The organism is Nitrobacter hamburgensis X14, from assembly GCF_000013885.1.
In the GTDB taxonomy this organism is placed as follows: Bacteria; Pseudomonadota; Alphaproteobacteria; order Rhizobiales; family Xanthobacteraceae; genus Nitrobacter; species Nitrobacter hamburgensis.
Genome location: NC_007964.1, coordinates 4,270,138 through 4,381,321, shown reverse-complemented (window position 1 = coordinate 4,381,321; position 111,184 = coordinate 4,270,138). Strand labels below are relative to the sequence as shown.

Genomic DNA, 111,184 nt, shown 5'->3' with positions numbered 1-111,184 from the left:
GAAATGATTGAGATAGTCGGTCGCGAGGCCGGTTCGCGGGTTGATGTTGGCGGCCGACAGCATGGCCGCTCTCGCGGCCCTGTTCAGGTCGGTCTGCGTCGCGATCGCCGGAGAGAGGGATGATTCGTCGGCCGTCGATGTCATTCGTTCCAGTGTTGGACTCCGGGATTAAAACGGATTGAATGTCTCACCAGTTTGGATGACGAAATGTGCGGACGCTACGTGATCCTGTCACCTCCGGAGGCGATGCGTCAGGCTTTTGGCTACGCCGAACAGCCGAATTTCCCGCCACGGTACAATATTGCGCCGACTCAGCCGGTTCCGGTGGTCGTCCGCGAGAATGGCGCCCGGCATTTCCGCCTGATGCGATGGGGCCTGATTCCGGCCTGGGTCAAGGATCCCCGGCAGTTCGCCCTCGTCATCAACGCCCGCGCCGAGACGGTGCTGGACAAGCCGGCTTTCAAAAATGCGATGAAACGGCGCCGCTGCCTGCTGCCAGTCGACGGATACTACGAATGGCATCAATCGGAGGAACGCAAGCGGCCGTTCTTCATCCGGCCGCGCAACGGCGGGTTGATCGCCTTCGCGGGGCTTTCCGAGACCTGGGTCGGGCCGAACGGCGAGGAGCTTGATACCGTCGCCATCGTCACCACGGCGGCGCGCGGCGGTCTTGCGACCCTGCATTCGCGGGCGCCGGTGACGATCGCGTCTGGGGATTACGCGCGCTGGCTCGACGGCGATGCCACCGACGCGGGAGCGGCCATGCTGTCGCTGCGCGCGCCGGAGGACGGCGAATTCGTCTGGCATGAGGTGTCGACACGCGTGAACCGTGTCGCCAACGACGACGCGCAACTGCTGCTGCCGATCTCCGAGGAGCAGGCGGAAGCCGAGGCGCCGAAGGTGTCGAAGAATGCCGCGGCTCGCAAGGCTGCGCCCGCAGCCTCCGACGACGGGCAGGGGTCCCTGTTTTGACGCGCCAGTAACGAATTGAGGTCAGATCAGCTTCCCCGTCATTGCGAGCGAAGCGAATCCAGGAGCCACTTCGAAAGACTGGATTGCTTCGTCGCTTGCGCTCCTCGCAATGACGATGATTCAAACTCATTTCATCCCGCGCTATCATGCGTCGGCTCGCAGTTGTCGAGCCATGTCGCGAACACAGCGCCGGCAAACGGGGTCACAGCACCTTGCCCGGATTCATGATGCCGAGAGGATCGAGCAGCGCCTTGATGCCTCGCATCAATTCGATCGCCGTCCTGTCCTTGACGTCGGGCAGGTCATCGCGCTTCAGCACGCCGATACCGTGCTCGGCGGAAATCGAGCCGCCCATCCGCAGCACGATGGCGAAGACGACGGCATTGACCTCGTGCCATCGATCGAGAAATTCCTGCGCCGTCATCCTGCTCACGGGCTGGCTGATGTTGTAGTGGATGTTGCCGTCGCCGAGGTGGCCGAACGGGACCGGACGCGCGCCCGGAACGAGCTTCGCGACAGCGGCATCGGCCTCGGCGAGGAAGGCGGGCACGGCGGCGACCGGCACCGAGATGTCGTGCTTGATCGAGCCGCCCTCCCGCTTCTGCGCCGGCGGGATCGTCTCGCGCAGTTTCCAGAACGCCGCGCGCTGTTGAAGACTGGCCGCGATCGCCGCATCCTCGACGATGCCGTCCGCCATGCCGCGCCCGAGAATGGCCTCCAGCATGGCGCGGGCATCGTCGCGCGACGACGAGATTTCCATCAGCACGTACCAGGGATGGCGGTTTTGCAGGGGATCGCGGATGTCGGAGCCATGCTTGACGCAGATGTCGACGCAGATCTCGGCGAGCAGCTCGAAGCTGGTCAGGCTGCCTGCGGCTTCGGCCTGAGAAACAGCCAGCAGTTTCAGGGCATCGGCCGGCGATGTCAGGCCGACAAAGGCGGTTTCCACCGCGCGCGGTCTTGGAAACAGTTTCAGCACCGCAGCGGTGATGATGCCGAGCGTGCCCTCGGCGCCGACGAACAGGTTGCGCAGGTCGTAGCCGGTATTGTCCTTTTTCAGCTTCGACAGGCCGCTGAGGATGCGGCCGTCGGCCAACACCACTTCGAGACCGAGCGCCAGGTCGCGCGCCACGCCGAACGTCAGCGCACCGGTGCCGCCGGCATTGGTCGAGAGATTGCCGCCGATGGTGCAGCTTCCCTCGGCGGCGAGCGACAGGGGAAACAAGCGATCGACCTCGCTGGCGCGGCGCTGGACGGTCTGTAGCACCGCGCCGGCCTCGACCGTCATGGTGTTCGATGCGGTATCGATCTCGCGGATTTTGTCCATCCGCCGCATCGAGATCACCACCTCGCCGTTGTGCGGCGTCTGTCCGCCGACGAGACCGGTGTTGCCGCCCTGCGGCACCAGCGCGATCCGGTGTTCGGTCGCGAGCTTGCAGATCGCGGACACCTCCGCGGTCGATGCGGGGCGCAGCACCAGCGGGGAGCGGCCATGGAACAGGTTGCGCTCCTCGGTGAGGTATTGCGCCAGCTCGCTGGCGTCGGTCACCGCGTATTTGTCGCCGACGATGGCCGCAAAGCGCGCGATCAGATCGGGCGACAGCGGCGGCAGCGCGGTTTTTGGCGGAGCGATAGTCATGAAGCGATAGTCATGGAGCGTCCGTTGTCCGATGGCTTTGGACGATATGCCGATCAGCCTTGCGTCGCGGCGGCGCGGCGCAGCCGGTCGTTGATGGCTTCCCCGAGTCCGTCGTCGGGAACCGGCATCACCGCGATGGTCCGCGCGCCGCTGGCGTCGAGGGCGCGAAGATAGCCGAAAAGATTGGCCGCGGCCTCCTTGAGATCGCCGCGCTCGGACAGATTCATCACGGCGGCCGCGGTGTCGATGCCCGCCAGATCGACTGGGCCGAAGGCCAGCAGCGCCTCGCCGCGCGTAAGGCTCGCGGCATTGAGCCGCACCCTGGCGCGCGGCGCGTAGTGCGAGGCAAGCATCCCCGACGCCAGCGGTTGTCCATCGGCCGCGCCGGGATAGTGCGGCGCCAGCGCGCTGCCGAGCACGCGCTCGATGTCGGCGCGCGGAATTCCGCCGGGACGCAGCAACGTCGGGGACTCGAAACAGCCGACGATGGTGGATTCGACGCCGACCTCGACCGGTCCGCCATCGACGATGAGGTCGATCCGCCCCGCGAGATCGCTTTGCACATGCGCCGCCGTCGTCGGTGAGACATGGCCGGACAGGTTGGCGGACGGCGCGACGACCGCGCCGCCGAATCCGCGCAGGATATCGCGCGCTACCGGATGGGCGGGAACCCGCAGCGCGATGGTGTCGAGGCCCGCGGTGGCAAGATCGGCCACCGGGCAGCGTGGGGCCTTCGGCAGCACCAGCGTCAGCGGGCCCGGCCAGAACGCGCTGGCGAGCGCGAGGGCCGTTGCATCGAACCGGGCGATCCGTTGCGCGGCCGCGAGATCGCCGACATGGGCGATCAGCGGATTGAATGCGGGCCTGCCCTTGGCCCGGTAGAGCCGCGCGACGGCTTCCGCATTGGCCGCGTCGGCGCCGAGTCCGTAGACCGTCTCGGTCGGGAACGCGACCAGCCCGCCGTCTCGAAGGGTCCGCACGGCTGTCGCCGTCGCGGCCTCGCCGGCCGGTCGAATCTGCGTTGTCAGGTCCACAGTCATGGGATTCGGTTCTCGATTCAGGCTTCTTGCGGTGCGCGAAACCCAGGGTTATAAGCCGCGTCTTGTCGGAGTGTGGCTCAGCCCGGTAGAGCACTGCGTTCGGGACGCAGGGGTCGCAGGTTCGAATCCTGCCACTCCGACCATTATTTCAATGGCTTGCGCGGCCTCGCGGAAGCTCCAGACCGCGCTCTTCTGCCCCATTTGCACGCAAAATGCACGCACCGTCTCGCCGCCGCGGGACGCAGCCATGTCGCCATGTTGGGGGTGGGGACCGACGACCATTATTTCCGCCCCTTCCAGCCCGGCTTGATGGCGTAGGGCTTCACCAGATCCCACTTTTTGGTGTGCTTGTTGACCTCGCGCACGAAGGCCTCGACCGCGGCGATCGCCTCGCTCATGTACTCCGGGGCGTAGGGGTCGATGCCGGAATAGCGCCGGGTCGACTTCTTCTTCGCGACCGGGACATGGCCCAGGAAGATCGAGATCTCGCGTCCAGGCACCTTCGCCACGTTCTCCATGTAGCGGCCCAGCGTGTGCCGGATCGAGGTCGAGTTCACCCGCCTCTGGAGCTTGGCCTTGCTGACCAGGTTGCGCATCGCCGTCTTGATCGACTTCACCGCCTCGCCTCGGTAGGTGACGATCGGGCCGCTCGTGACGGTATCGAGCCAGGGCGCCCATGTCGCCGAGATGCGCATGATCGGCCGAAACTTCTTGGTCTGGATGCGGCCGGCCGGATTCATCTCGAACAGGTTGTGCTGCCAATCTATCTGCTCGGCGACGAGTTCGAGAACGGCTTCGGGCCGCGCGGCGGTGTTGATCTCGGCGATGTTGTAGTCGAGCATGTGGACATCGGAGATCGCATCGAAGAGCTTGGCGACCTCCAGGATCGTGAGCTCGCGCCCACGAAGCTCTTCAGCTTCCATCTCGGCGTCGCCACGGATCTCGGGCACGTTGGGCGCGGCTGGTATCTCCTCGTCTTCGACCGCAAGGTTGAGGGCGGCTCTCAACACGGACCCGATCCGACTGACGTAGCTGAGCGCGTGGCCTTCCCGGAGCAATTCGTCCTGAAAGCTGCGGATATCGCGCTTGCGCAACACGGCGACCGGGATATTGCCGAGTCGGGGGCGCACATAGTTCTCGATCGCGCTGGTGGCGGCTTCGCCGCTCCTGATCTTCGGCACGCGTTCCTTCTTGTAATAGTCGAGAACCTCTCCCGTCAGCGTCATCGGCTTCTTGTCGAGAAACGCTTTGGGGTCGCCGATGATGCCGTGCTTTTCGAGCTGTTCGGCGATCTTTTCCGCATCAACACCGGAGGTCGTATGCAACGTCCGCCGCCGGGTCTGACGCGCTTCCTCGTCGAACCAGCTAACGTAATAAATGGCGGCGAGCCGATCCCGAACGAGCCAGTAGAATCCGTAGGCCTTCGGAAGACGTTCGAAACGATGACCACGGCGACGGGTTCGGGGGGATTTGACCATTAGCGCGGCGCCCCCGGCGGCTCGTTCGAGTACAGCAACGACAGCACGGCCTCGCGGGGAAATCGGAAAACGCGCAGACCGCGGACGAACGGGAGCTCACCGCGACGGGCCATGCGGCGAACGGTTTCCCGAGAGACCCGCAGCAAGCTTGCGACGTCGTCAATCGTCAGGAATGCGGGGAGCACGGGTTCCATTATGAGGCCTATTCACCGGCCTCGAAGTCGGCCTCGTCGAACGTGCAGCTCAGGACGTCGTCGTCCTCGTTCGCGCCGTCGTGGTCGAGAGCCCGCGCGCTCCAGCTGCTCAACACATTCATGTCGGTGCGCTGCACGTACTTGCAGTAGCGATCGTCGAAGTCGGAGAGCGGCAACCAGGTCCACTTGCCGTCGAAGAGGATCGCGTTGCCGTCGGGGTGAACCGCTTTGCAGGGGATGACATCCCACTCGGCGATACGCACCGACCACGGCAACGCCTCGATCTCGATCCATGTCGGCCGACCGTAAAGCCGGTCGCGATGGTTGAGCAGCCAGCAGGCATGGCGGGCAGACGGCGGGGCCTTCAACAACTGCATGATCTCGTCGTGGCGCAGATGTCGCATCGCGTGATGAACGCGGCCGAGCCGCCAGCCGATGTAGTCCAGCAGGTTCGGGTTCTCCTGGCCGATGACGATCTCATTGATGTCGCCAAGCAGGAACGGCAGGTCGTCCTCGACGACTTCGACGCACGGTTGGCCAAGTTCCGAGTACGTCGAGATCGCTGCATTGAGCGACCTCCGGTAGTCGAACACGATGATCTTGACCGAATCCAGCTTGGTGGGATCGCAGATCCAACGGCGATCCCACGGCGGAGATTGGCGTTGCCGCAAAATATGCCCAGCCATCGCCGCCGGGCCCTGGCCCAACGCCAAATAGCAAACTTCGGTCTGCTCACCGAAAACGAAGCTGAGCGCCTCGTTGTCAAGGACGGCCGCGAGGTTCTCCGCGGGAATATCGACGTGGCGCGTCCTGCTGAGCCAGTTTGTAGTGTCGCCGTTCATTGACGTAATTGGTCCTTTCGTAAAGGCTATATACGGCAGACACCCGTATATTACAAGCGGACGGTCGAGGCTATCCAGCAGGGGACCGAATATTCAGCTACTATCGGCCCGATTCAGGCCGGGTCGGATGAGATTACGGTATTCACTTACCGGTAAGGTGCCGCTTTGGAAAAAAGACGCTTGAGCAGAAGGGGGGCGCCACGTGGTCAGGGAGCTGGGCGCCCAGGGGTTACCGCTTGGGCTGAAGTGGCCGAAAACGTGCGCGAGGAGATGCGGCACAGTCCGAACAAGGACCTTGTGACGGCATTTCGGCGTGTTTCGATTAACTGGCCCAGTCGAGGCCTGCCTAATGCCAAGGAGCGAACCATTCGGAATTGGATCTCCGCTCTGGAGAATATCGAGCGCATCGAAGACGACACCTCCGATGAATACGTCGACTATGTCAGACGTCTGCGTACGGTGCCGGTCGCGGCGGCTGAATTGGTTGCTAGGTGGCATCGATACGACGCGCTCAAGGCTTTGAAGGCCGCGCGCGTGATCGTGGGTGGGCGATGGTCCGTCGAGCAATTGCGTGAGGCGGAAAAGAACGCGCGCGCAAAAAACGCTGGGTACGCCCGTGGCCGCCAATATGCGCATAGGCTTGAGGGCCAAGTACGCAAATGGGCGACGCTGCATTTGACGCCCGATTTCAAGCGGCTGGAAAAGCCGCCTAGTGACGATCCGGCCGATATCCTTTTCGTAAGGGAAAATGACCCGAATGCGCTCGCGGCTGTCGTGATTTTTGGTCCCTATAGTTACGCCAGGGAGTATGATAGCCGATTAGGCTCGTTCATGGGGATAGTGGCGGGGTTGGCAGCTTATTGCGAGCGGGTGCTTGCGATAGTTCCTGACGAAAGCATCCGATATTGGCGGTGGCTGCATCAGCGCAAATTAGAGGGCGCCGGCATCGAGTTTTTTGCGGTCCACCATCGAGGCAAGGATTTCGATCCTCTGGAGATCAGCCGCCCGTCGGCCACCGAGTTGGTGTCCTCTGAAGATGAGGGGTAGGACTCCCCCGTTACTCCGAAGGCAACGCGCGGAGCGTGCGGCTGCACGCGGCAGGTTGCGACTGCACACGGCAAAACGCCGCCGAGCCCGCGCACCCGTTTTCCTACCGTGAAGCATTGGAACGTCAGGCTGACAACCTGAAGGTCATAGGTTCAAATCCTATCCCCGCAACCAAGATTTGATAGCGATATCAGTGAATTAGCCCGCCTCTGGCGGGCTTTTTCATGTGTTGTCGGCCAATTCACGCCGTCCTTCAAGATTACCAAGCATTACCAAGGGTTTTTGCCAATTCCGCCAACCGTTACGATCCGTTTCCACTTACTCCATGTGACATGCTTGGCACATGAAAAGGCGCAGATGTTCGATCCCTGAATCGCCGGTGCGCTATAGCGAGCACCTGACCGGCGACGGCCAAGAGATGTTCGCACACGCCGCGAAGCTCAACTGGGAAGGCATCGTCTCGAAGAACGCCGCCGCGACGTACCGCTCGGACCGCAACGAGGGGTGGCTCAAGGTCAAGACCGCGCAGCGGGGCACCCGTCATCGGGTTCGTAAAGGACCCGACCGGCGTTGCAGCCCTCTACCTCGGCAAGCGCCGAGGCAAAGAGCTGGTCTATATGGGCAAGGTCGGCACCGGCTGACCGCGCCTCCAGACGAGGCCCTGCGGCTGCAGCGCCCACTCCCGGACGGCTCGCTCCGGATCGTTGCCCGCGGCGTCAAGGAAGATGCAGCCGAGTCCGCGACGTGACCGACGAAGACGAGGATAGCCAGGCCGGTCCCCCCGAGCCAACGGAAGATCATCCACGTCGATATGGATTCTTTTTACGCGTCGGTCGAACAGCGGGACAATCCCGATCTTCGTGGCAAACCGGTCGCGGTCGGCGGATCCCGCGAGCACGGTGTCGTGGCGGCTGCAAGCTACGAAGCCCGCAAGTTCGGCGTCAGGTCGGCTATGCCGTCGGTCACCGCGAAGCGACAATGCCCGGACCTCATCTTCGTGAAACCGCGCTTCGAGATCTACAAGGCTGTCTCGCAGCAGACCCGCGAAATCTTCGCCGAGCACACGCCGATCATCGAACCGCTATCGCTCGACGAGGCTTACCTGGACGTCACGGAAAACCTGCAAGGAATTCCGCTGGCGCGCGATGTCGCTAACCGAAGCCTGTTTAAAGGCTTCAACGCAAACGCGGCTTCGTCTTGCGCCGCGCGTACCAAGCCGCCATGGCGACGACGAGCCAGGCGATCGACGCTGCGACGAAGGCGACGAAAACGCTGGCTTTGACCACGATGCAGAAGACAAGCGCGAAGGCTAACATCCCAAGCGCGCCAAGCGCGGCGCCGGCCGCGTCCAGCGCCGCCGCTTCCTGTCCGCGCCGACGACCGTCGAGGCCTTCTTCGTTCTTCCGACGAATTTCGTGTTTCTCAATCAGCGTGGCGCTGGCGCAGAAGATAACCGGAAGAGCCAGGAACAAACCGCCGACAGATGCTCCATAACGGCTGCTGACGAGACCGGTAACTACGGTCGCGGCGCCACCGAGCGCGAAGCGGACCAGATATTCATAAGGACGCCCTTCGCGCAGCGATGAAAACGAGATGCGGACCGGAGTCACGTTCCACCTCCGAACATCGCCAACAGGCCGAAGGCTACGATCAGCCAAACGACAAGCGAGATCAGCGTGGCCGGCATTGCCGTTAAGGGCGACCGGATGAGGGTCTGACAGACCACGACGCTATAGATGGCAAGCGCGATTGCGCCGGCCATCATTGCGCGGCTCTGTAAGGCAGCGTAGCCGGCTCCATGTCGATCAACGGCGATGCCCAGCGTCGCGAGCGCCACTGATGGGGCGGCACTGAACAAACCGGCGAAGCTTTTGGGACGCAGGATGTCCCCGACCATCGCGAATGCCGACACCACTATGCCACCGAGAAAGAAGCGGATGACATATTCACTCATTTCGGCCGCTTCCAAAGCTTCGATAGCGGTCCCGCCTTGCGTTGCCGCACGAAGCTCATAACCGCGCCCTTGCCAGGGCGCCCCAGCCCGGTGGCGCGCTCCGCGTACTCCTCCTTGAGGTCTTCAACAATCGGCATCCTCTTTCTTCTCCATGAGTACGGGCGGGTATCCCGTCCACAGCCGAAGGAACCGCTCCAGAACCGCGCCGAGCGCGAAGCCAGCGAGTACATCCGACGGCCAGTGCGCCAAGATCGCGACTCGAGTGAGAGAAAGGCCCACCGCGATGGCTCGGATCGCTCGCCGCGGTCCGGGCGGCAGGGCGCCAGCTGCGGACGCCAATGCGCCCATATGGAGTGCGTGGCCCGAGGGAAAAGCATCGTCGCGCTTGCCAGAGAACGAAATGCCGTGGACATGCCCCAGCACGGTTCTTCGATCTGGACGAGTCTGATCGAAAATTAGCTTCATACCGTGCGGTAGCAATGAGGAGACCACCGTGACCAACAGCGCATGGTTACCAGCCCGCCGAAGCTGTTCCCCCCCGCCTCGCGAAGCCATCCATCCGATCGCGGCGAGAACTAACAGCACCTTCTCATCTGCCCCCCACGTTAGTGCCCTGGCGATCTCCTCGGGAAGGGGCGTGGCGTGATGAGCGATCGCTTGTGCGATCTCGACATCTGCTTCCGTGGGCTTCACTTCCACGGGAAACGGATGGCTTTGCGTCAAGCCGACGATCTTCGCCAAGGTCGTACGTGTACTCATTTGGGGTCTGCGAATTGATGCTATGCGTCCTCTAAGAACTGACTACTAACGCCTCCCGATTGCGTGGGTTCATTTTTCGGCCAAACTTGATCCCGACCGGCGGCGGCACGGCGCGGCTGATCGGCCTTGTTTGCGGTAAATCCGGCCGCGATCATCGCGACCTGCATCGCCTGCTCCTGAACGAGCGGAACCCGAATGTTTGGCCGAGGATTTTCTCAAGCTCTGGTTTCGGGAATTCGATGGGCTCTTTACCCACCGCGAGCTCGTGTGATCGACTGCACGCTGCGCCGCCGCTGCTTGTTTTCATAAACGCTGTGTCAACCTGGGATGGGCTTCTTCCTATGCCAATGCCACCAAAGCACGGCGCCAACTCCAAGCGCCACGGACACAACTAGAACCACAATCAATGCGGAACTTTCAATCCACGCAATCGCTGGAATGCTCAGGGCCAAGAGGAGTCCGAGAAGGCAGACATGCCAAGAAGCGACATGGATGCCAGCGGTAAACGTACCGAGTGCCAGCAAGGTGAAAATGGCGAGCCCAGTCACATTGGCATTGAGGATCCTCTGCACGCTCGGCAAAAGTATCATGTTCATCACGAGCAGAAATGCGCACCAATGCAATACCTGCGTCCGAACCAACCGCCATCGCGCGTCTTTGTCGGCTGCGCTCTGCCATCCGGTGCCGATACAGATGGCTCCAATCACTACCGCCAGAATCTCCCAATAGACGACAATCGGTTGTTTCAAGAAGCTCGTATAGGCAACGCCGATTATGGTTAGTAGCAGAACGAGACTGTAGGGTAGTTCTTTGATCCAAATACTTGTCCGTCGTGGCTCAACTGACAAAATTTGTAGATCGGGCGATGGCACCTGATGACGGCTTGCGTCCGCGCGCATGGCGTCTACTCCGGATTGAAGGTCATCGCCCATTATGGTCACTTGAGGCCGGACAAGTACCCGCGCCTTTAATGATGTGTCGTATGTCCGATCGTCCGATAGCGGAGGTGCCTCAGGCGCCACCAGTTAGTGCAGAAATCCAAACAGCCAAAGAAGCAGAATGATCGGGAGCGGTATGCCGAGCAACCAAAGAAGAGCGCCCTTGCCCATGTTCTTGCCCTCCTGCGTTCAGAGCTATGGAGCAACAACGAGGGTCCGTTGCCGGTTCCTCATAAACTGCGAATTCCTGGGTCGTGATGGGCATGATCCTTCTCGCACGCTGAGCCTCGTGGTTGGCCGACAGCCGCGATCCCTCGCCCTCCCCGAGGCTGCCCAGAGGATTAGACCCGATGGACCGATGGCAAGAGTTGATGGCCGCTCGGCTCCAAGGCTGCTCCGTCTTTCGACTGAATACCTGCGGGCGGAGGACGCGTCGGGAACCGGTTTCCTTTCGGACCGTTCGTTTGAAGTGCTCTGAAAGGACAGTTTCATTGCGGCTGGACGCGGAAATTGTGCAGACGATCGTTGATCCGAAGGACGCCGCTGAGTTTGCGGGTCTACGGTACGTCTCGGACGCGCGTCCCGGCATTAAACGAAAAAAGGCGGGCACCGGCTTTACCTACTTACGCGCGGACGGCTCTAAGCTGACCGAGCCGGATGTGCTGAACAGGATAAAGTCGCTCGCGATTCCGCCAGCCTGGTCCGATGTCTGGATTTGCCCCTTCAACGACGGCCATATCCAGGCTACGGGGCGAGACGCGAAAGGCCGCAAGCAATACCGCTATCATCCACGTTTTCGCGAAGTGCGCGAAAGCACGAAATACGAGCATGTCGTTGCCTTCGCCGATGCGTTGCCCGGGATCCGGGAAAAAGTGAAAGAGCATATGGCCCAGCGTGGATTGCCGCGCGAAAAGGTGCTGGCGACTATCGTACATCTTTTAGAGACGACGCTGATCAGGGTCGGAAACGACGAATACGCAGAGCAGAACAAGAGCTATGGCCTGACGACGCTCATGAATCGGCATGTCGCCATCAATGGAAATGAGGTGCGCTTCCGCTTTACTGGAAAGAGCGGCAAGCAATGGTCTCTGCGCGTGAAGGATCGCCGCATTGCAAAGATCATAAAGGCATGTCAGGAGCTTCCGGGGCAGGAGTTGCTCCAATATGTCGATGAGGCAGGCGCTTTTCAGGACGTTAGCTCGACCGACGTGAATGCCTATCTTCGGGAAATCACCGGCAAGGACATTACGGCGAAGGATTTTCGCACCTGGGCGGGTACAGTCTTGGCAGCCATGGCGCTTAATGAGCTTGAGAGCTTCGACAGCGCGGCGCAGGCGAAGCGAAATCTCCGCGCCGCCATTGAAAAAGTGTCGGCGAAACTCGGCAACGCACCGACCATTTGCCGGAAATGCTATGTGCATCCGGAAGTGATGAACTCCTATATGGATGGCAATCTCGTGCTTGAGCTTAAAACCAAAGCCGAGAGCGAATTACAGGCCAATGTCGAAAGCCTGAAACCTGAGGAAGCCGCGGTTCTGGCTCTGCTGCGTGGCCGCCTTGCGAAAGAAGCAGAGCGCCCGAAGCAGCGCGCCAAGGCAACCTAGACCTAAGAGCCGATCCAAGAAGATTGGATTCAAGAGCATTGGGTTGAGCGTGTGAGGCGCCTGAGCATGACGCGGATCATGGCGAGGCGGACGAAGGCTGCGACGGTCCTGGTGTAGCACTCAAAATCGCGCATCAGGCGACGATTGCGGCTGATCCAGGCGAAAGTCCGTTCGACGATCCAGCGCTTGGGCAGCACGACGAAGCGATGGAGATCGGAACGCTTGACGATCTCGGTCTTCCAGCATCCCGTCGCGGCGACAGTCTTCGCCATTTTTGGTCCCTGATAGCCGCCATCGGCGAAAATCCGATCGACGAAGGGAAAGCGCCGCCGCGCTCGGCGTAGCAGGTCATGCGCGCCGTCGCGGTCCTCACATGGGGATGTTCGGGTCAAGTAGTAATAGATGCCGTAATGGGCCGGCCTTCGCGAGCATAGCCAGATTGGGTGGCTGTCCCTCAGAATGATGGTGTTGAAACGGAGTCCGAGCGATCGGCTCCAAGCATCATGAGAGGAACAGCCATGGAGCATTATGCGGGAATCGATGTCTCACTGAAAGAGAGCAGCGTGTGCGTTGTGGACGCGACCGGAACGATCGTCTGCGAGGTCAAGATCGCCAGCGAGCCTGAAGCACTGGTCCGCTATTTCGACGAACTGGAATTGCCTGTCAGCCGCATTGGGCTCGAAGCCGGTCCATTGTCGCAATGGCTGCATGCGGGGCTTGTCGCCGCCGGACGCGCTGCCGTGTTGCTGGAGACGCGGCACGTGAAGGCGGGGCTGTCGGCCATGACAGTCAAAACCGACCGGAAAGATGCGCGTGGGATCGCCCAGTTGCTGCGGATGGGATGGTACCGTCCGGTTCACGCCAAATCGGTGACTTGCAAGGATACCCGGGCTCTTCTCGTTGGCCGCAAACTTCTGCAAGGCAAGCTTCTCGACGTCGAACTGAGCATCCGTGGAATCCTGCGCGGTTACGGGCTGAAGGTCGGCGAAGTCAGTCGTGGAAGGTTTGAGGCGCGCATCCGGGAATTGATAGCGGGCCACGCCACTCTGGAGACGGTGATTGGCGCGATGCTGGTGGCGCGGACGGCGTTGTGGTGCGCGTTCACCAAGCTCCATCGCGAGATGCTGAAGATCGCGCGCGCTGATAAGGTCTGCCGGAGATTGATGAGCACACCTGGCGTCGGCGCCTTGGTCGCCCTGACCTATCGCTCGGCGGTGGACGAGCCGATGCGGTTTGGAAAATCCAGTACGGTCGGAGCCTACTTCGGACTTACGCCCAAAAAGTATCAATCCGGCGAGACTGATCGAGATGGCGGTGTCAGCAAGGTCGGCGACGCCATGGTGCGAACGGCGCTGTTTGAAGCGGCGCACATCATGCTGACGCGGGCGACCCGCTTCTCGAGCCTGAAGTGCTGGGCGCTCGACGTGGCGAAACGTCGAGGCATGAAGCGCGCCAAGGTGGCTCTTGCCCGCAAGTTGGGCGTCGTGCTCCATCGCATGTGGGTGGATGCGACCGAGTTCCGTTGGAGCAAGGCTGCCACGGCCGCATAGGAGGTAGAGCAGGTTCGGAGCGAGCCGAAACGGCACCGCTTCTACAGAGGTCCCGTCGCCGGGACGAGAGCTTGGCAAGGTCGTGTGTGATGCTGTGAATGCTTCGGCAGATCACGCTTCTTAGATTGACCTGTCAGCTTAAGGATCTGATGGCATGGTGTGGTGGCCTTCGCGCTGACCACGGACAGAAGCATGATCCTGGCGATGAGATGTCGTTCAGAGGGGACTTGACGAACGAAGGCCCATTACAGAAGCATCACGGACACATTGGCAGGTTCCTTGTTCACGGCATCCACGGCCTGAGCCCCGATTGCATGACGCGGCTCGATTCCCGAGCCTGATCAACCTCACATCCGGTCGCCGCACGGGACGGCTGCACCAATATCCCGCTTGCGGCGGGCAAGGGCTCAGGAGGACGAGACCATTCTGAATGGCGGCATTTTTGGCCAGGACCGCGACCGGTTCGTCCACCTGGATCCGCCGGGGCTTGATCAGGTCCCGGAAGATTGCGGAGTATGTTTGTGTAGCCTCACGTGGATTTCATGACCACGCCCTCTATGACCACGCCGGCGGTGACGTATTTCCACAGCGCAACAAGCAGCTTGCGGGCGAGCGCGACGATTGTCATCTTCTTCAGACGACCGCCATTTCGCCTCACCCGTTCCTGGAACCAGCAAGCCAGCGCCGAGTCCGGCTGCTGACGCAACCACAGCCACGAAAGCTGGACCATCGTCGTTCGCAGGCGCGGATTGCCCGCTTTCGAGACGCCTTGTTCACGGTCGATCGATCCGCTTCTCCAAGGCGTCGGTGCCAGCCCTGCATAGGCTGCAAGCTGTCTCCGATTGTCGAAGTGCCGGTACAGACCTTCCGCGTAGAGGATGGCGGCGAACTCGGGGCCGATTCCTCTGATCTCGCGTAACATCGCAGCGGACGAAGGCATGTCTTCCCGCTTCTCGGCCAGAAGCGCGTCACGCTCCACCTCCACCGTCTTGATCTGCTCGATCAACAGTTCGAGCCGGTCAAGTTCACGGCATATCTGGGCCTTGAGGTGACCGGGCAGAGCGTCGCCATCGCCGGTTCGTAGCTCTTCCAGCCGCTCGCGCCGGTCACGATGCAGCGGCGCGTAGCCGGTGATGCCCTGGCCAAAGAGTAATCCTTTGATGCGATTGATGTGAAGCGTCCGCTCGCCGACCAACGTCTTGCGCTCACGGCAGGTTCGGCGACGATCCTCTTCCTTGAGGGTAGGTACTCTGACCATCGAGCAGACGCGCGGTTCGCCCCGCTTGTAGGCCAGCAGCGTTCGCACTAGCGTCTCGCCATCAATCTTGTCGGTCTTCACTCGGCGCCGCCGGCGCGACACGGCAATCGAGGCGGCATCGACAACATGGCTTTCGATCCAGTCTTCCCGGCGCAGGCGCCGATCGATCCAGAAGCCGTCGAGACCAGCTTCCTCGATCACCACGAGCGGATAAAGCTTGCCCGTGCGCGCCTGCGCTTTCTCGCGCAACACGCCAAAGCGCACAAACAGCCCGGCAATGTCGCCGCCGACAACCGTGTGCTGCGACATCTTTGCGCCATGGCCCGGCGACAAGGATGTGATCAGCCAGGTCGATTTGCTCAGTTCCAATGACACGAAGATCGCGCCAAGATCGACCCGGATAGCCGCGGGCACTTCGAGTTGGTCAGTCGTAACGGGCATGATCACCTCCACAGAGTGTTGCAGCAGTTGCACTCTGTCACAGCGCCTGCCGCTATCCCCATGGGATCTGAATATCGGCGGCATGGACGCTCACGCCGAGCAAGAGGCCGAGTGTGTCGACGAGGATGTGGCGCTTGCGGCCCGTGATCTCAGCGCAACGTCTTCGTTGTCGCTCCTTGCCCGCATCAAAGCCCTGCGGGTCGAGTGCAGAGCCCCTTTTTGCGCTGCCTTGCTGCTTTTGGCGTCGATGATTGCAACCGTGGGACTCGCCTCGCGTCCGGCTGCTTCGCGTGTCGCTACATAGAGTGTATCGTGAATACGATCCAACGTGCCGTCCCAATCCCGTAACATGAAGTAGAAATGCGCCGTGCTCTTGGGCGGCAGGTCTTTCGGCATCGCCTTCCATTGGCAGCCGGTCGACAGCACATAGAAGATCGCGTTCAACACCTCGCGGACGTCGACCGAACGGCGGCGTCCGCCTCGTCGCGCCGGCGGGATCATTGCAGCAACAAGCACCCACTCCGCATCACTCAAATCACTGGGATAGCGCTGGCTGCGCCGGTCAGCCGTCAGACGGTGTTCAGGCTTCCACATCGTGTGCTCCTGTCACGGATCGCTCCAGGACATGGAATCACAACCGACTCATCTGACTCAAGTTCTTCCTAAATCGGCTCTTAAGAGCCGATCCGAAAAGAAGTTGAATCGGCGGAATCATTTATGATTCCCTGTAAGGCGCGTGATTCGTCGCGGAGCGCCTTACCATGTGGACAGCTGAACACCGCCGTGCGGCGGACCGTCGCGGGCTTCGCTATCCGAGTGATCTGATCGAAGCGGAATGGGCCCTTGTCGCGCCCTTCGTGCCGCCGGCGCGGCGCGGTGGGCGCAAACGCGAGGTCAATGTTCGCGAAGTCATCAATGCCATCTTCTACGTGCTGTCGACGGGCTGCCAGTGGAACGCGCTACCCAAGGACCTGCCGCCGAAGAGCACGGCACATGATTATTTCATTCTGCTCGATCGTGATGGCGCCTTGCAACGCATACACGAGGCACTCTATCTCATGGCGCGTGAGCTGGCCGGACGTGAGGCCAGTCCGACAGCTGCGATTATCGACAGCCAGAGCGCGAAAGCCGCTCAAAAAGGGGCTCTGGACTGGACCCGCAAGGATATGATGCGGGCAAGGAGCGACAACGAAGACGTTGCGCTGAGATCACCGGCCGCAAACGCCACGTTCTCGTCGACACGCTCGGGCTTCTCTGAGCGTCGTCATTCATTCCAACAGCGTGCAGGATCGCGACGGCGCGCGCGATGTTCTGCGTCAGGCGCGGCGGCGCTTCCCATTCATCGAAACGATCTTCGCCGATGCCGGTAGGCAAGCCCAACCGTTCGGCATATTAGCGTTTGATAAAGGTGACGAGCCGCCAAGGGATAGCGGCTTCCTCGGCGACTAAACGCCCCGCGGTTCAACCTAGGCAGTAGTGACGATTTAGCGGGGAACGCAAACGCATCAAGCTTGCACCATCGCTAACCGCCGCTTGCAGGGGTGCGGGCCGGTCCCGACAAGACACCGCGGTAATGGCGGCGGAATTTCCCTTTAGAGGCCGATCTGCGTTTGAACCGACAGCCAGCGACGTTTGACTTATGTATTTATGGCCAGTCTCCGCAGGAGGCGGACATGAGAGATCATGATCTATTGCTTCACGCCATTGTTGAGATAAAGGAAATTATTGACCGATATCTTGAAGTCGGCACCTCGTGTCCAGAAATTGCGATGGATCGTTTGGTCGAAATTCTGGATCGGCATGAGTTGGTGGTCGCGATCGACCGGTTGGAGCGTGGGTTTGGACGGCCGCGGCTGGTCAACTGAAACGCAACGCTGGACCGCCAGAACATACAGTTCGTTGCGAAAGGCTATTGGCCTCACCTCTCAACGCGATGCCTTCCGCTGGCGCTGGCGAGGAAACGACCCAGCAGGCGGCGTTTTCCCTTGCGCGGAATGAGGTCAATATCGCTCACCAGCTTCGCGCCACCCTTGCGTCGTTCCAGAACGATCTTTCGAGTATGAAAGGCTTCGAGTTCGACGCGATGTGCCACGCTGACGACGGTGGCGTTGGGAAGCTCCTTATTGAGGAGTTCCATCATCTTATCCTGGCTTTTTGCGTCGAGCGCGGATGTTGCTTCGTCCAGCACGATGATATCGGGGTTGTGCAAAAACAGCCGGGCGAAAGCGAGCCGCTGCTTTTCGCCGCCCGACAGCGTCTGGTCCCAGGGCGCTTCTTCCTCAAGTCGCTCCTTGAGATGACCAAGTCCCACTTTGTCCAGCGCAGTGCCAATTTCTTCGAGAGCCCAGTCTTCCGCACCCGCGGGGTAGGCGGCAGCGCGACGTAACGTTCCAAACGGCACGTACGGCTTTTGCGGGAGCATGAACAACCGACGGTCCGGATGGAAGCTGACGCTGCCGCCACCCCATGGCCACAGGCCAGCGATAGCCCGCACCAGCGTGCTTTTGCCGGTCCCGGACTCACCCGCCACCAGCACGCGCTCGCCGGCATCGATGATCACTTCCGCTTCTCCCACCACGGCGGTGCCGTCGTCGAGCGTCACCGACAAGTCGTTAAGGCTGAGGACTGCGTCGCCCTCGGTCTTGCCACGCTGAATGCGGCCGATGCCGTCGCCACGCTCGGCGCGATCCAGCCCGTCGATCGACATCATCAGCGAGGCGATCCGCCGCGCGCAGGCATTCCAGTCAGCCAGACGCGGATAATTATCGACAAGCCAGCCGAACGCGCTCTGCACGATGGTGAAGGCCGACGCCGCCTGCATCACCTGTCCCAACGTCATGCTGCCATCGAGGAACTTCGGCGCGCAGAGCAGCAGCGGGATGACCGGAGCGATCAGGCTCGATCCCTGCGACACGATGGTGGTGCGCATGTGCTGACCGCACAGCAGCGCCCATTGCTTGATGACGCTGGCGAACGTTTTGTTGATTCCGTCGCGCTCTTCTTCCTCGCCACCCAACAGGGCGATGCTTTCGCCGTTCTCGCGAACGCGCGTCAGCGCGTAGCGATATTCGGCTTCGGCCTGGTTTTTACTCTCCGAAACCGCGACAAAGTGGCGGCCGATGTAGACCATCGAACCGCTGGTAACTCCGGCATAGATCACCGCCGCCACCACCAGGAAACCGGGCACGGTAAATGTCGACCCACCGACCGTCAGGGTCAGCGCGCCACCGATGGTCCAGAGCACCACAATAAAGGTTGCCGCCGAAAGGAACGCGGATATCACGCCGGAGGCGAAATCCACCGGCGCGTCGGTGGCGACCCGCAGATCCTCGGCGATGCGATATTCCGGGTTTTCGTGGTCGCCGCTGACAAGATTGAGTTGATAGTAGCGGCCGTTAGTCAACCATCGCGACACCACTGAATCGGTCAGCCACGCGCGCCAGCGGCGCTGGATGCCCATGCGTGCGAAGACCTGAAATACGCCGAGCGCCACGCTGCCGCTCGCGAGCGGGAAGAATACCCCCGTTAGATAAAAAACCGTGGCGGCGTCACGCTTCTCGATGGCGTCAAAGATCGCGCGATTCCAGACGTTGATGGCGTATTGGAACGCGACGTTTGTAATAATCAAGGCGATCAGGCCGAGAGAAAACACCCAGGCCAGCTTGCCGCCATTGGCACCCCAAAATCCTTTGGCGCTGATCCAGAATCGCGTGAGCAAATAGTCCTTGCGTGCCTGCTCAATCTCATCTGGCGAAAGATCTGCGTCGGGTTCCAAGATTTCTGGAGGCGGGGGTTCGACCGCATGTCCGGTCTCCGTGACGACTTCAAGGATTGGCGGCTTCGGCATGGCTCACGACCTCGGTTGAATTCGGTAGCGGAAGCGCCGCAATAGGCGATCTTGGGCACGTCTCTCGAATTGTTGCGCTGCGATAGGAGTGCTGGATTCAATTTCTGCCAAATTCTGAAGTGATACAATCAAGGCGAATGACAGGCCGATCGGTCAATACGCGTCTCGTCAGGACGTCGGGAGAGGATGGGACCTGGTGAAAGTTGAAATTCGCACAACCGAACGCGAAGGCGCGGCGAGACCATCGCCGACCGTCGTCGGCATCGGCGCATCGGCGAGCGGCATCGAAGCGCTCAGCCGCTTCTTCGAGGCCATGCCGAGCGATAGCGGTTGTGCGTTCGTGGTCGTTTTGCATCTCGATCCGGATCGCGAAAGCGAGATGGCGCACATTCTGGCCGCCCGCACGGCGATGCCGGTCGCGCAGATCCATGACGGAATGAAAATTGATGGCGACCACGTCTATGTGATCGCGCCCGATACCGATCTGGAGGTGCGCAACGGTCGGCTGCATGTGTCCAAACCGTCGGAAGCCCGCGGTCACCGTCATCCGGTGGATGTGCTGTTCAAGTCGCTCGCTGCGGAACAGCGCGAACGGGCCATCGCCATCGTGCTCTCCGGAACCGGAAGCAACGGCACCGATGGATTGAAGGAGATCAGGGCAGAGGGCGGCATGAGTCTGGTGCAGACGCCTGAGACCGCGAAATTCGACGGCATGCCGCGAAGCGCGATCGCGGCGGATATGGCCGATCATATTCTCGCTCCGGAAAAGATGCCGGAGACCATCATTGCCTACACGCGTCATGGTTACCTCGCCGCGTCAGCCGAAGCCGGGCCCGCTTCGCCGGCCGGTCAGGCAACCATCGAACAGGTTCTGGAACTGTTGCGAGCCCGCGCCAGACACGACTTCGGCAGCTACAAGCGCAGCACGCAGCGTCGGCGCATTCACCGCCGCATGGGGCTCCGAAACATTGGAACGCTGAACGACTATCTGGAGGAGCTGCGGGCCAATCCGGATGAAGTCCAGACCTTGGTGGCGGACCTGATGATCAGTGTCACAGGGTTCTTTCGCGACGTCGAAGCGTGGAATGCCCTCACGGTATCGGTGATCGACCCGCTCGTCGCGGAGCGCGACTCCGGCGCTGCGATCCGGGTCTGGGTTTCGGCGTGCGCCACCGGCGAGGAGGCCTATTCCATCGCCATGCTGGTGACGGAACGGGCGGAGGCGGCGCTAAAGCGGTTCGACCTCAAGGTGTTCGCGACCGATGCCCAGGACGACAATTTGCGCAAGGCGCGCGACGGCATTTATCCGGCCGCCGCCACGGCCGGATTTCCGCCGCAACGTCTGCAGCGCTTCTTCGAGAAGCTCGATGGCTCCTTTCAGGTCCGCAAGGAACTTCGCGATATGGTCGTGTTCGCGCAACAGAATCTGCTGCGCGACCCGCCGTTCTCACGGCTGGGATCTCATTTCGTGCCGCAATTGCTTGATCTACCTTGAGCCGGAGCCGCAACAGCGCATCATCGCTCTTTGTCATTTCGGCTTGCGCCAAGGTGGCCATCTGTTCTTGGCAATGCTGAAACAGTCGGGCGGCAGGGCGACCTGTTCGAGACCGTGTCCAAGAAATGGCGGATTTATCGCCGGGAAGGCCAGACCCGGCACGACCTCATTGATTATCCGTCAACAGCACATCAACCCGTTGAGCCACGCCAGACGGATGACCCGTCGCTAGTTGAGCCATCCAACGCCTCGGTGACCGAGACAGCGCGGCGCGTGCTGTGTGTTTCGGCGCGGGTTTGGACGCCGATCGGCGCCAGGGTCACTATTCTCACATCAATAAAATCAAAACTTTAGACTGCGCGTGCGCCGATTGAGGGGGTCAAAGTTCAATCAGTATTCACAACCGCGTGCGGCGCGCTCATGTTCCAGCGTTCGCGGTGTTTTGTTCAAATAGTCGCTCATCCGGGAAACCCGCTGATTCGGCTCGGACGGAAGGACTTTCCCCATTGATCGTTTGACCTCCTCTTCAACAGGAGGCAATCACATGGACTGGAACCGCGTCGAAGGAAACTGGAAACAGGTCAAGGGCAAGGTGAAGGAGCAGTGGGGCAAACTCACCGATGACGACCTCGATCAGATCGCTGGCAAGCGTGAGCAGCTCGAAGGAAAACTGCAACAGCGTTACGGGTACCAGAAAGACCAGACCAAGAAGGAAGTTGATGATTGGTACGGCACTCAATCATGGCCCGACTAAATGATTTGCCCCGCTTCGGCGGGGCATTTTTTAATCTGCACTTCTAGCGCTGGAATCCCGCCCAACCTACGCCGCACCAACAACGACCCGCCTTCGTTTCGAGTGAAGTATGACGGCGTGGAAATTGGATCAATCTCGAAACGGCATCACCACGTCGAGCATCGTGACTTCCGGTCATGGGGCATCGACACGATGCCGTTGATGAGCCATGGCGGCAGGCCTCCGGCGGGAGAGGCTAGAGAGGCTCGCAGTTTCGATCAGGCTAAAAAAACTGTTCAAAGAGGCTTTCGAGAAATGGAAGACAAGTCTTTCACCAAGCCAGCTTGAGGAGAACCTGATCTACAAGCGGGCGGCAGCCAGCAGACGGGCACGATGACAGACTGGTCCCGCCGCTTCAACGCGCCGGTCAAGACGCCGGACGGGAAGACGCTGCGCACGCTGAAGGATGCCGCCGAGTATGTGCTGGCGTTACCGCCGAAGGTGCAGGCCGAACCTGCATGGCAGCGCGCGGCTCGAGAACTGAAGAACGCCGCTGAGCTGGATCCGGCATGGTGATGGTTCGCACGGTCGGCGATGATGCACGCGCTGCTCGGGCCGGATGAGCCGCCTATCGGCAACCCAGAGAGGAAGAAGGGGCATAGGTGGCGGACGAAACGAAAACTGGCGAGGGATCGCTAATGCGGTACAGATCGACGCATGGGCAAATTCGTTGCATCTGCCAAAGAACACGCTACTTCTTGTGCGGTTCGACCGTTGTTTTTGAAGAGCCCTCGGGCGCCGACTGCATACCTGGTGGACTTTGGCCCTGCGGACTTTCTGGAGGAGCGCCGCCGGACCCGGTGTCAATGGGACCGGTCCAGCCCTGTGGTTGTGGTTGGCCCTTAGTTTCCGGCGTTACGGTCCGGCCAGTGTTATATTCAGACTTGTTTGGTTGCTTGGAATCCGAGTTTGTCTGAGCGCTGGCAATCCCGACTAAGCACGCCGTCCAGGTCATAATAACCAATATAACCAATATAACCAATATACGATGCATGATGGTCCTCCGGTCATATGCACTTTCAACAGCCCCAGCGACACGGTGTTCCATTCAACCTGAAGGTCGACATCTGCTTGTGATGCCTTCGTCCTACGCCTGCAATGACGATTGGACGAAGGAAGAGTTGCATCCCCGAACATACTCCGCTGCGCGGCGAGCGAGGCGCTGCCGCACGCCGCGTCAGTATGGTGGCACCATTTTCTGCCAGCCTCCTCCTTTCCCAGCCAAAAGTGCGCACGTTCCAATCTAATATGCCATGGCTAAGGACGGTTCCAATCCCCGGAGCAGCGCATGTTGAGCAAGTCTGAAGAGTACAGGGAGAACGCCCGCAACTGCGGTGAACTGGCTGCTGAAGCGAAGGATTTGCCGTCGAAGAAACGCTACAAACGTATGCAGGATGCATGGCTCGCGCTTGCCGAGGAGCAAGACTGGCTGGAGGGGAAAGTGGTGTCAGCGGACAAATAGAAAATCCCGCCGCCGAACGGTCGGTGCCTCCCTCCTGCAATAGAAAACTCCGCCGGAGCGGGTGTCGGCGCCGCCCAGGACGCATGACATGACGAACCTGCTCAAGCTCCCAACCTGGGCCGATGACGAGCACATCTATGCCGTCATCGAGACGCCGCGAGGAAGCACCTGCAAGCTGGACTTCGATCCTGAAACCTGCGGGCGTTCACACTGGCCAAGCCGTTAACCGGGCCGTTCCACATATGCGTCAAAGCCGCACTTGGATGCGATTTGACGTTCTTGGCGCTTGTTTCGCAGGACAGTAACCAGCCTAGGCCCGTTCCGCGGTCCTTGACCGCTGGCCACGATGAAATCCGCGGTACCGATCGCCTAATCAAATTCACGCGCTCGAAGGCGCAGTGCGTCAGACGGTCTGGTCGGCATCGAGGTATCGGTGCCGCCTTTGACGAGAAGCGCCCAGATTGTGCGGGCGATCTTGTTGGCCAGTGCGACGGCTACGACCTTATATGGCCGCCGTGCCATCAGCGAGATGATCCACGAGGGCAGCTTTACGCCTCTGCGAGCTTGCTTCAGGATGTCGCGCCAACAATCAGCAGCGTGCGCAACTGCTTATTTCCCTGTTTTGATATTCGGCCAAGCCGCTCATTGCCGCCGCTGGAGTTGGCTCGCGGAGTAATTCCGATCCAGGCGGCAAGATCGCGGCCCGTTTTGAATGCCGCGGGATCCTGAATGCTGGCTCGAACTGTCGCGGCGATGATCGGTCCGACGCCTGGGATGCTGGTCAGTCGCCAGGCGGTCTCATCTGCCTTCACTGTCGCGACGATCTTCGTGTCGAGTTTCTCGATACGTGCCGTCAGCATCTCGATTTGCTCGGCCATCTCGAGGAGCACTGCCCGAGCCGCGACTGGAAGACGCGTGTCCTCTGCGTCCCGCAGGACCAGGATGAGCTTCGCGATACTGGTCATGCCCGCGGCGGCGATGATGCCGAGTTCAGCCATATGAGCACGCATTGCATTTGCCGTCTGGCTCCGCTGACGGACGAATAGTTCACGGGTCCTCAGCACCATGCAGGCGGCCTGTTCGGCGGGGGTCTTGATGGGCACGAAGCGCATGGTGGGCCGCGATACTGCTTCGCAAATCGCCTCGGCATCAGCCGCGTCGGTCTTGTTTCGCTTGACGTAGGCCTTCACGTAGGTCGGCGGCATCATCCTGACCGTATGCCCGAGTTGCCCAATGGCATTCGCCCAGAGTAGTGCGAGCCTGCACACGCCTCGATCCCGACAAGGCACGGGTCGATAGCGCGGAAGAAGTCCAGCACCTGCGATCGCCGCAAGGCTCGGCGGACGACGATACTCCCGTCGCCGGCAATGCCGTGGACCTGAAATACCGACTTGGCCAAGTCTAAGCCGATCGTGATAATCTTCTCCATGGGAACGGTTCCTTCTGTTTCGTGGCGGTTCGCATCACCACGATAAGCACCTTCGGTGCCGCCTCGAAGGGCCGTTCCACACCATCAAACCCAGGCGACGTTGAGCGAGCACCAGGCGGCGCTGGCGGCGTCGGAGGAAGCGCGGCGTCGATTGGAAGTCATTGTCGGCGAATTGCGGCGCGAGAAGTTTGGCGCAAAATCCGAGAAGCTGCGGCCTGATCAATATCATTTGCCGCTCGAAGACGTCGAGATCGCGCAAGGCGTCCTGGACGCGGCGCAGGAGAAAGCGGCGGCGATTATCCAGGGCCGATCGCGCGGCGCATCAGATCAAGCCCGTCATCGCAATCGGGGCTGCCTGCCTGCGCATTTGCCGCGGGTGGAGCGGATCATCGAGCCTGCGAGCACGCTGTGTCCCTGCGGCTGCGGCGCGATGACGAAGATCGGCGAGGACGTCAGCGAGCGGCTCGACGTGATCCCGGCGCAATGGCGCGAGCTGGTCACGCGTCGTCCGAAATACGCTTGCCGCCGCTGCTCGGGCGCGGTCGTTCAGGCGCACGCGCCGGAGCACGTCGTGCCTGGCGGACTGCCGACCGAAGCGGCCATTGCGCAAGTGATCGTCGCCAAGTTCGGCGATCATACGCCGTTTTACCGGCAGGCCGGGATCTACGCGCGACAGGGGATCCGGCTCGACCGGGCGACGCTGGGGAACTGGTCCGGCCGCGCCTGCTTCCATCTCCAGCCCATCGGCGATCACATGCGCCGCCAGCTGGCGGCAGCGGATCGGCTGTTCATGGACGAGACCACCGCGCCGGTGCTCGCTCCCGGACGCGGCCAGACGAAGAAAGGCTTCTTCTGGGCTATCGTCTCCGACGACCGCGGCCACAGCGGCCCAAGTCCGCCGATCGTGCTGTTCCGATATGCGTCCGGACGCAGCGGCGCTTTTGCGGAGCAGTTCCTGGACGGCTTTAACGGACGCTTCCTGCAATGCGACGCATACGAGGGCTATGATCGGCTGACCGGCGTCGCGCGACCGCAAGGCCCCTCGACGCTCGTGCATTGTTGGAGTCATCCGCGTCGGCGCTTCGTCAAGTTGGCGCGCAACAGCAGATCGCCGATCGCCGAAGACGCTGTCCGGCAGATTGCGCTTCTCTATGCCATCGAAGCCACGGTGCGCGGATCGTCGCCGAAAATCCGGTTGGCTGCGCGCAAGGAGCATTCGCGGCCTGTCGTTGTTGCTTTGAAGCCGTGGTTCGAGAAACAGCTGTCGATGATCTCCAGCAGCTCGACACTCGCCCAGGACATCCGCTACGCGCTCAATCATTGGCCGGGGCTGACCCGCTTCCTCGAAGACGGAAGTCTTGAGCTCGACACCAATCCGGTCGAAAACGCCATCCGGCCGGACCTTGTCAGGCCGATCCTGACAACTAGACGTCGAGGATGAGGCTCAAGCCTGGAATCTCCTCCGCAATCCTCTTCCGCCTCGGATCGAACGACGGGATCTTCGATAGGGTCTATCAGGACCTCGACATGACGAGCAGGCGCAGGACTTCAGACGACCGCCCCAACCTTGTGCCGACCCGCCGTGACCTCGGCGGCGCGCGTCTCGCCATCGGCCGCCGTGACATGAATGTTGCCGCGAAAGCGGATAACGTAATCGAACCCCAACGTCTCGAGAAAGCCGAACAGCTTCGTGTCGCCGAAGCCTCGATCAGCAAGGATGGTCACCGCGACGCCATCGGGAAGACTCTCCGCCAAGCGCGCCAGACAGAGGTCCTCGAAGTCGTTGCGGCTGTCCTTCAGTTCGTCCTTCAGGACGGTCAGCCATAACAATGGCGTCGCCCGGCCGTGGTTGGAAACGAGATTCAACGCCAGCGTCGTCTGATCGTCCGCGTCAAAATCCGTCCAGTCCATGGCGACGACAATCGCCTTTCGCTGTCCGACGATCTGGGTCACCCAGGCGGCGAACATGTCCCACACGACAATGCCCTGATTGCTCAACAGCCGGTCAACCTGCTTGATGGCGTGCTTGCCAAGCAGACCGCGCGCCTGGGCCAGCGAGTGGCCGATGATCGACACTGCGAGCGATGCACTCGTCATGACGCCGAGCGCACCATTGGCCAAGGACGCCACGCGCTTGGCATGGAGGTCATCGGCGAAGATTCCAGCGAGAAAGTCGTAAACAAAATCAATGCGCTTGATCGGACGGCTCATGGTGGCGGCTCGTAAGGATGCGATTCGCGATCCTCATGAGGTGCCGGACAAATCAGGCCCATCTGAGTCCGCCAAAATGAGGGGAGTCATGAGCTTTGGACCCACAATTACAGCTGACGTTCGAACCCCAGCCTCATTATTTACGGTTTTTCCAATTTCACGGGTCGGCTCGACGTTTGGATTGGCTCCCGGCTAACCCTCTCATATTCTGCTATCACCTGCGCGCCTATCAACAGGATCAACGCTCCGATCTCGACGCTCAAGAGTACGGCGATAGCGGTTGTAAGGGAGCCGTAAACAAGTTGGATTTGCGACATTGTGGTGTAGTACCACGCCAGGATGTGTCGCGTTAATTCCCAGAGAAGCGCGGCCATCACACCGCCGATCATCGCGTGACGCAACGACAATCGCCCCACTGGCATGACGAAATAGATAGCGGTGATCAGCAACATCTCACCGATAACACCGATAACATAAAGGAAAAACATGGAGATCTGGTCCAGTGAGCGCGTCTGTCCTAGAAGCACGATGCTGCGGGTGCCCAAGAATTGGAACACTCCTGAAAGAACGGTAACGATCAGAAGTCCTATACCCAGAAACAGGATGAACAGGTATGGCATCACGGCGGACACCAGAAAATGTCGCCGTTTAATTTTCACCCGATGATAAAAGATCACGGACATCGCGTTTTCAAGAATGGTAAACGCCAAGGCACTAAAGAAAAGCATGGTGACGAATAGAATTCCCCCGACAACTTGTTTCTGAGCAAGGAAAGTCCGAACTTCCTGGACTAGAGCAGCCGATTGCCCGGGAACTACGAATTCGAGATACTCACTCAGGGTGGAGAGCAGGCGATCTTCCGGGACGATATGAGAGAGCGCCATCAAAATAAGGATAAGGAGGGGTACCAACGATAGTAGCGTGTAATACGCGACGGCCCCTGCCAGCAGAACACCTTGGTTGGCACGAAACTGCTTGATCACGGCCAGAGCAAATGCCCCTGGTTGCTTGAATATTTTCCTTGCCGTCCGGCCTGCATTCCACATGAACCAAGTCCGCTCTATTCAATGAGTTAAACGCTCGATGCCATTTCGGTCGCGGCAGAGGGACGGGCGAGAAGCAGTTCTTCCACTTCGGCTTGGGCCGGATGTTGCCGGCGGAATTCCAGCGTGGCCGACTGTCCATTATTATGCGGCGCGAGATCGCGCCGCGGGGGAGACGGCAGGGCCGTGCGGGGGGCTGCGAGGTCTTCGCGCAGCCTACGTCGTTCGTTCCCTATTCGAGGGCCGAATGGGTAATGCGGGAGCCGTAATAGTCGTCGACCGACTTGGAGCGCCCGGGCTCTTCCCAATCCCAGCTGCTCTCGGCTGCGTACTTCGGCGCGCCGTTGAGCTGGTCTGCGGTGATGCCGATGCGGTAGCCGCTGACGCGGGTATCGTATTTCAGGGCGTTCCAGGGAAGCGGATAGTGGTCATTGCCGATCCCGAGGAATCCGCCGAAGCCCAGGACTGCGTAGGACACCCGCCCGCTCGTCTTCTCGATCATGACGCGCTCAATCGTTCCGATCTCCTTGTCGTCGGGGCCGTACACAGCGGTGCCCGCAACCTTGTCGCTGCCGATCAGTGTGCTGCTCTCTCTCGCTTCGGTGGCCATGCAATGCTCCTTCATTGGGAAGGAAAAACGCGGCACGCGCGCCGAATGTTCCCATCACCGCGCTTTGTAAGAGCCCCTGTTCCACTGCGCCCAGCGCGTTCCTTTGCCCTTCTCTCGAAGGATGCATCCGCTCGCCGCCGAACTCCTTGCGGAATATCTCGGCGTGCTCCTCTACGGCGAACAGGAACACCTGATAGAACGTGTTCTCCCGCATCACCGAGTGCCCGTGCTTCTAGAGCGATAGCTCGCGCTCGTCGCAGAACTTCCTCAGCCTGTGGAAGTTCTCGCCCGTACACTTCTTCTCCTCGAGCGCGACCCAGTATCTGCAGGACAAGTCGGCGGCGCGGAGTATGCGCTGGTAGACGCTCACCGGAAGCGCCGCTCTATCGGACCTTTGATTGCCTTCTGGGTGCCGGGATTGGCGCGCCATTCAGAATAGGGGCACGAACTTTGAACCAAGTTTGAGTAGTAGGGACGTCGTCGCGGTCCGCTCTTCGTCACCTTCCAGCAGGTCGAGGCGGCTTCCCGCCGGCTTTGACGTAGGCATTCAGGAGGGAGTCGCGCCAAGCCGACATGGCATCGGCTTTCTCGGCCATTCTCTGGTTCGTGTGGTAGAACTCGCGCGTCGTGCGCGCCAGACTATCGTTTGTCTTGTTTCCAGCGTGCGCAAGCATCGCCGAGATGCCGCTCTTCGGCACGGAAGGTATCCGGTCCAGCGCGTTAGTAATTACTGTCCGTGTGAGGTGGGGACTGTAATACGGCAGGCCCGCCAGAACGTTGTCAGGATAGCTACCGTCCAAGCGCTTCTTTTCGCCGCGCATTGCGCGCACGTGCTGATTGAGTGAGTTCGGGTACACCGCGACGTCCGGCGGCGGCAAGGCCGTGAGCACCTCGACGGGCTCGTAGTCACGGGTCGCGGTACTCGCCGAGTACTCGCGAAAACCCATCTAGTCGGCCAAACGCGACCATGAGTTCTCCGGACTAAGACCGAGTAGTCTTCGATCGCACCGTTTGCGATCTGCAGCACCTCTTCTGGCAACGGCAGCCAAAACTCCGCGCCGCCTTTGATCATCCACTCCGGCCACGCGGCGCGGCCCCAGCGGTCTCGGCCGAACTCGTCAACCTGCATCAGCCGTTCGCGCTCAAGTGCCGTCACGCTAAAGCGGCGGTTGCCGGTAAACATGAGCCACCAGAAGCCGAAACGAACTCCCGGTGACACTTTCTCTTCTGTCGTCCGGCCGGCGCAGTATTCCTCATGGCGTACCAATATCTCGCCGAGATAATCGACGCCGAGCTCTGCTTTGCGCTGCGCCAGTGTTTGCTTCCGAACTTGTTGCGCTTGAGCCTCTTCGCCCGACATGGCCGCCGGCTCAATGTCCATCCACCAGGGGTGACGAATCTCGAGGAGTCCCGCTTCGTCCGGATACTGCGAGAGCGCCCAGTTCAGCGCACTCTGCACGTATGCCAAGGCTTTGCAGCGCATGCGGTGGCTTTCGATCGCCCGGTTAGCGACGATGAGATCGATAGGCTTCAAATCGGCGAGCCTAGTCGGCCCGAGCGCCGCGATCGATGGTCTGGCGAACGCGAGCCGCACATCGTCCTGCGTTCCGCGCCGTGGGTGCTTGATCCTGCCGGTTTTAGTGACGCGGATTTCCTTCAGCGTTGCCTGGAAGCGTTTTGCCAGCTCGTTCCAGGTCCACCCCTTCGGAGCCGGCGAGGGATCCGGCGCGGGCGCCGACGGCTGCATCTGAGGATCGTAGCCGTTGGCGATGGCGCCGTAGAGAGTAGCCGCTTTGTCGCGTGCTGCACGCACGCTGAGGAAGACCGCGCGCCTGGGCCAGCGAGTGGCCGATGATCGCGTCGCTACTGCGGTTGCGGAGCGTCGCTCTCGCAAGATCATCCCGTCGCTCAATCTGGCGGCGAACTGGCTGCGCTTCCCAAGGGCGTTAGCAGCGCCGGGGATGGCGGCCGCTCGGCATGGGCACGTCATGGTGCTCAAGCGCCATATCAGCGGCAAGGTCTGGCTGGTGATGGATGCGAACAGTGGAGGCGGCAAAACCCGGCTGCATCCCAGATCCATTGCGGGGTTTCAGATTGTGGATCCGAGGGGAGCGCGGCGCGGCGATTATTCGGCAAAGGTTCGGTCGTGAATTTCCATCGCTGCAAGACGTCCAGCTTCCGACAGTGCCTCGAGTGTTCGGACACCCTTCCCGGCACATCTTATAATGCGATTGGCAATGCGCTTTCGTGCTCTATGCTTTTCACCATTCGGAATATTTGCGCATGCGCGCTCAAGCGCAACTTCCATATTTGCGAGGGCGCGTCGGTCAAAGTCTTGTTTGATCATGCTAGGCTCCTTCCTGAAAAGGACCTGTGCATCGCAAGGTCGACGGCCCCGGACCGGCTGGGTAGCGGAACGCCGAAGCCTCCGCCTTTTGAGTCCCGACAACGAGACGGGACCGCGATTCAAGCGGATGTGGCCGAAGATGTTCCCGCAGGCCAAAAATTCTGGCAGGCAAGCCGCGAAGGTCTTGATGGTTCGGGCGGCTCACGAGCTCGACGGTCTCGTGATCCCAGATCCAAAAGCCTAGGCGGCTTCACCGTCCTGCCGTTTACCGGTGGCGACAATCCTGAGCGATCCGCCCGGCATCGGACGTTGCAGCATCTTCGCCTCATCCCACGACGCTTGCATCCAGACATCGTGTTCTTCTGCCGTCGTTAGGACTGCATTGCCTTCGGATGGACCCGCTTCACTTCTCCGGTCTAGGCCGGTCTCTGGTCTCTCGACCCATGCTCTGCCACAAAGCCAATGCGGCCCGGCAGTTTTAGTCGCTGGCTACGAGACATCGCGGCAAGTGCATCCGCAAGCCCGATCCCATCAACATCGCCATTGTTGAGCGCCAATTTCTGACAGAAAGAAACGCTGGCGTCATCAACGTTGCCGTCGTCCAGTACGATATGCAGAGAGCCCCAAGCAGGGTTCTTGCACCACTTTGAGGGGGTTTGCACGGACATAAAGGAGACCTTTTGTCTCATCCAATTTACACGATAAAAGGCCATATTCACCTCAGGATAGGAAACAAAATAGGAAAGAGGTGAGATGTCAAAACCAGCAAATCACACGCCTTACTATGTTGGATGGGGAATCATCTTGGCGTTTATTTGCGGGGTCCTTGTTTGGAAGGTGGCACTTTAGTCGCCGCCGCTTTCATCTCTCTCCATCCTACCCCGGATCGGAGGCGGTGTCAGTGCGGCGTTAGTGGCGCGAGAACCGATACGCCGGCCGGTCATTGAGACCCCCTCACGGGGTAAGCCACGTCGTCGCGCGATCTGCAATCGAAGGATCAGTCTGTCCATGACATCAGATTTGAAGCGACATCGATCAGCTGCTGCCGTGGGCCTATCGAACGCAAGACCTCCGAGCCGTGGCCTGAAAGCGCCGCTTACCCTGCAACGATGCGGGCGGAGGATTTACGCCGATTAAGCGATGCTGCTCAAGAACGGTGGAGAGCATCAATTCGTCTTCCCGGATATCGTCCCTCCGGAAAGCAGAATCGAATAATGACGGACGACTGCTAGACAGATGACGCCCGTTCACGGGTTGCGTGCGCCTGTACGCGGCTTTTGCCAACCGATCTGAACGGCCGGCCCTTGCCTCGCCAGTGCGCTTCGACGGCTGCTTGCGATTGCGCGACGACCCCGCCCGGCGCAAGCGGTCTCGATCACATATTCGTCTGGTCGGGCGGTACTTCGGGGGGAAGTTTGGCCGCGCAGGTTGCATCCTTGCGCAGTTCTATTTCCGCCCCCAGCCCGAAGCAGGTCATAGAGATCGACCCCATGGAATAACCTCGTACCAACGGCTCTGGCTTTATCTTGTCTGCAGCCGCCAGACCGGCGAGATAGAGCAATGGGATGAAATGATCAGGCGTGGGCACCGCCAGTTTATAGTCGCGGTGTTCGAGCAAACGCAGGACATCGCCCGGCTCGCGCCCGAGTTGTTCGACGACGGCGTCGTCGAACCGTTCGGCCCAGTCATACGCCAAGTTTTGCTGGTCCCATTGAAGCCGTTGGAGGTTGTGAACGACGTTCCCGCTGGCGACGATCATGATACCTCGGCTTCTGAGCGCATCGAGTTTTGCCGCAAGGTCGAGATGGTAGTCGAGGGACTTCAGCGCGTTGATCGAGAGCTGCACCACGGGAATATCCGCGTCTGGATAGACGTGCGCCAGCACGGACCATGTGCCATGATCGAGCCCCCATTGATCGCGATCAAGCCCGACCCAGTTAGGCTTGACCAGTTCGACGATCTCATGCGCCAGATCGGGGGCGCCAAGGGCCGGGTAATCGAACTCGGAGAGCTGCCACGGGAAGCCGTAAAAGTCGTGAATCGTTCTCGGCCTGGGCATTGCCGTCACGGCTGTGGCGCCGAAGAGCCAATGCGCGGAAACGACGAGTAGCGCCCTCGGTCGGGGAAGATGCTGCCCGAACGCCCGCCAAGCCTCGGTGAAGCCATTCCGTTCAAGCGTGTTCATCGGACTTCCATGTCCGATGAACAGAACAGGCATTTTGCTCATCTCGGCTCCTCAAGCGCTAATCTCGTATCTCAACATTCGCCATAGTGTTAATGATTGTTGTGGCTTTCCTTCAATGGCATTGAGCAAGCACCCCCTCGAGACCTGTAGGAGAATGTCAGGCATCTCGGGGCAGAACCTGCAGCACGCGGGCGATGAAGGTGGCGAATTCAGACATGTAGTTGCGCAGGAATTCCTGCGTGGATCCAACGGTGACTTCCCCGTCATCGGTGATCAGGCCCGTCGAAAACTGGATATATGCTTCCGGGGCGTTCATCTGAGGCGAATCGCAAAAACTCAGCACGCTGCGCAAGCTCTGCTGGGCGACGGCGGTTCCGATCGAGCCCGGCGATGTGCCAATCACCGCTGAGGGTTTGCGAGAAAATGAATTCTTTCCATAAGGGCGGCTGGCCCAGTCGATGGCGTTCTTCAATCCACCTGGGATCGATCGATTATATTCGGGCGTGACAAAGAGGATCGCGTCGACCGATGCGATGGCTTCCTTGAACGTCCGCGCAACGGCTGGGTAATCGGCGTCATAGTCGTAACTGTACAGCGGAAGATCCTTGAACGAGATTTCCCGCATCTGGAGTTGCGGCGGAGCAAGTTGCACGAGCGCTTGCGCGAGCTTGCGGTTGATGGAGTGTTTGGCAAGACTGCCAATAAGGTAGCCTACCTGATGTGTGGTCACTTGAGTCTCCCGCCTGAAATTCAGGTACGCAGACCGCCAACAGCAGGCGAAGCGGCTGCTCCGATGGGACGAGCTATCTAACTCGTATACAGGTAATCCTCAGCGCATAGATGTTCTCACATTCGCGTGAATTGAATCCGTCAGTCGGAGGATTGCGAGATGATTGAGTTGTAACGTGATATCGCGCAGGCCGGCCACTGTGAAATCCTTCTGTGCTCGTAGCGTGCCTGACACGAATCAAAGTTGCGGCCAATGACGGAGACCGTGTCGCGGACCTGCGGCACGGTTGCGAGTTCCACTTGGCGGACGACGTCGGATGTACGATTGTGCGACGCACCGTCCGGCAACTGCACGCTGATGAAGAACGCGTCCCAGGGTTCGACTCGCAGCGAGTTGGTTGGGAACCGGATTGTCTGGAGTCGACCTCGCGGGTAGTAGTTTACATTGGACGGGCTCGGCCGAACATTTAACTTGCTACCAGGCGTCGTCGTTCCCTCTTAAAACCGAAGGACCTGTTTGTTTGAGCATCGCCGGCCTCTTAGCGGAATACGGGCCTTGGCTTGTGTTCGCCGTTGTCGCGCTTGAGAGCGCGGGTATCCCATTGCCTGGTGAAACCACCCTGATCGGAGGAGCAGTCTTGGCTGCTACGAGACACGATATTTCGATCTTTTCTGTCGTTTTTGCTGCAGTCGCCGGTGCGATCACAGGAGATAATTTGGGCTATTGGGCAGGGCGTTATTTCGGACCGAGGTTTGTGCGGCGCTATACCCACCGTCTACATCTGACTGAAGACCGCGTCAGCATTGCCCGATATTTGTTCCGTCGATATGGCGGTTGGCTCGTTTTCTTTGGACGATTTGTCGCGCTCCTGCGGGCTTTCGCCGCGATCTTGGCTGGCGCGAACGGCATGGCCTGGAATCAGTTTCTGCTTTTCAACAGCCTAGGTGCGATTTGTTGGGCATCTCTGTTCGGATTTGGCGCATATGGATTGGGAGCCGGCGTCAACAAGCTCGCCGGCGGATTTGCGATCGCGTTTCTTGCAATCGCTGCAGTCGTGTTGTTCTTTCTCATGCGAGCCTTTCATCGCTATGAGCGTCAACTCATGAAGTTGGCGAGGGAAGATGAACAAAGGACCCGGAGAGGGTAGCTTGTTTTTGATTCGTTGAAGGAAGCCGGCACATCGATGTTGGTGTTGGTACTTGCCCCGGCGTGAGAACTATCTACTGGCCTGACGGGTTCTGTCTTGCTTCAGCTAAGTGTGACGCCCACAGTCTCTTGTTGGTGCTGACAGGACATTAACTTCGCTTGAACACGTCTTAAATAACTTGCGGCACAAAGGAATCGGCGTGAGCTTTTGCGATTTAAAGCGCCACCAATTATGTCTGATTTAGGCGGCAACGAATCGACCCGTAAACTGGAGGGTTTGACGCATGGCCAAGACTCAGGCGCTTTCTTCCGATCCTGCGTTACGTAACCTTGATGGCCTGCTTCCTGATTTGGAGGCTCTTTACAAAGACGTGCACTCCCACCTCTGAACTCTCGATGCAGGAGAAGTGCACGGCGGCCCTGGCAGCCGATCGGCTTCGGGCTGCGGGCTATGAGGTAACGACCGGTATTGGTAAGTAAAACCGGCGTCGTAGGTTTGCTCCGAAATGGCGATGGACCCATCGTCATGCTGCGTGCCGACATGGACGCGCTACCGATCCAGGTAGCGACGGGTTGCGAGCAAAGCGACAGCAACGGACCGAGAGGGCAAGTGGTCGGCCACGTGCTGCAGCTACCGGTCGCCCCGGTCACGGCGGTGGCGTTGATGATGTGCTTTCTGCTCCGCGTCATGGCCATCAGACGTGGCTGGCGGCTTCCGGTTGCTAAAATGAGCGTGCCACGCGATCACAAGGCCGCGAACATCGATTCAAAGGACAATAAGAGGCTCTAGATATCCCTGTGCGCTGAACGATGCACGTTTGACGCCACTTGCCGCGAAACTGGTGCCCCGCGGAGACTAGAATGGCAAAATCAGTCATCGTGTGCGGAAAGCTGTTTGACGGCCTAAGCGACATGATACTTGGGCCGACGGAAATCCTGCTGGAAGACGACAAAATCATCGAAGTATCGGGCTCTGTCGGTCGCCCGGGCGGCGCGAAAGTCGTCGACCTAAATGATCGGACGGTGTCTCCCGGTTTCATCGACACTCACGTTCATCTCTGCGTCGACGGCTTGAACCTGGCGCGGCAAACGTTGCAGTGCTCGCCTGCCAAAGCGCTCGCAGGCCTCCACCATGCCCAGCAATACATGCGCTACGGCTTCACGACGCTTCGCGACATGGGCACGTTGGATCCGGAATGGCCGACCATCAACCTGCGCGACGCCATCGACAGCGGAATGGCGCGGGGGCCGCGCCTGATCGTTGCTCCTCACATGATCAGTGCAACGGCGGGTCACGGCGACATGCAAGGCATGTTCCCGTGCCGGTGCCATATGGGACTCTCCAGGGTTGCCGACTCGCCGGCGAAAATTCGCGAGCTGGTCCGCATGGAGCACGCCTTCAGCGCCAACTGGATCAAGACCATGAACACCGGCGGATATATGAGCGCCGGCGACGACCCGGCGCGAGTGACCTGGTTTGAAGATGAAATGCTGGCTCTCGGACAAACCGCGCAGCAGCTCGGGCTACCTTTGGCGGTCCATACCGGAGCCGCAGAGGGATGCAAGCAGGCACTACGAGCCGGCGCACGCAGTATCGAGCACTGTTACCTCATTGACGACGAGGGCATCGTGATGGCGGAAAAGGCGGGAGCATTTCTCGTCCCCACCATGCAAATGACTCGTGAGGACAAGGCGCTTCTGAAAGCAGGTAAGCTTCCTGAGCACGCGGTCTGGAAATTCCGCCGCGACGTGGCCGCGATTGAGGAGGCCCAGAAGCGCATCGCTCGGAGTAAGGCAAAAGTGGCCTACGGAACGGATTGCGGCATGTTCCCGTTTAGCGAAGGCGTTCTCGAGTTTCAGGCCATGGTGGCAGCGGGCCTCTGCCATGTGCGCGCGCTGAAGGCGGGCACGAGCGTCGCGGCAGAGCTTTTGCAGCGCGACGACCTCGGTGCGATCGCGCCGGGCAAGCAGGCCGATATCGTCGCCATGCCAGGAGATCCGTTCGAAGATATCGCCGCTACGGCGCGGGTGGACTTCGTCATGAAAGGGGGGCGGATCTACCGGCATGGTTCGTTAGATATCCTTCAGTGAGGCGCATTTCTGCGGTGCGGTGAATGCGAGGCTCACAACACGTCCTTTGCTATTAGCAGCGGAGTGCGCGATACGTCTGGCGTATGGATGCCGGAGCAGGCTCGGCAGCTTCTTTCCTATACAGAGAGGGTTGGCGGGGAGATCGCGGCAGCCGAGTTCTTTAACGAGCCGACGATGCCGGAGTATGGCGGCGCCCCTCCTGGCTATGACGCAGCCGACTATGCGCGCGATTTCGCCGCGTTCCTGACGTGCGGCGGTCGTCTGTGTGCACGCCAGGGACATGAAAGCGGCCTGGTGTCTGGCCGCCAGCAACGCCGAAGCGACGGCGCGCGAAATCACCAACCATTACGCCCGGCGCTGGACGATCGAGCCGGGGTTTCGCGTAAGCGCTCAACTTCCAGCGGCTCTTCCACCATCAGCGACGCAAACGTCGCCCCCGGAGCTTCTCGCGAAGCCAATTCGCCTCGCTGGCGAAGGCGCCGACGCCAATCGTAAACCTGCCAGCGTGTCGCGCCGTGCTGGCGCGCCACCTCCGACACCTGAGCGCCGGGCATCAGACTCTCGGCGACGATCCGCGCTTTCTCAGCCTCCGAGCGCATCCGACGCCCCGACGGTCCTTCAAGCCCTTCAAGTCGGCTGACGCTTCCAATCGTCGAGACGCCCAAATGGACGTTTTTTTTGCCGTCAGATTCCATTCCAAACCTCCGTTCAAATCGGACAAAGCTTCGCATGTTCAATTAGATCCCGACACCAGGGGATCAAATGAGCGCTTACGGTTTCGCGACACCAAGGACCTTCGCTTCGGCATGGGGTTAGGCGTTCTTCGCATCGCCGATCCGCAACGCCGCGACAGGCTTCTTCTTTTGAACGCCTTCGCCATCGTGCTTTTGACGCTGCTCGGCCCAGCCGGCGAGAGCCTCGGTATGGATCGCCATCTCAAGGTCAACACTGCCAAGCGCCGAACTCATTCGCTGTTCCGCTAGGGATGCTTGCTCTACGAGTTGATCCCAAACATGCCGGATGTCCCCTGCGCCCGCTTGTCGCGCGGTTTAGCGAATACATCAATCAACACGCCGCGCTAAATCAGACCTTCTCATGCGTGTGAATGAGGGGATACCTGAGGTGATCAGCTTGCTCGTTTCGGGGCAAGATATCTCAGTTGTCGAAGAGCATTTCTCGAAGCCCGGCTGCCACTCGAATACCGATACCGACAGGGAAATGGCGGAATGCAAGTGCAGCAGTGCGGTAACAGTCTGAGCGTCGGACTCGGCGGCCCGATCAAAGATGTTGACTGGGATCATCCAGCGGGCAAAGGCGACGCCTTCGTTCCGAAGGCCGGCCGAGACGCCGAGCAAGTGGTGCACGACATTGGGCATGGCGCCGAACATTTTGGCAATGAGGTAGGCAAGACGGCGGCTCGCATCTTCGGTTAGTGATCCGAAGCGGCGGGTTGCAACCCTCGCTACTTCGCCGACAGCAATCCTCAGTACCTCTTGTGCCAACGCACTACGATGTTGAGAAAAATACTTCCGATTTTTCGGCTGTCGCCAGTTCGCCTCTTCACCGCAGGATATTCCGCGAAAGGGCACGCGAGCTGCTTTGGGCCGATTCCATATAAACTGCGATCTCAGTATGGCTTGTCATGGCTGGAAGGGTCGCTGCCCGCGCGTCCGTGCGCGGACAAGTGCGCGATGGGCAGGCGCCAACCGTGCCTGATCGCCATGAAGCGAAGACCGAAGCACAAAGCCCCGCCGGTCAGCGCCGAGATGCCATAGGCCAGACCGAGCATATCGCCGATGACGACGATGGACGCGCCGACCAATGCTGCAACAGCGTAGAGATCGGAATGCAGCACCTGCGGGATATCCGCGAGGAGCACGTCGCGCGTCATACCACCTCCAATGCCGGTCAACATGCCAAGAAGAGCTGACATAACCGGGCTCAATCCGAATGCGATCGCCTTTTGCGCACCGGCAACGGCAAAGAACGCTAGTCCCGCCGCGTCGAACAGAAGCACCGGGCTGCGGAGCCTGTCGACGCCGGCGTACAAGAAGAAGGTGATGAGCCCCGCCAGCATCGAAACTAGCAAATAGAAGCCGTCCGTCAGGGCGGCCGGCGGCACCGCGCCGATCAGCACATCGCGACCGATCCCGCCAAAATTTCCGGCCACGAAGGACAATACGAGGATGCCGAAAATGTCGAGCCGGCGATTGACTGCAGCAACGGCCCCGCTGATCGCGAAAACAAAGGTACCGCCCAAGTCCAGAATATGCACGAAAGTTTCGATAGTGATCATGACGGCTCCGCCCCCGAAAGCTTACCGTATCGAGCCGGACACACGAAGTCATAACCGGGGATAAATTCAAGCGCTGGCCACCGGGTGAGGGCCACTCCACAATGCATTCGGACCCGGGGCAGGGTAAAAACGTCAGCTTGGGCCGAGCCAGGCCAGCGCGCCGACGACCAGCGCCTCGACACCTGTTTCCAGCGTCGGATGCAAAACCGGTGCGAATTGCGGGCTGTGATTGACCGGCAGTTCATTCAGCTTGCCCGCCGCCTTTGCCTCGGCGTAGGTCTTGGGATCGTTGCCGCCCACGAACCAGAACACCGAAGGCACCTGCCACGCGGTGCCGAAGCAGCCGAAATCTTCGCTGGCTGGCGCGGGGCCTGTGTGTTTCATCCGGTCGGCGGAGAAATAGCCGCGAAATGCTTCGGCGATACGATTGCTCGCGGTCTCATCATTCACGTTGAGCGGGTAGCGGTCGAGCGGCGTGATCTCCGGCTTGCGCGGGGCGCCAGAGGCTTCGGCCTCGGCATTGACGATCCGTTCGATCGCGGCAAGCACATGCTTGCGCACGCCGGCGTCGAACGTCCGCACGTTAAGCTTGATGATGGCGTCGTCGGGAATGACGTTCTCCTTGGTGCCGGCCTGCAGCACGCCGACCGTGACCACCGCCGCGTCGTTTGCGGCGACCTCGCGCGACACGATGGTCTGCAGCCGCAGGACGACGGACGCCGCCATGACGACGGGATCGATACTGGCCTGCGGCATCGAGCCATGCGCACCGCGCCCGAACAGACGGATTTGCAGACTGTCCGCCGCAGAGGTGATCGGTCCGGCGCTTCCGGCGACGGTGCCAGCGGGGCCTACCATGACATGCTGGCCAAGCACGACATCGGGTGTGGGGAAGCGTTTAAGCAGGCCGTCGTCGATCATGGCTTGGGCGCCTTGCGCTGTTTCCTCACCGGGCTGGAAGACGGCCATCAACGTGCCCTTCCAGGCGTCGCGCGCCTGCGACAGCAGTGTCGCCGCGCCGACCAGCCAGGCGATATGCATATCATGGCCGCACATATGTCCCACCGGCACGGTGTTGCCTTCGGCATCCTTCGCCGAGATTCTACTGGCATAGGCAAGGCCGGTGTTCTCGGCGATCGGCAGCGCATCCATGTCGGCGCGCAGCATCACCGTGGGCCCTTCGCCGTTGCGCAGCAGTCCGACCACACCCGTCTTGCCCACCCCGGTCGTCACCTCGTAACCAGCTTTCCTGAGCCTGTCGGCGGCGATGCCCGCCGTTCGCGTCTCGTGCATCGACAATTCGGGATGGGCGTGAATGTCCTTATAAAGCGGCTCAAGATCGGGCAGCAGCCTGACCAGGTTCGTCAGGACAGCGGATGCGCTGTTGCGGGAGGTATGCTCAGCCATGATGATCTCCTTCCGATGCCTGCCGGTGGCTAGTATCCGACTTTGAATCGTTGGCGACTGTACGCCGGCTGTTCGACCTCATCGACCATTCGCGATCGCGAAATCTATCATCAAAATATGGCTTCTACCGTGGCGTCGCTCAGCAATTGATCGCCGCCGAGCTGAAAGCGGCCCGTACGCTCATCCGGAGCGAAGTCTGCGGGCGGAAAAGGAAGGTTCAGTCTAGATCGGGCTCCGCTCTGAGTCTTTCGAGAAATCGCGCACAGGCCGTTGTTTCGGCCTTGAATGCCTCGGGAGATCTGTCCATATCGCAGCACAATGCGCACATCGCTGATGGCTTGGCAGGACTAATCAGTCCAACAGAAACGCAGCGTGCGGCTCCAGCACCGCGCGGCGATGGCCGCGGACCGCACTCAACGCCATCCGGCCATCACGCCGGACCTGCTGCATCCATTTGATGGCGCTGCTCTCGCTGATCGAGAATACCCGCGCTACCGAACGAGCTGACAAGCCGCCAAGGACTGCCTTAATCACACGCTCGCGCAAATCCGCTGAGTAAACCTTCGCCATCGCCGCCTCCGAATCAGGACAACAAATCTTCTCCCTCATCTTTCGGAAACGGAATCTCGAGTCACATCAATCCAAAACTGCTCTAATCCATTTGAGTTGACGACACTTTTGCGCTGATTGTGGATTGAGTCCCTTGAAGGTGCGCGAATGGAAGCGCCACTCGAGGCAATCGCGCCGCCTTTACTGAATCCATCTTGATGGCGTTATAGGTCGGCGACGTTTTCTCTCGTGCTCCGCCAACCTTCACGGTCAGGGCTGTCATCGCCAACAGCCGCTTGATCGCCTGCGACCGCAACAGCGTCACCTTCCGATGGAAGGACTATCGTACCGAAGGCCGCGAGCGCCAGAAGGTCATGACACTCGCAACCGGCGAGTTCATCCGCCGCTTCCTGATCCACGTCCTGCCGCACGGCTTCCACCGCATCCGCCACTACGGCCTGCTCGCCAGCGGCACACCCGCCGACAACATCGCCCGAGTGCGCCGACTGCTCGACGTGCCGGCGACACAGCCCGAGGCCAGGGATAGCAACTGCGCCGAGGTCAACGAGCCCAAGCCGCTCGCGCACCCGTGCCCATGTTGCCGCGGCCGTATGGTCATCATCGAGACGTTTGAGCGCGGCTGAACGCGCGGCGTGCTTACCACCAGCCTCGTTGCAGCGGAGGAAAGAACTGGCGGCCGCCCCGGCGCGCATTGCTCGGTTGGGGGGTCGGGTTGCGCGGGAAAAAGAAGCCGAAGCTGTCGTCTTCCTGTTGGTTGCCGTCGCCCCAGCCGTTGTCGTCCGCCATGAGAACCTCGCTCGGCTCGCGCGTGATGAAGCCGCCCTGGGGCTGGTCGCTCAGCACCGCAACAAACTCGGTACGATAGTTGGTCTCCTCGCTCAGCGGCTCGTCGGAGACGACGATCGAGGATTGCGGCAATGCGGTCGGCGCGATGCGATCGAGGACTTCCTTTGGGATGGTGATGCGGTCGAGCGCGTTTTTGGCGCCATCCCCATTCTCGATCGTGACGGCGGTCCAGCGCAGGCCCGCGTCGTTGCGCGCCACCGCCGTGAACACATGCGTGCCGAGTGGTTTGCCGGGATCGCGGATCGTGACCGAGACCTCGATGGTCGCATCGAACACCTCGCCGCCCCCGTCCGGCGCCGGCTTATGCGTGTTGCGCCGAACGTAAAGCGTTCGCGTCGCGCGACTGATGTAGATCGAGACCGGCTCGAGCGCGAGCTTTGCGTCGAGCGCCGCCTTGGCGGTGTCGGCGTTTTTTGTCTGAGCCGTCTTGGCCGCTTCTTTTGCGGCGCTGGCTGCGTCGAGCTTTGATGTCGCGTCCGCCTTGGCGGTGTCGAACTGGGTCCCCAGCTCCGCTGCCTTGGCGGCGGCCTTTTGCTGACGGTCCTCGGCCTTCGCCCTGGCCTGGTCGGTCTTGGCCGCGGCCAGCGCCTTGTCGGCGGATACGAGCTCGGCGTCGGCCCGGGCCTTGAACCGTTCCAGCTTGCGCAGAGACGCGGCTAACGGCGCCGACTCGCGAGCTGCTATCGTAGCAGTCTTCCTGGCCTCGTCGGCCGTCGTGGCGGCGTCCATGGCCTCGCGTGCGAGCGCCTCGGCCTTTGCCGAAGCAGCTGTAATGATTTCCGCGTTCGGCGCGAAGAGCGATAGTGTCGGGTGAGAAAAGTCGACCGGAGCCGCATCGTTCGGCGAGATGATCACGCGCATCCCGATCCGCGTCTTGTCGAACAGCTTTTCCGCAAAGCCGTAAGGCATTCGCACGCAGCCGTGTGAGGCCGCATAGCCGGGCAACGGCCCGCCATGCAATGCAAGGCCGTTCCAGGTGATGCGTTGCATGTTCGGCATCCAGGCGTCGTCATACATGGTGGAGTGGTGGTCCTTGTCCTTCTCGATGATGGCGAAGACGCCGGCTGGCGTCTCGCGCTCCTTGATGCCGGTCGATACCGGCGCGCGCAGGATCCAGCCCTCGGCATCATAGAACGTGACCTGCTGACTCTTGAGCGACACGATTGCCATGATCGGCTCGCCTGCCTCGCGTGGCGCCGTCGTCTCGGCGGGTTGCGCGCGGCGCGCCTGCTTCGCTGTGGCGTCGGAGATCGGTGCGATCAGCGCGGCCATCCCCGCGAGCATCACGACGACTCTATTTCCCCAACGGCGCAGCGCCAGGGTAGATTTCGCCGATGTCAATCGGTTCACCATTCCATTTCCCGTTGCAGCGCGTGTCCGCTGCCGTGACCAACCTCAGATATCCGACTCGCGAGGAACAAGCATGCTCACAGCTGAAATGGCACCAAACGGACAGCGAGCGCACAGGCAACACTTCAGGCAAACGGGCACGGCCTGCTCAGTTGCGGCGCATTCCTTGTCAGAACAATCATCGTGTCAATGCTCGGCTGTGCAATCCAGTTCCAATGAGGCTGGAATGATGAACCCGCGGCGACTCTCGACAATGCCAACGCCCGTGTTGCTGTCCGTCGTTTTCGCGATCGGAATTGTCGGCCTACTCGCGACGAGGTCGGAAGGACTCCAGACCACGGGCGCGGTGCCACTCACCAAAGATGTCGCCCACGCACCGATCGTTCTGCATATGCCGGAGCCGGTAGTTGAAACGGCCCCGGCCCATGCGTCGGATGCGCCGCCAATCGAACCAGCGCCGGTGCAAGTCGCAAGCGTGAATCCGTCGGATGTCGAACCTGTCGACACCGCCAAAGCCACGACCTCCATCGAGATTGTCGACGAGTGCCTGATCATGGACGTCTGCATCGATCGGTATCTGTGGGCGCTTTATCAACGCACGCCCAAGGAAGACGCCATCAAGACGCTTGAATGGAGGGACGTCGCCGTCAAGCAAAAGGGCAAGATGGTGAATGTGTCCAGAGCCGTCACCAAGCTTGTCGATCAAGATTTCGGGTGGAAGGATCCGAAGGCAGCGGAACATGCCGGCATGCCGATGATTGACTATGTGATCGGCGGCATGGACCGGAGCTTCAAGCTGAAATTGTTTCATATGCTTCATGCGGCGCAGGCGGCGGGCCTTTCGCCCGGCATTACCAGCGGATTCCGTGACGACTACCGCCAGTCGATTGCAAGCGGCCTCAAGGCGGCGAATAACCGATCGTATCATGGCGGCAGCTTGCGCGGTGGCTATGGGCATGGGCTCGCGGCCGATGTTGTGAGTGTCGAGGGCGGCACGCGTGACCGGCGATTTGCTTCCTCGGTAAAGCTCTGGCAGTGGATTGATACGCATGGGAAGGAGTTCGGAATCGGACGCCCGTATCTCGGCAGGGACCCGGCGCATGTCGCACCGGTCGACGGCCAGGAATACGCGAAGCACAACCACGGCGCCCAACAGGCGGCGGCGGACATGAAGAAGATCGACGTGAAGAAGGTGAAGGGCGCTGCCGCTCGCGAGCCCTCAGAGCCGATCCAGGAAGAACTTGAGTCAGATGAGTCGGTTGTGATTCGATGTCCTGGAGCGATCCGTGACAGGAGCACACGATGTGGAAGCCTGAACACCGTCTGACGGCTGACCGGCGCAGCCAGCGCTATCCCAGTGATTTGAGTGATGCGGAGTGGGTGCTTGTTGCTGCAATGATCCCGCCGGCGCGACGAGGCGGACGCCGCCGTTCGGTCGACGTCCGCGAGGTGTTGAACGCGATCTTCTATGTGCTGTCGACCGGCTGCCAATGGAAGGCGATGCCGAAAGACCTGCCGCCCAAGAGCACGGCGCATTTCTACTTCATGTTATGGGATTGGGACGGCACGTTGGATCGTATTCACGATACACTCTATGTAGCGACACGCGAAGCAGCCGGACGCGAGGCGAGTCCCACCGTTGCAATCATCGACGCCCAAAGCAGCAAGGCAGCGCAAAAAGGGGCTCTGCACTCGACCCGCAGGGCTTTGATGCGGGCAAGGAGCGACAACGAAGACGTTGCGCTGAGATCACGGGCCGCAAGCGTCACATCCTCGTCGACACACTCGGCCTCTTGCTCGGCGTGAGCGTCCATGCCGCCGATATTCAGGACCGCGACGGCGCGCATGACCTGCTACGCCGAGCGCGGCGGCGCTTTCCCTTCGTCGATCGGATTTTCGCCGATGGCAGCTATCAGGGACCAAAAATGGCGAAGACTGTCGCCGCGACGGGACGCTGGAAGATCGAGATCGTCAAGCGTTCCGATCTCCATCGCTTCGTCGTGCTGCCCAAGCGCTGGATCGTCGAACGGACTTTCGCCTGGATCAGCCGCAATCGTCGCCTGATGCGCGATTTTGAGCGCTACACCAGGACCGTCGCAGCCTTCGTCCGCCTCGCCATGATCCGCGTCATGCTCAGGCGCCTCACACGCTCAACCCAATGCTCTTGAATCCAATCTTCTTGGATCGGCTCTCAGGCCCCGCGAAGAGCCCGAGAACTGCAGCTGCTTCAAAGCTGAAAGCAAGCTGAGTGGCTTGGGATAAGGCACGTTCGAGATGCCATTCGTGAACGATGCCGTCTGCGTCAACGAAGTCCAGAAAGTAGGGATCCTTGAAGAGCTCCGACGCAGCCCTTTGCTCTCGGCGGGCAGCGTTCGGTCGAAATTGGTAATTGCCTTACCTTGGCGTTCGTGCAGGCGGGTTTCGATTTAATGCTGAAGGACACTTCGCTTCCAGCCGGCCTCGGCGGCAGCATCCGCGTACCAATTTCTTAGAGCCAGATCTCCAATTTTATCGAGAAGAAGCTGGTTGGGGCCCCAAGGAAATTTGGCAGCAGCGTGCTGCCAAATTGGAACCTCCCCGTAAGCCGCTGCAGCGGGCGGCGCCGTGATCGGCGGCGCGGAGCCGAGGAATGATCAGGCCGGACCTGTAGAGTATATCCCGCTGCACGCGGGGCGCGTCGAGATATTGGCCGGCCTTGCGGACAGAGATCGTGGCTGCCGAGGCCTCTCTCGCCGTCAGGGAGCCGTTCTCAGCATCGAACAGGCAATTTCCCTCCGCGAGATCAGCTGCGTTCTGGGAGAGCGCTCCAGACGCCCCGAGAAGCTTCCGGAGACGTTTCCGATGTAGCCCGGTTTCCTTCGAGAGCGTCCGGATCGAGTGCAGGGTTCGGTGTTCGACCGTTTTGCCGAACACGGTGTCGCCAGGTTGGGGGCGAGCTGAAGCTCGCCCCCAACCTCTCTTATTTTTCACTCAGCGCCGCGGCGTCGAACTAGGGGACCTACTTTCTTTGCCCCGATTAGGGGACCAACTTTGCCCACGGCTGCAATGCAGTGCGGCGCCGGGCAAAGTACGTCCCCTAATGTCTCTACAAAGCATTGATATCGCTTACTCCAAATGTTGAGCGGCGATGCGTAAATCGGCAGCCCCGGGCATCCAAACCGGCAAGCAACCTTCAGGCATGGCGATCAATCGCGCGGGAAATTTGGCCCTGGTTGTCAATCGTGCGGACAACAGCGTGAGCGTCTTGTCGATTTCCGGAAAGACCGTCGCCGTCGTCGGCACGGTGGCGCTCGCGCCTGCCGACGCGCCGAGCCAGCAACCATCCGCCGTGGCCATCACGCCCGACGGTAAGTGCGCGCTGGTGGCCAAGGCGACGGCGAACAAGGTCGCCCTCCTCGATATCGATGGTACTACGGTGACCTACAAAGGTTATGACATGCTAACTGGCGTGTTTCCGTACAACGTCCAGATCACCGCAGACGGCAGGCTCGGCCTGGTCAATCACGACGGCAATGCCGGGGTCGCCGACGGTCAGGTGAGCACGGTGGCGGTCATCGACATGACGCTCGATCCGCCGCGTGAAGTCGACCAAGTGGTGGTGGGGGACGGGCCGGAAGGTTTGGCGGTAAGCCCGACCGGCGCCTATGCCGTGACGCTCCTGACCAATGGCTCCGGCGGCTCCGTGCCAAACAAGGCCTTTTTCCGTCACGACCATGCGGTTGCGGTGCTTCTCAAGACCGACGGCAAGAAGGTGCGTAAGCTGGGCGAGACTGAGGTCGGCGCCTTGGCCGAAGGAATTGCCTTCAGTCCCGACGGACAGTTCCTGTATATTGCCAATTTGGGCGAACAGGAGCTGGCCACTTACCGGCTCGCCGCTAACAAACTGGTGCCAGTGGGTTTACCACTCAAGCTTCCCGGCCATCCCGCCTCTATGCGCGGCAGCACGCCCTGATCAGGTGCGGGGAGAGCCGGGGCGAAAAGGCTTTCGTCGACGTGTTCTTGTCTCCAAGGGGAACGTCAAAGAGCGAGTGATCGAGAGGTGCCATGCGCACGTCAACCTCCGCACATGTGAAGGTTTGCGGATGCCGGCCCCACGATGGTGGCGCGGCGCACGCCGGGGCCGGCGTACGCAAACCTTCAATGGAGGAAACCGCGGGATGTCGGGCGAGGTGGCGCGTCAGATGCTATGGGGATTTCGGCGCTGGCGGTCTGTTGCCGAGGTGCGATGACCGCCTGTTGGGAAGCGGTCAATGGAGTGGCGAGCTTGGTCGGCCGATCGCGATGGGCAGAACAGGCGCGGCGCGGCGGAGATTGATCGATGAGTCGGTTGCCCTGCTCGGCCAGGAGATTGATTTGCAACTCGAGATGATCGCGCCTTTCAGAGGTACGATCGATGGCGTTTTGCCGCATCAGCACGCAGGAGGTCAACAGCACGACCTCCAGCGACAGAAACGTCGCCAGCAGCGGAAAAGGATAAGGGTCGATGGCTTGATGAGAGGAGACCAGGCTATTCAGCGCGATCCAAAGGCAAACTGCAAGACATTGGGCGGAGAGAAAATGGGTGGTCCCGAAGAACCACCCGATCGCATGAAAAATGCGGTGATGAAGGGCGAGCTCTTTTTCGTCCTCCTTTTCGAAGCGCAGAATGGCTTCAATGTTATTACGAGCTTGTGACGGCGCGCGCGTGCTTTGCGAACCGCGCGCCGTCATCTTAGTTGGCCGCCTGCACGGCCGCCTTCCGCGCTTTTCTTCCGGTTTCCTTCACAGTTTCCTCACCACCCCTCTCGGCCTCGGCGCGCGCTTCGCACTTGGTGCGGAGATCTTCGAGTTCGTCATCGGTAAGATGCTCGATTCCGATAAGGGAGTTGTGTGCAGCGCCGACGCGGATGAGCTCATCAAGCTTCACCTGAATGGCCGCGCCATCCCTGTTTTGCGAGTTCTGAATAAGAAAGACCATCAAGAACGTAACGATGGTTGTGCCTGTGTTAATGACCAACTGCCAGGTATCGGAGAAGCCGAACAATGGGCCAGTTATCGCCCAGACGGCAACAACACCCGCGGCAAGGATAAAAGTCGATGCCCGACCTGCGGCCTGCGATGTCTTGTTGGCGACATCACCGAAGACCCGGCCAAAACCACCCTTTTCCTCCGCGGCGCTTCCCTTTTTCTTCGGCTTGGCTTTCTCGGCCATCGCACTTTCCTTCTACGCAGAAAGCCGAGAGCTGGAGATGCCGTAAGGCACCGCGAGCTTCCGGTTGCAGTTGCCATAACAGCGCCAGAAGAAGGATGATCGGAAGTGGAATTCCCATCAACCTCGACCGAAACCTATGTCGGCCTCTATGTTTTGTGACGATGGATAACGCGGCGAGGTGATAAGCGTTCCAGCTTGTTCCCCGTCAGCCCCCTGAGACAAATTGAGGGACTTCACGAAGGGATTTCTGGTTCATCGTAGCCGTAAGGAGCGAAGATGAAGCAGAAATCCGGACCGGGCAAAGCGCCCGCAGAGCACGTACTGAAGGACATCCGGCGCCAGGCGCGTCGGCAGTATTCGGCCGAAGAGAAAATCCGCATCGTGCTGGAAGGACTGCGTGGTGAGGAGAACATCTCCGAGCTGTGCCGCCGCGAGGGTATCGCTGCCTCGATGTATTATGGCTGGTCGAAGGAGTTCCTGGGAAAACCGGACCCCGCCAAAATGACGCCTCAGCGCGAGAAAAAGACGCCCAAGAATGTTGATCCCGGACATACCGCGTAGGCAGCGTCGGCCGCGTTCGTAATGGCAACAAAGATCGCATAAAAAATCGCGACCGAAGCAAGTCCGAGAGACCTTCACCCAGCCCATGGATCAAGCCCGTCAGACGGCGAGGGCGCTCATCGATCGCTGGCCGGCCTCGCGGCGTACATGTCGAAGGTCGAGAACTAGCGGAGCTGCCCGGCGGCGAGATCGAGTTTACCATGAAACGGCTGCGGAGCGCGGATTAGGCGCGGCAAGATAAAGGCCGGCATTTCTGTCGGCCTTTGGAACGGCGACCGGACAATCAGGTAAGGCAAATCGCCAACAACGCGATAACGATGGCGGCGGTCGCTGCGAGGATCGTTCCTAATTTGACGAAGGACTTATACGTCTTCTCATGCGCCGGATAATCCATTCCTTCCGCCGTCGAATACACAATTCCGCTATGATCAGACATGTCAAGTTTCCCAAGGTACGGTTGATCTTGCGTCTCTCACGACGGTGACCGGTGACACAGATATAGCTGAGCGCCAGCGGTCGCCGCCATTCGACGAGCCAAGAATACATACCTGCAGAATGCATGTTTTGCTGTAGCGCAAAGACACTATTCTGGAGCGCCCTTGAGCACGGTACTCGGCGAGATTTTCTATTCGGGCCTTAAGTGCATTTCGATCAACTCCCGTGCGGCTTCGTAAATGCGCATCACGGAGGGATCATCGCCCTGATGCGTTTTCAATCATGAGCAAAGCGTTTTCATAGATCGACCCGGACGATGTTCAACCGGTTCAAGATCGGGCCGATCGGTGTGCGTTGGCGAAGCGTCTGCGGTTAATGTGGGAAGGGGGAAATGGGCGACGCACTGTGCAGGCGGCCGGAGTGTTCGGCACGGCTGACACCTGACGTCGTTAAGGCGTTTCGCGCTTTGAGGCTGATGCCGCGCCGCTATATGTCGCAGCGTGGACCGCCGCGTCTTTTGCGGCTCTAATTTCGCGTGCGGCTTTGAGCGCCCGGCGCAGAAACGAGTCGTCCGTCTCTTTGGTCAGAACAATTAGCTTGTTGCAGTTGAGGCAATTAACCTCCGCGCCGTCGCGGACGCGACTGGCTCTCTCTCTGAAAATACGCGTGCAGGCCGGGCAGCGGATTTTCACCTTGTCATCACATGACAAATGCCCCTTGTGAGAAGGGGAGCGTTAAGCAACTGGGTTACGAAATTCTGAAAATGATCGACGGCAGTGCACTTTATTTCTTATCGAGCGTTCGCCTCATCCGAGCACCCACTAGGCCGACCGCCCTTGCGAATGCACGCCCGATAGGCCCAGGGTACGATGTAGCTACCAGCCCAAACACCACGTTCGGCTCGTTCGGCTTCCTTTTGCGCCGCCGCGTATTTGCCGCGTGAATACCTAGGCCAATCGAAGGCGAGCCCAGCTCGCACGATCCAATCCCCCAGATCAGCGCCGTTGACAGAGCAGACGGCGACGAGCCGCCCATACTGATCCCGGCCGACGCCCTCGCAGCTTACGGGCCTGCCCGCGATGTGCTCGTCAAGCTCATTCGCCGCCTTGGCACCGCAGCGATATTGCAAGCTGTCGTCCCCGCGACAGAGTTGAGAAGATTCGGGCGCGTCGATACCCGACAAGCGAATGCGCTGCCCGTGAATTTCGAGCGTGTCGCCATCAACGACGGATGCTTGACCTGTCAGGGGTTGGGCGTGGGTGGGTAGCGCAAGCAGGGCAGTTGCGAACAGGGTCTGGCGTATCATCTCAGGCTCGGACGGCGTGCGCGATGTCGGTGAAAGCTATGGCGAAAAGTATCGAGACGTCGGGTTTGCTTGTGCGTGGCGATGGCCGGGACGATCAGCTACCCGGCAATCTAGGGTCATCTGTGGACGCCCCGGGAGAAGCAAGGGCTATTTTGGTTTTCTGACGCAGTTAGTCGGACGCTGCCATCTGTCCGGCCTCAAGATGCGGCGATGATGCGCCGCGGGCCCGTATGGGAGTTCGCGGACCGGCTCCATATCAGGACTGCGTGCTTCGAAGCACAGTGACCCTATCTGGTTTTGCCTATCCCGTCTCGTCGACCGTTGCGCCGTACTTGCCTTCGCCCTCTACTCCTTCGACAACCTCACGCTCTAATCGCTTACGTAGCGGCTACAGCGGGAGCTCGGTAAACTTCGTTGTGCGCGAGCAGCGCCCAAACAGTTCGCGCCATCTTGTTTGCGAGCGCGGTGATAACCAGCATGCGTGGCTTTCGGGCGAGCATGCGCGCCAACCATGATCCTGGCGGCGGTTCGCGTCGGCTTGTCTGGCGAACCAGTGCCGCTGCACCAATGATGAGCAGACGGCGTATGGTCCGCTCGCCCATCTTGGATGTGGCTCCGAGCTTCTGCTTACCGCCGGTGGATCGTTGCACCGGCGTCAGGCCGAGCCAGGCGGCGAAGTCGCGCCCTTTCCGGAACGTCTCCACCGGTGGAGCAAGAGCCGCGATGGCTGTCGCAGTGATCGGCCCGACACCCGGTATCGTCATCAACCGCGAAGGCATATCTTCTTCCTTGGCGCGCCTGGCGATCTCGCGGTCCAGCGCGTTGATCTGTTCCGCGAGCATCATTACCATCCCGATCAGCACATCGAGCATCGCACGCGTGGCCTGCGGCAGATCGGAGCCTGGCTCGTCGACCAATGCCAGCAGCCTCGGCAGGTTCGCGGTTCCCTTAGCGGCGACTAGGCCATACTCGGTGAGTTGCCCGCGCACCGCGTTAATCAGCTGCGTTCGCTGGCGAACCAGTAGATCGCGCGTGCGGAAGATTGCGGCGCTTGCCTGGGCCGACTCGCTCTTCACCGCGACGAAGCGCATCGTCGGACGCTGCGCTGCCTCGCAGATCGCCTCCGCGTCGGACGCATCGTTCTTCTGACGCTTTACGAACGGTTTGACGTAAATGGGTGGGACGAGCCGCACCTCATGTCCCAACCGACCGATCTCGCGAGCCCAATGATGCGCCCCGCCGCACGCCTCCATCGCGACGACGCAACGTGGCAGATCGCGGAAGAACTCGAGGACCTTGGCGCGCCGAAGTGTCTTGCGGAACACGACCGCGCCGCTCGCATCGGCACCGTGCACCTGGAAGACCATCTTCGCCAAATCCAACCCGATCGTGCTAACCTCTGTCACGGACGCCTCCTTCAGTGGTGATCAACACCTTCCACTCTGGCACATCGATGCCGTCGAGGGGGCGTCCACCCCATCAGGACTCATTGATCAGAGCCAGAAGATGACGGTCGCTGCGATACAGATGGCCGACATGAAGGTGTGGGCGCATCGATCGTAGCGGGTGTGGATGCGCCGCCAGTCCTTGAGCCTGCCGAACATGTTCTCGATCTTGTGCCGGTGACGATAGAGTTTGTGGTCATGTTCGATCGGCTTTTTGCGGTTTGATTTTGACGGAATGCATGCCGTGATGCCACGTTCGGCGAGAGCCCGGCGAAACCAGTCGGCGTCATAGCCCTTGTCGCCGAGCAACTGCTTCGCGGACGGTAGCGCATCAATCATCAGGGCTGCGCCCTTATAATCGCTCATCTGGCCTTCGCTGAGCAAGATGACGAGGGAGCGACCCTGACCATCGCATATGGCGTGCAGCTTGGAGTTCAGACCGCCCTTTGTGCGCCCGATACGTCGGGGAATAGGCCCTTTTTTAAAAGGCTGGCAGCGGTGCGATGCGCCTTCAGATGCGTGGCATCGATCATCAGGCGAGATGGCTTGCCGGCCTTGCGCGCCAGTTCGGCGAAGATCTTGTTGAACACCCGAGGCGGCTCCAGCGCACGAACCGGTTATAGATCGTCTTGTGCGGACCATAGCCGGGCGGCGCATCGCGCCAGCGCAGACCGTTTCTGATGACGAAGATGATGCCGCTGATCACCCGCCGATCGTCAACCCTCGCAATCCCGTGCGACAACGGAAAATACGGTTCGATCCGGCGCATCTGCGCCTCCGACAACAGCAAAAGATCAGCCATGGCGATGCCTCCCGACATCACCATTGAATCAACCCGCCAACGCTCACGCAACAGATTTAATGGGCGCGGTAACTAATCCATCTCTCTTTCCACGTCATCTAGCCAATACCGCAGCAACTCCGGGCTCTTCATGTTTTCTAGCGTGATCCACGATCCTTGCGCATTTAAAATTCGGTTTTGTTTGCGGTGATCAGTTTTGGCACGAGATCGAGCCACTGCTTATCTCTTCGCATTGGGCAATCGTGGTGATGCGTGAAGCAGCGGCGTCGAGGGCGTCGCGCACATCCTCCGACGGCGCGTTCCGACTCTGTACGCGCAGCAGCCCCACCACCGATGCGAGGCTGTTCTTGACGCGGTGGCTCGATTCTCGCGTCAGCATGGCCTGGTGTTCGAGCGCTTCCCGGAGAATCGGCGTCGGCATGTTGGCGCTCAATGGCGATGCCAAGTAGCCCGGCGAAGCCGGCAAGGAAGTCCGCGTCGGCAACGTCGAATTGGCCGGACTCCGGACTATCGACCTCGAGGACACCGAACGGCAGACGGCCTTCGCCGCCGCGCGCGATCAGGACGTTGATTGCGCGCCGGATCCCGTGATCCGACAGGAGCTTTGGCGTTCGAAACCGCGTTTCCTCCTGGAGGTGGTTGGAGATGACCATTTGTCCGGTCTGGAAAGCGTAACCGGCAGGGGATTCCAGGTCGACGCCTAGCGACACTTGGCCGATCGTCCCTTGATCCCCAGCCGATTCCGGCACGTACCAGTAGCCGTTTGCCGTCGGGCAGATACTCCAGGACTTTGGCGAACGGGGTTTCGAGACCTTGGGCGCAGAGCTCTGCGGCGCGCTGAAGGATTTGCTCGAGGTCGCGAGTCTGCAACGCGGAACGGCCGAACTCGCCCAACAAGGACTGTTGCCGCAGGCGGTACGGAAGCTCTTGCCTGGTGACGCCGGTCGCTACGGCAGGGGCCGATATCGACTCGTTGTCAGATGGAGCGCGCATGAATTCTTCCGTCGATCGAGGTTACGGAAACGTAGCACGACGCCGATGCGATAATGGTGGAGATTTCGGGTTCCGAACTCGTCCTACGCGACTCGCTCTCGGCCGGCGGAACGATGCACCATCTTAAACGACGCCCGTGCTCGCTCATCAGCGCGCCCGAGGGCATTGAGGGACAGCGATTTTTCCAGCGTCACTCGATGAAGGTGGTTCCAACCTGGTTGAGGAAGTTTTCGTATGCGGAGACCGCAAGCTCTACGTCCAGTCGACCGCATCGAAGGCCTTGCTGCGGTGGCCCAAAGTGCCGGCGTCGAGCTCCATCCCTGGAATAGTCAGCCGGACACCCGGCATTGTAACGCTGTCTTGACCGGTCTGGGCAATAGTTGGTTTGCTTGCGCCATAAAGCCTGCCGCGACAACGCTCCGTCCTGTGTCATCGCGTCCCGCGCCTCTTCGAGGAGCTCGTTCTGGCGCGCTATGGCCGCCCGCTCAAAATGCTCGGGTCCGCTCTCCTTTCTCGTCAGTGAGCGATCCATATAGCCCGCAAGTGCTTTAAATCATCTGCTTGGTCACGAAAAGGCAAAGCAGGACTGAACCCAGCTTATCGCAGCGATGCCCATATTGATCACGCTGCCGAAGAATGTGGCGAAGATCGAATTAGCAGCGGCAGCCGCGGTCGTTGTCCGACCGCGGTTTTTCCTTTGTGTTTTCTTCGCTGCCGCAGTTCCTCGGAGACGGGCGTTTTGAAGACGCCCTTGGGAATTCGTTGTCACGCTTCATTTGCTTGGCGGTGTCCGTGACCGGCCATTGTTGGAAGCCTGAGACTTGACCCGGCCTTGATGGAAGCTTGAGACTGCTCGCTCGTGGTTGTTACCGGCGGCATTGCCATCTTGCTCGGCGACTCCGCGTCCGGCGGACTGGCGCCCGTCATGTGCGCTATCTCCCGATCGATCGGGTATGAGTCATGCTGAAGCTGCTGCCTGGGCCGGAAGCGCCCGACATCCGCCGGCGAGATGAAGCTTCCCACCGGGACCTCGTAGGGCAAGGCCAACTCCCCGAGCGGCGCCTTGCCCTTCGGCACCGTCTTGCTACCTTTCTTCCGCTTGGCCATCGGGTAACCTCCGAGGTCAGGTCAGTCCGATCCGGCGTTCGAGCGCCAGGTCGGCCGCTTTGGTCAGCATGTTATCGGAGCTTGTCGTCGTGGGGAAGAAAGAGACCATCGCGCATCACGAGGCCGGACACGCCGTGATCGCGCGCGTGCTGGACATCCCGGTAAGCTACGCGACCCTCGATGCACTCGACGGCGCCGGCGCCGTAGTGACGACGTCCAGCGCGACGCATCTCGCCCCGGACGACCTTGAGGCGCCGGAGAAGTACGCCATTGTCGCGCTGGCCGGCCCGCAGGCCCAGCATCACTATCGTCCTATGTCCCTCGCGGCCCAGAATCGCGCGTGCGACGGTGGCTGGCGCGTGGATCGCGCCAACGCGACCAGCCTCCTGGCGATGCTGGTTTTGCGGCAGCACGGCAAGCCGGCGGTGCCGGGCAGCTACGTCGAGTTGGACGGTCCCGAGACAGAGGAGTTCGGCCGCCTATTCAGCCATACGACCCAAAAGACTGCCGATCTGGTCCAGGAAAACTGGTCTGCGATCCAGCGCGTCGCTGCGGCCCTGCTGAGCCGTCCCGCGCTTACCGAAGAGGATATCGACGCCCTAATCGCGGCGCACGACAACTAGCTGCTCTATTTTATCCCGATGCTTAATTTGCGTTCGAGCTTGACTCCGGGCAACCGCCGCCGCAGGCGGTCTTGGCGTGCGGCTGATTACCGCCACGTTTTTAAAGCCGACTGCAGCGCACAAATCAGGATTGCGGATCGCAACGGACGCTTGAGCGGTCCGCGAGTGCTCATCGAATGGCCGCCCGCACAGCGTAACCACAGCCGCGGCGTAACCAGATTTGCAAAAAAGACGGGTAGACGTTGTCTTTAGGAACGTCCGGCTTCCTTGTGGGTTGCCTATCCATGCCCAGATACTTCTTTCATTTGGCAGGTCGCCTTCCAGCTAACGACTTGGTCGGCCACGAATGCGCCAATGACAAAGAGGCTCGGGAGCACGGAAGCTTCATCGCTCGCCGCGTCAGGACCGAAAAACCCGAGACGGTACACGAGGAGAACTATATCTCCGTGACCAACGAGACGGGCGACGAACTCTTCAAAATCAGTATTGCATCGACTTCGAGCGCGGGAACCGCTCTAGGTCAGGGAATTACCCGAGGGGAACGCGGCGAGAAGCAACCACCTAAGCGCATTTCTAAAGAGGTGCGTGAAGCACGCAAAGCGCTACGCGACGGCGATGCAAAATCGGCGATGATTGACCATGCGACCACAGCCATGGCATTCAACACAAATCGCGAGCGTCTCAAGGCGGAGCGGCTGGCTCGTGAGGCTGTCGAGCCAACTCCGCCGCCGAAGAAGAAAAAGGCGGGGCTGATGAAGAAGTGAGCGAGACGACCTGCGCTTAGCCAAACACCACGCCGGCCGCCGCAAAAAGCCTAGTCCAATGACGCTGGCTTGCCACAAGAGCTGCTGGCGGGCTAGGCGCCGGTCGTGGAAGGCAGCCCGTCGCGTACAAATCCGGAGGGAACGTCGAAGACTACCGCAGGCTCAGCGCCATAATGAGTCTCGTGCTCGCTGAACATCGTCCTGACGTTCGGCCTCCGGCTCCCAATGCCAGTGCCAGGCGTGATCACTATTGGTCCAGCGATTTTCGAAAGGAACAATGTGAGATTTCATGACGAGCCTGTACGGCTCACCCAGAACCTCACGTTCCTTAGGATAGCTAATAAGCAAAGGGATGCGAGCTTCGGCATTATCGTCCGCCGAGGCCCGTTGCAACTCGTGACTCGGCGCCCAACTTGGCCCCGTGAATGCGGCCGCCGCATGCGGAGCGCATCGGTTTTGAGACGGGGGCGATGGCAAACTGGCTATGGCATATGCATCGACGCTCGGCAAGCGCACGCGGCTTTGTCAGTGCGCATGAACAAGAGCGATCAGAATGACGCTCGAGGCCTGGCCGAACTGGTGCGGGTCGGTTGGTATCGAGAGGTAAAGGTCAAGAATGCATCACCCGACCAGGTCGATCAATGCCCGGCTAAAAATCATATGTCAGCCGCGCTCGCTCGCCAATGAGATTTGGATCTGATCCGCGGATCACCATACCGGCCAGCGGCTTCTGAAATGCCGTACTTAATTTAAAGCCCTTACAGAAGAGCGCACTCAATCACCAATCCATAGGGTTAGAAACTTCTTGCATCACGGGCGGCAACCACAGAAGTCCTGAGCCTAATGGCCCGACCTCCTAGTGATGGGAGTGCTGCTCGGCGTGCCGCTTCCGGGTGACAGCTGCTTTCTTGGCGGATTTTGATCGCGCGCTGGCAGGCCGTGAGGCTGCAGCTTTGCCGCCAAGGTGGCCGCCTTTACGGGAAGGCGAATGGTCTTCGGATTTACCTCTGCCAGAACCACTCTTTTTTCCGCCACCGGTTTCTTTGTTCACCGTAGCCCAGGCGCGACGCTCGGCCTCGCTATCTGAAACGCCACGTTTTTCGTAGCCTTCCTCGATATGCTCAGCCATTCGCTTTTGCTTGTCGCTGTAGCTGGATTTATCGCCACGAGGCATTGCAATCTCCATTTTTAAGACTGTCCCTCGTTTAGAATTCACATTGGTCCGAATAGTTGCAGGTGCCTCGGCTATTTGCTGGAGGGTCGGCGCGGCCTAGCATCCGCCGATGCCGCCAAAGAAACCGGTTGCGCCGGTGTTGCCGGCCGTTGACGGCATCGCGCCCAGGCAGCGTGCGCTCGATGAGACACCGCCGCCAGCGCCCGACGTGGCGTTGGGCGTGGCGGTTTGCGCGTTGACGCCAATCAACGGGAGGAAGCTTCAGTACCGTGGCGCCCGTGGCGGTGCCCTGTCCCTTCGGCGTATCGCTGCGCGCCAATCTGACGGCGTTCGGCTGTGCGTCCGATCCGCTCAGCGCCCCAACCTACCAACACGCTCGAGGTGCTTGTCGGTCGTGTGCGCAAAAAGCTGGGCGCTGATGTGATCGAAACGCGACGCGGCGCCTGCAACTGCTGCATCGGCAGCCACTGGGCCTCGGGGGCCAACGTGCACGGCTTGCCGCGCGGGACGGCCTCATGGCTCCAGTCGAACTGATAGGCTTCTGCCGGCGCAAAGCTCAGCGGGATATAGGCCGCCGCCGCCGATTGTCCGCGCAATTCTCGCTTTGGTGCCGGTAAGGGGCGCTAAGGTGCCGGCGAGTTCGAATGGCCGCGATGTACGTCAGAGTGGGGTCACGATCGGCGCCGATCGTGACCTCACTCCGATCGGCTTTTTTCAGATTGTCTTTATGGCGTTACTGCCGGCTCCTGCAGCAATCTGACTCCCCGTGCCAATTCACACCTAGACGGCGAAGCTCTGACGTTGCGTCAGTTCGTGTGTTATCTTCGCCACGCTGGTCCATGATGATGCGCTGAGATCCTTAGGAAGGGGCCACTTATACGCATTCGTGCTGAACTCAGGCACGGCCGTTCTTTTCCTACTATTGTCCGCACTTCTGGTCACCGTCTTATGGTCGCTTTATTTCCTCACTGAAGTCGTCCACGCAAAATCGAGATTCGACAGCCCGGCGTCGTCTGCGGGTGAGCAGAAAAAACCTCAGTGCCCCGCCCCGGCGGGTTTTCTATATGTCGTGGTGCTTTCTCAGGTCAGCCAAAGCTTTTTCAGGTGTTTTGAACGTGTTTGCAGAAGTCGGCGCCCATCCGACGAGGCTGCCGTCTTTCCCGGCAATAACCGGAACCCATCCACGCTCCGTCAGCGTAAGCCTGATCTGGTCGTGAAATTGAACTTTATAGCGTTCTTTACTGATTAAATCCCACGGTGGGCGCGAGAATGTCATTGCGCTTGGTCCCAGCGAGCTCGCTTCATAATGCTCATCTGTCCATGTTGTTAAAGTGGACGCAGCAACTTTGGCTTTCGTCGAGCCAGAGGATCCCTCTTGCTCGCGCGCCTTTATCAGCGTTCGGATGTGGACCAAGGCTTCCTTAGCATCGATGGGAGGGTCATCACTCACCCTCGCCGCGGGAACGCGCTTCCTCCTCTATGCGTTGCCAGTGCAGACGGGTCCGTAGCCCGCGCATGCCCTGGCGGATGCGCCAGCGGCACGAACACCTCCTGGCGATGCTGATCCCGCTCGCGCATGTAATCCTTGATGATCGTGTAGCCGCCCGTGAACCCGCACTCGCCCCGAAGACGGTCGAACACCCGCTTGGCCGTATGGCGCTGCTTGCGCGGCACCGTCATGTCCTCATCAAGCCAGTGATCGATCGTCGAAACAAACGCATCCAGCTTAGGCCGCTGGATCGGTGACTGACGCTGATAGCCCGGCGGCGTCGAATACGACATCATCTTGGCCACGCTATCGCGCGATATGTTGAAATGCTTTGCAGCCTGACGCCGGCTCATTCCTTCAGAACAGGCCAGACGAACCTTCAGATATAATTCCACGGTATAGATCCCCAACCCTCCTGCATTCGTCGCAGAAGGAAAATAGGTGGCCGGCTTTTACGCCGCCCGAAGCGGAACCATCCCGCCGCTACCGTGGACTAATTTTGCACCCCCGCTCTCAGCGGTCTCGTCGGCACGCTCATCCTCGACGAGGACGGCGTCTACGATCCTCGCCATCCCAATGACCGACTGCTGCTCGGCATGAAGAGGACCATGAGCGAGATGGAGCTGTCGGTGCTGCGCCAGCGCTCGCTTGAGGCCCTGAAGCAGAAGGCGCGCCGCGGCGACTGTTCATGACGGTTGCGTCTGATCAAAAATGAGCGTTCTGGGCCGGGTGGGACAAGGTCGGCGCGCGCCCGCATGGCATCGATGAATGCCGATAGTCGACCCTGAAGAGGGATGTAGGTGATACGACGCCGCTTCATGGCGCGCTCCTTTCCATAACAGGAAGCAGGAGCGTAACTCCGGACGTTCTCATCACCTAATGGGATGGACGGCTCTCCCTCCACCATTCAGGCTGAGAGCCTGCAACAGGAAGGAGAACTGCAATGACCATCGAGACGCTCGGTATCGATATCGCCAAGAACGTGTTTCAACTTCACGGGGTCAATCATCATGGCTGCGTCGTACTGAAGCGGCGGGTGATGCGCGATCAGCTTCTCGACATTGTCGCGCAAGTCGAGCGCTGCACGATCGTGGTCGAAGCCTGCACCGGCGCGTTCTGCTGGGCGCGCAAGTTCGAGGCGCTCGGCCACCAGGTGAAGATCATCAGCCCGCAATATGTGAAGCCCTTTGTGCGCCGGCAGAAGAACGACGGCAACGACGCTGAGGCGATCTGCACCGCCGCACGCCAACCGCACATTCCGCTCGTTCCGAAGAAGACGGTCGAGCAGCAGGACATCCAGGCCCTGCATCGCTCTCGCCAGCGCATGGTCAATCATCGCACCGCCGTGGTCAGCCAAATCCGAGGTCTCTTGCTCGATGCAGGCTTCGCCATTGCCAAGAGCATTACCCGCGCCCGGCGGTTGGTTCCGGAGATCCTGTCGGATCTGGGGAACGAACTGACGCCGCTGGCGCGGGAGGCAATCGCTGAACTGCATGATCTGTTCCGAGATCTCGACCGCCGCATCGCGATCTTCGACAAGAAGATCGATGCGGTTTTCCGCGGCAGCGAGCGTTGCCAGCGCATCGCGACGATCAAAGGTGTCGGTCCGAAGACCGCCACGGCCATCGTCGCCGCCATCGGAGACGGCTCGGAATTCAAGAACGGCCGTCATCTTGCCGCCTGGATCGGTCTCGTGCCGCGGCAATTCTCCAGTGTCGATCGCACCACGTTAATGGGCATTTCCAAGCGCGGGAGCCAGCATCTGCGCAGCTTGCTCGTTCACGGCGCCAGAGCTGTGGTCCGGACGGCGCCATCCAAAACAGACCTCAATAACCAATGGGTCAATCAGCTTCGGGAGCGGCGCGGCTTCAACCGTGCCACGGTTGCAGTCGCCAATAAGAATGCACGGATCATCTGGGCTGTGCTTCGAACCGGCGAACCGCACCGCGCCGCTTTCTGAGGACCTGCCTGGAGATTGCGAGACGACAGAGAAATGAGATGCACAGGTCGGACCGGCGCGCCAAGAGCCTGACTTTTATCGAGGCCTTCGTGGCCTACCAGCTGTAGAGGCGGACGCGAGCGGATTCCCCATTTGGGCGCCCTGGATCCCTTCGGGTGACGCCGGATAGATGTTTGCAACGGGCCATGCAGATCAGTTCAAAATCGACTTGCAACGGGAGAGCCGTCCATAGAGATAAAAGCTACGCTCCGAACGATGACGGCCTTCCGAGCGCTTCGCTGCCTATGCCCGTTCTTGCCCTCCGGATTACCGATCGGCGGCCGCGTATCGCCATACACGGCCGTGTAGAAGCTGATCCTCGCCATGAACACGAACGGGCCGCCATGTTCAGCGGCCTTGTGGAGAGCCTTTGCGGCTCGCTTCCATGGTGGGGTGTTGCCGACCTTGCCGGGGAGGTCGACGGCGTATTCAGCAGCTTCGCCAATCGTGTCGATGATCCGGCCGTCCGGCATCTCGATCGAGTCATCGAAGCGGCGAGACCAATCTACTTTTTCAGCCATGACGCGTTCGCCTTGGCGAGGTCCTCAATGCGGTGCCAACTCGCAATATTCTCTACTCTAGCGTCAGGGACGAATAAAACCGCTCCCACGCGACCTTAAACTCGTCCTTCGCGGCTTCAAAGCTATCGGCCGAGCCATTGCCCCATAGGACCGACTCGGGACTCGCACCCAGGATTTGAGACCGCGCAAGGCCTCCGCGTTCCCACTTGGGCCACGGTCCAAGTGAAATGTTTATCCATTGCTTCGGAACGTTTGTGACCCTTGCGGTTTCTCATCTCCACCAACCACACGACGGAGGTCAGAAATGAAACTCAAACTCGTATTGGCGGGCCTGATCGTCTCTACGTTGGCGTTGCCTGCCCTCGCTCAGATGTCACCAGGCGCTTCACCAAGTTCACCAAGCACAACCGGCTCAACCGGCTCAGCCGGCACTTGGTATGTTGTGCAAGACAATTCAACAATGAAGTGTGAGGTCACAAGCTTGAAGCCGACGGTTGGAGGAACAACGAAGGCTGTCGGCAGGACCTCCTATACATCGAAAACAGAAGCCGAAAGCGAGCTGAGCAAAATTCCAGACTGCTCCAAGTAGGTGAGCTTTCACGACGCCTTCGCTGATCACTGATTAGCGAAGGCTCGACCTATGTGTGATTGCAGACTGTGCAATGGATAACAAACCTTGCTGGTGCGGCGGCCTGGGCTGAAGGATGCTGCGGAATACGTACTGGTTCTGCCGGAGAAGGCGCAGGCCGAACCAGCGTCTTTCCGTCAGGCGTCTTGATCGGCTCGTCGAAGCGGCGGGACCAATTCATTTCAGCCACGACGCACTTGCCTTGGCGAGGTCCTCTGTGCGGTGCCAGCTCGCAATATCCTCTGGCGTCAGGCTCGCGTAGAGCCGCTCCCACGCGGCCTTGAACTCGTCCTTGGCGGCGTCCAAGCTTTCTGCCGATCCATTGCACCATGACGGGATCGGGAGAGGCGGGTTGACGTTCCACGTCCAGACGATGCCCTGCCACGATCTCTCGTCGGCAAGCCTGATCCTGCCGACGCTGCGGCCCTCGTGAATGACGCAATAGTCGTTCGGCGACTTGTCGCCGGCTATTATCGTGGGGCGAAGGGTGAGGTCCATGGCCTGAATCTAGGAGCGACGTGCAGGAATCCTAGGGGACGGCCGCGCGTCTTGCAGTATCAGTTGCGGGGCGGTAACCCTGCCCTGATCAGCCTCAGTTATCTGACGGACACTCCGAACACCCTATGCCCAATGCAAAAGCTTACGCGTCCACAATTCTCACCAATTTCGAGCGGGCACAAGGCGAGCTTGTTGGCAAAGCGGTTGTACTGGCCGATGGCACGGCAGGGACAGTGGAAAAGGTTTGGCTTGATGAACTCCACGGGCTCCGTATTTCGATCAAAGGTCACGATGGCAGGTGGCCGGTCTCGACGATAAAACTTGTTCAATCGTAGAACCCCGTGCTTCAGGCGTCGGGCCTTTTTTCTTTTGGTCGATGTCAAAATATTGCCCCGGCTTTGAGCGCCCGGCCTGAACGGCCCTCCACAAGAAACCCGCCGGCGATAGTAACCACTCACTGGCGGATCCCGGCCGCTGCTGCGGCCTTTCGCATGCCGCGGGCCCGTATGGGAGTTCGCGGATCGGTTCCAAAACAACCTGGCGCGCTCGAGACGCTTGTCCATGAACTGGTTTTCCCGATCCCGTCTCACGACCGTGCGCCATACTCTCCTTCAACCTCAGCCTGCTCCACGGCACCCCACGACGTTAGCGGCTTACGCCACCACCGCCGGAGCTCGGTAGACCCCGCCATGGGCGAGCAACGCCCAGACTGTTCGGGCCATCTTGTTAGCCAGCGCGACCCGCACCAGCATCGGCGGCTTGCGCGCCATCATGCTGGCCAGCCACGATCCCGGCACGGGACCTTTGCGGGATGCCCAACTGGCAACTGCGCTCGCCCCAATGATGAGCAGACGTCGCAGCGTTCGTTCTCCCATCCGAGAGGTTCGGCCCAACCGTTCCTTGCCGCCGCTGGAGTGTTGCACTGGCGTAAGACCCAGCCATGCGGCAAAGTCGCGCCCTCGTCGGAAGGTCGCGGCCGATGGTGCCAGCGCGACCAGGGCTGTTGCGGTGATCGCCCCGATACCAGGAATGGTCATTAACCGCCTCGCGACCGGATCCTCCTTCGCGCGCCGGACGATCTCGGCATCAAGCACCGACACCCGATCATTGAGCGCACGGAGTTCGGCCATGATAACGCCAAGGACGATACGGGCTGGCTCCAGGAGGTTGGAGACCGGATCCTCAACGATCGCAATAAGCCGCCCGACATGCATCGGACCCTGCGCGACGACCATGCCGAACTCGGTCATATGGCCTCGAAGCGCATTGATCAGCTGGGTTCGCTGTCGGACCAGCAGATCGCGGGTGCGAAAGACCAGCGCCGATGCCTGCGCAAGCTCGCTCTTCACGGGCACGAACCGCATCGTCGGTCGCTGCGCTGCCTCGCAGATGGCCTCGGCATCCGCCATGTCATTCTTCTGGCGCTTCACGAACGGCTTCACGTAAGCCGGCGCAATCAGCTTCACCTCGTGTCCCAGCCGACCAATCTCGCGCCCCCAATGATGAGCGCCACCGCAAGCCTCCATGGCGATCACGCATCGGGGCAGTTCGGCGAAGAAAGCAAGAAGCTGGTCCCGTCGAAGCTTCTTTCGCAGTACGACCGCGCCATTGCGATCAGCGCCATGTACTTGAAATACGTGCTTCGCCAGATCCAATCCGACTGTGATAATGTGTTCCACGGACGCCTCCTCTGATGGTCTGCAACACCACCATCTTGCACAAACGATGCCGTGAGGGGCGTCCACCCCATCAATCTTGGCAGCCACAAAGGCGTCGGCGTGCGCGCTGCGATCGAAGCGATAGGAGCCAAGCTCCTGTACCTTCCGCCCTACAGCCCCGACTTCAATCCGATCGAGAACGCCTTCTCCAAGCTCAAGGCGCTTCTGCGAAAGGCAGCGGAGCGAACCGTCGACGGCCTGTGGAGCCGCATCGGCGCATTGCTGCCGACCTTCACGCCGCAGGAATGCGCCAACTTCTTCGCCGCTGCTGGTTATGAGCCGGATTAAGCCGAATCCGCTCTAATGGGCGCGGAGATCACCCACAGTTACGCTAGGCAGAATGGCTCCTTGAAAAGAAACCGTGAAAAAACGGCGGAGCCTTCGCGACGTACCTAATCCGCCGATCGCAACCGCTTCATCGTGAACTCGATCTCGCCGCCAGGCTGTTCACGCCAGAACTCGACCGCGCTCATGTACGCCGCGGCCGGCCAGCGATCGAGGAAAGCCCTCGCCGTCCGGCGAGCCTGGTCTCGATGCTGCCTGAAGGTCTCCCGGACATAGCCGTCACCGGCTGTTAATCGGCGCCGAACATAATCCGCGCCGGGGTGGGGTCAACACCGGCGCCTATCGTGACCCCACTCCGACGAAGCTTTCTCAATTTCCTTCAGGACGTTACTGCTCATCCTTCCAGCGACGTGACCCCGCGGCGCCGATTCACAAGCTACAACCGCCGAAGCAGCGCTAATCCGCCGTCCTCAGCCTTCGCATCGTGAACTCGATCTCGCCGCCGGGGCAGCTCCCGCCAGGTTTCAACTTGGCTCATGTACGCCGCGGCCGGCCACCGATCGAGGAACGCTCTCGCCTTCTGACGGGCTTGGTCCCGACGCTGCCTGAAGGTCTCCCGCGCGAATCCGTCATCCGCCCTCGTCTGCCGGCGCCGGGCAGCCATCTCGGTCGACAAGATCATTCGGGGCGTTTTGGGTCTGACCATTGGTGGCAACACTAAAGCTGGGAGCCCCGCCAATGCGGGGCTCCCCAAGGCGTTTTGAATCTATCTGCTGGGCGTGCCGCTCTGCGGCGGCTGACTTGGTGACGAACCCGTGCCCTGAACTCGTCCAGACGGCGCGTTCTGGTTCGCCGGCTGATCTCCGCCCGGCGTCTGCGGGGCAGCTTGTCCCGTCGTGTTCGACTGATTTGGAGCCGTGCTCTGGCCCGTCGTCGTCGACGGCTGGTTCTGCTGCGCAGGTGGGTTGGTCGCCTGACCCGTGTTCTGGTTGGGGGCTTGGCCCGTGGTGTTCTGCTCGCTCGGCTGTGGCTGGCCCGTCTGGGCCTGTCCAGTGCCGACCTGTCCCTGGCCCGTCGTTGAGGTCTGGGAGCCGGTTGTCGAGGACTGCGATAGGCCGATGCTCTGGTTCGCCTGCTGGCTCAGTCGACCAGAGACGCCAAGCGACGAAACCGTGCGGGCGTCGATGCTGCCGCTCATCTGAATGCCCTGCTGCCGCTGGAACACGGTGATGGCTTCGCGGGTCTCCGGACCCAGGACGCCGTCGGCTTCACCGTGCAGGAGACCGCGCTCGATCAATACGCGCTGCACGACGCGAATGTCGTCGGGCGGGAGATCAATCGCAGCAACGCTGCCGCTGCTGCCCTGGCCACCGCCGCTGAAATGCGTCCGCGGCCCGGCCGGAACCACATCGACAATGCGCCGATCACGGTCGACGAACACGACTTCATCTTCCACAACGAAGAAGCTGTAGTCGCGGTAGGCAGGGAACGTATCGATCAGCGTCGGATAGGTCGAAACTGATACGACCGAGACGTTCGACGGCACCGCCACACCGGTATGGACCTGGAAGTTGATGGAGTTCACGTTGACGCGCGGGGCATTGCCTGCGTGAAGCACCGACTGCTGCAGCGTTGTCTGCTGCTGTGCGGTCAAGTTGGTGCGGGTCTGCGTCTGACCGGCGGCCGTGGTCTGGCCCTGGGTGACGTTCTGACCGGTACCGGAGCTCGAATCGCGATCCTGGGCGCTCTCGCCCTGCATGCCTGGTCCGCTCTGGTCCTGGCGTGAAGACGGCTGCTGCGCTTGCTGGCTATCGGCCTTACCATTGTCAGGGGTTCGATCCTCCGATCGCCGCGCATCATCGCGATCGGACCGTCCCTGACCCATCGTCCGGTCCTTCTGACCCTGGCGGTGCGCCCGATCGTTGCCCGTCTCGCGCTGCTCCTTGTTGGACTCCTGCGAGCGCCGCGCGTCGTCGCGATCAGATCGTCCCTGAGTCGCCGTTTGACCCTTGCCGCTGTCGCGCGGACTCTCGGCGCGTCCGCGGTCACGCGTGCCAGATTCATCACGCTGCGCGCGGCCGGGCTCGCTCTCCCGTGCAGCGGGACCTTCGGCCCGGCCACCTTCCCGGGATTCCGTCCCGCGGCCCTGCGTCATGCCTTCACTGCGCGAGGCGCCGGGCGCGCTCTGCGACATTCCGCCTCCGGATTGGTCAGCGGATGTTCCCTTTTCGCTGGCCGCGCCGCCGCCGCTCAAACCTTGCGCGGACGCAAGGCTCACGCCGGTGAGTAACGCTGCCGTCGTAACCAAAAACCTGCTCTTCATTCTGTTCGTCATCTCCTTCTCCTCCTGAGTTGCTCGCTTGCTCTTCAATCGAAGAGAATGAAGCACCGGACAGCTCGACGCGCTTCGAGGGTGCGAGAGGATATCCGGAGAAAACCGAGTGGTGATGCGATCGTTCCGTCGGCGACGCGATTGTGGTCTTTTAATCGTGACGGGGGATTGCCGCGACCGCGTGCGGCGCGCTCATGTTCCAGCGTTCGCGGTGTTTGTTCAAATAGTCGCTCATCCGGGAAGCCCGCTGATTCGGCTCGGACGGAACGACTTTCCCCCATTGATCGTTTGACCTCCTCTTCAACAGGAGGCAATCACATGGACTGGAACCGCGTCGAAGGAAACTGGAAACAGGTCAAGGGCAAGGTGAAGGAGCAGTGAGGCAAACTCACCGATGACGACCTCGATCAGATCGCTGGCAAGCGTGAGCAGCTCGAAGGAAAACTGCAACAGCGTTACGGGTACCAGAAAGACCAGACCAAGAAGGAAGTTGATGATTGGTACGGCACTCAATCATGGCACTTCTAGCGCTGGAATCCCGCCCAACCTACGCCGCACCAACAACGACCCGCCCTCGTTTCGAGTGAAGTATGACGGCGTGGAAATTGGATCAATCTCGAAACGGCATCACCACGTCGAGCATCGTGACTTCTGGTCATGGGGCATCGACACGATGCCGTTGATGAGCCATGGCGGCGGGCCTCCGGCGGGAGAGGCTCGCAGTTTCGATCAGGCTAGAAAACTGTTCAAAGAGGCTTTCGAGAAATGGAAGACGAGTCTCCCACCAAGCCGCTTGACGAGAAGCTGATCTACAAGCGGGCGGCAGCCAGCAGACGGGCACATGACAGACTGGTCCCGCCGCTTCAACGCGCCGGTCAAGACGGCTGACGGGAAGATGCTGCGCACGCTGAAGGATGCCGCCGAGTATGTGCTGGCGTTACCGCCGAAGGTGCAGGCCGAACCTGCATGACAGCGCGCGGCTCGAGAACTGAAGAACGCCGCTGAGCTGGACCCGGCATGGCGATGGTTCGCACGGTCGGCGATGATGCACGCGCTGCTTGCTCGCGCCGGATGAGCCGCCTATCGGCAACCCAGAGGGGAAGAGGGGGCATAGGTGGCGCACGAAACGAAAGCTGGCGAGGGATCGCTGAAGCGAAAAAACCACCAGCATCCCGCCGCTTCATGAAACTAAATTCGAGCTCCAAAAGTTAAGGGCCATCACCGCACGGATCGTGGCTTCTACCGGTGATGAGAACGCTGATTAGCGCTTCCGCCCACTCAGACCAGGGAGCAGCGCCATGGCGCGGTTCATCCAATCCATTCCTTTACAGGATCGTCTTTTGGCATTCATCCATGCGATGCGAGAGCGCGCCGAACTGGTCCCACCCGGCCCAGAGCGCGACGAATTACTAAAGAAGGTGAAGAAAGCCGAGAACGCAGTGGAAATGGAGCAACGGGTCGCCGAAGCAAAGGCCGCCTCAATGCGCGGCCTCTCCCCAATAGAAAACCCCGCCGGCGTTAGGAACATCTCCCCCGCTTCTCACAATGACCGGAACGGGAGTTAACCCCCGGGCCCATTTCCTCGAACCAGATTAGGTTCCGCACCACATGATGGGGCTTCGACCGTTCAGGCGCCGTACAGGGTCGTTGGCGCTCAACTGATCACATTGTGATCCCCAAATCATATTTGCGTTCAGCCCGCCATGTTCGGCGGGCTTTTCGTGCTGCCACAGCTGCCGCTCGTGGCTACTTTGGGACTCGGCCCGCATCCGGGGGCTTTCAGGAACACATCGTCTGCTTCCCGCATTATCTGGCTGGAACGGGAATTAACCCCCGCAGGTCAAATTTCCCGACCCGATCAGGCCCGCCAGTCTCCTTGGCGGGCCTTTTTGGTGTGGCGCTTCGCCGCCGGAACGCGCTTCAGCCTCCGTGCGTTGCCAGTGCGGTCGGGTCAACAGCCCTACTCCAAGCGTCAGGTAGCTGGATGGGTTGCGGTCTCCGGCCGGACCCGCCGGCGCCCCCAGATCAACGCCGGCGGGTTTTTGCGATCACCTGTCCAAAAATTAGGAGGTTATTATTATGGATGAAGACAGGGATGACCCAATGCCCCAGGGACCGACTAACAATCTGTTCCTTGCCGTCGGCGGCTTTGGATTTGTAGCGGCGCTCGTGGCGGTCGGACTGATTGTGGCGGCAAGCCTCGGACTTTTACGTTGAATGCTGCCGCCTCACGAACGGCTTGGCATCGACGCTACGAACGCCGGCGCCGCCGCTGACGTTCCGTGTTGGGATGGCCTGTATGCCTCTGAGAGGGACAAGCAGCGCCGGGCACGCGCCCGCCGCAAAGGAACGAAGGGCTAAGTTGAGGAATTGACGTCTCCACACGTGGAAAGGAGCGTCCTTATGAGCAACGATCCCGAAACGCGGCCCAGCGTGGGGCAAGACGTGCATCAGGACCCGCAAGGTGACCATCCGTCGCCGGTTCCCGATAATGCGCGTCCCTCAGATGACCTGATCGACAGCGATAAAGAGGCGGGGAAAGCTATCTACGGCGCCCGTAACGAAAAGATAGGCTCGATCGAGCGCGTCATGGTCGACAAGACCAGCGGCGAAATTGCCTACGCCGTGCTGAGTTTCGGCGGCGTTCTCGGCATCGGCGACGACCTTTACCCGGTGCCCTGGAAGCTGCTCAGATACGACTCCGAGCTTGACGGCTACCGCAGCGACATAAGCGGGAATCGACTGAACGGCTCCCCGAAGTACGGCACCGAGACCATCTTTGACTGGGACGCCCGATACGCCGAACTGGATGACTACTACAACGATGAAGTGATACGTCCAGGTTGAATATCTTTGCATGAGTTACAGGGGTGGTGGCGGGTTCGGGAACGCCCCTCCACTCCATGCGTTGCCAGTGTGGACGGGCCCGAGGCCTCAGGCCCCCGTTCACCCCCGGGCCCGCCGGTGGCCCCCGGCCCCGGCGGGCTTTATTTTGATCGGATCCCTTCCCGTCGCCTGCATTAAAAACTTCGGACGATGCCTGACCGGGTACCGTCCCACTTTACTCAACTGTCCGCCATGCCTCGTCGCGCCGCTGGAGGCTTTCCACAAAACCGTGTTTCGACTCTGGCACTCTGCCATGGTTCGCTTGCATCATGGGCCAACTCCTCAAATCTGCCAGATGCCCGACCTGCGGAAAGCCGATGATCATGGCGTTGCCACCCGGCGGGAAAGGCTCGCGGAATCTCCGGTGCGTGGAATGCGATCCCTTGGGCGATGACAAGACCAAGGGATGGGTCAAGAGCGGGCTACAACCACCGAAGCCCTCACGCTAATCCGCGCCCCGCAGGAACTATTGGGGCGCGGCAACGTTGGCGAGAATGCGTCATTTTTGTATGATCATTCTCGCGGGCGGTTTGCTGGTTCTGTTTCCGCTATTGCTCGGGTTGTTATTTGGGATCTAGAGCCACGTCGAAGAGTGAGCGGTCCTTTTTCCGGCCAGAATCTTTTTTTGGCGGCCCAAATCTCAGCGCTCGCGCTGCTCTTTCTCAGCCCGATCAACAGCGCAGTCAGCAACCTCACGGCTTGAGATGGGTGGCCCGCCGCCGCGCACGGCGCGTCCCGCCATGTCGGCTTCGGTAGGGCCGGATCGACCGCAGCCGGCCAGGACGATCAGCGCCGCCGCAGCCAGCGGAATCAGGAGAATGCGAGATGAAATTGAAATCACGTCACCACGGACCCGGGATTCGAGGTCTATGAGCTATATGATCGGAACCGCCCCGGGCCTTCGTTGTTGCTCCATGGCTCTGACAGCAGGAGGACAAGAACATGGGCAAGGGCGCTCTTCTCTGGTTACTCGGCATACCGATTCCGATCGTTATTCTGCTCTGGCTGTTTGGATTTCTGCACTAGTCTAGTCTAGCACTACTTTGGCAGATTTATTCACGCCGTTGCATTTCGCCGATTTGTCTTCTGCAGTATGGGCATCGCTGATTTGGTGGTCGAAGAATGAGTTCGACGATGGCGTGACGTATGGCCGGCAAGCTGGGCTGGGGCGGCGGGCCGTTGATTCTTTTTTTTCCGGCCCGCTGTGGCGATGCGGCGGTGCTGTAAAAAGGCGTAAGCGATCATGGTCATGAGAGCGTGACGATGCAATCCTTGCCAGGATCGTCCCTCGAAGTGGTCAAGGCCGAGTTCCTCTTTCAACTGCTGATGCGCTTGCTCGCAGATCCATCGCGCTTTGACGGCTGCTGCCAACTGTCGCAGATTCGTTCCGGCGGGCAGGTTGGCCAGATAGTACTTCTTCTCCCCCGAGCTGCGATGCTCACCGATCAGCCACGCCTCCTCGCCGGGAAGATGTTGTTGGCCCTTGTCCTTGATCCGTTGTGGCGGCCCGGCGATCCGCACGCGAACAGCGGCAAACCGTGCCTTCAGTCTGCCCTTGGTCCCCAGCCGCCAACTCACATTCTTCCACTTGGCATCAGCAAGCATGTTTTCCGCCGGCATCGACAACGGATCCGGGATGTGCCGCTGACGGGGGCGACCTCGGCCGGCGATCGGAAAGATCAGCTTGACCCCCGCCGGATAAACTTTCTGACGCCCCGGGATGCCGACTGCCCAGGCCAGGCCACGGGCCGTGAGACCCTGACGGAACGGCGCGCTGAGCCCGTAACCGGCATCCGCCAGCACACAGCCGAAACGAACACCGGCTGCCATCACGCGATCAATTTCAGCCAGCGCGATCTCCGGCTTGGTCCGCGCGGCGCGATGCTCGACGGGAACGCCCGCACGCTTCAAACGCGCCGGATCGCTCGTCCAACTCTCGGGCAGGAAGAGCCGCAGTGCCACCATGACCGGCACTTCACCGCACGCAAGTGTCAGCGATACCAACGTTTGGCAATTGGCCGTCTTGCCGAGCGATGAGGCATATTGCGGAGCGACACCAACCGAACGATCGCCCTTCTTCGGCATCGCCGTGTCGTCGATGACCAGCACCGCATCCTTGCCGCCGACGAGACGATCGGCCTGAACCAGCAGTTCCGACTCCAACGGCGCCGCGTCCCAGACGCCATCAGCGATGAAATGGTGCAACTGATCATAGTCGCCCGGTGCCAGCCGTGCCGCCATCGGCTGGACGCTCTTGCGATCGCCCGGTCCAATCAGTCCGGAAACATATAGTGGACACATCCGCCGCCGCGCCTTGTGACCTAAACAATCCAGGAACGGCTTCAGCCAGCGTCCAAGCTCATCTCCCCACTTCGATCTCGTGTCCGCCATGGTCGGCCCTCCAAAAGCCGACCACCCATGAATCATCGAAAAGCTGATTCGGGAATCCTGTCACCCCGATCCATCGCAAAAATCTGCCAAAGTAGTGCTAGCACTACTTTGGCAGATTTATTCACGCCGTTGCATTTCGCCGACTTGTCTTCTGCAGTATGGGCATCGCTGATTTGGCGGTCGAAGAATGAGTTCGACGATGGCGTGGCGCACGGCCGGCAAACTCGGCTGTGGCGGTGGGCCGTTGATTCTTTTTTTTCCGGGCCGCTGTGGCGATGCGGCGGTGCTGTAAAAAGGCGTAAGCGATCATGGTCATGAGAGCATGACGGTGAAGGCCGTGCCAGGACCGGCCCTCGAAGTGATCAAGTCCGAGCTCCTCTTTCAACTGCTGATGCGCTTGCTCGCAGATCCATCGCGCTTTGACGGCTGCAGCCAACTGTCGCAGATTCGTCCGGGCTGGCAGGCTGGCCAGATAGTACTTCTTCTCCCCCGAGCTGCGATGCTCACCGATCAGCCACGCCTCCTCGCCGGGAAGATGTTGTTGACCCTTGTCCTTGATCCGTTGTGGCGGCCCATCGGCGATCCGCACGCGAACAGCGGCAAACCGCGCTTTCAGTCTGCCCTTGGTTCCCAGCCGCCAACTCACATTCTTCCACCTAGCATCAGCAAGCATGTTTTCCGCCGGCATCGACAACAGATCCGGGATGTGCCGCTGACGGGGGCGACCTCGACCGGCGATCGGAAAGATCAGCTTGACCGCCGCCGGATAAACTTTCTGACGCCCCGGGATGCCGACTGCCCAGGCCAGGCCACGAGCCGTGAGACCCTGACGGAACGGTGCGCTGAGCCCGTAACCGGCATCCGCCAGCACACAGCCGAAGCGAACACCGGCTGCGAGCACGCGATCAATTTCAGCCAGCGCGATCTCCGGCTTGGTTCGCGCGGCGCGATACTCGACGGGAACGCCCGCACGCTTCAAGCGCGCCGGATCGCTCGTCCAACTCTCGGGCAGGAAGAGCCGCAGTGCCACCATGACCGGCACTTCACCGCACGCAAGTGTCAGCGATACCAACGTTTGGCAATTGGCCGTCTTGCCGAGCGATGAGGCATATTGCGGAGCGACACCAACCGAACGATCGCCCTTCTTCGGCATCGCCGTGTCGTCGATGACCAGCACCGCATCCTTGCCGCCGACAAGGCGATCGGCCTGAACCAGCAATTCCGATTCCAATGGCGCCGCATCCCAGACACCATCAGCGATGAAATGGTGCAACTGGTCATAGTCGCCCGGTGCCAGCCGTGCCGCCATCGGCTGGACGCTCTTGCGATCGCCCGGTCCGATCAGTCCGGAAACATATAGTGGACACATCCGCCGCCGCGCCTTGTGACCCAAACAATCCAGGAACGGCTTCAGCCAGCGTCCAAGCTCATCTCCCCGCTTCCGATCTCATGTCCGCCATGGTCGGCCCTCCAAAAGCCGACCACCCATGAATCATCGAAAATCTGATTCGGGAATCCAGTTACCCAGATCAATCGCAAAAATCTGCCAAAGTAGTGCTAGGGTCTGGACTCATTGATTAGAGCCAGAAGATGACTGCGGCTGCGATGCAGATTGCGGACATGAAGGTATGGCGCATCGATCGTAGCGGGTATGGATGCCAGTCCTTGATCCTGCCGAACATGTTTTCGATCTTGTGCCGTTGGCGATAGAGCACACGATCATGCTCGATCGGCTTCTTGCGGTTTGACTTCGACGGGATGCATGGCGTGATGCCGAGCGGCGAGCGCTGTCGGCGTCATAGCCCTTGTCGCCGAGCAACTGCTTCGCGGACGGTAGCGCATCAATCGTCAGGGCTGCGCCCTTATAATCGCTCATCTCTGGCCTTCGCTGAGCAACATGACGAGGGGGCGACCCTAACCATCGCATATGGCGTGCAGCTTCGAGTTCAAACCGCCTTTGGTGCGCCCGATACGTCGGGGAACAGGCCCTTTTTTAAAAGGCTCGCAGCGGTACGGTGCGCCTTCAGAAACCGAGTTGCCTTGGCTCAACCGAACGCACCGATGCCTCGTCGAAATCGCTTCGAAGGACGACCCCTTGGTCCGGACTCTAGGTTGTATACTTCCACGCGAAGCATTGGGAACCTTCGCGCTGAGCGTTCCGAGGTCGAAGTTCCTCGGGGGCGGATTGTTCCACCCAATCGAAAACAGGATCCTATTTCCAGAGGTCAGCCCGTTGGCCCTTCGACCTCGGGCTGTTCCTTTTCCGGCAAGATTCCGGTGCCAGGCGTTTTCTGAGGATCCGTCAATTCCGGCTTGTCATGAGGTCCAGCAGGCGGAACGTGCTGATCCGGCCTCGGCTGCTTATCAAGTTTACGGTTCTTAGGGTTTCTCGTCATTCCGATAGAATGCGGCGCAGATGTCTCGTTCCTAGGTCAGCATTCGACCCGATCAACAAACACGACCACCAGCACCGCGCGACATGAATGAACCGGCGCGCACGCGCCATCACTGTTGCATACTAAGAGAAACCCCGAGCGTCTGCGCCTTGGCTGCCGTCGCACCCGGCGTCCTCTTTAGCTGCTTTGCGATCGTTTTCACGCCAGCTTTCTGCTTGGCGAGAGTCTTTAAGTTGCGAACGTCGTCCTTCGTCCATTCGCGGCGAACTGCTGTTTTCTTCTTGAGCAAATCTTCTCTCCTAAATTGTCAGGCGTGCGGTTTAGCAGATCGCGCAAAAGGCGCAACCATCACCGCGGCTGCACGGATGTACTGTTGCCGCGCTGAGTTTGTATGTTTCATCAACTTTGGACTCCACTGAAATGAGAACTCTTGAAGATGCGCGCCAGCAAGGTCAGCGCGACGGAATGACGTACGCCGCAGCGATGCTCGCCGGAACGATCCAGAAGCTTGCGCTCATATCCGGGCAAGGATCCTCGAAGTACAATCCGTTGCGGATAAGACGATCGCCAGCCCCGATCAAGGCCAGCGCGCCTTCGCGGAACGCGAATTGGAATACGTCTCTTCCTTTAAGCATCACACCGCTCCATTTGCGATTATTGGCAGCGAGGTGTCACACTAATGGCGCCTATCCCATCCTACGCATTCGGCACCGTCACTGTTACCGCCAACGGTAAAGTTGTAACAGGTACTGGTGCGATCTGGTCAGAAGTTAACGCGCGCGCGGGCGACGACATCTCGATCGGTGGCAACACCGTCATCATCAACGACGCGACGGACGAAACCCATCTCGTCATTGATGCATGGCCTTAAGCCGCACAAACGGACGTTGCCTAACACAGCGCTCGCCGCCACGCTTTGTCGGTGGTCAGACGGGTGCCGACCTAACCACGCTGCTTTCAACTCTCAAAAGAAAAGGGCTCCTCTGGTATCTCGACACGGCTTACATCGAGCCAGACGATACGGCCCCGCCGCTTACTGCGGACGAGGGGCAGGGCATCTTACAAATTGCCAGTGGTAAGTTATGGGTGATGCAGGGCAGTGCGTGGACGTTCGTTGGTATTCAGCGCGGATTAGGCGTAGCTGCACCCTGGGACTCGGGGACAACATTAACGACGTCGTTTCGTTAGCTGGGACATCTTACGTTTGTATAGCCTGGAGGAAGCGCCACGGGCGTCACCAATTCTGGCACTTCCGGCGACGCCGTCCTGGATTTTACCATCCCGCAGGGCAAAGGCCACAGCGCAACATCGACCACATCGCTTGCGATAGGGACTGGTAGCAAGGCGTTCACCACGCAGTCCGGCCTTGCCCACACCAATGGCGCGCGTGTCCGTGCCAGCATTGCGGCTAACACGTCGTCTTGGATGGAAGGTCTTGTCACGTATAGCGGCACGACGCTGACGATGACGACCGACAAGACTAACGGATCCGGTACGCACACCGACTGGAAGTTGAACGTCGTTGGCGAGCTTGGCGCTGGCGACATGTCTTCGGCGAACTACGCTTCCGAATACGTGGGGCACGAAGCAGCGGTGCGCACGAATATCGGTGCGGCGAGTCTCAGCGATCTAGCGGCCGTTTCCGATTTCTTCCGGGGGCTTGCATATTATCCCAATGCGACTACGCCAACCACCAAGTTGGACGTTACAGCGGGCGCCTGCCGCGATAGTCTAAGCATCTCGACCATCAATCTTACATCGACCATCACGAAGGATGTAACGGCGGCGTGGGTGGCTGGTAGCGAGAATGGCGCGTCCGTGTCGTCCGCAGCCAATAATACGACTGCGGCCCGCATTAGCGGTGCCGCCCGGCGCGAAATGCGATGTCAATCGGCGTTGGATTGGGACCCCTTATCGGCATCCAAAAGGGACCCCTTTGAACGGCGAGTTCTGCCGGTAGCGCTCGCAGCGTCGGAGCTGGCCGGGGTTGCGGAGACGGTGCGAGCGCGGGTTGTTTGATCATCATCGCGGCTTTTGAAGCGCCAGGAGTCGTTGCCGGTCTCGACGATGTCGCAGTGATGTGTCAGGCGGTCGAGCAATGCGGTCGTCATCTTGGCGTCACCGAACACGCTGGGCCATTCGCCGAAGGCGAGGTTCGTGGTGACGACGATGGAGGTGCGCTCGTATAACCGACTGACGAGGTGGAACAGGAGCTGTCCGCCGGCTTGGGCGAAGGGCAGATAGCCAAGTTCATCGAGGACGATGAAGTCCATGCGGGTCAGATGCTCAGCTATCCGGCCCTGCCGCCCATTGCGGGTCTCGGTCTCGAGCCGGTTGACGAGGTCGACCACGTTGTAGAACCGGCCGCGTGCGCCCGATCGGATACAGCTTCTGACAATGGCGATGGCGAGGTGGCTCTTGCCGGTGCCGGTCCCACCAACCAACACGACATTGCGCTGATGGGCGATAAACCCGCCGCCGGCCAGGTCATTGACCAGCGTCTGGTTGATCGGCGTGCCCTCGAAGCGGAAGTCATTGAGGTCCTTGGCGAGCGGCAGCTTGGCGATGGTGAGCTGGTATTTGATCGAGCGGGCCTGCTTCTCGTTGATCTCGGCGCTGAGCAGATCGCCGACAATGCGCTGCGGTTCATGCTGGCGCTTGACGGCGGTGGCCATGATCTCGTCGTAAGCCGCCTTCATGCCGTAGAGCTTGAGTTCGCCCATGAGGTCGAAGAGTTGAGTGCGTTCCATCAGACCGTTCTCCTGAGGTTGTCGTAACGGGCACAATCGGCGATGGGTGCATGACGTAGCTTCAGCGCATCCGGTGTGAGGATGTTGCCTGGTGGCGCCGGATCGCGCTGGCGAGCCAGGATGTTGAGAACGACATCGGCGGAATGGACGCCGTGGGAGAGCGCCTCGGCGCAGGCAGCCTCGACGGCGGGCAAGCCGTCGGTCAGCACCGCGTTGAGGATATCGACCATCTGCCGGTTGCCGTCGGCGGCGCCCGCGAGCTTGCGCCGCACACGTTCCATCGCGGCCGGCAGCACCCAATCCTTGAAGGGAGCACCGTTGCGCAAGGCGCCGGGCTTGCGGGCCAGGACAGGCACGTAATGCCAGGGATCGTAGGTCGTCTCGCCGCGGCCGAAGGAGCGAGGATGCTCGGCAACGATGCGCCCGTCCTGGCGGATTACAATGCGGTCGGCATAGGCATGCACCTCGACCGGACGCCCAACCGCGCTCGCAGCCACCGAGTATTTGTTGTTGTCGAAGCGCACCAGGCAGGTCTTCGAGACCGATGCCGGCACTGCGTGGAATCCATCGAACCGGCCGGCATAGGGAACGAGCTTTGGCCGTTCCGCCTCAAACACCTCCCACACTGTCTGCTCGGTCAGTTCTGGATGGCGGTGCGCCTTGGCGTAGGCGATGCATTTATCGAGCAGCCAGGCGTTCAACTCATCATAGTTTTTGAACCGCAATCGCGGCGTGAAGAAGCGCTCACGGACCAGCCCGACCTGGTTCTCGACCTGTCCCTTCTCCCAGCCGGATGCCGGCGTGCAGGCGACCGGATCGACCAGGTAATGGCTGCACATCTGCAGGAACCGTCGATTGTAGAGACGCTCTTTGCCGACGAGGATGGTCGTCACCGCCGTCTTCATGTTGTCGTAGATGCCGCGCTGGCAGGTGCCCTTGAACAGGGCGAATGCCCGGTCGTGGGCGTCGAACACCATCTCCTGCGTCTCGCGCGGATAAGCTCGCACGAACAGCATGCGGCTATGGCAGAGCCGGACGTGCGCCACCTTCACGGTCACCGTCGCGCCGTTCAGCAGGACGACCTCGTGGCTCCAGTCGAACTGGTAGGCTTCACCCGGCGCGAAGCTCAGCGGCACATAGGCCGCGGCCGTCGTGGCGCCCCGCTCCTTGCTCCACCGTCGGGCGTAGCGCCGTACGGCATCGTAGCCCCCGGCATAACCGCAGCCACGCAGTTCCTCGAACAGGCGGATCAGCGTCAGGCGCTCGCGCGACGCCTTACCTTCATTCGCAACCAGCAACTGATCGAGCTTGTCGCTCCAGGGTCCGATCCTCGGAAGCGGCTGCGCTTCCCGCTCGTAGCGGAACTCAGTCGCCTCCGAACGGATGACCTTCCGCACCACCTTCCGGGAAACACCGAGATCACGGCATATCGCCTTGATCGGCTGACCGTGAACGAAATACGCGCGACGGATCTTCGCAATCGTCTCCACGACCAGCATTCCAATCTCGGCTCCCATGAAAATGGAAGCCAGTGTGGACCCTCAGTGCCGGGGGTCCCGATTGGATGCCGATCACCCCGAAAACGGGGTCCTTATTCCATGCCGAAACACAAAATGCGAGGTCGAAGTTTACTTGCAGGTAAACGACTCCACGTTTACGTCAGTCCCTGGTGGGAACGTCACGATCAGAGAGCCGGACTTAGGCACATACACGCCGTCTGCATCGACGGGAGACTGTACTACAACTCCGGCAAAATCTTCTCGACCCGAACTCGTCTTGTCACCAGCAACACGGGCTATGTCTCAACTGGCGACAGCAACACTTCTGGCACTCGGTGCGGCGCCGGCCGCTTCCGCCGCTCCGCCGAGGCCGAGCGCGGCAACGCCTCCGCCCGCTGCGGCGCCGTCACCTTCGACGAGTACCTCGTCTTCCCAGAAGACCGCCAAGGATTGCATCGCCGAATGGCGGGCTGACAAGGCTGGCATGCAAGCCCGTGGCGTCACCGCACAGCAAAACTCCGCGCCGAAAGACCAGGCAACGCTGGAAGCCGGGCAGTTTGCAGATGAAGCTTCCGCAAAAGCCCGCTGCCCGACCGACACCGTCGTTTGGGTCAACCTGCCGTCGAAGTTCTATCACTTCGCGGGGACGAAGAGCTACGGCACCACTAAGCGCGGTGCGAGAAGGAAGCTATCGCCGGACGAGAACAGAGCGTCAAAGACTGAAAAACATCCGTGATTGGTACCAAATACGGAGCGCACCAAACGTCCAAGACGAAATCGAAAAGATGCGTGACCCAGTCGATTACCGATTGCTGAGCGGTCGCGATCTGACTCGGTTTAAGGCCTTTGCTGGGGTGGATATTCACGGCCTTGTCGCTCAGGTAGCTGGACTTCGTGAAGCGGTATTTGAGCCAGTCGATGATTTGCATTTCGATGGACTCCCGATGGGGGGGCCAATTATCAACTATCGGACATCGCATGTGGAGTACCGCGATGCCCCGTGCACCGAAAGATCTGGCCGATCGAATGGCGGCCCGGCGCCGACATGCCAAGGCCGATGACGGCTACGTCCGGGAGACCTTCGTCCAGCCCCGCGATCAAGCCCGCCAGACGGCGAGGGCATTTCTCGATCGCTGGCCGGCGGCAGCGTATATGTCGAAGGTTGAGACCTGGCGAGAACTGCCGGGCGGTGAGATCGAGTTCACAATGAGGCGCCTTAGAAGTGCAGATTAAAAAACGCCCCGCGGAAGCGGGGCAAATCATTTAGTCGGGCCATGATTGAGTGCCGTACCAATCATCAACTTCCTTCTTGGTCTGGTCTTTCTGGTACCCGTAGCGCTGTTGCAGTTTTCCTTCGAGCTGTTCACGCTTGCCAGCGATCTGATCGAGGTCGTCATCGGTGAGTTTGCCTCACTGCTCCTTCACCTTGCCCTTGACCTGTTTCCAGTTTCCTTCGACGCGGTTCCAGTCCATGTGATTGCCTCCTGTTGAAGAGGAGGTCAAACGATCAATGGGGGAAAGTAGTCCTTAGTGGCGCGCCTGTTAACCTGACGACGACCTACGCAGTCGTTCCGCCATCACCATCGGTGTGACTGTTAGGCCCTCGTCTCAGAACGCCATAATTGCTGGACTTACTGCCGTCTGCCGCCTCAGTTCCGGCAGAGGCCATTCCCAGCTTTAGAAGTTCCCGCACCGCGGCAGCCCGGGTCGGCATGCGATACGTGAATCGGTAGTTGTCGAGAGCCGCAAGCTCTTCGGGCGAAAGCATAATTTGCAGGCGTTCGGCGCGACCCTTAATCATCGGACTTCTTCCTTACTCAAATTGAGCACTTACCTAACTGGGAACAATGCAAGCCAGTTCCCCACAGTGTGTTAAAGACTTACATTTAGTAATTTATGTAGCAAAATCAAATACTTATTCATTGTTTTACGCCGTTGGTCGGGGTAGGCTGCACCCCAATGGAGTGGCGAACATGCCCATAAAGTTTTTTAAAATACGGCTTCCCCGACCACCTAGACTCCAAGATAAGACCTCAGAAGTGGCCATGAAGTGGGCCATGAGTCCGGGTCTGCAGCCGCCTGCGCTCAAAAGCTATTCGCCGGATCCCGAGCTTGAATGCGACAACGTCCCTACCTGAGACGGCGGCCAACTTTTTTACCTGTGTATGGCACGCCAAGAACCAGCGCCATAAGCTCCCGCAGTTACTCGGCTAACGTAACGCCATCGCGCTGCTCTTGCTCGGCCTTCTGGCCTTCGATCGTCAGAACATTCTGTTCAGCCGTGACGGCGATGTCATCGAGACCGAAGCGCGACCGCCAGCGAAATCTGGTAGCGGTCGTCGCGGAGCGGTTCGATGTTGTAAGGCGGATAGTTGTCGTCCCTACCAACCCGTTGGGCCGCATCAACCATTTCCAGGAAGCGGTCAAAGCCGATGGTCGATCGCGAAATGGTTGTGAGATTTTCGCATCTCGCTAGAAATTGGCGCTGGCGATGTTCCTGTTGGTGCTACGGCCGGTCGCGCAGGAACCTCGTCACAAATTAAGTGCCTCCGTCCCCGACGGAATGGCTGGAGCGGTGTCCTCCCGCCCCCGCCTCAGTGCCTAGCGCAAGGCCCCGTTATGCCAGACATGGTTCGAAGCGAGCAGTCGAGGCGACTTACATGCCGCTCCACCTGGCGGTGGCCGTCAATTGCTGACCGTTGCCTTGCAGTTTTTTCCGCCGGCCTGAGTGCATTAAGCACATCGGGCTCCCCTGTTGAGCGACATCTCCGCTGTTGAGCCATATCGAGCGAGCAGGGCGTAATCAAATCGCGGCAATCATTGTTCGGCTCCTCCGTATAGGCGGTGAGCGCGGTACGGGCCCGAGCCAAGTCCTCTCGGGCGACCCGGAGAATCTGCCATCGAGCGCGGCGAAAGCTGCCGCCGAAGGGTCTGGACGTTCAGCCGTGACTAAACCCAGGCGCCGTCAACCTCAGCGATCGCCGCGTGCAAATTCGCGATAGCGCGCCCGATTGCGTCATAAAGCGCGATCTCCTGTTCGGGTACAGCCTTCTTCGACATTGTCGCCCGTTTCCCAACCTTCGGCCCGGGACTTATTATAGGGTGCTCCCTCGCGCCAACCTAATCGTTTATGGTTCTGCGGCTGCTAGGATGCTCGGCGACCGATGGGAGGCCGGTGGCAGGGGAAGCAATAGTCTTCACAGAAAAAAGGAACGCTCTTTTTTCATGATGCTCATCCCGCACGCGCTCGAACCATGCTGCGCTCGACGCGAGCCTCGGACCCCACCCCCACGACTCGAAAAATGCGGCTTGCTGATCTTCCATTCCCAGATCATATCGATCGCGACGTCGAAGGAGACGTCGAGCTCGCCGATTGGTGTCCTTGGCGTATAGCACTTTTGACGCTTTCGGGTCTCAAGATCGCAGCTCGGCGGGCGCCCGTGGCCATCCGCCACTGGTGGGGGTTTTATTTTTCGGAGCGGTGCGCTTTTTCGTCACGCGATACATAATCGCTCCAACGGTTACGCGTAACCACATCGAAAATGGCCACACTTGCAAGTGACGACCGGTGGTCGGGAAACACGCCCGGCAATCGGTGCGAGGTTGCCGACATAGCGGTTGACGACGCAGAACAGCGCGAGAATACCTCGACAGAGCCCGTGGTTCTCATCAGCGCCGACCTGTTCAAAGAGTAGAAGGCAGGCCACGTATCGGGCAACTATCCTCGCGTTACTCGGCGAAGTCCGGCAGCTGGCCCCGCTCAAGCGTCGTGAGATAATGGTCCTTCCCATGAAAGACGAACACGGACGACGAATCCTGTTCGGTGAGGTGACGACTGATCCTGCCTGTGCCGCTCAGGGTTTTCTATTTCACCCCGCCTTTCGCTTTTTGGCCGAAGTAGCTTTCTTGGCCGGAGACTTCGCGGCCTTTGAGCCAGACTCCAGGCTCTTGCGAAGCGCATCCATTAGATCAACCACGTTGCTGGTCTGAGGTCTTTTAGTTGCCGTGATCGGCAGGCCCTTCTGCTTTTTGGCCAGCAGTTCATTCAAGGCCTTCTCATAGTGATCCTCGAACCGTTCGGGATCGAAATGGCCGCTCTTCTGGTCGACAATATGCTTGGCTAGATCGAGCATGTCCTTGGTGAGCTTTACGTCCTTGATGTCGTCGAAATAGTCCGCTGCATCGCTCACCTCATAAGGATAACGCAGCAGCGTCCCCATCAAGCCTTTGTCACGCGCCTCGACTGCGATAACGTGCTCGCGGTTTGTCAGCACTACCCGAGCCAGCGCCACTTTGCCGGTGGCCTTGATGGTGTCGCAGATCACGGCATAGGCGTCGTGTCCGACTTTCCCGTCAGGCACGAGATAATACGGCCTGACGATGTAGAGGTCGTCGATCTCGGCACGCGGCACGAACTGATCGATGTCGATCGTGCGGGTGGACTCCAGGGCGATGTTCTCGAGTTCGTCTTTGGTGATTTCGAGATAGCTGTCGGCATCGACCTTGTAGCCTTTGACGATGTCTTCGTTCGCGATTTCCTCGCCGGTATCGGCATCGACTTTAACGTATCGGATCCGGTGGCCGGTCTTCTGGTTGATCTGGTTGAAGCTGACCTTCTCAGACTCGGACGTCGCGGGAAACAACGCGATCGGGCATGTCACCAGAGACAGCCGTAGGAAGCCCTTCCAATTGGCGCGGGGTGCCATGAACTCAAAACTCCATCTGCACTGAGGCTCAATATAAAGCCTGACAGTGAGAAGGGGAGTCGGTTCAAAGATTTAACAGTCAGGGCAAGTGTCGCCGAGCCCGAGCCTGATGGCATCCATCGCCGCGAGGCAGGCTTCCGCTGTGGCGCCGGGGAATGGGGTCCGCCAGGCTGCGCCCGGTTCCAAGCGTCCGGGTCGGCGCGGTCGAGCCGGTGCACGCAGGCAAGGTTCGCAAATATAGGTTCCTCGACACGCATCTGCGGCTTCGTCTCTATCATTGGACCCCGAAAGAACATCTTCGTCTAGGACATGGCCCAGGGCGGGCGGTCTAAAGGACATTACGCGCTGAGCGCTTTTGCAGGCTGGGCCCACCGCGTCAGGTCATAGATATCGCAGGGGCGCGATTTGTTTGTGTTCCCATAACGACCTGAAGAGCGCTGCCGCCGATCGACGCTCATCACAAGTTTTGCGAGCCTTGGCCCGAGGGTCCGCGTCCGGAACTCGAGGGCAACGCCGGCGTTAACAGGGGCTTTTCTCCGACCGGCATTTGACATGACTTTCGATTTTGACCGCCGCTCGAAATCTCTCTGGATGGACGTCGCGGTAGCGCCTGAGGCATCTCCCTTATCGGGCGATCGGTCATGCGACACCGTTATTATCGGCGCGGGTATTGCGGGAATCTCTACGGCCTATGAACTGGCAACGCAGGGACAGAAGGTTATTGTTATCGATCGCGGGAGGATCGCAGGCGGCATAACGGCCAGGACGACCGCACACCTTGCTCCTTTGTGCGACGACCTGACATCAGAAATGATCAAGCTGCGAGGCGATGATATTTCCAGGGCGTTTTATGAAAGCCACGCAGCCGCGATAGACCGTATCGAGGAAATTCAAAAAAAGCATGGTATCGCGTGTGATTTCCGGCGGCTGGACGGCTTTTTGTTTCAGGCGCTTGATACTGATCCCAAAATCATCGATGAGGAATTTGACGCCGTCTGCAAGATCGGAGCGCCCGTGCATCGCATTGTCGGGGTTGCGTTCGAACATTGCGACGCGCAGCACGCGTTGAAGTACCCTCAGCAAGCTACGTTTCACCCCCTCAAATATCTGCGTGGATTGGCCGAAGAAATCGTCGGGCGTCAGGGTCAATTTTACGCGGGTACAGCTGTTTCCGAAATCGCCGAAAATGAAGATGGAACGGTCACCGTCAAGAGCGATGGCGGATTAGTCACGGCGAGGGCAGCGGTTGTCGCCACGAACTCGCCGATTTCCAACCTGTTCACTCTTCATACCAAAATGGCGCCTTATCGCAGTTATGCGATGGCATTTGAGATAAGGGCCGGCGGCCTTCCCGATGCGTTATACTGCGACACGCTCGACCCTTATCACTATGTCCGCCTCCAACCCGGGGATCAGCAAAAAAATTACGTCATTGTAGGGGGAGGCGACCACAAGAGCGGTGAGGCCGATGACGCTGGCTTGCGGTTCGGCGCCCTGGACGCCTGGGCCCGCAATCTTATTCCGGCATTGGGTGAGGAGACGCACCGTTGGTCTGGTCAGGTGCTCGAAACAATCGACTACGCCGCCTTCATCGGCCGCAATCCAGGCAACGATAATATCTATGTACACACGGGCGACTCAGGCCCGGGGATCACGCATGGCGTAGTCGGCAGCCTTCTCAATTCGGCTCTCATTCTCGGAAAGAAAGCCAGATGGACCGACGTTTACGAGCCCGGGCGTAAGACGCCGATGGCGGCCGGCAACTTCCTTAAGGAGAACCTTACCGCGGTCAAGAACTTCGCGGAATATCTGGCCCCGGGCGAGCTCAAATCATTTGATGAACTAAAGCCTGGAACTGGGGCAATCATCCGCCAAGGCGTTTCGAAATGCGCCGCCTATCGCGACAAGTCCGGTGAACTGCTCGTGAGGTCAGCGGCCTGCACGCATATCGGCTGCCATCTGAATTGGAATTCGTTCGAGACGTGCTGGGATTGCCCCTGTCACGGTTCGCAGTTCGCGGTGGACGGGACCGCGCTGAACGCTCCCGCCGTCGCATCCCTCGACCTTATGGAAGACAAGCACTGATGCAGGCATTGCTCCTTGGATCCTCTGTTTCCGGAAGACTTTGGCAGTTTGGCGAATAGCGTCGGGGCCGCCTTGGCAGGGACGGTCCGATATGCCATTGGCTCAGCGGTACGCCTAAGAATTGCCGTCAACAACTGTCGGACTGTTCGCCGTCAGCGCCCTTGAAGACCAATTGAGGCGTTACAAGGATTTCTGGTTCATCGTAGCCGCAAGGAGCGAAGATGAAACAGAAATCCGGGCCAGGCAAAGTGCCGATCGAGTGCTGAAGGACATCCGACGTCAGACCCTCCAGTAGTGCTCGGCGGAAGAGAAGATCCGCGGAAGATCGAACGCTGGCACGCGGGATCGGGCGAGCTTCGCATGCCGGTCAGCGTGCAGGTTGACGCTTGCCCGGTTATGGTGGAGGACCTAGAATTGCCGAAAGCCGCCATCTTCGACCTAGACGGCACGCTGCTGGACTCGGTGGATCTCCACGCGCTCGCATGGCAGCAAGCTCTGCGGAAGTTCGGCCACGATGTGAGCTTCGAACAGGTTCGAAGCCAGATCGGCAAGGGGGGTGACAAGCTCATTCCCGTCTTTCTGTCCGCCGACGAACAGCGGGACCACGGCAAAGAGATGGAAGAATGGCGCGGCAATCGCTTCAAAACGGAATACCTGCCGCTTGTGCGTCCCTTCTCGGCGGTCCCAGATTTACTGCGACGCGTGCGCGACGCGGGACTTCAGGTCGCCGTCGCCTCCTCGGCCAAGAAGGACGAACTCGACAAGTACCTCGACATCGCGCGTATCACCGACCTGGTGGACGTGACGACTTCTTCAGACGACGCCGAGGAATCGAAACCGGCGCCGGACATCTTCGAGATCGTTCTCAGGAAGCTCAAGATCGAAGGCGCCGACGCCGTCGCGATCGGTGACACGCCATACGATGCCGAAGCAGCGGTGAAGGCAAAGATCGCGACCATCGGCGTGCTTTGCGGCGGGTTCACCGAGAGCTCGCTACGGCAAGGCGGATGCATCGAGATATACCCCGGCCCGGCCACACTGTTCGCTCGCTTCGCCGACTCTCCGCTTGCGAGGTAGATAACACAACACAGTCAATCGTTTCAGCAGCGGTTAGCGGACGGGGTGGGGAGCGTCATGGCGAGAAAACTGAAAACCTACCAGACTTCGCTAGGCTTCTTCGATCAGGCGATCGCCGCTCCTTCGATGAATGTTATTCGGCCTGCAATATTGACCCCCTGAGCCGGGGGATCGGCGTCCAAAATTGACCCCCGATAGGTTGGTCTGTTGCGCTGCCTGCTTTGGAACGAAGCAGGTGGTTGGGGATGCTGATCGTGGAGACGATTGCGCGGATACGCCGCGAGCACTTCATCAAGGGCAAGACGATCAAGGAGATCGCACGCGACCTGAAGGTGTCGCGGAACACGGTCCGCAAGGTGTTGCGGTCTGGGGAGACCTCATTCGAGTACGAACGTGCGGTGCAGCCGCGGCCGAAGCTGGGGCGATGGGCCGCTGATCTCGACGGATTGCTGGCGTCGAACGCGGCGAAGTCCGCTCGCGAACAGCTGACGCTGATCCGGGTCTTCGAAGAGCTTCGCGGGCGCGGCTATGACGGCGGCTACGATGCTGTGCGACGTTACGCCAGACGGTGGAGCCAGGAGCGCGGACAATCGACGGCGGCGGCCTATGTCCCGCTGAGCTTTGCACCGGGAGAAGCCTACCAGTTCGACTGGAGCCATGAGGTTGTCCTGCTGCATGGCGTGACGGTGATCGTGAAGGTCGCTCATGTCCGGCTCTGTCACAGCCGGATGCTGTTCGCTCGCGCCTATCCACGCGAGACGCAGGAGATGGTGTTCGACGCCCACGACCGGGCCTTCGCTCTGTTCAAGGGCACCTGCGGCCGCGGCATCTACGACAATATGAAGACCGCGGTGGAGACGATCTTCGTCGGCAAAGGGCGTCTCTACAATCGCCGCTTCATGCAGATGTGCAGCCATTACCTGGTCGATCCGGTCGCCTGCACGCCGGCCTCAGGCTGGGAGAAGGGCCAGGTTGAGAACCAGGTTGGGCTGGTCCGGGAGCGCTTCTTCACGCCGCGGCTGCGGTTCAAAACCCTCGACGAGTTGAACGCCTGGCTGCTGGATAAGTGCATCGCCTACGCCAAGGCGCACCGTCATCCGGAACTGACCGAACAGACGGTCTGGGAAGTGTTCGAAGCCGAGCGGCCGAAGCTCGTTCCCTATGCCGGCCGGTTCGATGGATTCCATGCCGTGCCGGCATCCGTCTCGAAGACCTGCCTGGTGCGCTTCGACAACAACAAATACTCGGTTACGGCCAACGCCGTCGGGCGGCCCGTCGAAGTGCAAGCTTATGCCGACCGCATCGTGATCCGCCAGGACGGACGCATCGTCGCCGAGCATCCGCGTTCATTCGGCCGCGGCGAGACGACCTACGATCCCTGGCATTATGTGCCGGTGCTGGCTCGCAAACCCGGCGCGTTGCGCAACGGCGCCCCGTTCAAGGACTGGGTGCTGCCGGCCGCGATCGAGCGTGTGCGGCGCAAGCTCGCCGGTGCCGACGATGGCAATCGGCAGATGGTCGACATCCTCAACGCGGTGCTGACCGACGGACTGCCGGCAGTCGAGGCCGCCTGTGCCGAGGCGATCGCCCACAGTGTCCATTCCGCCGATGTCGTTCTCAACATCCTCGCCCGCCAGCGTGAGCCGGCGCCACCAGCCAACATCCTCACCCCGGCGGCGCTGACCTTGCGCCATGCGCCGATCGCTGACTGTGCCCGTTACGACAACCTCAGGAGACCGGTCTGATGGAACGCACTCAACTCTTCGACCTCATGAGCGAACTCAAGCTCTATGGCATGAAGGCCGCCTTCGACGAGATCATGGCGACCGCCGTCAAGCGCCAGCACGAACCGCAACGCATTGTCGGCGACCTGCTCAATGCCGAGATCAACGAGAAGCAGGCGCGTTCGATCAAATACCAGCTCACTATCGCCAAGCTGCCGCTCGCCAAGGATCTCGATGGCTTCCAGTTCGAGGGCACCCCTATCAACCAGACGCTGGTCAATGATCTCGCCGGCGGTGGCTTCATCGCCCAGCAACGCAATGCCGTTCTGGTCGGCGGTACAGGCACCGGCAAGACCCATCTGGCTATCGCCATCGCCCGAAGCTGCATTCGATCCGGTGCCCGCGGGCGCTTCTACAACGTCGTCGACCTCGTCAATCGTCTCGAGATCGAGACCCGCAACGGACGGCAGGGTCGTATCGCCGAGCATCTGACCCGAATGGACTTCATCGTCCTCGACGAACTCGGCTACCTGCCATTTGCCCAATCCGGCGGACAACTTCTGTTCCATCTCGTCAGCCGGCTCTACGAGCGCACTTCCATCGTCGTCACCACCAATCTCGCCTTCGGCGAATGGCCCAGCGTGTTCGGCGACGCCAAGATGACCACCGCGCTGCTCGATCGTCTGACCCACCACTGCGACATCGTCGAAACCGGCAACGACAGCTGGCGCTTCAAAAGCCGCGACGATGATCAAACAACCCGCGCTCGGTCCGTCTCCGCAATCCCGGCCAGCTCCGACGGACCGAGCGCTACCGCTAAATCCCGTCGATCAAAGGGGTCAAATTTGGACGCCGATACGGGGTCAAACTTCGGCGCCGATTGACAGCCATCGGAACACGAAGGACCCCGCCGGCCGTTAGGCTGTTAAATCGTGGGATATTCGAAGTAGACTACCCGTCGCCGTCTTTTCCGAGCTAGAGCCCTGCTACGGTCTCCACGGCCTCATCCAAGCGCGCTCAGTATCCATTACATTCGAGCCGGGTGAACCGACGAACGATCAAGACGCCTGACGTCCGTTCGTGACCGGAGCAGACCTCGCAGTCCCCGACAAGTTCAACGCAGTTCGCAGGCCCGGTGCTGGCCTGTCTTATGACCATCCACCCTGTTTGAAAGCTACAACCCGAAAAGAGTTTCCACGAATATCGATCAGTCGGCCACGCCCATCGGATCACCGCATGCTCTCGGAGCCCGGTGCGCGCTCTCGATGCGCAGTCGCCAGCTGGCGAAGGTCGTTCCTCGCCGCCGACAGGAAGCTCACGCGCGCGCCGAAGCGCATCGGCCGCATGCAATATGATCGGGGCCATTTCGGCGGCGCGGTAGATTGGTTTCGTTAGGAAGCGCTATTCGGGTTGCGCGGTCTCTTATTGCGCTGCGACCAATGCACGGTCTTGCCCTTCTAAAGAAGCGATGCATGCGCTCGCCGTCGAACTCCGCGCGGAACATTTCCGCGACTCTTCCGGCGAACATGAACACCAGATAGAACGTAGAACGTGCTCTCGTGCATCAACGCGCCCGTTGCGTCCATCGGGCATAGTGATAGTGCCGGACGGTCGCTGGAACTCCTCACGCTCGCTGCAATTAGCTTCCGTGGTGGAGGAGGTCATGGGCGAGAGCTTGAACGTACCTGGCGGGCAGCCCCACGGAAGAGGATGGCGTCTCGCTGCGGCACTTGGTCTGTTGGCGGTGGCTTTTTTCGTCGGTCGGCTCGCACCTGCGGAAAACGAGGTTCCGTCGCCGAGAAAGAAGGCGAGTCGTGATGCTTCGGCCGCCGGTTTGACGACTGCAGATAAAGGCCATGGCCGCTCGGCGACGACGCCCTCCGAGATACCGTCCCGGCGCTGGAAGGATATCCTGCTGCGCGTCTACGCCAACGTGTCCGAGCACCGTATCTTCGCGCTGGCCGCCGGCATGACCTACTACAGCCTGTTCGCGATCTTTCCGGCACTGGCTGCAATGGTCGCCGTCTACGGCCTGTTCTCTGATCCCGCCACGATCGCGAAACATTTCGATCAGGTCTCCGGATTTGTTCCGAGCGGCGCTATCGATGTGGCTCGCGAGCAGCTCACGCGCGTCGCTTCGAAGGGCAACCAGACGCTGGGACTGACCTTCGCAATCGGCTTGGCCGTCTCCTTGTGGAGCGCCAACGCTGCGATGAAGTCGCTGTTCGACACGCTCAACATCGTTTACGGCGAGAAGGAAACCCGGGGTTTCGTGAAGCTGAACGCGATGTCGCTGGCGTTCACCATGACCGGCATCGTGTTTGTTCTCGCCGCCCTCGGCGCCGTCGTAGTCGTCCCCGTCATCCTGAACTATGTCGGGCTCTCGAACTTCGCCGATCTTCTGGTTCGCACGGCGCGCTGGCCCGCGATGTTCGTTGGCGTCGCGCTGGCGCTGGCTCTGATCTACCGCTTCGGCCCCGACCGGGAGGCGCCACGGTGGCGCTGGATCACGTGGGGGAGCGCGGTCGCGACGATCCTTTGGCTCGCCGCATCAACCCTGTTCTCCTGGTACGCAGCCAATTTCGGCAAATTCAACGAAACCTACGGCTCGCTCGGCGCGGCTATCGGCTTTATGACTTGGCTGTGGATCTCCGCCATCGTGATCCTGCTCGGGGCGGAGCTCGACGCGCAGATGGAGTGGGAGATCGCCCACACCACAAAGGACACACCGAAGCCGGTGGACGCGGGCGCCAAGGTGGCCGACTCGGTGGGGCGTGCGCCACCTGACATGTTTAGAGCCACGCGCTCGATCTTGTGCCGCTGACGGATAGAGTTCGCGGTCATGTTCGATGGCTTTTTACGATCCCAGCAGTGCGCGCATCACGCCGGGCGCGAGAATCACATCCACGCGATGTTGCGCACCGCAGCGTTCTTGTTGGCGGCGTGCTGTCATTCTGTTTCGACTTGGAGTTCCGGCGGTATCGCCAGCACATATTCGGCGGCATCTTTCAAAGTGCGCAACTTGCGGCAGTTTGGCAACTTGATCGGCGGGTCGAAGCGGCGCGACCAGTTTACTTTAGCCACGACGCATTGGCCCTAGCTAAGTCCTCCGTGCGATGCCAGCTCGCGATATCCTCTGGCGTCAGGCCCGCAGAACCGAGTGCGGAGCGCCTTGTGCCCGCAGGGTGCTTGTCTCGGCCGCCTTCGCGCGCACCGCTTCCTTCGGAAGCTGCAGCACGGTGGCGATCTGGCCCAAGATTAGACGGTTAACCAGCACGATCTCGCCGTTGGCGAATTCCAGCGCGTCATGATGCGCCGTCGGCTTTTCGAGATTGACCTGGCGGAAGCGCGCAAGCCGCTCGCCGATCCTACGCTTCGGCATCAAGGGAAAGTTGGGCTCGGCCTTGACCTCGGCTTCGAACGCAACTTCCGTCCCCGGAAGGAGACAAATCGCAGCGCCGGGATTGCGAATTTCGGCAAAACCGCGCGTCATAAATGGAGGAAACCGTGTAACCACCAGCTGCTGGCCAGCCGCGGCGGGACGGGAAGCAACATGCTCCAAGCTGTAATCGCACATCAAATACCTCCGTTTGAGCGAGCCCCTGATATGCAGCCAACACTTTTGACTGAAGTAAGTTTCTGGCCATCGGCGAAAAAACCACAGCCACAGCACGCGTTCGCCTTCGCCTCATCCGTTCTGTTTTCCCGTTGGAAAGGGGCACATAAGGCGCCTCGCGCGGGGTATCGAATTCCCTGAACTCCAAAATTCTGTCGCGTGCTCGCCACATCGAGCCGAACGCGTCCCCAACGGAAGGATGTCGCCGCCTATGAAGGCGCTGCCTAAGCCAGTCGATCACGTTCAAATGCTAGACTACCAATGGCCCGCGCCAGCATTACATTTTTCTGCATCGCACGTGGAGTACCGCGATGCCCCGTACCCCGAGAGACTTGGCTGATCGGATGGCGGCTCGGCGCCGACAGGCTGATGACGGCTACGTCCGGGAGACCTTCACCCAGCCTCGCGATCAAGCCCGCCAGACGGCGAGGACGTTTCTCGATCGATGGCTGCAGCATATATGTTGAAGGTTGAGACTTGGCGTGAACTACCTGGCGGTGAGATCAAGTTCACGATGCGAAGACTGAGGAGCGCCGATTGACCCTGTCAGTTTGGACGAAAGTCATCTGAACCTTAAGGCGTCGGCAATCGATGGATCAGTCCATGACCTCAGATTTGAAATACGGACCTGAGGACAACTCGACGACGGCAAACCGCGCTTGTCAGAGGACGATATCCAACGAGAACAGCTCGGGCCTCGCGGCGTCCCAGGAAAACCGGACCCCGCCAAAATGACGCCTCAGCGCGAGAAAAAAACGCCCAAGAATGTTGATCCAGGACATACGGCATAGAGGTGTCGGCCGCGTTCGTAATGGCTACAAGTTCGGCGCTGTACCATCGGCGCTTGCCGCGGTTTAGCCCAATAAAAACCCGCTGGCGCTGATAAACAGAACCCGCCGGCGCGCAGGCCATACGGTCTCGAGCGAGTATTCGGCGAGTGGTGGAAGCGCGACGCCGCGCTGATCGCGGTCCGGGACTACTTGCAGGTCGAGGACGATGCCGGTGAACGTTTCTGGATTTTTCGCGCTGGCGATGGCGAGGAGCGGCGACCACAAGTGGTTTCTGCACGGGATTTTCGGATGACGTCCCGTTATGCCGAGCTCCAGGTCACGTCGCACTTCTCGTTCCTGCGGGGAGCGTCGTCCTGTGAGGAACTGTTCGCGCATGAACGCCAGCGCCGCATCATCCTTGCCGCGGGGATGGTCGCCGTTCAGGGACGCATTCAGCGCGAGGGCGAGGTCGGGCGGATCGTTAACGCGGAAGTTCCGCGCCCTTTCAAACGGAGGACGCTTTGACAGGCGCGCGCGGCGTTCGAAAGAAAAGCGTCAAGCTGCCAGCTTTGTCGACCGTCTTGCCAGTTTAGCGATCGGGTCCAAAAGCGGGCGTTCACTTTCGCAGTATTCGAACCACGCCTTCGACTTCTTGAGAAGCTGGGGCACGGTGCGGATGGTGTATTGCATGGGATCGAGGCCAGGTTTGACCTTGGCCCACGTGATCGGCATTGAGACCGGCGCATGGGCGCGCGCCCGGGGAGAGAGTGGCGCCACCGCGGTCGAGAATTGATCGTTCCGCAAATAGTCGAGAAATATCTTTCCCGTTCGCTTCGCCTTGCTCATGTTGATGAGGTATCGGTCCGGACTTTCGCGTGCCATTTGGCTGCACACGTCGCGGGCGAACTGCTTCGCTGCGGCCCAGTCCAGTCGTTGTCCTTTTTTCGGGCGCGCGAGCGGCGTAACGACATGCAAGCCTTTGCCGCCGGTGGTCTTGCAGAACGACACGAGGCCAAGCTGGGAGAGGCGGTCGCGCATTTCCTTGGCGGCGTCGATCACGACCGCGAAGTCCACATCCGGCGCCGGGTCGAGATCGAAAACAAGCCGGCCGGGAAGGGCGGGGTCGCCGGGCTGGTTGTTCCATGGATGCAACTCCACACCGGCACTCTGCGCCACGGCGGCCAGACCCTCGATCCGGTCGATTTGCACATAGGGTTTTCGATCGCCGGAGACGGTGACCTCCTCAAGCAGGCTGGAGCCGCCCTTCATCGAATGGCGCTGAAAGAAGCGCTGTCCTTCGATACCGTCCGGGGCTCGTATTATCGAGCATGGACGGCCCTTGAGATGCTCCATCATCCGAGCGCCCACGCTTTCGTAATACAGGGCGAGGTCGAGTTTGGTGATCGGTCCTTGCCCATCATCGGGCCATAGGATCTTATCCGGCCGGCTCAGGGGCACCCCCATGACAATACCGCCCTTTGCAGCGGAAGGGAGGCTCGCGGAGGACTTGGTCCGCAGCGCCGGTGCAGGCTTTGCGATGCCGGCGCTGTCAGCTGGCGCCGGCGTCTCGGCTTCGACCTCCGAGGCGGGCTTGTCCTGGCGAAGGCCCTTGAAGGCCGCTTGCCGGATCATGCCGGCACCGGTGAATCCGGCGAACTCGATTTCGGCCACCAATTCGGGCTTCAACCAATGCATTCCGGCTTTCTTGCGAGGCGCATTATTGCCGACGAACGGGTTTGTCGCCGAAGCGGCGGCCTTAAGCCTCGGCATCAGGCGCGCGACTTTCTCGGCACTGTAACCGGTCCCGACGTTACCGACGTATACGAGGTGATCACCCCGATATATGCCGGCCATCAACGATTTGAACTGGTTACCATTGCTTTTCCAGCCGCCGATGACCACTTCATGCCCGGCGCGACACTTGGCTTTGGACCAGGACTCTGTTCGCCCGGACACGTAACGAGCGGCAGTTTGCTTCGAGACGATGCCCTCGAGCGACATCCTGCAGGCCGATTTGAGCACAGCTTCGCCACCGCTCTCGAAATGCTCGACGTACCGGATTTCGGCCTGGACCTGGTCCTTACCGTATGTCTTCTCGATAAGTTTCTTCAAGGCCTGCTTGCGGTCGGCAAGACTTTGCCGGCGTAGGTCATCGCCCTTCAGAAACAAAAGATCGAAGGCGAAAAAGATGAGGTCGTCGCTCTTTCCATCCGACAGGGCGGCCTGCAAGCCCGCGAAATCCGGCGAACCTCGATGGTCGAGGGCAACGATTTCCCCGTCCACGATGCAATCGGGCAGTGCGTCCGCGGCCTTCGCAATCGCGCCGAACTTCGGCGTCCAATCCAGGCCCTTGCGAGTCTTCAAGGAGACGTCGCTGTTCTCGACCCGCATCTGGATGCGGTAGCCGTCGAACTTGATTTCGTGGATCCAATCGCTGCCGGAGGGGGGGCGCTCGACCAAAGAGCATAACTGGGGCGCGATGAAGGGCGGCATGCTTCGATCGGCAATCGCGTTGCCTTTCTCGCCGGCTTTCTTTTCGGGTGAACGCCCGGCCCGGGACCTGTCGGGAGCAGATCTCTTTCTGGGCGTCGATGCTCGGGCTGAGGCGCGGTGCGGTTTCCATTCCGCCTTTGCAGGTGCTCTTGACCTCTTCGCCGCAACAAAAGGCTTCGGACCCTTGCCCTTGCCGGCCGTGATCTGGTCCATCGACCGGCTCGAGGCTACCGACGTGTCCTCTTGCAAGATCCTATTCTTCTTCCCTTCCCGAGCGAATTCATCCCGATGTTTGATCAGGAGCCAGTTGGTCCGCTTCTCGCCCTCTCGCTTTCGCATCCGAGTTAGAATCCAGCCGCCGTGAAGTTTTTCACCCTCCAGGGTAAAGTCCAGCTTGCCCTTCTGGTATGCCCGCTCCGGGTCGTCGCATTCCCAATAGCCGCGATCCCAAACCATGACCGTGCCGCCGCCGTACTGGCCCTTCGGAATGGTGCCTTCGAAGTCGCCGTAGTCCAGGGGATGATCCTCGACTTCAACCGCAAGCCGCTTGTCGTGAGGATCCAGCGACGGCCCCTTGGTGACCGCCCAAGATTTGAAGACGCCGTCGAGTTCGAGCCTCAGGTCGTAATGGAGATGCGATGCTGCGTGCTTCTGAATGACGAAGCGAAGGCTCTTCGAGGGCTTGACCTTTAGGTTTCCGCTGGGCTCAGCCGTCTTCGAAAAATCGCGTTTGGCGCGGTATTTTACCAGCAGTTTTTTGACCATGAGGCACCTCGCTCGAATCCCCCGCGGAACTGAAAGTTTCCGGTTCGGTTAAAGTTCCACCTATCACGGAGGATCAAATGGCGCCTCGTGCCTATTGGAAGGGCTCGCTCAAGCTCTCGCTCGTGACCTGTCCGATCGCGCTCTATCCGGCTTCGACCCAGGCGGAAAGAACTCACTTCCACCAGATCAACACTAAGTCCGGTCACCGGCTGAGGCAGCAAATGGTCGACGAACAGACCGGCAGGGTCGTTGACCAGGATCACAAGGGCCGAGGCTACGAACTCTCGAAGGGTAAGTACGTCCCGATCGAGGAGGAAGAGCTGGAGGCTTTGAAGCTCGAAAGCACCCACACCATCGAGATCGACGATTTCGTCCCCGCCGAAGATATCGACGAGCGGTATCTGGATAAGCCTTACTACATAGTTCCAAACGGCAAGGCGGGAGCCGATGCGTTCGTCCTCATGCGCGACGCGATGAAGCGAAAGGACAAGGTCGCGCTGGCGCGCGTCGTGCTCGCCAATAGGGAGCACGTCATCGCGCTGAAGCCCCTGGGCAAGGGATTGTTGGGGACGACCCTTCGTTATCCCTACGAGTTGAGGGATGAGGATTATTTCGCCGACATTCCCAGTCCGCGGGTATCCAAGGACATGGTCGATCTTGCTTCTCACATGGACAAATACGAGGCTGCGCTGAAGGCGCTGGTCAAACGCAAGGCCGCGGGTAAAACGATCGAGGCGCCCGACGAGAAGGAAGAGGAAAGCAACGTCATCAACCTGATGGATGCGTTGAAACAGAGCTTGGGCCGCAAAAAAGCCGCGACGCCTCCGATTAAAGGAAAGAAGCGGACATCGGCGCGTCGCCGTGGCCGCAAGCGAAAAGCCGCGTGAGTAAAAGCCGCACCCATGTTGAGGTGATGGAAGCGCGTTCCGTCGCTACTATTCCCGTAGGCCGAGAGTGGCAGTACGAGCCGAAATGGGATGGATTTCGTTGCCTGCTGGCGCGCGATGCCGACACCGTGGCAATGCATTCGAAATCAGGGCAGAATCTGGGCCGCTACTTTCCGGAAGTGGTCGCCGCGGCACTCTCCTTGCGCGAAAAAAGCTTCGTCCTCGATGGCGAAATTATCGTTCCCGTCGGGCGTGGATTTTCCTTCGACGACCTTCTGCAGCGCCTCCATCCCGCTGCGAGCCGGGTAAAGAAGCTTTCGGAGCAAACGCCGGCGTTGTTTCTTGCGTTCGATCTCCTGAGGAAAGGCAAGACCGAGCTTGCGGACGAACTCCTACCCAAGCGGCGCTCGCAACTCGAAGACTTCGCAGACCGTCATTTCTCGAGCGAGAACCTCTTTCGTCTTTCTCCGGCCAGCCTGAAGCTGACGGACGCCGAACGCTGGCTTGCCTCGGCAGGAGGCGGCAGCGACGGCGTCATCGCGAAACGGCTCGATCTTCCGTACCAAGCCGGCAACCGCGACGGTATGCAGAAGATAAAGTGCTATCGCAGCGCTGATTGCGTGATCGGCGGCTTTCGGTACGGGGAAAACCCCCAGGGCGGCCGGATGGTCGTCGGATCCGTGCTCCTCGGATTGTACGACGCCGACGGCCTGCTTCACCACGTGGGATTTTCGTCCGGGATCAAAGCGAAGGATAAGCCCGCCCTTACCGACAAGCTCGAGGCCGTAGCAAGCGATCGGAGCTTTACGGGAAACGCCCCAGGCGGTCCGAGCCGATGGTCGACAAAACGTTCGTCCGAATGGCAGCCGTTGAAGCCGAAATACGTGGTTGAAGTTTCCTATGATCACTTCACCGGCGGACGCTTCCGGCATGGCACGTCGATCCTGAGGTGGCGTCCGGACAAGAAACCGCGCCAGTGCACCTTCGAACAGGTGCACCAAAAAATCGACCGCCGGCTGATGGCTGCCATCACCTCAACCAAACATATCTGATGACGCAGGCAACCCCGAGGACAAGCTCAAGCTGATCCGCGACGAGCAGGCGAAGGGCAAGCTGGTCGCAATGTGCGGCGATGGCACCAACGACGCGCCGGCGCTGGCCCAGGCCGACGTCGGCGTCGCCATGAACACCGGCACCCAGGCCGCGCGCGAAGCCGGCAATATGGTCGATCTGGACTCCAACCCGACCAAACTGATCGAGGTGGTCGAGATCGGCAAACAGCTCATGATGACGCGCGGTGCCCTGATGACGTTCTCGATCGCCAATGACGTGGCGAAAATGGAGTCGGCGGTATCATCATTCCCTTTATCGGAATCAAGGCCATCACCCATCACCTCGTCGTCGCTGCCTTGCACCTGGCTTGAACCTGGCCTGAGATTATTTTTCGCCGGGCAGTCTGACGGCACTGCGCGAACTGGCATTGCGGCGCACCGCCGAGCGCGTCGACGAACAGCTGCTAACCCACATGCAGGCCAATGCCATCGCCGGGCCTTGGGCCGCGGGCGCGGGGTGTTGCAAGATGATCTAGCAGGCTGTTGAAAAAGTCTCTCGTTTTCAGAATGCCATCGTGATTCAATTGACCCGTTGCAGGGAGGCGGATTTGCGAGGGTCTGACGAGAGAACGGGATCGTTGTTCAGCTACGTGGATCTGGAAGCCCGGGTGCGCAAGGATCATCCGCTTCGCACGATCCGTCGGCTAGTGAACGAGACGCTCGGCATTATGGAGCGCGATTTTGCAGCGCTCTACGCGGGCATCGGGCGGCCGTCGATCGCGCCAGAGAAGCTGCTGCGGAGCGATGCTGCTGCAAGCCTTCTACTCGGTGCGCTCCGAGCGCCAACGTTGGAGCTGGTCGGGGTTGCGGAGACGGGGCGAGCGCGGCTGACATATGATTTTTAGCTGGGCATTGATCGACCTGGTCGGGTGATGATCGCTGGGGTCATGGTCCTTTCCGAGGTCGCGAAAGCGCCTCACGATGATGTCCGGATCGGGTGCCTCAACGTGTGGGGCGGAGTACGGACAAGCCGTCACCAGCCGATTCACCGAGGTCACCACGACCTCCGTCCCAGCGGGACATCGCCAGCCCGGCGGACCGGACAAGGAGCTTATGATATGCGATCAGGCCGGCTTCGCCTGGCCCCAGTCGAACGACGTGCCGTCGACCCAGATGTAGTGGAGAATCACGGCGATCTTCCGTGCAATGGCGACCTTCGCTTTCTTCACGCCTATTCGTTTCGCGAGCTTCATTCCCCAGGCCTTGAGAGAGGACCATTTCTTTGTCCGATAAAGCAGAACGGTCGCCGCTTCGAACAGGTAGCTTCGGAGAAGTCGGTCGCCCCATCGCGATATCTTGCCACTGGTGTCAGTTTCGCCAGATTGGTTGCGCCGAGGGGTAAGGCCCAGATAGGCGCCGACTGTTGAGGCTGATCGGAAGCGCGACGGGTCATCGATTGTATGGCGGAAGGTTAAGGCCGTCACCACGCCTGATCCCACGTCATAATGCCCATCTCACTACGTTATTGAAAGACAAAGGTCTTTTGATTTGGATTTGATGATGACGGGCTTTTGCAGCACGCCCTGACGCGCTCGATCACATGCGGATCTTTGATATCCCGTCGTTTGATTACCCAAGGTGCGCCTGCATAATATTGCTTGGCGGGAATGCCGCCGGCGCGAATCTGGCGTAGCACCGCCAGGGGGCTCAGATTGAGCATCCTGGCTGCTTCAGGCAACGTGACTTCGCCGCGCTCGGCCCATTCGCTATCCCTGTAGACCGTGATGCCGTGCGTGTTGCGGAAGCCCCGCACACGCGACTGTGTCCATCCATTCAATCGGCCTGTTCGCTTACCTGTCCGGTTGAGCATGCCGGCAATGGCTTTGTCAGGCATCAATCGCGCGCAGGCGCGGATCAATTCCACCGTCTCGGGCTCGACGGCCCACCGTGTTTGCCCCCTCCGGTTCTTTCTCACCATCAAGCGGGTATGATCGCCGCCCTGCCAATGCAACAATAAATGAATCTGGTCATCCTCGACGCAGGCTACCACCTCACGCAACACGACCCGGATGATACGCTTACGCGTGACGGCAGTGGCCGCCGGATGGTGCCAAGCGGCCTCCAGATCAGCCCCCATTTGCAACAGACGCTTGCGCTCCTCTGCACCCAAGGTCGCCGGCCGCTGTCGAAGCAGCGCCTCCAGTTCCTCCTCGAGTGCGCGTACGGCCGCAAGGGCGGCATTCCACCGTCGCTCGAGTTCACCAGCGACCAGACGATTATCAGGGTCGACCGTGTCATACTGTCGGCGTGCCCTGGTTGCCTCGTATCGCACCTGTTCGAGCGCCAACTCGACCTGGCGTTGTTTTTCGCCAGACTGGTGCTCGCATTGCGTGATCGCCTGGATGGCCGCTTCAACACCGAGCGGTTGCAGCAACCGCACAATCTCGGCTCCCACCGCCTCATCGACCCGCAGAGCGCCGAACGAGATACAGGGAGCAGCACCGGGATTGCTCCGGGTCGCGTCACAATTATAGCGACCGACATCGCCCTTGGTGCCATTGTAGCTGACAAGCAGCCGGCGGCCGCAATGACCACAGCGTAGCAGGCCGGTGAGTAAAGCCTCCCCCTTGCGCACTGGTCCGCGCACCATCATGCCCTTACCATTGGCGTTGTCAGCGATCAGCCGTTGATTCCTTTCAAAGTCTGCCCAGGACAAATACCCCTCGTGATGGTCGACGAGCAAGACCGCCCAATCTGAGCGATCTTTGCGGCGGCCGCGAACGATTCGTTTGCGGCCATTTTCGATTGTCATCCGGCTTCCGGTTCGGCCAAAGGCGTAAGCACCGGCATAAACAGGGTTGGTGAGAAGATTGCTCACCGTCGTGTAGACCGGTAGCTTCCACAGCACATGATGTTGTCCCGAGACTTTGGGGTCGATATACGGCAGCGCGATCTGGTCACCACGAAGCGACAAAAACACTTGGCGGATGCTTTGCATCTCGGCAAACCGGGTGAAGACCAGCCCAATCGCCTCACGCACGCGCAGGTCGGGATCCATTTCGATTTTGTCGCGGCCCACTTTTACATAGCCAACGGCTACCGAGAAGAACAGCTCGCCCCGTCGTGCCTTCTGCTTCAGGGCTTCCATCGAACGGGCCCGCAGCAGCGATAGTTCGAGCTCGCTCATCGTCCCTTTCATGCCCAGCAACAGCCGGTCGTTTGGATGGCGTGGTTCATACGTTCCATCCTCATCGACGATCACCGTGCCGACCAAGCCGCAAAATTCGATCAGGGTGTGCCAGTCGCGTCCATTGCGCGCCAGGCGCGACGCCTCGATAGCAAACACGGCACCAACGCGGCCTTCACAGATCGCTGCAAGCAGCCTCTCGAAGCCCGGACGGCTGACGCCCGAACCCGACCGACCAAGATCGTCATCAATGACTGTCACATCCGTCCAACCGAGAGCACGGGCACGGTCGGCAAGGCCATATTGACGTCGTCGGCTCTCATGATTGTTGGCAAGCTGGTCGACCGTGGATTGTCGAATGTAGATGAAGGCGCCCCGCGCCAGATGATCAGGCGTGATCTTCATCGCCTGCCTCCGTCACTGCGACGACACTGAGTATTTCCGACAAAAGCGCGCTCACCAGTGGCAATAGCTTCGCCCGCTCGGACGCTGTCATCGGTACCAGTGGCGTCTTGGGCACGAAGAGGTCGGATTGGCGTGGATATTGTTGCCGACGCGTCATGCTTGTCTCCTTCACGACGGGAATCGTCGTGCAACAAGCTTAGGCAGGTATCGAGCTCGAGACGGAGCTCACGCAGATGCGCCAACGGCAGAAGTGGACTCTCCGTCACCACCATCGCTTCCGCTAAATCCTCCGTCATCCGATCGGCAGCTGCGCCAGTGTGCCATCGGGCTGACGGATGGTCACAGCAACGTCGTTACCACGGCGATTGCGACTGGTCACGATGACCGTTTGACCGTAACGGGGATGAAATCGGTAACGGATAATCGTTTCACGCAACTGATAGTGAGCATTATGAAGTTGTCGCGCCGACACCAGGAACCGTCATCAGGCGACGTGTCGTCTCGTCTGACTTGGCCAACCGGCGGACTTCGTCGTCGAACTTGCTCTGCTGCTCGCAGATATGTTCATGGATCGACAAGAGCGGCGCGATCACGCCGAGAAGTTGATGATCCTCGCCCAACAGCTCGCTGACCTGGTTACGGAACTGTTTGCCGATCGCGCGCGGGAACAGTAACCCATATTCCTTGACCAGGCTGCGGACTTGGTTCTCGATATCCCGGCGAATGGCCACAAGCCGGGATCGCGCGACGAGTATCGCGCGGATTTTCTGGCTATCTTCGCTCTTGACCTTTACCTCTCGATACCAACCGACCCGCACCAGTTCAGCCAGGCCTCGAGCGTCATTCTGATCGCTCTTGTTCATGCGCACTGACAAAGCCGCGTGCGCATGCCGAGCGTCGATGCATACCACTGGAAGATCGACCCTACGAAGTTCATGCCATAGCCAGCTTGCCATCGCCCCCGTCTCAAAACCGATGCGCTCCGCATGCGGCGCCCGCTCGCGAAGCAGCGCGGTGAGCGCCCCCGGATCGGACTTGGCCTTTCCCTCAAACAAGATCTGAGCTACTTCGTCGACCACGCACACTGAAGTCTCCTTTTGCGAGACATCAAGCCCAACATATTGCTTCATCGCCCCCTCCGATTCGTGTGATTGCGTGAAGGCTTGAAGATAGCGGAACTTTCGTCCCGCAGGCCGACCAACGCGAATGATGCCGCTCTCGCATCCTTATGCCGCGCAGCCATCGTCCGCATTTCATTCTTGAGGACGGCCGCTGTCGTCACAGCAGCTTTACCCGTGAATTCGCGGGTTGCTTTGACGGCATCATGCAGTGTTTGCAAAATGGCGTCATTTTCATCTTGACGAAATGGCGGGCAATAGTCGCCTCATGGATCGATGGCGATGATAATGTTGCTCGATCAAGAACTAACGTTGTTTAACGCGCAACATAACGTAAATTTGTTGGTCCTCTGTAGTTCACCGTTTTTGGTACCGGTGTGCACTGTTTTTAATCCCCGAGTTCACGTCGATACCGTGCACTGGGGCTCACCGTTTAGCTGCGGAATCCGCTTCGGGAGTCGATACCTGTTACTGTTGTGGCAACCGCCGCTGCGTGCACGTTTCAGCCAGCCAGCCTTAACCAGTTTATTCAACGCTATAACACACCCTCGACGACTAACGTTAAGATCAACGCACGCCGAGCTTCACCGGGCGCGGGAAACCCTCAATCGCGATCTTTCGATAAATGTTAGGTTGGTTGAAACTCACTTTTGCGATGACATCACGCGCGGACGCCTGCTTTAGTGTATCGCTTCAAGTCGGCGGCTCGAATATCATCTTGACGTCGACAAGAAACGCGCGGTCATCGTCGGTCAGTTGCATCCCATTCCAAGCTGAAATGCAGCGATTCCAGTGATGCAAAAACCAACGCGGCCTCGGGGTCAAGATTTAGTTCTTCCCCGTTAAGTGAGCGCTCAAGCAACTGAGCAAAGCGGTCGCTCATTGGCTCGCATCCAACGGCAGCGACCCGATGGCCGGCTCACGCCGTGCGATCGCCCAATTTACACTGATGTTTTAGGCAGTGGACAGCTGCGTGCAAAGATTTCGGATAGTAGCGGCACACAGTCTCCGTTGCCACTTGCCTCAAGGTCGATAGCGGCAATACTCGTCGCCGTTTTCGTCCTCAATACAGATTCTTACTCGCCGCGAAGCTCGATGTTCTTCATCATAGCCCTTGGCATACCCATCTCGCTCTGCGCTGTCCGAACTGCGATATCCCTCGTTTCGGTCGCGATCTACATCGTGGCCGCGTATTCCGTGATGCATACGTTCCATCATTCGGTCGCACATATCCATCATTCTCGCCATCGCGTCATCATCCCGGTCCATGCGACCCATCATTCTGTCCATCCTATTCTGTCCGGTACGGTCCCCGTGATCGTTATCGCGCTCCTCTGCTTTCCAACTCTCGCGGATGCGGCCATCCTCGGCACGCTCTCGCTCTTCCTTACCGGCCTGCTCCGATTGCTGAGGTGTGCGTTCCGGCTGGACGGGGACAGTCTGCGGCTGGCTCTGAGGCTGCCCCTGAGCCGGAGCCGTTTGAGACTGGCTTTGAGCCGGAGCGTTCGGCTGGTCTTGCTTCGCAAGCGAAGGACCTGCTGTAGAGGCCAGTAACAAGATCGTGGCAAGCGGAAGAACACGCATGGTCGTCTCCTGCGTTAACGGCCTCTCAGTGATTATGTTTTGCTCAGTCTAGTCGCAGCGCCTAATTCTCTTCACTGATCCATCATCTCGCTCAATGGTGATGGTCTTGCATCCACCGCGGTAACGTCTCTCCGGGTGCTCACGATAATGTCGCCGATCGTAATCGCGATCATCATCACGATACGGCCGATCGTAATCGCGATCATAGTCACGTTGGCGTGTCTCGCCGACCCCCACCCCGCCGACGCCGGGAACCTCGACCCCAACGCCTTGCGCCATCAATGGGATCGGAGCGAATACGGTCGCCGCCGCAGCCAGCGCGGCAAATGTAACAAACCACTTAATCATGTTGCTCTCCAAAGCCGTCGAACCGCTACAAACGAGCGAGACCACGAAATGTTCCCGACGGAAAGCTCTTGTCCCTTGCGAATCTGATACTCAACCTGCGGAGAGGACGACGCCACGCGCGAGGTCGATCTCAGCGCGCGATTACCCGCGGCGCGACCGTTGCGTCCCCGCTGTTGATGATATTGCCCGAAGCTATCTCATCAAACCTACAGCGGATGAGGTCAGCAATCGGCTAAGACCGTCAATCGATGACCTGGCACAATCGCTGCGACCCGCGGTACCGTGACGGCGATACGACTTGGTATTTTGGCAGCGTGCGGCGTGCGTTGTCTTTTTTAAGCGTGATTGTTCCGCGCTGGAAGAAACGCCAGAGCGAAGCGATGCCGCAGGTCTCGCAACTCGGCGAGCGTGATTCACCGCGTCCAAAATCCATCGTGAATGTGCTTCGATGTGCTGCGATTTGCGGTCACGGCCCCAACGTTTAAACGATGTCGCCAACTTGTTTGAGGCAAGCACGATGTTTTTCCCGTGATCCTCGCACGGCGGTGACCATTCGGCTCTCAAAGTCAAGAAGAACCGCGCCGGCCAGCACCGCTGGAGCGCCGAAGGCGAGAAACGCGCGGGATGGTAACGTAACCCACTTGGTTCGATGCCTTCTGCAACCGCGTCGAAGTCATGCTCACTCGGATCGACCAAGCGGCATCAGACAACGGGGCTCGTTGTTGCGAGCCTCGGCTCGACAGCCCGCGACCGGAACTCGAAACCTAACGCCGGCGTTATGGCGCCGCGATCCGGGATGTGCTTGTGGCGCTGCCTAAACGATTAGGTTGGCGCGAGGAAGCGCAGGCCGTATGATGGTCCCGGGCGTTCGGCATAGGTTCCGCGCCGGAAAAATAGAAACGTGCGATGATGTCGGAGAAGGCTGCACCCGAACACGAGATCGCGCTTTATGACGCAATCGGGCGCGCTATCGCCAATTTGCGCGCGGCAATCGCTGAAGTTGACGCCGCTTGGGTTATAATCACGGCTGAACGGCCAGACCCTTCGGTGGAAGCTTTCGCCGCGCTCGATGCCGCTGAGCAGATCCTTGGGGTAGCGCGAGAGGATCTGGCTCGGGCCCGTACTGCGCTTACCGCCTACACGGGGGAGAGAAACGAATATTGATTGCCGCGATTTGATACGAGTGCGTAGCGGACCAGATATTCGAAAGGGCGCCCTTGGCGCAGCGATGAAAACGAGATGCGGATCGGAGTCACCCTCCATCTCCGAAAATCGCCAACAAGCCGAAGGCTACGATCAGCCAAGGAAGCTCGAACGCAAATTAAGCATCGGGATAAAATAGAGCAGCTAGTTGTCGTGCGCCGCGATTAGGGCGTCGATATCCTCTTCGGTAAGCGCGGGACGGCTCAGCAGGGCCGCAGCGACGCGCTGGATCGCAGACCAGTTTTCCTGGACCAGATCGGCAGTCTTTTGGGTCGTATGGCTGAATAGGCGGCCGAACTCCTCTGTCTCGGGACCGTCCAACTCGACGTAGCTGCCCGGCACCGCCGGCTTGCCGTGCTGCCGCAAAACCAGCATCGCCAGGAGGCTGGTCGCGTTGGCGCGATCCACGCGCCAGCCACCGTCGCACGCGCGATTCTGGGCCGCGAGGGACATAGGACGATAGTGATGCTGGGCCTGCGGGCCGGCCAGCGCGACAATGGCGTACTTCTCCGGCGCCTCAAGGTCGTCCGGGGCGAGATGCGTCGCGCTGGACGTCGTCACTACGGCGCCGGCGCCGTCGAGTGCATCGAGGGTCGCGTAGCTTACCGGGATGTCCAGCACGCGCGCGATCACGGCGTGTCCGGCCTCGTGATGCGCGATGGTCTCTTTCTTCCCCACGACGACAAGCTCCGATAACATGCTGACCAAAGCGGCCGACCTGGCGCTCGAACGCCGGATCGGACTGACCTGACCTCGGAGGTTACCCGATGGCCAAGCGGAAGAAAGGTAGCAAGACGGTGCCGAAGGGCAAGGCGCCGCTCGGGGAGTTGGCCTTGCCCTACGAGGTCCCGGTGGGAAGCTTCATCTCGCCGGCGGATGTCGGGCGCTTCCGGCCCAGGCAGCAGCTTCAGCATGACTCATACCCGATCGATCGGGAGATAGCGCACATGACGGGCGCCAGTCCGCCGGACGCGGAGTCGCCGAGCAAGATGGCAATGCCGCCGGTAACAACCACGAGCGAGCAGTCTCAAGCTTCCATCAAGGCCGGGTCAAGTCTCAGGCTTCCACTTGGGCCAATTCCTCGATCGATCCGCAGATCGAAAAGAAGCGCGCCGCTAAAGCACTTGCGGGCTATATGGATCGCTCAATGACGGTATGCGGTCGAATCCTCGCCCATGCTGAGAATGATTCCGGGGCATACGATGCCACTCCGGTTGAGCGAAATTCTCAGCGCGCTGCGCAGCCTTGATGATGACGATCCGCCACCACGCGGCGGAGCGGCGAAAGCAGCGCTTCTCCTCCAAGACGGTGACGTTATTGGCCTTGAGCTGTTCATCAACGAACGACGATTGATCTGGCAAGTCCTTGCATTTCTGATTAGAACATCTAGTGGATCGCGTCTGACATTTGAATCCCGGAGGGGATTCCCATCTGACTGGATGCATGCGAGTCTGGCGCATGCGAACCGGGATTTCCATCACTCTCAAGCCGGCTGATCGCCGCCGTCTGAAGGCTCTCGCGCGGGATCGCAACGCCCCACACAAGCATGTCTGGCGAGCTGAGATCGTCCTGTTGAGCGCGGACGGTTTTGGTACCAATGAGATCATGCGCCGGACCGGCACATCGAAGACCTGTGTGTGGCGCTGGCAGGAACGCTTCATGCAGGCGGGTTACGACGGCCTCCTACACGACAAGACACGCCCCTCGCGTATCCGTCCGCTGGGATCGAAGATCACCGAACGCGTCGTGGCGCTCACCCAGACCGAGCCGCCAGCAGAGGCGACCCACTGGACCTCCGCCATGATGGCGAAGGTCGTCGATATCAGCGCGAGCTCCGTCCAACGCATCTGGCGTGCGCACGGCCTTCAACCGCACAGGGTGAAACAGTTCAAGCTCTCCACCGACCCGCAATTTGTCGACAAGCTGCGCGATATTGTCGGTCTCTATGTCGATCCACCAGCCCATGCCATCGTCCTCTCAGTCGATGAGAAGAGCCAAATCCAGGCGCTCGACCGCACCCAGCCCGGTCTGCCGATCAAGCCGGGCCGTGCCGGAACGATGACCCACGACTACAAACGCCACGGTACGACCACGCTGTTCGCTGCTCTCAACGTCCTCGACGGTACCGTCATCGGCCGCAACATGCAGCGCCACCGGCACCAGGAGTTCATCCGCTTCCTCAATGCCATTGAAGCGCAGGTACCAGTCCAAAAGTCGATCCACGCCATCGTCGACAACTACGCTACCCACAAGCATCCGAAGGTGCGCCAATGGCTGACACGGCATCCCCGCTGGACCTTCCACTTCACGCCCACATCGGCATCCTGGCTCAACGCCATCGAGGGTTTCTTCGCCAAGCTGACGAAGCGACGGCTGAAACGCGGCATCTTCCGATCGGTCGTCGACCTGCAGGCTGCAATCAATCGCTTCGTCGTCGAACACAACGCAGAATCAAAACCCTTCACATGGACCGCTGATCCCAACGAAATTATCCGAGCTGTCAGACGCGGGCACCAAGCGTTAGATTCCATCCACTAGCGGCAACCTGTTGCCCCTCGTGCTATTGGCTGGAACTGATAGTGCCTTCACATGACGGACTTTAGGCAACGCCCAAAGCTGCTGCGTTATCTCCCGCACATCGGCAACTATATTCCTTGCAAACACGCGCAACCGGCAGATGCAGCATAGCTGTGAGGGGATTGACCCCGTCAACGGCCATTGTAGGTTAAAGCCATCTAAAGTGCGGGCGATCCAGGACCCGTCGAACTCCTTCTGAGAGCAAAAATGACCCTGGCGCTTGCCGTGCGCTACGACCGCACCACCATCATTTTGCACTGGTTGACGGCCGTTCTGGTCGCCGGTTTGTGGTTCGTCGGTCAAACCGCTGATTACCTGCCGGAGGATTCGCTTATCCAGAATATCGTTTGGTCAAGCCACGTCACCACCGGCTTTACCTTGGCCACCATCCTGATCTTCCGCATTTTCTGGCGATCCACGTCAGGAGTCGGCCTTCCTGCGGCAGATAGCGGCGCGCTGCACGCTCTAGCGAAGGCAACGCACTATCTTTTGTACGGCCTGCTCGTCATCACGATTTCTCTCGGGATCGCGAACGCTTTCATCCGAGGCTACGACCTGTTTCACCTTTTCAAGCTGCCCCAACTCGGCGTGAAGGATTGGAAGAAACCCGTCACCCACTGGCACGAACTTGCCGCCAATTCAGTGTTGATCGTCGCGGGATTTCATGCGGCTGCCGCGCTGGTCCATCACTACGTTTGGCGCGACAATCTTATTTCAAGGATGGCTTTGCGTGCGCGTTGAGGTTTCGTGCTTCAGCCAGCTTCCCCAGCACGCCCTCGAACTTCTCATCGCAGTCGTCGCAGCCGAGATCACGCGCGGCTTGCTCGAACTTCTCAGCTTGAGAGGTCGCTTTCTTTGGCGCCTGCCATAAACCAAGAGGTCGAATCAGACGTGCCGTTGCTTCGTCTCCGCCCAGGCGGGGAGACAATCCCTCACGCAAGAGCCCGCTCACGCGTTGACGTTAAAAGGTGACGCGCTGACAGAGACGGCGCTCAAATGAGAAATGGCGCTGACCTTTCTACACGATCGGCCATTCCACGCGGACAATAGAGGCGTTTGTTGATTTGCTGCGAGCAGGGCCGCGTGACCATTGTTGCGGACATTTGTTCAGTGCCGAGGTGGCGGACAAATTCACAGTTCAACACGGATACGCTGCCCGAGGCTTTGGCTGAGTTCCAGATCGGGTACGTACATATCGCCGAATTGGGCGCGAAAACGATCGAGCCAGACATCAACGGTTTCTGGGAGCGCTGCCATCGGCGGCTTGTCTCGGATCATCTCATAGCCCATGGTGAGACGGTAATTCCATCTGATGGGCAAGGATAGAGTGGAGCGGCAAAACTGACCGTAGGCGCCGCGTCCAGAAAAATGGAGCGGTAACTTACCGCCGAAACACTGCCGGCTAGGTGTGGTGTCTCAGTTTGAATTTTCACTATCGCCCGAATCCGCCAGCCCACGCGGCGCAGCTGCTCACCTAACCTGTCGCTCGAATGCATGAATGATAGGATGGTCACGCGCGGCCCGCCGAAAACGGAAATTGCACGGCGACCCCAATGATAGCCCAAATATCCGGTCGAAGTGCGGTTTATCGCGGTGCCAGCCGATGCCGACGCCGGTGTCGTACTCTACTCGGTACAAAGGATCTGGGCGATCTTGGTGCCCGGGCCGCCGAATCCTTCGACGCGTTCGATCAGCGGCGTGAGCCATGGCGGGATTGGATCGGCTTCCTGCAGACGGTAGCGCTGCGACACGTCCGATCAAAAACCGTTCGGTCGCTGGCGAAATGAATTCGTCGGCCTAACGCAGCCCCTCCGGAGCCCGAGACGGATTAGCAAATAGCACAAGCTGCTCGGCCAAGCCGGCGGTCCTATCAGATCAAGAGGCTGATTTCATATAGGGCGAAAGTAGCCCGGACGGAAGGCCATCGCTTCGAAGGAACACTTGTGTGGGCTCGTGATTGACGTGCGAACAATTGGAGACAACCCATGGCAGACTACCCGAAACCGCCATACCCGGCCCAGCGGCAGCCGATGCCCGGTTCGACCGCGAAGATGGACCCGCGCCCTGACCATGGTGAAACCAGCTACAAGGGGTCTGGGAAGCTCAAGGGAAAGAAAGCGGCGATCACCGGCGGCGACAGCGGTATTGGCCGGGCAGTGGCGATTGCCTACGCGCGCGAGGGGGCGGATATCCTGATCGCCTATCTCGACGAGCATGACG

General features: G+C 60.1%; 104 protein-coding genes, 1 tRNA gene and 32 pseudogenes (2 of these 137 running past the window's edge). 63 read left to right on the top strand and 74 right to left on the bottom strand.

Going from position 1 to position 111,184, the window contains the following annotated elements; all coding sequences use genetic code 11:
• Positions 1-144 carry the 5' portion of a hypothetical protein gene (locus tag NHAM_RS20550; RefSeq protein ID WP_011512310.1) on the bottom strand. Its footprint begins 369 nt before the window's first position, so 144 of the gene's 513 nt are visible here — the first part of the coding sequence; its start codon is at positions 142-144; the stop codon falls past the left edge of the window.
• A 63-nt stretch (positions 145-207) separates the two neighbouring features.
• Here NHAM_RS20550 and NHAM_RS20545 point away from each other — a divergent pair, with 63 nt between their 5' ends.
• Complete coding sequence (locus NHAM_RS20545; protein WP_011512309.1) at positions 208-972, top strand: SOS response-associated peptidase; 765 nt, start codon at positions 208-210, stop codon at positions 970-972.
• A gap of 202 nt (positions 973-1,174) precedes the next feature.
• On the opposite strand, the gene NHAM_RS20540 is transcribed toward NHAM_RS20545, so the two are convergent.
• Together NHAM_RS20540 and NHAM_RS20535 are read right to left on the bottom strand one after the other, a co-directional pair.
• Positions 1,175-2,611 carry an FAD-binding oxidoreductase gene (locus NHAM_RS20540; RefSeq protein WP_011512308.1) on the bottom strand — a complete coding sequence of 479 codons (1,437 nt, stop codon included), beginning with the start codon at positions 2,609-2,611 and terminating at the stop codon, positions 1,175-1,177.
• Between the two features lie 53 nt (positions 2,612-2,664).
• Positions 2,665-3,651 carry an L-threonylcarbamoyladenylate synthase gene (locus tag NHAM_RS20535; protein ID WP_011512307.1) on the bottom strand — a complete coding sequence of 329 codons (987 nt, stop codon included), beginning with the start codon at positions 3,649-3,651 and terminating at the stop codon, positions 2,665-2,667.
• A 66-nt stretch (positions 3,652-3,717) separates the two neighbouring features.
• On the opposite strand from NHAM_RS20535, the gene NHAM_RS20530 reads away from it, so the two are divergent.
• Positions 3,718-3,794 (top strand) — tRNA-Pro (locus NHAM_RS20530).
• Positions 3,795-3,932: 138 nt separating this feature from the next.
• On the opposite strand, the gene NHAM_RS20525 is transcribed toward NHAM_RS20530, so the two are convergent.
• Genes NHAM_RS20525 through NHAM_RS20515 form a run of 3 tightly spaced genes read right to left on the bottom strand, consistent with a single transcriptional unit; the run spans position 3,933 to position 6,165 of the window.
• Entirely contained in the window at positions 3,933-5,129 is a 1,197-nt protein-coding gene (locus NHAM_RS20525) for a phage-related integrase (protein WP_011512306.1), read from the bottom strand.
• Positions 5,129-5,323 carry a helix-turn-helix domain-containing protein gene (locus tag NHAM_RS29115; RefSeq protein ID WP_041358510.1) on the bottom strand — a complete coding sequence of 65 codons (195 nt, stop codon included), beginning with the start codon at positions 5,321-5,323 and terminating at the stop codon, positions 5,129-5,131. The genes NHAM_RS20525 and NHAM_RS29115 overlap by 1 nt, the downstream gene beginning before the upstream one ends.
• Positions 5,324-5,331: 8 nt before the next feature.
• Positions 5,332-6,165 (bottom strand): hypothetical protein, encoded by an 834-nt coding sequence (locus NHAM_RS20515; protein ID WP_011512305.1) that lies wholly within the window; start codon positions 6,163-6,165, stop codon positions 5,332-5,334.
• Positions 6,166-6,411: 246 nt separating this feature from the next.
• On the opposite strand from NHAM_RS20515, the gene NHAM_RS20510 reads away from it, so the two are divergent.
• From NHAM_RS20510 to NHAM_RS25445, 3 genes and pseudogenes are all read left to right on the top strand, one after another.
• Positions 6,412-7,212, top strand: a complete 801-nt coding sequence (locus NHAM_RS20510; protein ID WP_041358508.1) for a hypothetical protein — start codon at positions 6,412-6,414, stop codon at positions 7,210-7,212.
• Positions 7,213-7,849: 637 nt separating this feature from the next.
• Positions 7,850-7,960 (top strand): annotated as a pseudogene (locus tag NHAM_RS27095) (SOS response-associated peptidase); the annotation flags it as partial.
• Between the two features lie 63 nt (positions 7,961-8,023).
• Positions 8,024-8,410, top strand: a pseudogene (locus tag NHAM_RS25445) (DNA polymerase IV); the annotation flags it as partial.
• On the opposite strand, the gene NHAM_RS20495 reads toward NHAM_RS25445, so the two are convergent.
• The 6 genes and pseudogenes from NHAM_RS20495 to NHAM_RS20480 all read right to left on the bottom strand — a co-directional run bounded on the left by NHAM_RS20495 (position 8,388) and on the right by NHAM_RS20480 (position 10,824).
• Positions 8,388-8,822, bottom strand: coding sequence for a DUF3147 family protein (locus NHAM_RS20495; protein WP_011512302.1), 435 nt, complete (start codon positions 8,820-8,822; stop codon positions 8,388-8,390). The pseudogene NHAM_RS25445 and the gene NHAM_RS20495 overlap by 23 nt on opposite strands.
• Positions 8,819-9,166 carry a DUF3147 family protein gene (locus NHAM_RS20490; RefSeq protein ID WP_011512301.1) on the bottom strand — a complete coding sequence of 116 codons (348 nt, stop codon included), beginning with the start codon at positions 9,164-9,166 and terminating at the stop codon, positions 8,819-8,821. The genes NHAM_RS20495 and NHAM_RS20490 overlap by 4 nt, the downstream gene beginning before the upstream one ends.
• Positions 9,163-9,303: a hypothetical protein gene (locus NHAM_RS27090; protein WP_245269962.1), complete on the bottom strand. Its 141-nt coding sequence runs from the start codon at positions 9,301-9,303 to the stop codon at positions 9,163-9,165. The genes NHAM_RS20490 and NHAM_RS27090 overlap by 4 nt, the downstream gene beginning before the upstream one ends.
• Positions 9,290-9,925 carry a phosphatase PAP2 family protein gene (locus NHAM_RS20485; protein WP_011512300.1) on the bottom strand — a complete coding sequence of 212 codons (636 nt, stop codon included), beginning with the start codon at positions 9,923-9,925 and terminating at the stop codon, positions 9,290-9,292. The genes NHAM_RS27090 and NHAM_RS20485 overlap by 14 nt, the downstream gene beginning before the upstream one ends.
• A 98-nt stretch (positions 9,926-10,023) precedes the next feature.
• Positions 10,024-10,157 (bottom strand): annotated as a pseudogene (locus tag NHAM_RS29430) (hypothetical protein); the annotation flags it as partial.
• 85 nt (positions 10,158-10,242) lie between these two features.
• The gene (locus NHAM_RS20480) at positions 10,243-10,824 is read right to left on the bottom strand and encodes a hypothetical protein (protein WP_011512299.1); all 582 of its coding nucleotides are present in this window, start codon (positions 10,822-10,824) and stop codon (positions 10,243-10,245) included.
• A 530-nt stretch (positions 10,825-11,354) separates the two neighbouring features.
• On the opposite strand from NHAM_RS20480, the gene NHAM_RS20475 reads away from it, so the two are divergent.
• Complete coding sequence (locus NHAM_RS20475) at positions 11,355-12,467, top strand: DNA topoisomerase IB (RefSeq protein ID WP_245269960.1); 1,113 nt, start codon at positions 11,355-11,357, stop codon at positions 12,465-12,467.
• 29 nt (positions 12,468-12,496) lie between these two features.
• Here the strand turns inward: NHAM_RS20475 and NHAM_RS20470 are convergent.
• Positions 12,497-12,838, bottom strand: a pseudogene (locus NHAM_RS20470) (transposase); the annotation flags it as partial.
• 147 nt (positions 12,839-12,985) lie between these two features.
• On the opposite strand from NHAM_RS20470, the gene NHAM_RS20465 reads away from it, so the two are divergent.
• The gene (locus tag NHAM_RS20465; protein ID WP_011512297.1) at positions 12,986-14,017 is read left to right on the top strand and encodes an IS110 family transposase; all 1,032 of its coding nucleotides are present in this window, start codon (positions 12,986-12,988) and stop codon (positions 14,015-14,017) included.
• Positions 14,018-14,546: 529 nt separating this feature from the next.
• On the opposite strand, the gene NHAM_RS20455 is transcribed toward NHAM_RS20465, so the two are convergent.
• Positions 14,547-15,716: an IS110 family transposase gene (locus tag NHAM_RS20455; protein WP_041359312.1), complete on the bottom strand. Its 1,170-nt coding sequence runs from the start codon at positions 15,714-15,716 to the stop codon at positions 14,547-14,549.
• Positions 15,717-15,783: 67 nt separating this feature from the next.
• Positions 15,784-16,310: pseudogene (locus tag NHAM_RS20450) on the bottom strand (IS5 family transposase); the annotation flags it as partial.
• 167 nt (positions 16,311-16,477) lie between these two features.
• Here NHAM_RS20450 and NHAM_RS20445 point away from each other — a divergent pair.
• Positions 16,478-17,090 (top strand): annotated as a pseudogene (locus NHAM_RS20445) (IS5 family transposase); the annotation flags it as partial.
• 299 nt (positions 17,091-17,389) lie between these two features.
• Positions 17,390-17,581: a hypothetical protein gene (locus tag NHAM_RS27080; protein WP_157043716.1), complete on the top strand. Its 192-nt coding sequence runs from the start codon at positions 17,390-17,392 to the stop codon at positions 17,579-17,581.
• Between the two features lie 53 nt (positions 17,582-17,634).
• Here NHAM_RS27080 and NHAM_RS20435 read toward each other — a convergent pair whose 3' ends face one another.
• A complete protein-coding gene (locus NHAM_RS20435) occupies positions 17,635-19,563 on the bottom strand; it encodes an ABC transporter ATP-binding protein/permease (RefSeq protein ID WP_011512292.1) in 1,929 nt (642 codons plus the stop codon).
• A 196-nt stretch (positions 19,564-19,759) separates the two neighbouring features.
• On the opposite strand from NHAM_RS20435, the gene NHAM_RS20430 reads away from it, so the two are divergent.
• From NHAM_RS20430 to NHAM_RS25440, 5 genes are all read left to right on the top strand, one after another.
• Positions 19,760-21,058, top strand: coding sequence for a chemotaxis protein CheB (locus NHAM_RS20430; protein ID WP_011512291.1), 1,299 nt, complete (start codon positions 19,760-19,762; stop codon positions 21,056-21,058).
• Positions 21,059-21,602: 544 nt separating this feature from the next.
• On the top strand, positions 21,603-21,812 hold the full coding sequence (locus NHAM_RS20425) for a CsbD family protein (RefSeq protein ID WP_011512289.1): 210 nt from the start codon (positions 21,603-21,605) through the stop codon (positions 21,810-21,812).
• A gap of 372 nt (positions 21,813-22,184) precedes the next feature.
• Entirely contained in the window at positions 22,185-22,367 is a 183-nt protein-coding gene (locus NHAM_RS20420) for a hypothetical protein (RefSeq protein ID WP_011512288.1), read from the top strand.
• A gap of 772 nt (positions 22,368-23,139) precedes the next feature.
• Positions 23,140-23,313, top strand: coding sequence for a hypothetical protein (locus NHAM_RS27070; RefSeq protein ID WP_157043714.1), 174 nt, complete (start codon positions 23,140-23,142; stop codon positions 23,311-23,313).
• An 88-nt stretch (positions 23,314-23,401) separates the two neighbouring features.
• Positions 23,402-23,539, top strand: a complete 138-nt coding sequence (locus NHAM_RS25440; protein ID WP_011512287.1) for a hypothetical protein — start codon at positions 23,402-23,404, stop codon at positions 23,537-23,539.
• 143 nt (positions 23,540-23,682) lie between these two features.
• Here the strand turns inward: NHAM_RS25440 and NHAM_RS20415 are convergent.
• Positions 23,683-24,742: pseudogene (locus NHAM_RS20415) on the bottom strand (IS110 family transposase).
• A 55-nt stretch (positions 24,743-24,797) separates the two neighbouring features.
• On the opposite strand from NHAM_RS20415, the pseudogene tnpC reads away from it, so the two are divergent.
• Positions 24,798-26,141, top strand: a pseudogene (gene tnpC, locus NHAM_RS20410) (IS66 family transposase); the annotation flags it as partial.
• A gap of 149 nt (positions 26,142-26,290) precedes the next feature.
• Here the strand turns inward: tnpC and NHAM_RS20405 are convergent.
• From NHAM_RS20405 to NHAM_RS20380, 5 genes are all read right to left on the bottom strand, one after another.
• Positions 26,291-26,953, bottom strand: a complete 663-nt coding sequence (locus NHAM_RS20405) for a transposase (RefSeq protein WP_011512284.1) — start codon at positions 26,951-26,953, stop codon at positions 26,291-26,293.
• 140 nt (positions 26,954-27,093) lie between these two features.
• Entirely contained in the window at positions 27,094-27,999 is a 906-nt protein-coding gene (locus NHAM_RS20400; protein WP_011512283.1) for a YihY/virulence factor BrkB family protein, read from the bottom strand.
• Between the two features lie 229 nt (positions 28,000-28,228).
• On the bottom strand, positions 28,229-28,606 hold the full coding sequence (locus tag NHAM_RS20395) for a PRC-barrel domain-containing protein (RefSeq protein WP_011512282.1): 378 nt from the start codon (positions 28,604-28,606) through the stop codon (positions 28,229-28,231).
• A 232-nt stretch (positions 28,607-28,838) separates the two neighbouring features.
• Complete coding sequence (locus NHAM_RS20390; RefSeq protein WP_157043713.1) at positions 28,839-28,976, bottom strand: hypothetical protein; 138 nt, start codon at positions 28,974-28,976, stop codon at positions 28,839-28,841.
• A gap of 357 nt (positions 28,977-29,333) precedes the next feature.
• Complete coding sequence (locus tag NHAM_RS20380) at positions 29,334-30,419, bottom strand: hypothetical protein (RefSeq protein WP_157043712.1); 1,086 nt, start codon at positions 30,417-30,419, stop codon at positions 29,334-29,336.
• 31 nt (positions 30,420-30,450) lie between these two features.
• Here NHAM_RS20380 and NHAM_RS20375 point away from each other — a divergent pair, with 31 nt between their 5' ends.
• Positions 30,451-30,756, top strand: a complete 306-nt coding sequence (locus NHAM_RS20375; protein ID WP_347336425.1) for a hypothetical protein — start codon at positions 30,451-30,453, stop codon at positions 30,754-30,756.
• Here the strand turns inward: NHAM_RS20375 and NHAM_RS25435 are convergent.
• The 4 genes from NHAM_RS25435 to NHAM_RS20360 all read right to left on the bottom strand — a co-directional run bounded on the left by NHAM_RS25435 (position 30,732) and on the right by NHAM_RS20360 (position 33,868).
• Complete coding sequence (locus tag NHAM_RS25435) at positions 30,732-30,953, bottom strand: hypothetical protein (RefSeq protein WP_081435046.1); 222 nt, start codon at positions 30,951-30,953, stop codon at positions 30,732-30,734. The two genes, NHAM_RS20375 and NHAM_RS25435, sit on opposite strands and share 25 nt — an antisense overlap.
• 416 nt (positions 30,954-31,369) lie before the next feature.
• Entirely contained in the window at positions 31,370-31,666 is a 297-nt protein-coding gene (locus tag NHAM_RS20370) for a hypothetical protein (RefSeq protein ID WP_041358495.1), read from the bottom strand.
• A gap of 662 nt (positions 31,667-32,328) precedes the next feature.
• On the bottom strand, positions 32,329-33,171 hold the full coding sequence (gene ygiD / locus NHAM_RS20365; RefSeq protein ID WP_198137053.1) for a 4,5-DOPA dioxygenase extradiol: 843 nt from the start codon (positions 33,169-33,171) through the stop codon (positions 32,329-32,331).
• 124 nt (positions 33,172-33,295) lie between these two features.
• On the bottom strand, positions 33,296-33,868 hold the full coding sequence (locus NHAM_RS20360; protein ID WP_011512279.1) for an NADPH-dependent FMN reductase: 573 nt from the start codon (positions 33,866-33,868) through the stop codon (positions 33,296-33,298).
• Positions 33,869-34,388: 520 nt separating this feature from the next.
• Between NHAM_RS20360 and NHAM_RS20355 the strand changes: the two genes are divergently transcribed.
• From NHAM_RS20355 to NHAM_RS20345, 3 genes are all read left to right on the top strand, one after another.
• Complete coding sequence (locus NHAM_RS20355) at positions 34,389-35,015, top strand: DedA family protein (RefSeq protein ID WP_041358492.1); 627 nt, start codon at positions 34,389-34,391, stop codon at positions 35,013-35,015.
• 525 nt (positions 35,016-35,540) lie between these two features.
• On the top strand, positions 35,541-35,804 hold the full coding sequence (locus NHAM_RS28550) for a hypothetical protein (RefSeq protein ID WP_041358491.1): 264 nt from the start codon (positions 35,541-35,543) through the stop codon (positions 35,802-35,804).
• Positions 35,805-35,893: 89 nt separating this feature from the next.
• The gene (locus NHAM_RS20345) at positions 35,894-37,105 is read left to right on the top strand and encodes a metal-dependent hydrolase family protein (protein ID WP_198136969.1); all 1,212 of its coding nucleotides are present in this window, start codon (positions 35,894-35,896) and stop codon (positions 37,103-37,105) included.
• A 335-nt stretch (positions 37,106-37,440) separates the two neighbouring features.
• On the opposite strand, the gene NHAM_RS20340 is transcribed toward NHAM_RS20345, so the two are convergent.
• The 6 genes from NHAM_RS20340 to NHAM_RS20320 all read right to left on the bottom strand — a co-directional run bounded on the left by NHAM_RS20340 (position 37,441) and on the right by NHAM_RS20320 (position 41,378).
• Positions 37,441-37,800 (bottom strand): transposase, encoded by a 360-nt coding sequence (locus tag NHAM_RS20340; RefSeq protein ID WP_245269958.1) that lies wholly within the window; start codon positions 37,798-37,800, stop codon positions 37,441-37,443.
• A gap of 117 nt (positions 37,801-37,917) precedes the next feature.
• A complete protein-coding gene (locus NHAM_RS29425) occupies positions 37,918-38,073 on the bottom strand; it encodes a hypothetical protein (RefSeq protein ID WP_157043711.1) in 156 nt (51 codons plus the stop codon).
• 93 nt (positions 38,074-38,166) lie between these two features.
• Positions 38,167-38,694: a hypothetical protein gene (locus NHAM_RS27060; RefSeq protein ID WP_011512274.1), complete on the bottom strand. Its 528-nt coding sequence runs from the start codon at positions 38,692-38,694 to the stop codon at positions 38,167-38,169.
• 38 nt (positions 38,695-38,732) lie between these two features.
• Entirely contained in the window at positions 38,733-39,401 is a 669-nt protein-coding gene (locus tag NHAM_RS20330) for a trimeric intracellular cation channel family protein (RefSeq protein WP_011512273.1), read from the bottom strand.
• Positions 39,402-39,533: 132 nt separating this feature from the next.
• Entirely contained in the window at positions 39,534-40,808 is a 1,275-nt protein-coding gene (locus NHAM_RS20325) for a M20 family metallopeptidase (RefSeq protein ID WP_011512272.1), read from the bottom strand.
• A gap of 351 nt (positions 40,809-41,159) precedes the next feature.
• Positions 41,160-41,378, bottom strand: coding sequence for an IS630 transposase-related protein (locus tag NHAM_RS20320; RefSeq protein WP_041359307.1), 219 nt, complete (start codon positions 41,376-41,378; stop codon positions 41,160-41,162).
• 242 nt (positions 41,379-41,620) lie between these two features.
• On the opposite strand from NHAM_RS20320, the pseudogene NHAM_RS20315 reads away from it, so the two are divergent.
• Positions 41,621-42,001, top strand: a pseudogene (locus NHAM_RS20315) (transposase); the annotation flags it as partial.
• Between the two features lie 13 nt (positions 42,002-42,014).
• Here the strand turns inward: NHAM_RS20315 and NHAM_RS20310 are convergent.
• Positions 42,015-43,577 (bottom strand): L,D-transpeptidase, encoded by a 1,563-nt coding sequence (locus NHAM_RS20310; protein WP_011512270.1) that lies wholly within the window; start codon positions 43,575-43,577, stop codon positions 42,015-42,017.
• Between the two features lie 250 nt (positions 43,578-43,827).
• Here NHAM_RS20310 and NHAM_RS20305 point away from each other — a divergent pair, with 250 nt between their 5' ends.
• The 3 genes from NHAM_RS20305 (at position 43,828) to NHAM_RS20285 (ending at position 47,526) form a co-directional block, all read left to right on the top strand.
• Positions 43,828-44,901: a D-alanyl-D-alanine carboxypeptidase family protein gene (locus NHAM_RS20305; RefSeq protein ID WP_245269957.1), complete on the top strand. Its 1,074-nt coding sequence runs from the start codon at positions 43,828-43,830 to the stop codon at positions 44,899-44,901.
• Positions 44,877-45,742 (top strand): IS5 family transposase gene (locus tag NHAM_RS25420; protein WP_086008333.1). Its coding sequence is split into 2 segments (ribosomal slippage): positions 44,877-45,255 and positions 45,255-45,742, totalling 867 coding nucleotides; the frame shifts between segments, so codons are not numbered across the junction. The genes NHAM_RS20305 and NHAM_RS25420 overlap by 25 nt, the downstream gene beginning before the upstream one ends.
• A gap of 959 nt (positions 45,743-46,701) precedes the next feature.
• Complete coding sequence (locus tag NHAM_RS20285; RefSeq protein ID WP_011512268.1) at positions 46,702-47,526, top strand: beta-propeller fold lactonase family protein; 825 nt, start codon at positions 46,702-46,704, stop codon at positions 47,524-47,526.
• 185 nt (positions 47,527-47,711) lie between these two features.
• Here the strand turns inward: NHAM_RS20285 and NHAM_RS24205 are convergent, their stop codons facing one another.
• On the bottom strand, positions 47,712-48,284 hold the full coding sequence (locus tag NHAM_RS24205; protein WP_011512267.1) for a DUF1003 domain-containing protein: 573 nt from the start codon (positions 48,282-48,284) through the stop codon (positions 47,712-47,714).
• Between the two features lies 1 nt (position 48,285).
• Positions 48,286-48,765: a low affinity iron permease family protein gene (locus NHAM_RS20275; protein ID WP_011512266.1), complete on the bottom strand. Its 480-nt coding sequence runs from the start codon at positions 48,763-48,765 to the stop codon at positions 48,286-48,288.
• Positions 48,766-49,041: 276 nt separating this feature from the next.
• On the opposite strand from NHAM_RS20275, the pseudogene NHAM_RS20270 reads away from it, so the two are divergent.
• Positions 49,042-49,245 (top strand): annotated as a pseudogene (locus NHAM_RS20270) (transposase); the annotation flags it as partial.
• A gap of 364 nt (positions 49,246-49,609) precedes the next feature.
• On the opposite strand, the gene NHAM_RS25415 reads toward NHAM_RS20270, so the two are convergent.
• The 5 genes and pseudogenes from NHAM_RS25415 to NHAM_RS20245 form a co-directional block, all read right to left on the bottom strand.
• Positions 49,610-49,762: an aa3-type cytochrome c oxidase subunit IV gene (locus NHAM_RS25415; RefSeq protein ID WP_011512264.1), complete on the bottom strand. Its 153-nt coding sequence runs from the start codon at positions 49,760-49,762 to the stop codon at positions 49,610-49,612.
• 789 nt (positions 49,763-50,551) lie between these two features.
• On the bottom strand, positions 50,552-51,067 hold the full coding sequence (locus tag NHAM_RS20265) for a thermonuclease family protein (RefSeq protein ID WP_011512262.1): 516 nt from the start codon (positions 51,065-51,067) through the stop codon (positions 50,552-50,554).
• A 377-nt stretch (positions 51,068-51,444) separates the two neighbouring features.
• Positions 51,445-52,473, bottom strand: coding sequence for an IS110 family transposase (locus NHAM_RS20260; protein WP_011512261.1), 1,029 nt, complete (start codon positions 52,471-52,473; stop codon positions 51,445-51,447).
• 87 nt (positions 52,474-52,560) lie between these two features.
• Positions 52,561-53,314: pseudogene (locus NHAM_RS25405) on the bottom strand (IS5 family transposase).
• A 223-nt stretch (positions 53,315-53,537) separates the two neighbouring features.
• Positions 53,538-54,307, bottom strand: a pseudogene (locus NHAM_RS20245) (GAF domain-containing protein); the annotation flags it as partial.
• Between the two features lie 119 nt (positions 54,308-54,426).
• On the opposite strand from NHAM_RS20245, the pseudogene NHAM_RS28540 reads away from it, so the two are divergent.
• Positions 54,427-54,646, top strand: a pseudogene (locus tag NHAM_RS28540) (hypothetical protein); the annotation flags it as partial.
• Between the two features lie 426 nt (positions 54,647-55,072).
• Here NHAM_RS28540 and NHAM_RS20235 read toward each other — a convergent pair.
• A complete protein-coding gene (locus NHAM_RS20235; RefSeq protein WP_011512259.1) occupies positions 55,073-55,414 on the bottom strand; it encodes a hypothetical protein in 342 nt (113 codons plus the stop codon).
• 89 nt (positions 55,415-55,503) lie between these two features.
• On the opposite strand from NHAM_RS20235, the gene NHAM_RS20230 reads away from it, so the two are divergent.
• The 3 genes and pseudogenes from NHAM_RS20230 to NHAM_RS28535 form a co-directional block, all read left to right on the top strand.
• Positions 55,504-56,037, top strand: a complete 534-nt coding sequence (locus NHAM_RS20230; protein WP_011512221.1) for a hypothetical protein — start codon at positions 55,504-55,506, stop codon at positions 56,035-56,037.
• Between the two features lie 284 nt (positions 56,038-56,321).
• Positions 56,322-56,801 (top strand): DUF6894 family protein, encoded by a 480-nt coding sequence (locus NHAM_RS29110; RefSeq protein WP_011512258.1) that lies wholly within the window; start codon positions 56,322-56,324, stop codon positions 56,799-56,801.
• Between the two features lie 428 nt (positions 56,802-57,229).
• Positions 57,230-57,437, top strand: a pseudogene (locus tag NHAM_RS28535) (IS110 family transposase); the annotation flags it as partial.
• Between the two features lie 220 nt (positions 57,438-57,657).
• On the opposite strand, the gene NHAM_RS25395 reads toward NHAM_RS28535, so the two are convergent.
• The gene (locus NHAM_RS25395; protein WP_081435044.1) at positions 57,658-57,975 is read right to left on the bottom strand and encodes a plasmid stabilization protein; all 318 of its coding nucleotides are present in this window, start codon (positions 57,973-57,975) and stop codon (positions 57,658-57,660) included.
• A 366-nt stretch (positions 57,976-58,341) separates the two neighbouring features.
• Between NHAM_RS25395 and NHAM_RS28530 the strand changes: the two are divergent.
• Positions 58,342-58,416, top strand: a pseudogene (locus NHAM_RS28530) (DNA-binding response regulator); the annotation flags it as partial.
• Between the two features lie 619 nt (positions 58,417-59,035).
• Here NHAM_RS28530 and NHAM_RS25385 read toward each other — a convergent pair.
• Positions 59,036-59,425 (bottom strand): hypothetical protein, encoded by a 390-nt coding sequence (locus NHAM_RS25385; RefSeq protein WP_011512256.1) that lies wholly within the window; start codon positions 59,423-59,425, stop codon positions 59,036-59,038.
• 38 nt (positions 59,426-59,463) lie between these two features.
• Positions 59,464-59,859: pseudogene (locus tag NHAM_RS20215) on the bottom strand (IS21 family transposase); the annotation flags it as partial.
• Between the two features lie 201 nt (positions 59,860-60,060).
• On the opposite strand from NHAM_RS20215, the gene NHAM_RS29420 reads away from it, so the two are divergent.
• Positions 60,061-60,156 carry a hypothetical protein gene (locus tag NHAM_RS29420; protein WP_245269956.1) on the top strand — a complete coding sequence of 32 codons (96 nt, stop codon included), beginning with the start codon at positions 60,061-60,063 and terminating at the stop codon, positions 60,154-60,156.
• Between the two features lie 251 nt (positions 60,157-60,407).
• On the top strand, positions 60,408-61,424 hold the full coding sequence (locus NHAM_RS20210; RefSeq protein ID WP_011512254.1) for an IS110 family transposase: 1,017 nt from the start codon (positions 60,408-60,410) through the stop codon (positions 61,422-61,424).
• 197 nt (positions 61,425-61,621) lie between these two features.
• Here NHAM_RS20210 and NHAM_RS27705 read toward each other — a convergent pair whose 3' ends face one another.
• Positions 61,622-61,984: a hypothetical protein gene (locus NHAM_RS27705; protein WP_011512253.1), complete on the bottom strand. Its 363-nt coding sequence runs from the start codon at positions 61,982-61,984 to the stop codon at positions 61,622-61,624.
• 304 nt (positions 61,985-62,288) lie between these two features.
• Here NHAM_RS27705 and NHAM_RS27035 point away from each other — a divergent pair, with 304 nt between their 5' ends.
• Positions 62,289-62,573: a hypothetical protein gene (locus NHAM_RS27035; protein WP_157043710.1), complete on the top strand. Its 285-nt coding sequence runs from the start codon at positions 62,289-62,291 to the stop codon at positions 62,571-62,573.
• Positions 62,574-62,789: 216 nt separating this feature from the next.
• On the opposite strand, the gene NHAM_RS20200 is transcribed toward NHAM_RS27035, so the two are convergent.
• Positions 62,790-63,110: a hypothetical protein gene (locus tag NHAM_RS20200; protein ID WP_011512252.1), complete on the bottom strand. Its 321-nt coding sequence runs from the start codon at positions 63,108-63,110 to the stop codon at positions 62,790-62,792.
• A 125-nt stretch (positions 63,111-63,235) separates the two neighbouring features.
• On the opposite strand from NHAM_RS20200, the gene NHAM_RS25375 reads away from it, so the two are divergent.
• On the top strand, positions 63,236-63,445 hold the full coding sequence (locus tag NHAM_RS25375) for a photosystem reaction center subunit H (RefSeq protein WP_011512251.1): 210 nt from the start codon (positions 63,236-63,238) through the stop codon (positions 63,443-63,445).
• Positions 63,446-63,763: 318 nt separating this feature from the next.
• Here NHAM_RS25375 and NHAM_RS20195 read toward each other — a convergent pair whose 3' ends face one another.
• On the bottom strand, positions 63,764-64,789 hold the full coding sequence (locus NHAM_RS20195) for an IS110 family transposase (protein ID WP_011512250.1): 1,026 nt from the start codon (positions 64,787-64,789) through the stop codon (positions 63,764-63,766).
• Between the two features lie 72 nt (positions 64,790-64,861).
• Here NHAM_RS20195 and NHAM_RS20190 point away from each other — a divergent pair.
• Positions 64,862-65,116: pseudogene (locus tag NHAM_RS20190) on the top strand (transposase); the annotation flags it as partial.
• 453 nt (positions 65,117-65,569) lie between these two features.
• Here the strand turns inward: NHAM_RS20190 and NHAM_RS28515 are convergent.
• Positions 65,570-65,777, bottom strand: a pseudogene (locus NHAM_RS28515) (hypothetical protein).
• 102 nt (positions 65,778-65,879) lie between these two features.
• Positions 65,880-67,448 (bottom strand): peptidoglycan-binding protein, encoded by a 1,569-nt coding sequence (locus NHAM_RS20175; RefSeq protein ID WP_011512249.1) that lies wholly within the window; start codon positions 67,446-67,448, stop codon positions 65,880-65,882.
• A 315-nt stretch (positions 67,449-67,763) separates the two neighbouring features.
• On the opposite strand from NHAM_RS20175, the pseudogene NHAM_RS25370 reads away from it, so the two are divergent.
• The 6 genes and pseudogenes from NHAM_RS25370 (at position 67,764) to NHAM_RS27025 (ending at position 71,034) form a co-directional block, all read left to right on the top strand.
• Positions 67,764-67,973: pseudogene (locus NHAM_RS25370) on the top strand (CsbD family protein).
• Between the two features lie 313 nt (positions 67,974-68,286).
• Positions 68,287-68,415 (top strand): hypothetical protein, encoded by a 129-nt coding sequence (locus NHAM_RS28960; protein WP_283805358.1) that lies wholly within the window; start codon positions 68,287-68,289, stop codon positions 68,413-68,415.
• Between the two features lie 328 nt (positions 68,416-68,743).
• The gene (locus NHAM_RS20165; protein WP_011512247.1) at positions 68,744-69,010 is read left to right on the top strand and encodes a hypothetical protein; all 267 of its coding nucleotides are present in this window, start codon (positions 68,744-68,746) and stop codon (positions 69,008-69,010) included.
• 514 nt (positions 69,011-69,524) lie between these two features.
• Complete coding sequence (locus tag NHAM_RS27030; protein WP_157043709.1) at positions 69,525-69,662, top strand: hypothetical protein; 138 nt, start codon at positions 69,525-69,527, stop codon at positions 69,660-69,662.
• Positions 69,663-69,848: 186 nt separating this feature from the next.
• On the top strand, positions 69,849-70,292 hold the full coding sequence (locus tag NHAM_RS20160; protein ID WP_011512246.1) for a PRC-barrel domain-containing protein: 444 nt from the start codon (positions 69,849-69,851) through the stop codon (positions 70,290-70,292).
• A gap of 445 nt (positions 70,293-70,737) precedes the next feature.
• Positions 70,738-71,034, top strand: a complete 297-nt coding sequence (locus NHAM_RS27025; RefSeq protein WP_157043708.1) for a hypothetical protein — start codon at positions 70,738-70,740, stop codon at positions 71,032-71,034.
• Positions 71,035-71,387: 353 nt separating this feature from the next.
• Here NHAM_RS27025 and NHAM_RS20150 read toward each other — a convergent pair whose 3' ends face one another.
• From NHAM_RS20150 to NHAM_RS20130, 6 genes and pseudogenes are all read right to left on the bottom strand, one after another.
• Positions 71,388-72,722: an IS701-like element ISNha1 family transposase gene (locus NHAM_RS20150; protein ID WP_011512244.1), complete on the bottom strand. Its 1,335-nt coding sequence runs from the start codon at positions 72,720-72,722 to the stop codon at positions 71,388-71,390.
• A gap of 121 nt (positions 72,723-72,843) precedes the next feature.
• Positions 72,844-74,182, bottom strand: a pseudogene (locus tag NHAM_RS20145) (IS701 family transposase).
• A 117-nt stretch (positions 74,183-74,299) separates the two neighbouring features.
• Positions 74,300-74,749 (bottom strand): annotated as a pseudogene (locus NHAM_RS28510) (IS5 family transposase); the annotation flags it as partial.
• A gap of 478 nt (positions 74,750-75,227) precedes the next feature.
• Positions 75,228-75,407: a hypothetical protein gene (locus tag NHAM_RS20135; RefSeq protein WP_011512243.1), complete on the bottom strand. Its 180-nt coding sequence runs from the start codon at positions 75,405-75,407 to the stop codon at positions 75,228-75,230.
• An 18-nt stretch (positions 75,408-75,425) separates the two neighbouring features.
• Positions 75,426-75,599: a hypothetical protein gene (locus NHAM_RS29415; protein WP_157043801.1), complete on the bottom strand. Its 174-nt coding sequence runs from the start codon at positions 75,597-75,599 to the stop codon at positions 75,426-75,428.
• Positions 75,571-75,753, bottom strand: a complete 183-nt coding sequence (locus NHAM_RS20130) for a hypothetical protein (protein WP_041358471.1) — start codon at positions 75,751-75,753, stop codon at positions 75,571-75,573. The genes NHAM_RS29415 and NHAM_RS20130 overlap by 29 nt, the downstream gene beginning before the upstream one ends.
• 44 nt (positions 75,754-75,797) lie before the next feature.
• On the opposite strand from NHAM_RS20130, the gene NHAM_RS20125 reads away from it, so the two are divergent.
• Positions 75,798-75,989 (top strand): hypothetical protein, encoded by a 192-nt coding sequence (locus tag NHAM_RS20125; protein WP_041358470.1) that lies wholly within the window; start codon positions 75,798-75,800, stop codon positions 75,987-75,989.
• Positions 75,990-77,004: 1,015 nt separating this feature from the next.
• Here the strand turns inward: NHAM_RS20125 and istB (NHAM_RS20115) are convergent.
• The 3 genes and pseudogenes from istB (NHAM_RS20115) to NHAM_RS27015 all read right to left on the bottom strand — a co-directional run bounded on the left by istB (NHAM_RS20115) (position 77,005) and on the right by NHAM_RS27015 (position 79,814).
• On the bottom strand, positions 77,005-77,868 hold the full coding sequence (gene istB / locus NHAM_RS20115) for an IS21-like element helper ATPase IstB (protein WP_011512242.1): 864 nt from the start codon (positions 77,866-77,868) through the stop codon (positions 77,005-77,007).
• Positions 77,765-79,367 (bottom strand): annotated as a pseudogene (istA, locus tag NHAM_RS20110) (IS21 family transposase). The gene istB (NHAM_RS20115) and the pseudogene istA (NHAM_RS20110) overlap by 104 nt, the downstream one beginning before the upstream one ends.
• 303 nt (positions 79,368-79,670) lie before the next feature.
• Positions 79,671-79,814, bottom strand: coding sequence for a hypothetical protein (locus NHAM_RS27015; RefSeq protein ID WP_157043707.1), 144 nt, complete (start codon positions 79,812-79,814; stop codon positions 79,671-79,673).
• Positions 79,815-79,851: 37 nt separating this feature from the next.
• On the opposite strand from NHAM_RS27015, the gene NHAM_RS27010 reads away from it, so the two are divergent.
• On the top strand, positions 79,852-80,103 hold the full coding sequence (locus tag NHAM_RS27010; protein WP_157043706.1) for a hypothetical protein: 252 nt from the start codon (positions 79,852-79,854) through the stop codon (positions 80,101-80,103).
• A 257-nt stretch (positions 80,104-80,360) separates the two neighbouring features.
• Entirely contained in the window at positions 80,361-80,600 is a 240-nt protein-coding gene (locus NHAM_RS20100) for a hypothetical protein (protein WP_011512240.1), read from the top strand.
• Between the two features lie 30 nt (positions 80,601-80,630).
• Here NHAM_RS20100 and NHAM_RS25360 read toward each other — a convergent pair.
• The 3 genes and pseudogenes from NHAM_RS25360 to NHAM_RS20080 all read right to left on the bottom strand — a co-directional run bounded on the left by NHAM_RS25360 (position 80,631) and on the right by NHAM_RS20080 (position 84,073).
• Positions 80,631-80,840 (bottom strand): annotated as a pseudogene (locus NHAM_RS25360) (CsbD family protein).
• 85 nt (positions 80,841-80,925) lie between these two features.
• Positions 80,926-81,168, bottom strand: coding sequence for a hypothetical protein (locus tag NHAM_RS28505; protein WP_011512239.1), 243 nt, complete (start codon positions 81,166-81,168; stop codon positions 80,926-80,928).
• Positions 81,169-83,236: 2,068 nt separating this feature from the next.
• Entirely contained in the window at positions 83,237-84,073 is an 837-nt protein-coding gene (locus tag NHAM_RS20080) for a Ku protein (protein ID WP_011512236.1), read from the bottom strand.
• A 552-nt stretch (positions 84,074-84,625) separates the two neighbouring features.
• On the opposite strand from NHAM_RS20080, the gene NHAM_RS20075 reads away from it, so the two are divergent.
• From NHAM_RS20075 to NHAM_RS20055, 6 genes and pseudogenes are all read left to right on the top strand, one after another.
• Positions 84,626-86,158 carry an FAD-dependent oxidoreductase gene (locus NHAM_RS20075; RefSeq protein ID WP_011512235.1) on the top strand — a complete coding sequence of 511 codons (1,533 nt, stop codon included), beginning with the start codon at positions 84,626-84,628 and terminating at the stop codon, positions 86,156-86,158.
• A 360-nt stretch (positions 86,159-86,518) separates the two neighbouring features.
• The gene (locus NHAM_RS20070) at positions 86,519-87,235 is read left to right on the top strand and encodes an HAD family hydrolase (protein WP_011512234.1); all 717 of its coding nucleotides are present in this window, start codon (positions 86,519-86,521) and stop codon (positions 87,233-87,235) included.
• A 57-nt stretch (positions 87,236-87,292) separates the two neighbouring features.
• A pseudogene (locus tag NHAM_RS28495) lies at positions 87,293-87,364 on the top strand (cell envelope biogenesis protein TolA); the annotation flags it as partial.
• Between the two features lie 116 nt (positions 87,365-87,480).
• Positions 87,481-88,971 (top strand): annotated as a pseudogene (gene istA, locus NHAM_RS20065) (IS21 family transposase); the annotation flags it as partial.
• Positions 88,972-88,979: 8 nt separating this feature from the next.
• Entirely contained in the window at positions 88,980-89,843 is an 864-nt protein-coding gene (gene istB, locus NHAM_RS20060) for an IS21-like element helper ATPase IstB (protein WP_011508919.1), read from the top strand.
• A gap of 950 nt (positions 89,844-90,793) precedes the next feature.
• Positions 90,794-91,783: a YihY/virulence factor BrkB family protein gene (locus tag NHAM_RS20055; RefSeq protein ID WP_347336424.1), complete on the top strand. Its 990-nt coding sequence runs from the start codon at positions 90,794-90,796 to the stop codon at positions 91,781-91,783.
• A gap of 125 nt (positions 91,784-91,908) precedes the next feature.
• Here NHAM_RS20055 and NHAM_RS28955 read toward each other — a convergent pair whose 3' ends face one another.
• Entirely contained in the window at positions 91,909-92,043 is a 135-nt protein-coding gene (locus NHAM_RS28955) for a hypothetical protein (RefSeq protein WP_283805357.1), read from the bottom strand.
• 58 nt (positions 92,044-92,101) lie between these two features.
• The gene (locus tag NHAM_RS20045) at positions 92,102-92,536 is read right to left on the bottom strand and encodes a hypothetical protein (RefSeq protein ID WP_011512231.1); all 435 of its coding nucleotides are present in this window, start codon (positions 92,534-92,536) and stop codon (positions 92,102-92,104) included.
• A gap of 350 nt (positions 92,537-92,886) precedes the next feature.
• Here NHAM_RS20045 and NHAM_RS28490 point away from each other — a divergent pair.
• The 3 genes and pseudogenes from NHAM_RS28490 to NHAM_RS20035 all read left to right on the top strand — a co-directional run bounded on the left by NHAM_RS28490 (position 92,887) and on the right by NHAM_RS20035 (position 93,870).
• Positions 92,887-93,116, top strand: a pseudogene (locus tag NHAM_RS28490) (hypothetical protein).
• Between the two features lie 361 nt (positions 93,117-93,477).
• Positions 93,478-93,658 (top strand): annotated as a pseudogene (locus NHAM_RS28485) (DNA polymerase Y family protein); the annotation flags it as partial.
• Complete coding sequence (locus tag NHAM_RS20035; protein WP_011512230.1) at positions 93,655-93,870, top strand: hypothetical protein; 216 nt, start codon at positions 93,655-93,657, stop codon at positions 93,868-93,870. The pseudogene NHAM_RS28485 and the gene NHAM_RS20035, both read left to right, overlap by 4 nt.
• Positions 93,871-93,900: 30 nt before the next feature.
• Here NHAM_RS20035 and ligD read toward each other — a convergent pair whose 3' ends face one another.
• Positions 93,901-96,603: a DNA ligase D gene (ligD, locus tag NHAM_RS20030; RefSeq protein ID WP_011512229.1), complete on the bottom strand. Its 2,703-nt coding sequence runs from the start codon at positions 96,601-96,603 to the stop codon at positions 93,901-93,903.
• 77 nt (positions 96,604-96,680) lie between these two features.
• On the opposite strand from ligD, the gene NHAM_RS20025 reads away from it, so the two are divergent.
• The 4 genes and pseudogenes from NHAM_RS20025 to NHAM_RS20010 all read left to right on the top strand — a co-directional run.
• Positions 96,681-97,490 (top strand): Ku protein, encoded by an 810-nt coding sequence (locus tag NHAM_RS20025; RefSeq protein ID WP_011512228.1) that lies wholly within the window; start codon positions 96,681-96,683, stop codon positions 97,488-97,490.
• Between the two features lie 26 nt (positions 97,491-97,516).
• Positions 97,517-98,542 carry an ATP-dependent DNA ligase gene (locus NHAM_RS20020; protein ID WP_011512227.1) on the top strand — a complete coding sequence of 342 codons (1,026 nt, stop codon included), beginning with the start codon at positions 97,517-97,519 and terminating at the stop codon, positions 98,540-98,542.
• Between the two features lie 13 nt (positions 98,543-98,555).
• Positions 98,556-98,828: pseudogene (locus NHAM_RS25345) on the top strand (HAD-IC family P-type ATPase); the annotation flags it as partial.
• A 322-nt stretch (positions 98,829-99,150) separates the two neighbouring features.
• Positions 99,151-99,388 (top strand): annotated as a pseudogene (locus NHAM_RS20010) (transposase); the annotation flags it as partial.
• Positions 99,389-99,666: 278 nt separating this feature from the next.
• Here the strand turns inward: NHAM_RS20010 and NHAM_RS20005 are convergent.
• The 8 genes and pseudogenes from NHAM_RS20005 to NHAM_RS26990 all read right to left on the bottom strand — a co-directional run.
• Positions 99,667-100,038 (bottom strand): annotated as a pseudogene (locus tag NHAM_RS20005) (transposase); the annotation flags it as partial.
• Between the two features lie 26 nt (positions 100,039-100,064).
• Positions 100,065-102,134, bottom strand: a complete 2,070-nt coding sequence (locus NHAM_RS20000) for a recombinase family protein (protein WP_011512225.1) — start codon at positions 102,132-102,134, stop codon at positions 100,065-100,067.
• Positions 102,118-102,291 carry a hypothetical protein gene (locus NHAM_RS27005; RefSeq protein ID WP_157043705.1) on the bottom strand — a complete coding sequence of 58 codons (174 nt, stop codon included), beginning with the start codon at positions 102,289-102,291 and terminating at the stop codon, positions 102,118-102,120. Before NHAM_RS27005 ends, NHAM_RS20000 begins: the two co-directional genes overlap by 17 nt.
• Before the next feature lie 295 nt (positions 102,292-102,586).
• Positions 102,587-103,264 (bottom strand): annotated as a pseudogene (locus NHAM_RS19995) (IS110 family transposase); the annotation flags it as partial.
• 555 nt (positions 103,265-103,819) lie between these two features.
• Positions 103,820-103,909 carry an AlpA family phage regulatory protein gene (locus NHAM_RS29410; RefSeq protein ID WP_081435041.1) on the bottom strand — a complete coding sequence of 30 codons (90 nt, stop codon included), beginning with the start codon at positions 103,907-103,909 and terminating at the stop codon, positions 103,820-103,822.
• An 85-nt stretch (positions 103,910-103,994) separates the two neighbouring features.
• Positions 103,995-104,135: a hypothetical protein gene (locus tag NHAM_RS27000; RefSeq protein ID WP_157043704.1), complete on the bottom strand. Its 141-nt coding sequence runs from the start codon at positions 104,133-104,135 to the stop codon at positions 103,995-103,997.
• A gap of 140 nt (positions 104,136-104,275) precedes the next feature.
• A complete protein-coding gene (locus tag NHAM_RS26995; protein WP_157043703.1) occupies positions 104,276-104,836 on the bottom strand; it encodes a hypothetical protein in 561 nt (186 codons plus the stop codon).
• Positions 104,837-104,884: 48 nt separating this feature from the next.
• Positions 104,885-105,229, bottom strand: a complete 345-nt coding sequence (locus NHAM_RS26990; protein ID WP_011512223.1) for a hypothetical protein — start codon at positions 105,227-105,229, stop codon at positions 104,885-104,887.
• Between the two features lie 203 nt (positions 105,230-105,432).
• On the opposite strand from NHAM_RS26990, the gene NHAM_RS19980 reads away from it, so the two are divergent.
• Together NHAM_RS19980 and NHAM_RS19975 are read left to right on the top strand one after the other, a co-directional pair.
• Positions 105,433-105,669 (top strand): hypothetical protein, encoded by a 237-nt coding sequence (locus tag NHAM_RS19980; protein ID WP_041358453.1) that lies wholly within the window; start codon positions 105,433-105,435, stop codon positions 105,667-105,669.
• A gap of 421 nt (positions 105,670-106,090) precedes the next feature.
• A complete protein-coding gene (locus NHAM_RS19975; RefSeq protein WP_041358451.1) occupies positions 106,091-106,348 on the top strand; it encodes a hypothetical protein in 258 nt (85 codons plus the stop codon).
• 183 nt (positions 106,349-106,531) lie between these two features.
• Here the strand turns inward: NHAM_RS19975 and NHAM_RS19970 are convergent, their stop codons facing one another.
• Positions 106,532-107,065 (bottom strand): hypothetical protein, encoded by a 534-nt coding sequence (locus tag NHAM_RS19970; RefSeq protein WP_011512221.1) that lies wholly within the window; start codon positions 107,063-107,065, stop codon positions 106,532-106,534.
• A 497-nt stretch (positions 107,066-107,562) separates the two neighbouring features.
• Between NHAM_RS19970 and NHAM_RS27695 the strand changes: the two genes are divergently transcribed.
• The 4 genes from NHAM_RS27695 to NHAM_RS29105 all read left to right on the top strand — a co-directional run bounded on the left by NHAM_RS27695 (position 107,563) and on the right by NHAM_RS29105 (position 110,290).
• Positions 107,563-107,883 carry a hypothetical protein gene (locus tag NHAM_RS27695; protein ID WP_081435040.1) on the top strand — a complete coding sequence of 107 codons (321 nt, stop codon included), beginning with the start codon at positions 107,563-107,565 and terminating at the stop codon, positions 107,881-107,883.
• Positions 107,846-108,925 (top strand): IS630 family transposase, encoded by a 1,080-nt coding sequence (locus NHAM_RS19960; protein ID WP_081435039.1) that lies wholly within the window; start codon positions 107,846-107,848, stop codon positions 108,923-108,925. Before NHAM_RS27695 ends, NHAM_RS19960 begins: the two co-directional genes overlap by 38 nt.
• A 246-nt stretch (positions 108,926-109,171) precedes the next feature.
• The gene (locus NHAM_RS19955) at positions 109,172-109,705 is read left to right on the top strand and encodes a cytochrome b (protein ID WP_011512218.1); all 534 of its coding nucleotides are present in this window, start codon (positions 109,172-109,174) and stop codon (positions 109,703-109,705) included.
• A 342-nt stretch (positions 109,706-110,047) separates the two neighbouring features.
• Positions 110,048-110,290, top strand: a complete 243-nt coding sequence (locus tag NHAM_RS29105) for a DUF488 domain-containing protein (RefSeq protein ID WP_347336423.1) — start codon at positions 110,048-110,050, stop codon at positions 110,288-110,290.
• A gap of 299 nt (positions 110,291-110,589) precedes the next feature.
• Here the strand turns inward: NHAM_RS29105 and NHAM_RS28950 are convergent, their stop codons facing one another.
• Positions 110,590-110,715 carry a hypothetical protein gene (locus NHAM_RS28950; RefSeq protein WP_283805356.1) on the bottom strand — a complete coding sequence of 42 codons (126 nt, stop codon included), beginning with the start codon at positions 110,713-110,715 and terminating at the stop codon, positions 110,590-110,592.
• A 234-nt stretch (positions 110,716-110,949) separates the two neighbouring features.
• Here NHAM_RS28950 and NHAM_RS29405 point away from each other — a divergent pair.
• Positions 110,950-111,184: pseudogene (locus NHAM_RS29405) on the top strand (SDR family oxidoreductase) (it continues 598 nt past the right edge of the window).

What these genes read in the sequence shown, in the direction of transcription:
- NHAM_RS20545 (WP_011512309.1), top strand. Translation starts at nt 208, where the DNA reads ATGTGCGGACGCTACGTGATCCTGTCACCTCCGGAGGCGATGCGTCAG.
- NHAM_RS20540 (WP_011512308.1), bottom strand. Translation starts at nt 2,611, where the DNA reads ATGACTATCGCTCCGCCAAAAACCGCGCTGCCGCCGCTGTCGCCCGAT.
- NHAM_RS20535 (WP_011512307.1), bottom strand. Translation starts at nt 3,651, where the DNA reads ATGACTGTGGACCTGACAACGCAGATTCGACCGGCCGGCGAGGCCGCG.
- NHAM_RS20525 (WP_011512306.1), bottom strand. Translation starts at nt 5,129, where the DNA reads ATGGTCAAATCCCCCCGAACCCGTCGCCGTGGTCATCGTTTCGAACGT.
- NHAM_RS29115 (WP_041358510.1), bottom strand. Translation starts at nt 5,323, where the DNA reads ATGGAACCCGTGCTCCCCGCATTCCTGACGATTGACGACGTCGCAAGC.
- NHAM_RS20515 (WP_011512305.1), bottom strand. Translation starts at nt 6,165, where the DNA reads ATGAACGGCGACACTACAAACTGGCTCAGCAGGACGCGCCACGTCGAT.
- NHAM_RS20490 (WP_011512301.1), bottom strand. Translation starts at nt 9,166, where the DNA reads ATGAGTGAATATGTCATCCGCTTCTTTCTCGGTGGCATAGTGGTGTCG.
- NHAM_RS27090 (WP_245269962.1), bottom strand. Translation starts at nt 9,303, where the DNA reads ATGCCGATTGTTGAAGACCTCAAGGAGGAGTACGCGGAGCGCGCCACC.
- NHAM_RS20485 (WP_011512300.1), bottom strand. Translation starts at nt 9,925, where the DNA reads ATGAGTACACGTACGACCTTGGCGAAGATCGTCGGCTTGACGCAAAGC.
- NHAM_RS20480 (WP_011512299.1), bottom strand. Translation starts at nt 10,824, where the DNA reads ATGCGCGCGGACGCAAGCCGTCATCAGGTGCCATCGCCCGATCTACAA.
- NHAM_RS20465 (WP_011512297.1), top strand. Translation starts at nt 12,986, where the DNA reads ATGGAGCATTATGCGGGAATCGATGTCTCACTGAAAGAGAGCAGCGTG.
- NHAM_RS20455 (WP_041359312.1), bottom strand. Translation starts at nt 15,716, where the DNA reads ATGCCCGTTACGACTGACCAACTCGAAGTGCCCGCGGCTATCCGGGTC.
- NHAM_RS27080 (WP_157043716.1), top strand. Translation starts at nt 17,390, where the DNA reads ATGAGAGATCATGATCTATTGCTTCACGCCATTGTTGAGATAAAGGAA.
- NHAM_RS20435 (WP_011512292.1), bottom strand. Translation starts at nt 19,563, where the DNA reads ATGCCGAAGCCGCCAATCCTTGAAGTCGTCACGGAGACCGGACATGCG.
- NHAM_RS20425 (WP_011512289.1), top strand. Translation starts at nt 21,603, where the DNA reads ATGGACTGGAACCGCGTCGAAGGAAACTGGAAACAGGTCAAGGGCAAG.
- NHAM_RS20420 (WP_011512288.1), top strand. Translation starts at nt 22,185, where the DNA reads ATGACAGACTGGTCCCGCCGCTTCAACGCGCCGGTCAAGACGCCGGAC.
- NHAM_RS27070 (WP_157043714.1), top strand. Translation starts at nt 23,140, where the DNA reads ATGTTGAGCAAGTCTGAAGAGTACAGGGAGAACGCCCGCAACTGCGGT.
- NHAM_RS25440 (WP_011512287.1), top strand. Translation starts at nt 23,402, where the DNA reads ATGACGAACCTGCTCAAGCTCCCAACCTGGGCCGATGACGAGCACATC.
- NHAM_RS20405 (WP_011512284.1), bottom strand. Translation starts at nt 26,953, where the DNA reads ATGAGCCGTCCGATCAAGCGCATTGATTTTGTTTACGACTTTCTCGCT.
- NHAM_RS20400 (WP_011512283.1), bottom strand. Translation starts at nt 27,999, where the DNA reads ATGTGGAATGCAGGCCGGACGGCAAGGAAAATATTCAAGCAACCAGGG.
- NHAM_RS20395 (WP_011512282.1), bottom strand. Translation starts at nt 28,606, where the DNA reads ATGGCCACCGAAGCGAGAGAGAGCAGCACACTGATCGGCAGCGACAAG.
- NHAM_RS25435 (WP_081435046.1), bottom strand. Translation starts at nt 30,953, where the DNA reads ATGATCAAACAAGACTTTGACCGACGCGCCCTCGCAAATATGGAAGTT.
- NHAM_RS20370 (WP_041358495.1), bottom strand. Translation starts at nt 31,666, where the DNA reads ATGGCCTTTTATCGTGTAAATTGGATGAGACAAAAGGTCTCCTTTATG.
- ygiD (WP_198137053.1), bottom strand. Translation starts at nt 33,171, where the DNA reads ATGCCTGTTCTGTTCATCGGACATGGAAGTCCGATGAACACGCTTGAA.
- NHAM_RS28550 (WP_041358491.1), top strand. Translation starts at nt 35,541, where the DNA reads ATGCTGCGTGCCGACATGGACGCGCTACCGATCCAGGTAGCGACGGGT.
- NHAM_RS20340 (WP_245269958.1), bottom strand. Translation starts at nt 37,800, where the DNA reads ATGGAATCTGACGGCAAAAAAAACGTCCATTTGGGCGTCTCGACGATT.
- NHAM_RS29425 (WP_157043711.1), bottom strand. Translation starts at nt 38,073, where the DNA reads ATGAGTTCGGCGCTTGGCAGTGTTGACCTTGAGATGGCGATCCATACC.
- NHAM_RS20330 (WP_011512273.1), bottom strand. Translation starts at nt 39,401, where the DNA reads ATGATCACTATCGAAACTTTCGTGCATATTCTGGACTTGGGCGGTACC.
- NHAM_RS20325 (WP_011512272.1), bottom strand. Translation starts at nt 40,808, where the DNA reads ATGGCTGAGCATACCTCCCGCAACAGCGCATCCGCTGTCCTGACGAAC.
- NHAM_RS20320 (WP_041359307.1), bottom strand. Translation starts at nt 41,378, where the DNA reads ATGGCGAAGGTTTACTCAGCGGATTTGCGCGAGCGTGTGATTAAGGCA.
- NHAM_RS20310 (WP_011512270.1), bottom strand. Translation starts at nt 43,577, where the DNA reads ATGGTGAACCGATTGACATCGGCGAAATCTACCCTGGCGCTGCGCCGT.
- NHAM_RS20305 (WP_245269957.1), top strand. Translation starts at nt 43,828, where the DNA reads ATGCCAACGCCCGTGTTGCTGTCCGTCGTTTTCGCGATCGGAATTGTC.
- NHAM_RS20285 (WP_011512268.1), top strand. Translation starts at nt 46,702, where the DNA reads ATGCGTAAATCGGCAGCCCCGGGCATCCAAACCGGCAAGCAACCTTCA.
- NHAM_RS24205 (WP_011512267.1), bottom strand. Translation starts at nt 48,284, where the DNA reads ATGACGGCGCGCGGTTCGCAAAGCACGCGCGCGCCGTCACAAGCTCGT.
- NHAM_RS20275 (WP_011512266.1), bottom strand. Translation starts at nt 48,765, where the DNA reads ATGGCCGAGAAAGCCAAGCCGAAGAAAAAGGGAAGCGCCGCGGAGGAA.
- NHAM_RS25415 (WP_011512264.1), bottom strand. Translation starts at nt 49,762, where the DNA reads ATGTCTGATCATAGCGGAATTGTGTATTCGACGGCGGAAGGAATGGAT.
- NHAM_RS20265 (WP_011512262.1), bottom strand. Translation starts at nt 51,067, where the DNA reads ATGATACGCCAGACCCTGTTCGCAACTGCCCTGCTTGCGCTACCCACC.
- NHAM_RS20235 (WP_011512259.1), bottom strand. Translation starts at nt 55,414, where the DNA reads ATGGCCAAGCGGAAGAAAGGTAGCAAGACGGTGCCGAAGGGCAAGGCG.
- NHAM_RS29110 (WP_011512258.1), top strand. Translation starts at nt 56,322, where the DNA reads ATGCCCAGATACTTCTTTCATTTGGCAGGTCGCCTTCCAGCTAACGAC.
- NHAM_RS25395 (WP_081435044.1), bottom strand. Translation starts at nt 57,975, where the DNA reads ATGCCTCGTGGCGATAAATCCAGCTACAGCGACAAGCAAAAGCGAATG.
- NHAM_RS29420 (WP_245269956.1), top strand. Translation starts at nt 60,061, where the DNA reads ATGAAGAGGACCATGAGCGAGATGGAGCTGTCGGTGCTGCGCCAGCGC.
- NHAM_RS20210 (WP_011512254.1), top strand. Translation starts at nt 60,408, where the DNA reads ATGACCATCGAGACGCTCGGTATCGATATCGCCAAGAACGTGTTTCAA.
- NHAM_RS27705 (WP_011512253.1), bottom strand. Translation starts at nt 61,984, where the DNA reads ATGGCTGAAAAAGTAGATTGGTCTCGCCGCTTCGATGACTCGATCGAG.
- NHAM_RS27035 (WP_157043710.1), top strand. Translation starts at nt 62,289, where the DNA reads ATGAAACTCAAACTCGTATTGGCGGGCCTGATCGTCTCTACGTTGGCG.
- NHAM_RS20200 (WP_011512252.1), bottom strand. Translation starts at nt 63,110, where the DNA reads ATGGACCTCACCCTTCGCCCCACGATAATAGCCGGCGACAAGTCGCCG.
- NHAM_RS25375 (WP_011512251.1), top strand. Translation starts at nt 63,236, where the DNA reads ATGCCCAATGCAAAAGCTTACGCGTCCACAATTCTCACCAATTTCGAG.
- NHAM_RS20175 (WP_011512249.1), bottom strand. Translation starts at nt 67,448, where the DNA reads ATGACGAACAGAATGAAGAGCAGGTTTTTGGTTACGACGGCAGCGTTA.
- NHAM_RS28960 (WP_283805358.1), top strand. Translation starts at nt 68,287, where the DNA reads ATGACAGACTGGTCCCGCCGCTTCAACGCGCCGGTCAAGACGGCTGAC.
- NHAM_RS20165 (WP_011512247.1), top strand. Translation starts at nt 68,744, where the DNA reads ATGGCGCGGTTCATCCAATCCATTCCTTTACAGGATCGTCTTTTGGCA.
- NHAM_RS27030 (WP_157043709.1), top strand. Translation starts at nt 69,525, where the DNA reads ATGGATGAAGACAGGGATGACCCAATGCCCCAGGGACCGACTAACAAT.
- NHAM_RS20160 (WP_011512246.1), top strand. Translation starts at nt 69,849, where the DNA reads ATGAGCAACGATCCCGAAACGCGGCCCAGCGTGGGGCAAGACGTGCAT.
- NHAM_RS27025 (WP_157043708.1), top strand. Translation starts at nt 70,738, where the DNA reads ATGGGTCAAGAGCGGGCTACAACCACCGAAGCCCTCACGCTAATCCGC.
- NHAM_RS20150 (WP_011512244.1), bottom strand. Translation starts at nt 72,722, where the DNA reads ATGGCGGACACGAGATCGAAGTGGGGAGATGAGCTTGGACGCTGGCTG.
- NHAM_RS20130 (WP_041358471.1), bottom strand. Translation starts at nt 75,753, where the DNA reads ATGCTTAAAGGAAGAGACGTATTCCAATTCGCGTTCCGCGAAGGCGCG.
- NHAM_RS20125 (WP_041358470.1), top strand. Translation starts at nt 75,798, where the DNA reads ATGGCGCCTATCCCATCCTACGCATTCGGCACCGTCACTGTTACCGCC.
- istB (WP_011512242.1), bottom strand. Translation starts at nt 77,868, where the DNA reads ATGGAACGCACTCAACTCTTCGACCTCATGGGCGAACTCAAGCTCTAC.
- NHAM_RS27010 (WP_157043706.1), top strand. Translation starts at nt 79,852, where the DNA reads ATGCAAGCCCGTGGCGTCACCGCACAGCAAAACTCCGCGCCGAAAGAC.
- NHAM_RS20100 (WP_011512240.1), top strand. Translation starts at nt 80,361, where the DNA reads ATGCCCCGTGCACCGAAAGATCTGGCCGATCGAATGGCGGCCCGGCGC.
- NHAM_RS28505 (WP_011512239.1), bottom strand. Translation starts at nt 81,168, where the DNA reads ATGATTAAGGGTCGCGCCGAACGCCTGCAAATTATGCTTTCGCCCGAA.
- NHAM_RS20080 (WP_011512236.1), bottom strand. Translation starts at nt 84,073, where the DNA reads ATGGCACCCCGCGCCAATTGGAAGGGCTTCCTACGGCTGTCTCTGGTG.
- NHAM_RS20075 (WP_011512235.1), top strand. Translation starts at nt 84,626, where the DNA reads ATGACTTTCGATTTTGACCGCCGCTCGAAATCTCTCTGGATGGACGTC.
- NHAM_RS20070 (WP_011512234.1), top strand. Translation starts at nt 86,519, where the DNA reads ATGCCGGTCAGCGTGCAGGTTGACGCTTGCCCGGTTATGGTGGAGGAC.
- istB (WP_011508919.1), top strand. Translation starts at nt 88,980, where the DNA reads ATGGAACGCACTCAACTCTTCGACCTCATGAGCGAACTCAAGCTCTAT.
- NHAM_RS20045 (WP_011512231.1), bottom strand. Translation starts at nt 92,536, where the DNA reads ATGTGCGATTACAGCTTGGAGCATGTTGCTTCCCGTCCCGCCGCGGCT.
- NHAM_RS20035 (WP_011512230.1), top strand. Translation starts at nt 93,655, where the DNA reads ATGACGTCCCGTTATGCCGAGCTCCAGGTCACGTCGCACTTCTCGTTC.
- ligD (WP_011512229.1), bottom strand. Translation starts at nt 96,603, where the DNA reads ATGGTCAAAAAACTGCTGGTAAAATACCGCGCCAAACGCGATTTTTCG.
- NHAM_RS20025 (WP_011512228.1), top strand. Translation starts at nt 96,681, where the DNA reads ATGGCGCCTCGTGCCTATTGGAAGGGCTCGCTCAAGCTCTCGCTCGTG.
- NHAM_RS20020 (WP_011512227.1), top strand. Translation starts at nt 97,517, where the DNA reads ATGGAAGCGCGTTCCGTCGCTACTATTCCCGTAGGCCGAGAGTGGCAG.
- NHAM_RS20000 (WP_011512225.1), bottom strand. Translation starts at nt 102,134, where the DNA reads ATGAAGATCACGCCTGATCATCTGGCGCGGGGCGCCTTCATCTACATT.
- NHAM_RS27005 (WP_157043705.1), bottom strand. Translation starts at nt 102,291, where the DNA reads ATGACGCGTCGGCAACAATATCCACGCCAATCCGACCTCTTCGTGCCC.
- NHAM_RS27000 (WP_157043704.1), bottom strand. Translation starts at nt 104,135, where the DNA reads ATGAGCGACCGCTTTGCTCAGTTGCTTGAGCGCTCACTTAACGGGGAA.
- NHAM_RS26995 (WP_157043703.1), bottom strand. Translation starts at nt 104,836, where the DNA reads ATGCGTGTTCTTCCGCTTGCCACGATCTTGTTACTGGCCTCTACAGCA.
- NHAM_RS19980 (WP_041358453.1), top strand. Translation starts at nt 105,433, where the DNA reads ATGACCTGGCACAATCGCTGCGACCCGCGGTACCGTGACGGCGATACG.
- NHAM_RS19975 (WP_041358451.1), top strand. Translation starts at nt 106,091, where the DNA reads ATGATGTCGGAGAAGGCTGCACCCGAACACGAGATCGCGCTTTATGAC.
- NHAM_RS27695 (WP_081435040.1), top strand. Translation starts at nt 107,563, where the DNA reads ATGCTGAGAATGATTCCGGGGCATACGATGCCACTCCGGTTGAGCGAA.
- NHAM_RS19960 (WP_081435039.1), top strand. Translation starts at nt 107,846, where the DNA reads ATGCGAACCGGGATTTCCATCACTCTCAAGCCGGCTGATCGCCGCCGT.
- NHAM_RS19955 (WP_011512218.1), top strand. Translation starts at nt 109,172, where the DNA reads ATGACCCTGGCGCTTGCCGTGCGCTACGACCGCACCACCATCATTTTG.